The 110,110-nt window shown below is 69.1% G+C and carries 117 protein-coding genes and 2 riboswitches (2 of these 119 cut by a window edge); of the genes, 73 read left to right on the top strand and 44 right to left on the bottom strand.

Annotated features, from left to right (window positions below; translation table 11 throughout):
- From BSY19_RS11445 to cydB, 3 genes are all read left to right on the top strand, one after another.
- Positions 1–604, top strand: the 3' portion of a protein-coding gene (locus tag BSY19_RS11445) for a uracil-DNA glycosylase (protein WP_069054283.1). The gene continues 212 nt to the left of window position 1, outside the view; only the last 604 of its 816 coding nucleotides appear in the window; its start codon lies beyond the left edge, outside the window; it ends in the stop codon at positions 602–604.
- A 108-nt stretch (positions 605–712) separates the two neighbouring features.
- Positions 713–2,143 carry a cytochrome ubiquinol oxidase subunit I gene (locus BSY19_RS11440; protein WP_069054282.1) on the top strand — a complete coding sequence of 477 codons (1,431 nt, stop codon included), beginning with the start codon at positions 713–715 and terminating at the stop codon, positions 2,141–2,143.
- Positions 2,144–2,155: 12 nt separating this feature from the next.
- A complete protein-coding gene (cydB, locus tag BSY19_RS11435; RefSeq protein WP_069054281.1) occupies positions 2,156–3,160 on the top strand; it encodes a cytochrome d ubiquinol oxidase subunit II in 1,005 nt (334 codons plus the stop codon).
- A 24-nt stretch (positions 3,161–3,184) separates the two neighbouring features.
- Here the strand turns inward: cydB and BSY19_RS11430 are convergent, their stop codons facing one another.
- Both BSY19_RS11430 and BSY19_RS11425 read right to left on the bottom strand, forming a co-directional pair.
- Positions 3,185–3,472 carry a type II toxin-antitoxin system RelE/ParE family toxin gene (locus tag BSY19_RS11430; protein WP_069054280.1) on the bottom strand — a complete coding sequence of 96 codons (288 nt, stop codon included), beginning with the start codon at positions 3,470–3,472 and terminating at the stop codon, positions 3,185–3,187.
- Positions 3,469–3,774 carry a type II toxin-antitoxin system RelB/DinJ family antitoxin gene (locus BSY19_RS11425; RefSeq protein ID WP_069054279.1) on the bottom strand — a complete coding sequence of 102 codons (306 nt, stop codon included), beginning with the start codon at positions 3,772–3,774 and terminating at the stop codon, positions 3,469–3,471. The genes BSY19_RS11430 and BSY19_RS11425 overlap by 4 nt, the downstream gene beginning before the upstream one ends.
- A 161-nt stretch (positions 3,775–3,935) precedes the next feature.
- Here BSY19_RS11425 and ypfJ point away from each other — a divergent pair, with 161 nt between their 5' ends.
- On the top strand, positions 3,936–4,826 hold the full coding sequence (gene ypfJ / locus BSY19_RS11420) for a KPN_02809 family neutral zinc metallopeptidase (protein WP_069054278.1): 891 nt from the start codon (positions 3,936–3,938) through the stop codon (positions 4,824–4,826).
- Positions 4,827–4,831: 5 nt separating this feature from the next.
- Here the strand turns inward: ypfJ and BSY19_RS11415 are convergent, their stop codons facing one another.
- Positions 4,832–5,797 carry a class I SAM-dependent methyltransferase gene (locus BSY19_RS11415; RefSeq protein WP_069054277.1) on the bottom strand — a complete coding sequence of 322 codons (966 nt, stop codon included), beginning with the start codon at positions 5,795–5,797 and terminating at the stop codon, positions 4,832–4,834.
- A 66-nt stretch (positions 5,798–5,863) separates the two neighbouring features.
- Between BSY19_RS11415 and BSY19_RS11410 the strand changes: the two genes are divergently transcribed.
- From BSY19_RS11410 to BSY19_RS11385, 6 genes are read left to right on the top strand one after another with little or no spacing between them, the layout of a single operon-like run.
- Positions 5,864–6,541, top strand: a complete 678-nt coding sequence (locus tag BSY19_RS11410) for a response regulator (protein ID WP_069054276.1) — start codon at positions 5,864–5,866, stop codon at positions 6,539–6,541.
- Positions 6,538–7,956 (top strand): sensor histidine kinase, encoded by a 1,419-nt coding sequence (locus BSY19_RS11405; protein ID WP_069054275.1) that lies wholly within the window; start codon positions 6,538–6,540, stop codon positions 7,954–7,956. The genes BSY19_RS11410 and BSY19_RS11405 overlap by 4 nt, the downstream gene beginning before the upstream one ends.
- A gap of 43 nt (positions 7,957–7,999) precedes the next feature.
- Positions 8,000–8,398 (top strand): GFA family protein, encoded by a 399-nt coding sequence (locus tag BSY19_RS11400; protein WP_069054274.1) that lies wholly within the window; start codon positions 8,000–8,002, stop codon positions 8,396–8,398.
- 47 nt (positions 8,399–8,445) lie between these two features.
- Entirely contained in the window at positions 8,446–9,498 is a 1,053-nt protein-coding gene (gene mutY / locus BSY19_RS11395; protein WP_069054273.1) for an A/G-specific adenine glycosylase, read from the top strand.
- A 49-nt stretch (positions 9,499–9,547) separates the two neighbouring features.
- The gene (locus tag BSY19_RS11390; protein WP_069054272.1) at positions 9,548–9,895 is read left to right on the top strand and encodes a type II toxin-antitoxin system RelE/ParE family toxin; all 348 of its coding nucleotides are present in this window, start codon (positions 9,548–9,550) and stop codon (positions 9,893–9,895) included.
- Positions 9,892–10,188, top strand: coding sequence for a helix-turn-helix domain-containing protein (locus BSY19_RS11385; RefSeq protein ID WP_069054271.1), 297 nt, complete (start codon positions 9,892–9,894; stop codon positions 10,186–10,188). Before BSY19_RS11390 ends, BSY19_RS11385 begins: the two co-directional genes overlap by 4 nt.
- Positions 10,189–10,190: 2 nt before the next feature.
- On the opposite strand, the gene BSY19_RS11380 is transcribed toward BSY19_RS11385, so the two are convergent.
- Positions 10,191–11,390: a site-specific DNA-methyltransferase gene (locus tag BSY19_RS11380; RefSeq protein WP_083247543.1), complete on the bottom strand. Its 1,200-nt coding sequence runs from the start codon at positions 11,388–11,390 to the stop codon at positions 10,191–10,193.
- A gap of 262 nt (positions 11,391–11,652) precedes the next feature.
- Positions 11,653–12,264, bottom strand: coding sequence for a ribonuclease HII (locus BSY19_RS11375; RefSeq protein ID WP_069054270.1), 612 nt, complete (start codon positions 12,262–12,264; stop codon positions 11,653–11,655).
- 111 nt (positions 12,265–12,375) lie between these two features.
- On the opposite strand from BSY19_RS11375, the gene BSY19_RS11370 reads away from it, so the two are divergent.
- Together BSY19_RS11370 and BSY19_RS11365 are read left to right on the top strand one after the other, a co-directional pair.
- A complete protein-coding gene (locus tag BSY19_RS11370; protein WP_069054269.1) occupies positions 12,376–12,672 on the top strand; it encodes a type II toxin-antitoxin system RelE/ParE family toxin in 297 nt (98 codons plus the stop codon).
- 7 nt (positions 12,673–12,679) lie between these two features.
- Positions 12,680–12,988, top strand: coding sequence for a HigA family addiction module antitoxin (locus tag BSY19_RS11365; RefSeq protein WP_069054268.1), 309 nt, complete (start codon positions 12,680–12,682; stop codon positions 12,986–12,988).
- A 24-nt stretch (positions 12,989–13,012) separates the two neighbouring features.
- On the opposite strand, the gene BSY19_RS11360 is transcribed toward BSY19_RS11365, so the two are convergent.
- Positions 13,013–14,134 (bottom strand): PA0069 family radical SAM protein, encoded by a 1,122-nt coding sequence (locus BSY19_RS11360; RefSeq protein WP_069054267.1) that lies wholly within the window; start codon positions 14,132–14,134, stop codon positions 13,013–13,015.
- 193 nt (positions 14,135–14,327) lie between these two features.
- Between BSY19_RS11360 and BSY19_RS11355 the strand changes: the two genes are divergently transcribed.
- The 9 genes from BSY19_RS11355 to BSY19_RS11315 all read left to right on the top strand — a co-directional run bounded on the left by BSY19_RS11355 (position 14,328) and on the right by BSY19_RS11315 (position 22,579).
- Positions 14,328–14,816, top strand: coding sequence for a hypothetical protein (locus BSY19_RS11355; RefSeq protein ID WP_069054266.1), 489 nt, complete (start codon positions 14,328–14,330; stop codon positions 14,814–14,816).
- A gap of 43 nt (positions 14,817–14,859) precedes the next feature.
- On the top strand, positions 14,860–15,357 hold the full coding sequence (locus BSY19_RS11350; protein WP_069054265.1) for a DUF721 domain-containing protein: 498 nt from the start codon (positions 14,860–14,862) through the stop codon (positions 15,355–15,357).
- 107 nt (positions 15,358–15,464) lie between these two features.
- Positions 15,465–16,085, top strand: coding sequence for a DsbA family protein (locus BSY19_RS11345; protein WP_069054264.1), 621 nt, complete (start codon positions 15,465–15,467; stop codon positions 16,083–16,085).
- Between the two features lie 162 nt (positions 16,086–16,247).
- Entirely contained in the window at positions 16,248–19,703 is a 3,456-nt protein-coding gene (locus BSY19_RS11340; RefSeq protein WP_069054263.1) for a chromosome segregation SMC family protein, read from the top strand.
- Positions 19,704–19,932: 229 nt separating this feature from the next.
- Positions 19,933–20,283: an AtpZ/AtpI family protein gene (locus BSY19_RS27935; protein WP_069054262.1), complete on the top strand. Its 351-nt coding sequence runs from the start codon at positions 19,933–19,935 to the stop codon at positions 20,281–20,283.
- Positions 20,284–20,329: 46 nt separating this feature from the next.
- Entirely contained in the window at positions 20,330–21,091 is a 762-nt protein-coding gene (locus BSY19_RS11330) for a F0F1 ATP synthase subunit A (RefSeq protein WP_069054261.1), read from the top strand.
- A gap of 61 nt (positions 21,092–21,152) precedes the next feature.
- Positions 21,153–21,380, top strand: coding sequence for a F0F1 ATP synthase subunit C (locus BSY19_RS11325; protein WP_043231023.1), 228 nt, complete (start codon positions 21,153–21,155; stop codon positions 21,378–21,380).
- A 152-nt stretch (positions 21,381–21,532) separates the two neighbouring features.
- Positions 21,533–22,090 (top strand): F0F1 ATP synthase subunit B family protein, encoded by a 558-nt coding sequence (locus tag BSY19_RS11320; protein ID WP_236840513.1) that lies wholly within the window; start codon positions 21,533–21,535, stop codon positions 22,088–22,090.
- A 12-nt stretch (positions 22,091–22,102) separates the two neighbouring features.
- Positions 22,103–22,579, top strand: a complete 477-nt coding sequence (locus BSY19_RS11315; protein ID WP_069054260.1) for a F0F1 ATP synthase subunit B family protein — start codon at positions 22,103–22,105, stop codon at positions 22,577–22,579.
- Positions 22,580–22,741: 162 nt separating this feature from the next.
- On the opposite strand, the gene BSY19_RS11310 is transcribed toward BSY19_RS11315, so the two are convergent.
- The 7 genes from BSY19_RS11310 to BSY19_RS11280 form a co-directional block, all read right to left on the bottom strand.
- Positions 22,742–24,091, bottom strand: coding sequence for a L,D-transpeptidase family protein (locus tag BSY19_RS11310; RefSeq protein WP_069054259.1), 1,350 nt, complete (start codon positions 24,089–24,091; stop codon positions 22,742–22,744).
- A 139-nt stretch (positions 24,092–24,230) separates the two neighbouring features.
- Positions 24,231–25,805 (bottom strand): aminomethyl-transferring glycine dehydrogenase subunit GcvPB, encoded by a 1,575-nt coding sequence (gene gcvPB, locus BSY19_RS11305; protein ID WP_069054258.1) that lies wholly within the window; start codon positions 25,803–25,805, stop codon positions 24,231–24,233.
- Entirely contained in the window at positions 25,805–27,145 is a 1,341-nt protein-coding gene (gene gcvPA / locus BSY19_RS11300; protein WP_069054257.1) for an aminomethyl-transferring glycine dehydrogenase subunit GcvPA, read from the bottom strand. Before gcvPA ends, gcvPB begins: the two co-directional genes overlap by 1 nt.
- 166 nt (positions 27,146–27,311) lie before the next feature.
- Positions 27,312–27,686 (bottom strand): glycine cleavage system protein GcvH, encoded by a 375-nt coding sequence (gcvH, locus tag BSY19_RS11295; protein WP_069054256.1) that lies wholly within the window; start codon positions 27,684–27,686, stop codon positions 27,312–27,314.
- A 36-nt stretch (positions 27,687–27,722) separates the two neighbouring features.
- The gene (gcvT, locus tag BSY19_RS11290; protein ID WP_069054255.1) at positions 27,723–28,880 is read right to left on the bottom strand and encodes a glycine cleavage system aminomethyltransferase GcvT; all 1,158 of its coding nucleotides are present in this window, start codon (positions 28,878–28,880) and stop codon (positions 27,723–27,725) included.
- A 51-nt stretch (positions 28,881–28,931) separates the two neighbouring features.
- Positions 28,932–29,042, bottom strand: a riboswitch (glycine riboswitch).
- Positions 29,043–29,142: riboswitch (glycine riboswitch) on the bottom strand. It abuts the riboswitch before it with no gap.
- Between the two features lie 112 nt (positions 29,143–29,254).
- Positions 29,255–29,866 carry a hypothetical protein gene (locus BSY19_RS11285; RefSeq protein WP_150129583.1) on the bottom strand — a complete coding sequence of 204 codons (612 nt, stop codon included), beginning with the start codon at positions 29,864–29,866 and terminating at the stop codon, positions 29,255–29,257.
- Positions 29,863–30,372: an invasion associated locus B family protein gene (locus BSY19_RS11280; protein WP_069054253.1), complete on the bottom strand. Its 510-nt coding sequence runs from the start codon at positions 30,370–30,372 to the stop codon at positions 29,863–29,865. Before BSY19_RS11280 ends, BSY19_RS11285 begins: the two co-directional genes overlap by 4 nt.
- A gap of 410 nt (positions 30,373–30,782) precedes the next feature.
- Here BSY19_RS11280 and coxB point away from each other — a divergent pair, with 410 nt between their 5' ends.
- The 13 genes from coxB (at position 30,783) to BSY19_RS27535 (ending at position 44,275) form a co-directional block, all read left to right on the top strand.
- Positions 30,783–31,664: a cytochrome c oxidase subunit II gene (gene coxB, locus BSY19_RS11275; RefSeq protein WP_083247898.1), complete on the top strand. Its 882-nt coding sequence runs from the start codon at positions 30,783–30,785 to the stop codon at positions 31,662–31,664.
- An 89-nt stretch (positions 31,665–31,753) separates the two neighbouring features.
- The gene (ctaD, locus tag BSY19_RS11270; protein ID WP_069054252.1) at positions 31,754–33,385 is read left to right on the top strand and encodes a cytochrome c oxidase subunit I; all 1,632 of its coding nucleotides are present in this window, start codon (positions 31,754–31,756) and stop codon (positions 33,383–33,385) included.
- 140 nt (positions 33,386–33,525) lie between these two features.
- Positions 33,526–34,473 carry a heme o synthase gene (locus BSY19_RS11265; RefSeq protein ID WP_069054251.1) on the top strand — a complete coding sequence of 316 codons (948 nt, stop codon included), beginning with the start codon at positions 33,526–33,528 and terminating at the stop codon, positions 34,471–34,473.
- Positions 34,470–34,643 (top strand): hypothetical protein, encoded by a 174-nt coding sequence (locus tag BSY19_RS27930; RefSeq protein WP_171905130.1) that lies wholly within the window; start codon positions 34,470–34,472, stop codon positions 34,641–34,643. The genes BSY19_RS11265 and BSY19_RS27930 overlap by 4 nt, the downstream gene beginning before the upstream one ends.
- Positions 34,643–35,257 (top strand): cytochrome c oxidase assembly protein, encoded by a 615-nt coding sequence (locus BSY19_RS11260; RefSeq protein WP_069054250.1) that lies wholly within the window; start codon positions 34,643–34,645, stop codon positions 35,255–35,257. Before BSY19_RS27930 ends, BSY19_RS11260 begins: the two co-directional genes overlap by 1 nt.
- A 49-nt stretch (positions 35,258–35,306) precedes the next feature.
- On the top strand, positions 35,307–36,164 hold the full coding sequence (locus BSY19_RS11255; protein ID WP_069054249.1) for a cytochrome c oxidase subunit 3: 858 nt from the start codon (positions 35,307–35,309) through the stop codon (positions 36,162–36,164).
- Positions 36,165–36,231: 67 nt separating this feature from the next.
- The gene (locus BSY19_RS11250) at positions 36,232–36,606 is read left to right on the top strand and encodes a DUF983 domain-containing protein (protein WP_069054248.1); all 375 of its coding nucleotides are present in this window, start codon (positions 36,232–36,234) and stop codon (positions 36,604–36,606) included.
- Positions 36,603–37,373, top strand: coding sequence for an SURF1 family protein (locus tag BSY19_RS11245; protein WP_069054247.1), 771 nt, complete (start codon positions 36,603–36,605; stop codon positions 37,371–37,373). Before BSY19_RS11250 ends, BSY19_RS11245 begins: the two co-directional genes overlap by 4 nt.
- A 222-nt stretch (positions 37,374–37,595) precedes the next feature.
- The gene (gene thrC / locus BSY19_RS11240) at positions 37,596–39,011 is read left to right on the top strand and encodes a threonine synthase (protein WP_069054246.1); all 1,416 of its coding nucleotides are present in this window, start codon (positions 37,596–37,598) and stop codon (positions 39,009–39,011) included.
- The gene (locus tag BSY19_RS11235) at positions 39,008–40,357 is read left to right on the top strand and encodes a M16 family metallopeptidase (protein WP_083247539.1); all 1,350 of its coding nucleotides are present in this window, start codon (positions 39,008–39,010) and stop codon (positions 40,355–40,357) included. Before thrC ends, BSY19_RS11235 begins: the two co-directional genes overlap by 4 nt.
- A gap of 4 nt (positions 40,358–40,361) precedes the next feature.
- Positions 40,362–40,961 carry a GNAT family N-acetyltransferase gene (locus BSY19_RS11230; RefSeq protein ID WP_069054245.1) on the top strand — a complete coding sequence of 200 codons (600 nt, stop codon included), beginning with the start codon at positions 40,362–40,364 and terminating at the stop codon, positions 40,959–40,961.
- Positions 40,962–41,080: 119 nt separating this feature from the next.
- Positions 41,081–43,990: an EAL domain-containing protein gene (locus BSY19_RS11225; RefSeq protein WP_069054244.1), complete on the top strand. Its 2,910-nt coding sequence runs from the start codon at positions 41,081–41,083 to the stop codon at positions 43,988–43,990.
- A 63-nt stretch (positions 43,991–44,053) separates the two neighbouring features.
- Positions 44,054–44,275 (top strand): hypothetical protein, encoded by a 222-nt coding sequence (locus BSY19_RS27535; protein ID WP_150129582.1) that lies wholly within the window; start codon positions 44,054–44,056, stop codon positions 44,273–44,275.
- Between the two features lie 31 nt (positions 44,276–44,306).
- Here the strand turns inward: BSY19_RS27535 and BSY19_RS11215 are convergent, their stop codons facing one another.
- Positions 44,307–44,918: a YqgE/AlgH family protein gene (locus BSY19_RS11215; RefSeq protein ID WP_069054242.1), complete on the bottom strand. Its 612-nt coding sequence runs from the start codon at positions 44,916–44,918 to the stop codon at positions 44,307–44,309.
- Positions 44,919–45,098: 180 nt separating this feature from the next.
- Here BSY19_RS11215 and BSY19_RS11210 point away from each other — a divergent pair, with 180 nt between their 5' ends.
- The 9 genes from BSY19_RS11210 to BSY19_RS11170 all read left to right on the top strand — a co-directional run bounded on the left by BSY19_RS11210 (position 45,099) and on the right by BSY19_RS11170 (position 52,099).
- The gene (locus tag BSY19_RS11210) at positions 45,099–45,962 is read left to right on the top strand and encodes a protein-disulfide reductase DsbD domain-containing protein (RefSeq protein ID WP_171905129.1); all 864 of its coding nucleotides are present in this window, start codon (positions 45,099–45,101) and stop codon (positions 45,960–45,962) included.
- Positions 45,963–46,012: 50 nt separating this feature from the next.
- Positions 46,013–46,498 carry a peroxiredoxin gene (locus BSY19_RS11205; RefSeq protein WP_069054240.1) on the top strand — a complete coding sequence of 162 codons (486 nt, stop codon included), beginning with the start codon at positions 46,013–46,015 and terminating at the stop codon, positions 46,496–46,498.
- A gap of 284 nt (positions 46,499–46,782) precedes the next feature.
- A complete protein-coding gene (locus BSY19_RS11200; protein ID WP_069054239.1) occupies positions 46,783–47,226 on the top strand; it encodes a MarR family transcriptional regulator in 444 nt (147 codons plus the stop codon).
- Positions 47,227–47,284: 58 nt separating this feature from the next.
- Complete coding sequence (gene hdhA, locus BSY19_RS11195) at positions 47,285–48,052, top strand: 7-alpha-hydroxysteroid dehydrogenase (protein ID WP_069054238.1); 768 nt, start codon at positions 47,285–47,287, stop codon at positions 48,050–48,052.
- Between the two features lie 33 nt (positions 48,053–48,085).
- On the top strand, positions 48,086–48,880 hold the full coding sequence (locus BSY19_RS11190) for an SDR family oxidoreductase (protein ID WP_069054237.1): 795 nt from the start codon (positions 48,086–48,088) through the stop codon (positions 48,878–48,880).
- Between the two features lie 44 nt (positions 48,881–48,924).
- Complete coding sequence (locus BSY19_RS11185; protein ID WP_150129581.1) at positions 48,925–49,647, top strand: hypothetical protein; 723 nt, start codon at positions 48,925–48,927, stop codon at positions 49,645–49,647.
- Positions 49,648–49,791: 144 nt separating this feature from the next.
- Positions 49,792–50,241 (top strand): GNAT family N-acetyltransferase, encoded by a 450-nt coding sequence (locus BSY19_RS11180; protein WP_069054235.1) that lies wholly within the window; start codon positions 49,792–49,794, stop codon positions 50,239–50,241.
- Between the two features lie 89 nt (positions 50,242–50,330).
- Positions 50,331–50,825: a YqhA family protein gene (locus tag BSY19_RS11175; protein WP_069054234.1), complete on the top strand. Its 495-nt coding sequence runs from the start codon at positions 50,331–50,333 to the stop codon at positions 50,823–50,825.
- Between the two features lie 197 nt (positions 50,826–51,022).
- A complete protein-coding gene (locus tag BSY19_RS11170; RefSeq protein ID WP_069054233.1) occupies positions 51,023–52,099 on the top strand; it encodes a sensor histidine kinase in 1,077 nt (358 codons plus the stop codon).
- A gap of 41 nt (positions 52,100–52,140) precedes the next feature.
- Here the strand turns inward: BSY19_RS11170 and BSY19_RS11165 are convergent, their stop codons facing one another.
- On the bottom strand, positions 52,141–52,527 hold the full coding sequence (locus tag BSY19_RS11165) for a response regulator (RefSeq protein ID WP_069054232.1): 387 nt from the start codon (positions 52,525–52,527) through the stop codon (positions 52,141–52,143).
- 113 nt (positions 52,528–52,640) lie between these two features.
- On the opposite strand from BSY19_RS11165, the gene BSY19_RS11160 reads away from it, so the two are divergent.
- Positions 52,641–53,657: a sensor histidine kinase gene (locus BSY19_RS11160; RefSeq protein WP_236840512.1), complete on the top strand. Its 1,017-nt coding sequence runs from the start codon at positions 52,641–52,643 to the stop codon at positions 53,655–53,657.
- An 18-nt stretch (positions 53,658–53,675) separates the two neighbouring features.
- Here BSY19_RS11160 and rnhA read toward each other — a convergent pair whose 3' ends face one another.
- The 3 genes from rnhA to ispH are packed head-to-tail and all read right to left on the bottom strand — an operon-like array spanning position 53,676 to position 56,116.
- Positions 53,676–54,122 carry a ribonuclease HI gene (rnhA, locus tag BSY19_RS11155; RefSeq protein ID WP_069054231.1) on the bottom strand — a complete coding sequence of 149 codons (447 nt, stop codon included), beginning with the start codon at positions 54,120–54,122 and terminating at the stop codon, positions 53,676–53,678.
- Positions 54,119–55,084 (bottom strand): homoserine kinase, encoded by a 966-nt coding sequence (locus BSY19_RS11150; protein WP_069054230.1) that lies wholly within the window; start codon positions 55,082–55,084, stop codon positions 54,119–54,121. The genes rnhA and BSY19_RS11150 overlap by 4 nt, the downstream gene beginning before the upstream one ends.
- 12 nt (positions 55,085–55,096) lie before the next feature.
- Complete coding sequence (gene ispH / locus BSY19_RS11145; RefSeq protein WP_069054229.1) at positions 55,097–56,116, bottom strand: 4-hydroxy-3-methylbut-2-enyl diphosphate reductase; 1,020 nt, start codon at positions 56,114–56,116, stop codon at positions 55,097–55,099.
- A gap of 182 nt (positions 56,117–56,298) precedes the next feature.
- Here ispH and BSY19_RS11140 point away from each other — a divergent pair, with 182 nt between their 5' ends.
- The gene (locus BSY19_RS11140; protein ID WP_236840511.1) at positions 56,299–57,654 is read left to right on the top strand and encodes an MATE family efflux transporter; all 1,356 of its coding nucleotides are present in this window, start codon (positions 56,299–56,301) and stop codon (positions 57,652–57,654) included.
- Between the two features lie 94 nt (positions 57,655–57,748).
- Positions 57,749–58,654: a DUF937 domain-containing protein gene (locus tag BSY19_RS11135; protein ID WP_069054227.1), complete on the top strand. Its 906-nt coding sequence runs from the start codon at positions 57,749–57,751 to the stop codon at positions 58,652–58,654.
- A gap of 66 nt (positions 58,655–58,720) precedes the next feature.
- Here the strand turns inward: BSY19_RS11135 and BSY19_RS11130 are convergent, their stop codons facing one another.
- The gene (locus BSY19_RS11130; RefSeq protein WP_069054226.1) at positions 58,721–59,125 is read right to left on the bottom strand and encodes a DUF1127 domain-containing protein; all 405 of its coding nucleotides are present in this window, start codon (positions 59,123–59,125) and stop codon (positions 58,721–58,723) included.
- A gap of 168 nt (positions 59,126–59,293) precedes the next feature.
- Here BSY19_RS11130 and BSY19_RS11125 point away from each other — a divergent pair, with 168 nt between their 5' ends.
- Entirely contained in the window at positions 59,294–60,175 is an 882-nt protein-coding gene (locus tag BSY19_RS11125; protein WP_069054225.1) for a LysR substrate-binding domain-containing protein, read from the top strand.
- 46 nt (positions 60,176–60,221) lie between these two features.
- Here BSY19_RS11125 and BSY19_RS26985 read toward each other — a convergent pair whose 3' ends face one another.
- The 4 genes from BSY19_RS26985 to BSY19_RS11110 form a co-directional block, all read right to left on the bottom strand.
- Positions 60,222–60,395, bottom strand: coding sequence for a Flp family type IVb pilin (locus tag BSY19_RS26985; RefSeq protein WP_150129580.1), 174 nt, complete (start codon positions 60,393–60,395; stop codon positions 60,222–60,224).
- Between the two features lie 91 nt (positions 60,396–60,486).
- The gene (locus BSY19_RS11120) at positions 60,487–61,884 is read right to left on the bottom strand and encodes a glutamate--cysteine ligase (RefSeq protein WP_069054224.1); all 1,398 of its coding nucleotides are present in this window, start codon (positions 61,882–61,884) and stop codon (positions 60,487–60,489) included.
- Between the two features lie 170 nt (positions 61,885–62,054).
- The gene (locus BSY19_RS11115; RefSeq protein ID WP_069054223.1) at positions 62,055–63,224 is read right to left on the bottom strand and encodes a carboxylate-amine ligase; all 1,170 of its coding nucleotides are present in this window, start codon (positions 63,222–63,224) and stop codon (positions 62,055–62,057) included.
- Between the two features lie 160 nt (positions 63,225–63,384).
- Complete coding sequence (locus BSY19_RS11110) at positions 63,385–64,128, bottom strand: 16S rRNA (uracil(1498)-N(3))-methyltransferase (RefSeq protein WP_069054222.1); 744 nt, start codon at positions 64,126–64,128, stop codon at positions 63,385–63,387.
- A 233-nt stretch (positions 64,129–64,361) separates the two neighbouring features.
- Between BSY19_RS11110 and BSY19_RS11105 the strand changes: the two genes are divergently transcribed.
- Positions 64,362–64,823 (top strand): hypothetical protein, encoded by a 462-nt coding sequence (locus BSY19_RS11105; RefSeq protein WP_069057013.1) that lies wholly within the window; start codon positions 64,362–64,364, stop codon positions 64,821–64,823.
- 18 nt (positions 64,824–64,841) lie between these two features.
- A complete protein-coding gene (ubiA, locus tag BSY19_RS11100) occupies positions 64,842–65,822 on the top strand; it encodes a 4-hydroxybenzoate octaprenyltransferase (RefSeq protein ID WP_083247534.1) in 981 nt (326 codons plus the stop codon).
- Positions 65,823–65,827: 5 nt separating this feature from the next.
- Here the strand turns inward: ubiA and BSY19_RS11095 are convergent, their stop codons facing one another.
- Positions 65,828–66,349: a DUF6101 family protein gene (locus tag BSY19_RS11095; protein WP_083247533.1), complete on the bottom strand. Its 522-nt coding sequence runs from the start codon at positions 66,347–66,349 to the stop codon at positions 65,828–65,830.
- A gap of 247 nt (positions 66,350–66,596) precedes the next feature.
- Here BSY19_RS11095 and BSY19_RS11090 point away from each other — a divergent pair, with 247 nt between their 5' ends.
- From BSY19_RS11090 to lpxK, 5 genes are all read left to right on the top strand, one after another.
- Positions 66,597–67,424 (top strand): 3'(2'),5'-bisphosphate nucleotidase CysQ, encoded by an 828-nt coding sequence (locus BSY19_RS11090; protein WP_069054221.1) that lies wholly within the window; start codon positions 66,597–66,599, stop codon positions 67,422–67,424.
- A 127-nt stretch (positions 67,425–67,551) separates the two neighbouring features.
- Complete coding sequence (locus BSY19_RS11085; RefSeq protein ID WP_069054220.1) at positions 67,552–67,785, top strand: DUF4170 domain-containing protein; 234 nt, start codon at positions 67,552–67,554, stop codon at positions 67,783–67,785.
- A 19-nt stretch (positions 67,786–67,804) separates the two neighbouring features.
- Positions 67,805–68,557 carry a lysophospholipid acyltransferase family protein gene (locus BSY19_RS11080; RefSeq protein ID WP_069054219.1) on the top strand — a complete coding sequence of 251 codons (753 nt, stop codon included), beginning with the start codon at positions 67,805–67,807 and terminating at the stop codon, positions 68,555–68,557.
- Entirely contained in the window at positions 68,554–69,858 is a 1,305-nt protein-coding gene (locus BSY19_RS11075; RefSeq protein ID WP_069054218.1) for a 3-deoxy-D-manno-octulosonic acid transferase, read from the top strand. Before BSY19_RS11080 ends, BSY19_RS11075 begins: the two co-directional genes overlap by 4 nt.
- Positions 69,858–70,883, top strand: coding sequence for a tetraacyldisaccharide 4'-kinase (lpxK, locus tag BSY19_RS11070; protein WP_069054217.1), 1,026 nt, complete (start codon positions 69,858–69,860; stop codon positions 70,881–70,883). Before BSY19_RS11075 ends, lpxK begins: the two co-directional genes overlap by 1 nt.
- Here the strand turns inward: lpxK and BSY19_RS11065 are convergent.
- Positions 70,854–71,069, bottom strand: a complete 216-nt coding sequence (locus tag BSY19_RS11065; protein ID WP_083247894.1) for a DUF2093 domain-containing protein — start codon at positions 71,067–71,069, stop codon at positions 70,854–70,856. The two genes, lpxK and BSY19_RS11065, sit on opposite strands and share 30 nt — an antisense overlap.
- 61 nt (positions 71,070–71,130) lie before the next feature.
- Between BSY19_RS11065 and BSY19_RS11060 the strand changes: the two genes are divergently transcribed.
- Positions 71,131–72,009, top strand: a complete 879-nt coding sequence (locus tag BSY19_RS11060) for a dienelactone hydrolase family protein (RefSeq protein WP_236840510.1) — start codon at positions 71,131–71,133, stop codon at positions 72,007–72,009.
- A gap of 12 nt (positions 72,010–72,021) precedes the next feature.
- On the opposite strand, the gene xseA is transcribed toward BSY19_RS11060, so the two are convergent.
- Positions 72,022–73,611 (bottom strand): exodeoxyribonuclease VII large subunit, encoded by a 1,590-nt coding sequence (gene xseA, locus BSY19_RS11055; RefSeq protein ID WP_069054215.1) that lies wholly within the window; start codon positions 73,609–73,611, stop codon positions 72,022–72,024.
- A gap of 112 nt (positions 73,612–73,723) precedes the next feature.
- Between xseA and purD the strand changes: the two genes are divergently transcribed.
- The 5 genes from purD to BSY19_RS11030 all read left to right on the top strand — a co-directional run bounded on the left by purD (position 73,724) and on the right by BSY19_RS11030 (position 77,563).
- Positions 73,724–75,004 carry a phosphoribosylamine--glycine ligase gene (gene purD / locus BSY19_RS11050; protein WP_069054214.1) on the top strand — a complete coding sequence of 427 codons (1,281 nt, stop codon included), beginning with the start codon at positions 73,724–73,726 and terminating at the stop codon, positions 75,002–75,004.
- A 59-nt stretch (positions 75,005–75,063) separates the two neighbouring features.
- Positions 75,064–75,315, top strand: coding sequence for a type II toxin-antitoxin system VapB family antitoxin (locus BSY19_RS11045; RefSeq protein ID WP_069054213.1), 252 nt, complete (start codon positions 75,064–75,066; stop codon positions 75,313–75,315).
- On the top strand, positions 75,312–75,722 hold the full coding sequence (locus BSY19_RS11040; RefSeq protein ID WP_069054212.1) for a type II toxin-antitoxin system VapC family toxin: 411 nt from the start codon (positions 75,312–75,314) through the stop codon (positions 75,720–75,722). The genes BSY19_RS11045 and BSY19_RS11040 overlap by 4 nt, the downstream gene beginning before the upstream one ends.
- The gene (locus tag BSY19_RS11035) at positions 75,719–76,633 is read left to right on the top strand and encodes an alpha/beta fold hydrolase (protein ID WP_069054211.1); all 915 of its coding nucleotides are present in this window, start codon (positions 75,719–75,721) and stop codon (positions 76,631–76,633) included. The genes BSY19_RS11040 and BSY19_RS11035 overlap by 4 nt, the downstream gene beginning before the upstream one ends.
- 81 nt (positions 76,634–76,714) lie before the next feature.
- A complete protein-coding gene (locus BSY19_RS11030; RefSeq protein ID WP_069057009.1) occupies positions 76,715–77,563 on the top strand; it encodes a patatin-like phospholipase family protein in 849 nt (282 codons plus the stop codon).
- Here BSY19_RS11030 and BSY19_RS11025 read toward each other — a convergent pair.
- Positions 77,523–78,266 (bottom strand): ArsR/SmtB family transcription factor, encoded by a 744-nt coding sequence (locus BSY19_RS11025; protein WP_069054210.1) that lies wholly within the window; start codon positions 78,264–78,266, stop codon positions 77,523–77,525. The two genes, BSY19_RS11030 and BSY19_RS11025, sit on opposite strands and share 41 nt — an antisense overlap.
- A 104-nt stretch (positions 78,267–78,370) precedes the next feature.
- Here BSY19_RS11025 and BSY19_RS11020 point away from each other — a divergent pair, with 104 nt between their 5' ends.
- A complete protein-coding gene (locus tag BSY19_RS11020; RefSeq protein ID WP_069054209.1) occupies positions 78,371–79,114 on the top strand; it encodes a sulfite exporter TauE/SafE family protein in 744 nt (247 codons plus the stop codon).
- A gap of 19 nt (positions 79,115–79,133) precedes the next feature.
- Here BSY19_RS11020 and BSY19_RS11015 read toward each other — a convergent pair whose 3' ends face one another.
- Positions 79,134–79,541 (bottom strand): peptidoglycan L,D-endopeptidase MepK, encoded by a 408-nt coding sequence (locus BSY19_RS11015; RefSeq protein ID WP_069054208.1) that lies wholly within the window; start codon positions 79,539–79,541, stop codon positions 79,134–79,136.
- Positions 79,542–79,973: 432 nt separating this feature from the next.
- Between BSY19_RS11015 and BSY19_RS11010 the strand changes: the two genes are divergently transcribed.
- Positions 79,974–80,345, top strand: coding sequence for a hypothetical protein (locus BSY19_RS11010; RefSeq protein ID WP_069054207.1), 372 nt, complete (start codon positions 79,974–79,976; stop codon positions 80,343–80,345).
- Between the two features lie 16 nt (positions 80,346–80,361).
- Here BSY19_RS11010 and BSY19_RS11005 read toward each other — a convergent pair whose 3' ends face one another.
- Positions 80,362–80,826, bottom strand: a complete 465-nt coding sequence (locus BSY19_RS11005) for a nucleoside deaminase (RefSeq protein WP_069054206.1) — start codon at positions 80,824–80,826, stop codon at positions 80,362–80,364.
- 131 nt (positions 80,827–80,957) lie between these two features.
- Here BSY19_RS11005 and BSY19_RS11000 point away from each other — a divergent pair, with 131 nt between their 5' ends.
- Together BSY19_RS11000 and rsmD are read left to right on the top strand one after the other, a co-directional pair.
- Positions 80,958–83,126 carry a pseudouridine synthase gene (locus BSY19_RS11000; protein WP_171905127.1) on the top strand — a complete coding sequence of 723 codons (2,169 nt, stop codon included), beginning with the start codon at positions 80,958–80,960 and terminating at the stop codon, positions 83,124–83,126.
- 10 nt (positions 83,127–83,136) lie between these two features.
- Positions 83,137–83,697, top strand: coding sequence for a 16S rRNA (guanine(966)-N(2))-methyltransferase RsmD (gene rsmD / locus BSY19_RS10995; RefSeq protein WP_069054205.1), 561 nt, complete (start codon positions 83,137–83,139; stop codon positions 83,695–83,697).
- A gap of 109 nt (positions 83,698–83,806) precedes the next feature.
- Here rsmD and BSY19_RS27530 read toward each other — a convergent pair whose 3' ends face one another.
- Entirely contained in the window at positions 83,807–85,012 is a 1,206-nt protein-coding gene (locus BSY19_RS27530) for a hypothetical protein (protein ID WP_171905126.1), read from the bottom strand.
- A 159-nt stretch (positions 85,013–85,171) separates the two neighbouring features.
- On the opposite strand from BSY19_RS27530, the gene BSY19_RS10980 reads away from it, so the two are divergent.
- From BSY19_RS10980 to BSY19_RS10955, 6 genes are all read left to right on the top strand, one after another.
- Complete coding sequence (locus tag BSY19_RS10980; protein ID WP_069054202.1) at positions 85,172–85,435, top strand: CopG family ribbon-helix-helix protein; 264 nt, start codon at positions 85,172–85,174, stop codon at positions 85,433–85,435.
- A gap of 5 nt (positions 85,436–85,440) precedes the next feature.
- Positions 85,441–85,773 (top strand): type II toxin-antitoxin system RelE/ParE family toxin, encoded by a 333-nt coding sequence (locus BSY19_RS10975; protein WP_171905125.1) that lies wholly within the window; start codon positions 85,441–85,443, stop codon positions 85,771–85,773.
- A 95-nt stretch (positions 85,774–85,868) separates the two neighbouring features.
- The gene (locus BSY19_RS10970) at positions 85,869–86,774 is read left to right on the top strand and encodes a DMT family transporter (protein ID WP_083247531.1); all 906 of its coding nucleotides are present in this window, start codon (positions 85,869–85,871) and stop codon (positions 86,772–86,774) included.
- A gap of 189 nt (positions 86,775–86,963) precedes the next feature.
- The gene (locus BSY19_RS10965) at positions 86,964–87,626 is read left to right on the top strand and encodes a hypothetical protein (protein WP_150129578.1); all 663 of its coding nucleotides are present in this window, start codon (positions 86,964–86,966) and stop codon (positions 87,624–87,626) included.
- Positions 87,623–87,997, top strand: a complete 375-nt coding sequence (locus BSY19_RS10960; RefSeq protein WP_083247530.1) for a DUF2019 domain-containing protein — start codon at positions 87,623–87,625, stop codon at positions 87,995–87,997. The genes BSY19_RS10965 and BSY19_RS10960 overlap by 4 nt, the downstream gene beginning before the upstream one ends.
- Before the next feature lie 44 nt (positions 87,998–88,041).
- Positions 88,042–88,389: a DUF2019 domain-containing protein gene (locus BSY19_RS10955; RefSeq protein ID WP_236840509.1), complete on the top strand. Its 348-nt coding sequence runs from the start codon at positions 88,042–88,044 to the stop codon at positions 88,387–88,389.
- Positions 88,390–88,398: 9 nt separating this feature from the next.
- Here BSY19_RS10955 and mutL read toward each other — a convergent pair whose 3' ends face one another.
- The 8 genes from mutL to BSY19_RS10915 all read right to left on the bottom strand — a co-directional run bounded on the left by mutL (position 88,399) and on the right by BSY19_RS10915 (position 99,404).
- Entirely contained in the window at positions 88,399–90,204 is a 1,806-nt protein-coding gene (gene mutL, locus BSY19_RS10950; RefSeq protein WP_069054198.1) for a DNA mismatch repair endonuclease MutL, read from the bottom strand.
- A 263-nt stretch (positions 90,205–90,467) separates the two neighbouring features.
- On the bottom strand, positions 90,468–91,763 hold the full coding sequence (locus BSY19_RS10945) for a M16 family metallopeptidase (protein ID WP_069054197.1): 1,296 nt from the start codon (positions 91,761–91,763) through the stop codon (positions 90,468–90,470).
- Between the two features lie 51 nt (positions 91,764–91,814).
- Complete coding sequence (locus BSY19_RS10940; RefSeq protein WP_371126613.1) at positions 91,815–93,116, bottom strand: M16 family metallopeptidase; 1,302 nt, start codon at positions 93,114–93,116, stop codon at positions 91,815–91,817.
- Between the two features lie 171 nt (positions 93,117–93,287).
- Positions 93,288–93,929, bottom strand: coding sequence for a hypothetical protein (locus BSY19_RS10935; protein ID WP_069054195.1), 642 nt, complete (start codon positions 93,927–93,929; stop codon positions 93,288–93,290).
- A gap of 75 nt (positions 93,930–94,004) precedes the next feature.
- Positions 94,005–94,487, bottom strand: coding sequence for a signal peptidase II (lspA, locus tag BSY19_RS10930; protein WP_069054194.1), 483 nt, complete (start codon positions 94,485–94,487; stop codon positions 94,005–94,007).
- The gene (gene ileS, locus BSY19_RS10925) at positions 94,484–97,561 is read right to left on the bottom strand and encodes an isoleucine--tRNA ligase (RefSeq protein ID WP_069054193.1); all 3,078 of its coding nucleotides are present in this window, start codon (positions 97,559–97,561) and stop codon (positions 94,484–94,486) included. The genes lspA and ileS overlap by 4 nt, the downstream gene beginning before the upstream one ends.
- 304 nt (positions 97,562–97,865) lie before the next feature.
- Positions 97,866–98,834 (bottom strand): bifunctional riboflavin kinase/FAD synthetase, encoded by a 969-nt coding sequence (locus tag BSY19_RS10920; RefSeq protein WP_069057005.1) that lies wholly within the window; start codon positions 98,832–98,834, stop codon positions 97,866–97,868.
- Positions 98,835–98,960: 126 nt separating this feature from the next.
- Complete coding sequence (locus BSY19_RS10915) at positions 98,961–99,404, bottom strand: MaoC family dehydratase (RefSeq protein ID WP_069054192.1); 444 nt, start codon at positions 99,402–99,404, stop codon at positions 98,961–98,963.
- Positions 99,405–99,671: 267 nt separating this feature from the next.
- Between BSY19_RS10915 and BSY19_RS10910 the strand changes: the two genes are divergently transcribed.
- Complete coding sequence (locus BSY19_RS10910) at positions 99,672–100,055, top strand: response regulator (RefSeq protein ID WP_069054191.1); 384 nt, start codon at positions 99,672–99,674, stop codon at positions 100,053–100,055.
- A gap of 13 nt (positions 100,056–100,068) precedes the next feature.
- On the opposite strand, the gene BSY19_RS10905 is transcribed toward BSY19_RS10910, so the two are convergent.
- The 3 genes from BSY19_RS10905 to BSY19_RS10895 all read right to left on the bottom strand — a co-directional run bounded on the left by BSY19_RS10905 (position 100,069) and on the right by BSY19_RS10895 (position 104,459).
- Positions 100,069–100,938, bottom strand: a complete 870-nt coding sequence (locus tag BSY19_RS10905) for a TIGR01459 family HAD-type hydrolase (protein WP_069054190.1) — start codon at positions 100,936–100,938, stop codon at positions 100,069–100,071.
- A gap of 116 nt (positions 100,939–101,054) precedes the next feature.
- Complete coding sequence (locus BSY19_RS10900) at positions 101,055–102,527, bottom strand: EAL domain-containing protein (protein ID WP_069054189.1); 1,473 nt, start codon at positions 102,525–102,527, stop codon at positions 101,055–101,057.
- A 150-nt stretch (positions 102,528–102,677) separates the two neighbouring features.
- Positions 102,678–104,459: a hypothetical protein gene (locus BSY19_RS10895; protein WP_069054188.1), complete on the bottom strand. Its 1,782-nt coding sequence runs from the start codon at positions 104,457–104,459 to the stop codon at positions 102,678–102,680.
- A 208-nt stretch (positions 104,460–104,667) separates the two neighbouring features.
- On the opposite strand from BSY19_RS10895, the gene aptA reads away from it, so the two are divergent.
- Both aptA and BSY19_RS10885 read left to right on the top strand, forming a co-directional pair.
- Positions 104,668–106,008 carry an omega-aminotransferase AptA gene (gene aptA / locus BSY19_RS10890; protein ID WP_069054187.1) on the top strand — a complete coding sequence of 447 codons (1,341 nt, stop codon included), beginning with the start codon at positions 104,668–104,670 and terminating at the stop codon, positions 106,006–106,008.
- A gap of 169 nt (positions 106,009–106,177) precedes the next feature.
- Complete coding sequence (locus tag BSY19_RS10885; RefSeq protein ID WP_236840508.1) at positions 106,178–107,062, top strand: HNH endonuclease; 885 nt, start codon at positions 106,178–106,180, stop codon at positions 107,060–107,062.
- Positions 107,063–107,070: 8 nt separating this feature from the next.
- On the opposite strand, the gene BSY19_RS10880 is transcribed toward BSY19_RS10885, so the two are convergent.
- The 3 genes from BSY19_RS10880 to BSY19_RS10870 form a co-directional block, all read right to left on the bottom strand.
- On the bottom strand, positions 107,071–107,451 hold the full coding sequence (locus tag BSY19_RS10880; RefSeq protein WP_069054185.1) for a hypothetical protein: 381 nt from the start codon (positions 107,449–107,451) through the stop codon (positions 107,071–107,073).
- A 71-nt stretch (positions 107,452–107,522) separates the two neighbouring features.
- Positions 107,523–108,017, bottom strand: coding sequence for a peptide deformylase (locus BSY19_RS10875; RefSeq protein ID WP_069054184.1), 495 nt, complete (start codon positions 108,015–108,017; stop codon positions 107,523–107,525).
- A gap of 7 nt (positions 108,018–108,024) precedes the next feature.
- Positions 108,025–110,110, bottom strand: partial view of an FAD-dependent oxidoreductase gene (locus BSY19_RS10870; protein ID WP_069054183.1) — the 3' portion only. The gene runs 128 nt beyond the window's last position; only the last 2,086 of its 2,214 coding nucleotides appear in the window; its start codon lies off the right edge, out of view — the gene reads right to left on this strand; its stop codon occupies positions 108,025–108,027.

The raw sequence follows: 110,110 nt of genomic DNA, 5'->3' as shown, positions 1-110,110 counted from the left end.
CGACGCCGCCCTGAGCGCCCGCACGCTGGCGCAAGGTGCCGAGACGCTGGAGGCGCTGAAGGAGGCGCTGGCCCGTTTCGAGGGCTGCGCCCTGAAGGCGACCGCCAAGAGCCTCGTCTTCGCCGACGGCAACCCGAACGGGCGCGTCATGATCGTCGGCGAGGCGCCGGGCGCGGACGAGGACCGCATCGGCCTGCCCTTCGTCGGGCGCTCGGGACAATTGCTCGACCGGATGCTCGCCGCCATCGGGCTGAGCCGCAAGGACGACGTCTACATCGCCAACCTCCTGCCCTGGCGGCCGCCCGGCAACCGCACGCCGACGCCGCAGGAGGTCGCGATCTGCCTGCCCTTCATCCAGCGCCAGATCCAGCTCGCCGACCCCGACATCCTGCTCTGCATCGGCGGGCCGTCGGCCCAGGGGCTGCTCGGCCTCTCCGGCATCCTGGCCTCGCGCGGGAAATGGCTCGAATACGACACCGGCACGCGCCGCATCCCAGCGATGGCGACGCTGCACCCGGCCTATCTGCTGCGCCAGCCGCTGCAGAAGCGCCTGGCCTGGCGCGACTTGCGGGCGCTGAGGGCGGCCTTGGACAAAGTGCCCTAGGACGGGAGCGCAGATGGGTCATGCAGGTGCGCAAAAACAGGCGTAGTCTTCGCGCCGTCGGCCCCCGGCGAATCCCGGATCGGCCGCGCTGACGGACGGAGAACGGCCATGGTGATCGATGCCTTCCTGCTCTCGCGCATCCAGTTCGCCTTCACCGTCTCCTTCCACATCGTCTTCCCGGCCTTCACGATCGGACTCTCGGCCTATATCGCGACGTTGCTGGGGCTGTGGCTCAAGACCGGCGACGTGAAGTTCCACACGCTGGCACGGTTCTGGACCAAGATCTTCGCCGTCTCCTTCGCGATGGGCGTGGTCTCCGGCATCGTGCTCTCCTACCAGTTCGGCACGAACTGGAGCCGGTTCTCGCAGGTGGTCGGCAACGTCATCGGCCCGATCATCGGCTACGAGGTGCTCACCGCCTTCTTCCTCGAAGCCTCCTTCCTCGGCGTGATGCTGTTCGGCTGGAAGCGCGTGCCGCCCTGGCTGCATTTCCTCTCCGCCTGCATCGTCGCCGGCGGCACCGCGCTGTCGGGGTTCTGGATCCTCTCGGCCAACAGCTGGATGCAGTACCCGACCGGCCACGAGATGCGCGACGGCATCGCCTATCCGGTCGACTGGCTGCAGATCATCTTCAACCCGACCTTCCCGATGCGCTTCATGCACATGATGACCGCGGCCTATCTGACGACCGCCTTCGTCGTGCTGGCGACGGGCGCGCGCCATCTGCTCGTCGGCCACAGCACCGAATCGGCGCGCACGATGGTGCGCATGGCGATCCTGATGATCGCGCTGACGGCGCCGCTGCAGGCGGTGATCGGCCACCGTCATGGCGAGGACACCGCCAAGTACCAGCCGGCCAAGCTCGCCGCGATCGAGGCGCATTGGGATTCCTCCAAGCCGGCGCCGCTGGTGCTTTTCGCCTGGCCCGACGAGGAGAAGGGCGTCAATCGCTTCGAGATCGCCATTCCCGGCCTGGCGAGCCTGCTGACGCATGGCAGCATGGACGCCCTCTTCCCGAGCCTGAACGACTTCGCCATGCAGGACAGGCCACCGGTCAAGATCCCCTTCTTCGGCTTCCGGATCATGGTCGGCATCGGCGTGTTCATGATCGCCTTCGGCTGGCTCGGCGCCTGGCTGTGGTGGCGGGGCCGTGTCTTCGAGGAGCGGCGCTGGCTCTGGGTGGCGCAGTACACCTGGCCCTTCGGCTTCGTCGCGATCCTCGCCGGCTGGTTCGTCACCGAGGTCGGCCGCCAACCCTGGATCGCCACCGGCGTGCTGCGCTCCAAGGACGCGATCTCGCCGATCACGACGGGCCAGGTCGCGATCTCGCTGGCGCTGTTCGTCTGCGTCTACTGCGTCGTGTTCTCGGCCGGCGTGCTGTTGATCAACCGGCTGATCGACAAGGGGCCCGACGCGATCACGCTGCAGGACCCGCCCGAGCAGCCCTCGCAGCGGCCGCTCAAGGCGGCGCAGGCGCCGGCCTCCGATCTCTTCGGCGACGGCAACCCCGGCGACGACCGAATCCAGCCCGCGAGCTGAGGAGAGACCCGCATGGAATGGTATCTCCCCGTCATCTGGGCCGGCCTGATCGGCACCGCCGTGCTGCTCTATGTCGTGCTCGACGGCTTCGACCTGGGCATCGCGATCCTGTTCCCGACGACGCGCGACGAGGGCGAGCGCGACCAGATGATGAACTCCGTCGCGCCGTTCTGGGACGGCAACGAGACCTGGCTGGTGCTGGGCGGCGGCGGGTTGTGGGTCGCCTTTCCCACCGCCTACGCCATCATCATGCCGGCCTTCTACCTGCCGGTGACGCTGATGCTGCTGGCGCTGATCTTCCGGGGCGTCGCCTTCGAGTTCCGCTGGGTCGCCAAGCCCAAGCACAGGGTCTGGGACCTCGCCTTCTGGCTCGGCTCGACGCTCGCGGCCTTCGCCCAGGGGCTGATCCTCGGCGGGATGATCCAGGGCATCACCGTGGTCGACCGGCAGTTCGCCGGCGGGCCCTTCGACTGGTTCACGCCGTTCACGCTGATGTGCGGGGCGGGCGTCGTCGTCGGCTATGCGCTGCTGGGCGCGACCTGGCTGATCTACAAGACCGAAGGCCGCGTCGCCGAGCGCGCCCGCGCGCAGGCGAAGGTGCTGCTGCTGGGGCTGCTGGCCTTTGCCCTGATCGTCTCCCTGTGGACGCCCTATGCCCATCCGCGCATCGCGGAGCGCTGGTTCACCTGGCGCAACATGGCGCTGCTCTGGCCGTTCCCGGTGCTGACGACGCTGTGCGGCGTCCTCGCCTGGCGGCGCCTGCACGGCCGGCACGAGTTCACGCCGTTTGCCCTGACGATCGCGATCTTCGTGCTCTGCTTCCTGGGGCTCGCGATCTCGAACTTCCCCTATCTGGTGCCGCCCGACCTGACGATTTGGGACGTCGCGGCGGCGCCCTCCTCGCATGTCTTCGTGCTGATCGGCGTGACCTTCCTGCTGCCGATGATCCTGTTCTACACGGCCTTCGTGTACTGGACCTTCCGCGGCAAGGTGAAGGCCGACAGCGGCTATCATTAGCGGCCGGTCGAGCCGCGAGCTCGGCTAGGGGAGGTCCTCGGGCCACATCTGGGCCATGTGGAAAATGCGCAGCACGCGGATTGTGTCGCCCGAGACGCGGTATGCGGCGATGCAGGATGTGCCGGCGATCAGGAATTCGCGCGTCCCGGCGATGCGGCCGGGCCGCCCACGATCCGGGAGCGCGGGCAAGGTCTCGATCGCTGTTTCGATGCGCTCATCGACGATCGCCGCGGCACGGGGACTTTCACGGGCGATCCAGTCAAAGAGCGCCTCGCGGTCTGCGAGCGCGAAGGCGCCCCATTCGAGCTTCACGGCTCTTTCGCGGCCTCTGCCTCCAGGGCCGTCCGGCGGCGTTCGGCGAAGCGCGCCTTGACCTCGTCATGCGGGATGGCAGGGCGAGGGTCCGCGAGGGCCTCGAGGACCTTGGCGCGGAACCATGCGTCTTGCTTGATGGGATCGACGAGTTCGAACGGAAGCGCGCCCTCATTGGCGGTTCGCGTGAGGAGGATCCGCACCGCGTCGGACACGGTCAGTCCAACGGCTTCCAGCACGGCCGCCGCCCGCTCCTTGACCTCCGGGTCGATCCGGGTCTGGACCAGCGCACTCGATGCCATGCTGTCTCTCCTTCAGCCGCATCAATGTAATACAATTGACTTACAGGGTCGAGCCGGTTGACCGGCGGACCATCACCCGGCACGCCTCGTTCCCGAACCGCGCTTGAGTTCCTGCGCCCGCCAGACGAGATTGCACGAACCGGATCACGAGGCCGCACAGCATGCAGTGGGAAGATTACCGCCAGTCCGAGAATGTCGAGGACCGGCGCGGGAGCGGCGGCGGCGACTTCGCCGGGCTGCCCGGCGGGCGCGGCGGGCTGGGCATCGGCACCATGGTCGTGCTCGGGCTGGTCGGCTGGGCGCTCGGCATCGACCCGCGGCTGCTGATCGGCGGGGCTGAACTCATCGGCGGCATCGGCGGGCGCCAGGCCCCGACGCAGGAATCGCGCCCGGCCTCGGGGCCGCCCAAGGACGAGATGGGGCGCTTCGTCTCGGCCGTGCTGGCGCAGAACGAGGACGTCTGGACCAAGCTGTTGCCGCAGCAGGCCAACAGGCGCTACGAGCCGCCGCGGCTGGTGATCTTCGATCGGGTCTCGACCTCGGCCTGCGGCACCGCCCAGTCAGCGATGGGGCCGTTCTACTGCCCGCCCGACAAGCGCGTCTATCTCGACCTCTCCTTCTTCCAGGAGATGCAGCGCAAGCTCGGCGGCGGTGGCGATTTCGCCTATGCCTATGTCATCGGCCACGAGGTCGGCCACCACATCCAGAACCTGCTCGGCATCCTGCCCAAGGCCAACCAGCTGAAGCAGCGCGCCTCCGAGCGGGAGGCGAACGCGATCTCGGTGCGCGTCGAATTGCAGGCCGACTGCTTCGCCGGGGTCTGGGCGCACAACATCCAGGCGATGGGCCGCATCGACGCGGGCGACATCGAGGAAGCCATGCGCACCGCCGCCGCGATCGGCGACGACATGCTGCAGAAGGCCTCGCGCGGGCAGGTGGTGCCCGATTCCTTCACCCACGGCTCATCGGCCCAGCGCCAGCGTTGGTTCAGCACGGGGTTCCGGACCGGCTCGATGCAGGCCTGCGACACCTTCAAGCCGGCGCAGGTCTGAGCGGGTCAGCCGACGGTCGAGGGGCGCCCGGAATCCCGCAGGAACCCGCGGGCACGGCGGATGGCGTTCATCGCCCATCGCCCCGACAGCAGGTAGCCGCCCGGTGACAGCGTGCCGAGCTTGAGCGGGGGCCTGGCCTGATCAGGCGCTCGCCGGACAGGCGTCTCGCCCGGCCCGAGCTTGCGGAAGATCATCGTGGTGGGGCTGGGATAACCGCCCGCGTGAAACACGAGCCCGGCCCGCTCCGCGGCGCTGATCAGGGTGTCCGGGGTAAAGTGGTGAACATGGGCGAAGTGGAACTGCTGCAGCGGATCGTGCCGCGTGGCGGCCGCGTTGGGCACCTCGACATGGATGAACCCGTCCTCCGCCAGCCAGTGCGCCAGGCGGCGGAGCGCAGCGACGGGCTCGCGCAGATGCTCCAGCACATGCTGAGCCGAGATCAGGTCGAACGAGGCCGCGGGCAGATCGGCGTCCTGCCATGAGGCGCCGATGACGCTGGCGCCGTAGGTCGCGCGGGCATAGCGGGCGAAATCCCGCCCCGGCTCGATCCCCGTCGCTTCGTGGCCGGCCCTGGCGAGGATGTCGAGGAACTCGCCCGAGCCGGAGCCCAGATCGAGAACCTGCGAGCCCGGGCTCAGATAGCCCGCCAGCAGATCGAAGCGCGCCGCCGCCTCCGCCCTGCTGCGCTTCAGATGAAGACGCGGCGGGGTGCCGTTGCGGGCGAGCTGGTAGTCGAGGCGGTAGTTCGAGGCGTAGTACCGACCAAGCTCTTCCTCGCTCGGCATCGGATCGGTTCTCATCAAGCCGCATCCGTCGCAGCTGACGGTGGTCAGCGGCTTGAGCCGCCGATCGTAGCGGCAGACCACGGTCGCAGCCGTTCCGCCGCAGAGATTGCAGGCACAATTCTCGCCGCGATAGGGGTAGGCGACGAGCGGAACATGGCTGAGAAGGGCGGCGGCGATTCCGTGCATGAGGCAAAACCCGGTTGTGGCGTTACCAAACGGAGCTAGTTTCCCTGCCTGACGGAGTCCTGATGAATGAAGCTGCTGCTGATCGAAGATGTCGGCGCCCTCGCGGACCTGACCAGCCGCCATCTCGAGAGTGAGGGCTTCCGCGTCGATGTCGCGCGCTCCGTGAGCGAGGCGCGGGAGCTTCTCGCCGTCGCGCCGCCCGATGTCATCGTGCTCGATCTCGGCCTGCCGGATGGCGACGGGCTGACGCTGCTGGCGCGCCTGCGCTCGGAGGGGCTCGCCATCCCCATCCTCGTGGTGACGGCCCAGACCGGCCTGAACCAGCGCATCGACGGCCTCGACCGCGGCGCCGACGATTATCTCGGCAAGCCGGCGGCTCCCGCCGAGATCGCCGCGCGCTGCCGGGCCCTGCTGAGACGCCCCGGCGGACTGCTCGGCGGGCTTTTGACCTGCGGCGACATCGCGCTGGACACCGTCAGCCGCATGGCCCTGGTCCGCGAGCAGCCGCTCGCGATCGCCCGGCGCGAGGTCGATGTGCTGGAGGTGCTGATGCGGCGCAGTGGCAAGGTCGTGCCCCGCCCCGCCATCGAGGCCGCGATCTACACGATCGACGAAGCGCCGGGGCCCAATGCGCTGGAGGCCTCGGTCTCGCGCCTGCGCCGGAGCCTGGCCGAGGCGGGCGCCAGCGTGGTCCTGCACACAGTCAGAGGCGTCGGCTATCTGCTGACGGAGGCACCCCGATGAGGCCGCATTCGCTGATCTCGGTCCTGACGCGCCGGCTGGTGCTGGGCAGCGTGCTGCTGACGATGGTCAACATCGCCCTCGTGATGGGGTATTACAGCCTGGATCGCGACGAGCTCCAGCGCGAGAAGATTTCCCGCCAGATCAGCCGTTTGGAGGCGGCCCTGTCGCGCCTGCCGGACGGAACGCTGCGGTTTACCCCCGGCGACCGGCTGATCCATGATTTCCGCGACTATCCGGAGGCCTATGCCTATCGCATCCTCGACCATGACGGCCGGGTCGTCGATGCCGCGAATGCCGGGCTCGTTCCTCCCGAGGTCTGGGCCGCGGTCGCCGCCTCCGACGCCGGGTCGTCGACGGTCCAGCATGAGGGGCGCACCGTCCTCGTCGGATCCCAGAAGGTCGTCGTCGGCGGCAAACCGGCGCGGATCGGCTTCGCCTCGGTCGGCGACCCCTCGCGCCTCGTGCTGTTCGTCTTCTTCGACGAGCTGTTCGTGCATGTCTTTGTCGCGCTGTTGCCCTTCGCGGCCTGTCTCGTGCTGGTCAACATCGTCACGGTCAGGCAGTCGATGCGCCCGCTGATCGAGGCCGCCCGGGCCGCCCGCGAGACCGGCCACGGGACGACGACGCGGCGCCTGCCGACGGCGGGATTGCCGGCCGAGATTCTCGACATGGTCGAAGCCATCAACGATGCCCTCGGCCGGCTCGAAGATGCGCTCGAGGCCGAACGCGCCTTCACCGCCGAGGCCGCCCATGCGCTGCGCACGCCCCTGGCCGTGCTCTCCGCCCGCGTCGCGCAGCTGCCGAACCTCCCCGGTGCGCAGCCGCTGCGCGACGACGTCGCGCGCCTGACCCGACTCGTCGAGCAGATGCTCTCGGCCGCCCAGGCGGACACGCTGGTGGTCGATCCAGCGATGCAGTCGGACCTCGCCGCCATCGCGCGCAGCGTCGTCGCGGACATGGCCCCGATCGCGATTGCGGCGGGGCGGCAGATCGCCTATGAGGGGCCCGACGCCTGCCCAGTGATGGGCGATGCCGACGCGATCGCCCATGCCCTTCGCAACCTGGCCGACAACGGCCTGCGATTCACACCCGCCGGGACCGAGGTGACCCTCATCGTCGAGGAGACCGGCCGACTGAGCGTGCGCGACCATGGTCCGGGCATACCGGCCAGCCATCGCGACACCGTCTTCAAGCGCTTCTGGCGCGGGGCCGCGTCCGATCTCGGCGGGACCGGGCTCGGCCTCGCGATCGTCAAGCGCATCGCGGAGGCCCACCAGGCGGAGGTCGGCATCACCGACGCCGCCGGCGGCGGCGCTCTCGTCTCGCTGCAGTTTCACCGACCGCCATCGGCCCTTCCGCCGGACCGCGGGCCCCTCCCCGGCTTGCGCCGCGAGGCCGCCGGGCAACCGGCCTGATGGCGCCGAGAGACCCGCCCATCCCCCGCCGACGAGGTTCGCGATGACACGCTTGGGTGGCTGCAATTGCGGGCAGGTTCGCTATTCGCTCGAGGGCGAGCCAACGCGGACCGGGATCTGCCATTGCGAGGCCTGCCGGAAGGAATCAGGCTCGGCCTTCTCCTTCTTCGGGTTCTGGCCGCGATCGGCCGTGACAATGTCAGGCGAAATCAGCTGTTGGCGCAGCCGGGCGGGCGAAGACCGCTTCTGCCCGCGCTGCGGCTCCTCCCTGTTCTGCTTCGACGACGCCTCCGACGAGATCGAAATCAAGCTCGGGACGCTGGACGGCGGGCCGAGCACGATCGCGCCCGGCTACGAGCTCTGGACGGTCCGTCGCGAGCACTGGCTGGCGCCGCTCGACGCGGCCGAGCAGCACGAGCGCGACCGGCCCAAGCGATCGTGAGGCGGCCTGCAGTTGCCGCGCCCGCGCCACCGTCTATAGAGCGGGTGATGCGCCCCGCCGCCGCCGATCTCCTCGCCTGGTACGACCGCCATCGCCGCGCCCTGCCCTGGCGCGCCGGGCCGGGCGAGCGGCCCGATCCCTACCGGGTCTGGGCGTCGGAGATCATGCTGCAGCAGACCACGGTCACGGCGGTCAAGCCCTATTTCGAGCGCTTCATGGCGCGGTTTCCCACCGTGACGGCGCTGGCGGAGGCGCCGTCGGAGGCGGTGATGCAGGCCTGGGCCGGGCTCGGCTATTATTCCCGCGCGCGCAACCTCCACGCCTGCGCCATCGCCGTCGTCGCCGAGCATGGCGGGCGCTTTCCCGACAGCGAGGAGGGGCTGCGCGCCCTGCCCGGCATCGGCGCCTATACGGCCGGCGCCGTGGCGGCGATCGCCTTCGACCGGCCGGCCGCGGCCGTGGACGGCAATGTCGAGCGGGTGATGACCCGGCTCTTCGCGATCGAGGATCTCCTGCCGGGCGCCCGCCCGCTCGTGCGCGAGCGCGTGCTGGCGATGATGCCGCAGGACCGGCCCGGCGATTTCGCGCAAGCGCTGATGGATCTCGGCGCCACCATCTGCACGCCACGCAACCCCGCCTGCGGGCTCTGCCCATGGCGCGAGCCCTGCCGGGCGCGGGCCGAGGGCGCGCAGGAGAGCTTCCCGCGCAAGGCGGCGAAGAAGGCCGGCACCACGCGGCGGGGCGCGGCCTTCGTGCTGCTGCGCGCGGACGGTGCCCTGCTGCTGCGCACCCGCCCGCCCAAGGGGCTGCTCGGCGGCATGGCCGAGGTGCCGACCAGCGAGTGGAGCGCCGATTACGAGCTGGACGGCGCCTGGCAGGACGCGCCGGTGGTGACGCGCTGGGAGCGGCTTGCGCCGCCGGTGCGCCATGTCTTCACGCATTTCCCGCTGGAGCTCACCGTGTTCAAGGCGAGCGCGCCGGCCAGGACGCAGGCGCCGGCGGGGATGCGGTTCACGCCCATCGCGGCGCTGGGCGAGGAGCCGCTCTCAGGGGTGATGGTGAAGGTGCTGGAGGCGGCGGGGTTGAAGCGACCGCACTGAAGGCCGCCACCCTTGACGCTCTACGCCACTGGCGTATCTTCATGTGGAGATGGTCGCACCTGTTTCCGTCGTCGAGACGCCTGCCTATCTGTCGCGTGCAGAGCGCTTGATGTCGGCCGAGGAGCGAGCGGCGGTGGTCGATGCGGTCGCCTCCGCACCTGAGGGCGGCGTCCTGATCCAAGGGACCGGCGGCCTGAGGAAGATGCGGATTCCGTTGGCGGGGCGCGGCAAGCGGGATGGCGGCCGGGTGATCTACTGGTTCCACTCCGCCGGCTTTCCTGCCGTGCTGCTGTGGGTCTTCGCCAAGAACGAGGCCAGCGATCTGACAGCCGCCCAACGGGAGGCTTTGGCGAGCGCGTCGCGCGATCTGTTGTCAGACTTTAGGAAGAAGCCATGAAGCAACAGCATTTCGACGGGCTGATGCGCGCGCTGTCCGAAGCGCGCAGCTTTGCCCAGGGGCAGGCGGTCGAAGGGCTCGCGGTCCACGTGCCTGCTCAGATCGACGTCGCAGCCATCAGGGCCAGCACGAATCTGACCCAGATTGCCTTTGCACGACGGATCGGCGTTTCACCCGGCACGCTCAGGAACTGGGAGCAGAAGCGACGCACGCCCGATGGGCCCGCTCGCGTTCTTCTGGCGATGATCGCGCGCAATCCGCGCGTGGTCGAGGAAACCCTCGCGGCGGAGTGATCTCACGCCGCCGCCATCTGCGCGCGGATCTCGCCGCGCAGGGTGTCGAGCAGCATCAGGGCGCCGTCGCGCTCGACATGCCAGAAGGTCCAGCCATTGCAGCTCGGCAGCCCCTGCGCCAGCGCACCGATCTTGTGGATCGAGCCGACCGCCGGGTCGAGCAGCAGCGTGCCGTCGGCGCGGATGACGGCCTTGTGGCGGCGCTTCTCGTCGGTGACGGTCTCGCCGGCCTTGACCAGCCCGGCCTCGACGAGCGCGAGGAAGGGCACGCGCGGCTCGCTGCGCTTGGAGGGCGCGGTGGCGAAGGCTTCCGGCGGCAGCGGCGTGATCGCGGCGATGCGCTTCCGGGCGGCCTCGGCATAGGTGCTCTCGCGCTCGATGCCGATGAAGCGGCGGCCGAGCGCCTTGGCGACGGCGCCGGTGGTGCCGGTGCCGAAGAAGGGATCGAGGATCACGTCGCCCGGATTGCTGGCCGAGAGCATGACGCGGGCGAGCAGGGCCTCGGGCTTCTGCGTCGGGTGGACCTTGGCGCCCGCGCCGTCCTTCAGCCGTTCCTCGCCGGTACAGAGCGGGAGATACCAGTCCGAACGCATCTGGAGGTCGTCATTGCCGCCCTTCAGCGCCTCGTAATGGAAGGTGTATTTGGAGGCCTCGCCGCGCGCCGCCCAGATCAGCGTCTCATGCGCGTTGGTGAAGCGCCGGCCGCGGAAATTCGGCATCGGATTGGCCTTGCGCCAGACGATGTCGTTCAGCACCCAGAAGCCGAGATCCTGCAGGATCGAACCGACGCGGAAGATGTTGTGATAGCTGCCGATGACCCAGAGCGCGCCATCGGGCTTCAGCACGCGGCGGCATTCGGCCAGCCAGGCGCGGGTGAAGGCATCGTATTCGGCGAAGGAGGAGAACTTGTCCCAGTCGTCGTCGACGGCGTCGACGAGGCTGTCGTCAGGCCGGCGCAGATCGCCGCCGAGCTGGAGATTATAGGGCGGGTCGGCGAAGACGAGATCGATGCTGGCCGGCGGCAACGCCTCGAGCGCAGCCACGCAGTCACCGAGCAGAATCTGGTCGAGCGGCAGTTCGATCGGCAGGCCGGCCGGCTTGATCCGGGGTGCCTTGATCGGTGACTGCAGCGCGGGCCGTCCGGTACGCGAAACCTGAATCCGGACGGCGGCGCTGGTGGTCCCGGTACGCAAAATACCCATGACGCCCCAAGACCGTTACGCAACTTGAACAGTCGCGATATTGGCCAGTCAGGGTAAAAGCCGGGTTTCCGCGCCGAAAAAAATGCGTCTCATTCTGGGGCTGCAGTTTTTGCCCAGCCCCTTGGCGGATATGGGGAATTGCTAAGGGGAGGTTAAGGCGCGCATGGGCGCCTGGAGCGTCATGCTCGGGCCTGCCCCGGGCATCTCCTGCCAGAGATTCTCGGGTCTGCGCTTTGCTTCGCCCGGGAATGACGAGCCCGTGTCACCGCCGCCAGACGCCCTTCACCGGCGCGAAGGAATAGCGGTGTTCGGGGCATGGGCCGTGGGCCTGCAGGGCGGCGCGGTGCCGCGGCGTGCCGTAGCCGGCATGAGCGGAGAAACCATAGGCCGGATAGCGCGCGCAGAGCCGCGCCATCATCGCGTCCCGGGTGACCTTGGCGACGATCGAGGCGGCTGCGATCGAGGCGATCTGGGCATCGCCGCCGATGACGGATTCGCAGCGGCAGCCGAGCCTGGGCGGGTCGTTGCCGTCGACGAGCACGAAGGCAGGGGGCACCGCCAGCGCCGCCACCGCACGCCGCATCGCCAGCAGGGTCGCCTGGCGGATGTTGATGGTGTCGATCTCGGTGGCGGTGACGCTGGCGACGCCGATGGCGAGCGCCGATTCCGCGATCAGCGCGAACAGCTCCTCGCGCCGCGCCGCGCTCAGGTTCTTCGAATCGTCGAGCCCGTCCGGCACCGCCTGCGGATCGAGAATCACCGCCGCTGCCACCACGGGCCCGGCCAGCGGCCCGCGCCCAACCTCGTCGACCCCGGCGAGCGGCCAGAGCCCGCTGGCGATGGCCTGCGTCTCGCGGTGGAAATGGGCGGTCATGGGCGGGGCTTATGACGTGGGGGCTGCGGGCGCAACAACGGCTTCCGCCCTGCCCTCACAGCCTTGAGAGATGCCCCATGATATGGTACATATTTGCTGGCGGAGATAGGTATGATCGTCAGCTTTCGGGATGAGTGGCTGCGCGCCTTCTTCGTCGAAGATGTCCACGCGAAACACATTCCGCCCGATCTCGAGACGCGCCTGTTCCGGAAATTGCAGATGATCGACGACGCCGTCACCGATTCTGATCTGCGCGTGCCCCCGAGCAATCATTTCGAGAAGCTGCGCGGGGCGCTGGACGGCCTGCACAGCATCCGCGTCAACCAGCAGTGGCGGCTGATCTTCGCCTGGGACGGCCGTCGCGGCGAAGCCCGCGGCCTCTATCTCGACGACCACAGCTATCGATAGGTGGGCCATGCTGACGACGAAACGCAAGCCCGCCACGGTCGGTGAAATCCTGGTCGAGGAGTTCATGCGGCCGCTGGGGCTGACGCAGATCCGGCTGGCCCAGGCGATGGGCGTGCCCCGCAAGCATGTCAACGAACTCTGCCGGGATCGTCGAGGTCTCACGGCTGCGACGGCGCTGATCCTGGCACGCGTCTTCGGCAACTCCGCCGAGTTCTGGCTCAATGTGCAGCGACGGACCGATCTCTGGGAGACACTGCATTCGCCCGAGGAGATGGCGCGCATCGAGCGGGCGCGGCCATTGGAAGTCGCGGCTTGATCCCAGGCGTCACGAGCGACCGGCTCAAAACAGGCTCAGCTGGGCCTTCTCCCGCTCCGGCTTGAGAAAGAGGTCGCTGCGCAGGCGTGTTCGCGCGCCGTTGAAGCCCAGCCGCTCCGCCGCCATCTCGAAGCGCCGGCCGATCATCCAGGCGTAGGGTCCGGAGCCGACCTGGCGCTGGCCCCAGGCGGCGTCGTAATCCTTGCCGCCGCGCGTCGAGCGGATCAGCGAGACGACATGGCGCAATTTGTCGGGGTGATGGGTCAGGAGCCAGTCCTGCACGAGGTCCTTCACCTCCAGCGGCAGGCGCAGCAGCACATAGCCGGCCTCGCGGGCGCCGGCCGCCTTCGCCGCGTCGAGGATGCGCTCGATCTCGTGCTCGTTGATTGCCGGGATGATCGGCGCGACCAGCACCGTCACCGGGATGCCCGCGTCGGACAGCGCCTTCACCGTTTCCAGCCGCTTGGCGGGCGAGGCGGCGCGCGGCTCCATGCCGCGGGCGACCTTGGGGTCGAGCGTGGTGATCGAGATCGCGACCTTGGCCAGCCCCTTGGCCGCCATCGGCGCGAGGATGTCGATGTCGCGCTGCACCAAAGCCGACTTGGTGACGATGCCGACCGGGTGGTTGAACCTCGCGAGCACCTCCAGGATCTGGCGCATGATGCGCAGCTTCTTCTCGATCGGCTGATAGGCGTCGGTGTTGGTGCCTATGGCGATGGTGCGCGGCTGGTAGGACGGCGCCGACAGTTCCTTCTCCAGCAGCAGCGCGGCGTCGGGCTTGGCGGTCAGCCTGCTCTCGAAGTCGAGCCCCGGCGACAGGCCGAGATAGGCATGGCTCGGCCGCGCGAAGCAGTAGACGCAGCCATGCTCGCAGCCGCGATAGGGGTTGATCGAGCGGTCGAAGGAAATGTCGGGGGAATCGTTCTTGGTGATGATGGTGCGCGGCTTCTCGACCGCAACCTCGGTCCGGAACGCCGGGAGCTCGCCGAGCGACCCCCAGCCGTCATCTTCGCTGATGCGCTGCTCGGCCTCGAAGCGGCCACCGGGATTGATCGTCGCGCCGCGGCCGCGCCGGCGCTCGGGATCGATGCGGTGTCCCGCATAGGCGACCGGATCAACCGGTGCGACGCGCGCCGAGACCGACATCGGGCCGGCACCGGCCTGTTTCAGCGGCTGGGCCGAAATCGGCCTCGAAGAGGGCCTGCTCTGGAGCATGGCGCGGAACGTCCCTGAAAATCGCCGGGAATCGACGATTCCCCTGCGGATTAATGTGAACATACAGGGAACGAATTGCAAGCGACAGGATTGCGACATGCTGCGCTGCGACATAAGGAGGCGCATGCTCACAGCGGTCATACGCAGCGCCGGCTCGACCGAGGCCCTCGCGGCCACCTTCTCCGTCCTGATCCCGGCGGTGGCCGACGGATTCCTCGGCCATGCCGTGGTTCTCGACGCTGCGGGCGAGGCCACGATCGAGCGGATCGCGGACGCGACGGGAGCGAGCTATCTGCGCGCCGGCAGCACGGACAGCTGGCCGGCGGGCGCGGCCCAGGCGCGCGGGGACTGGCTGTTGCTGCTCGAAGAAGGCGACGTGCCGCAGGCTCACTGGCCGCAGGCGGTGGAGCGCCATCTGCTGCTCGCCCCGGACAGGCCCGCCCTGATCCCGCTGCGCGGCTTCGCGCAATCGCTGCGCGAACGCGCCGGCGTCTCCTTCGGGCCGCACCGGCTGCGGGCGGGGCTGGTCCTGCCGAAGAGCCATGCGCTGTCGGGCCGGCTCGGGGCGCCGCCGCAGCGCCTTTCGGTGGGGCGCGAGCGGGCGGCGGGCTGAGGCGGCGGCTTGCGCTGCAGCCCGCCCGGCCGCACAATCGGTCATGGCCGTCAAACCCCTCGCAGACCTGATCGACGATCTGCTGGCGCCGGCGCTGGCCGCGCAGGGCTTTGCCGGGCGGGCCGTCGTGGCACTCTGGCCGGAGATCGTCGGCGAGCGGCTGGCGGCGCGCTCGCGCCCGCTCAAGATCGACTGGCCGCGCCGCCGGCCGGCTCCGGGCGAGGCGTCCGAGCCCGCGACCATGGTGGTTCGGGTCGAAGGGGCCTTCGCGCTCGACATGCAGCAGCTCGCGCCGATCGTGATCGAACGCGTCAACACCCATCTCGGCTGGCGTGCGGTCGGCAAGCTCGTGCTGAAGCAGGGGCCGGTGGACGCTCCGGTCGCGGCAGTCGCACGCCGCCCAACCGATCCCGCTTTGCTGGCGCGCATGGAGCGCCAGGTCGCCGGCGTCGAAGGCGAGGCGCTGCGGGCCTGCCTCGCGCGGCTGGGGGCCCATGTCGCGGAGCGCGCGGCGCGGCAGCGTCCCGACACAGCTTCGTGAGGGATGCGCGGCGGCGCGGTGACGATCTTGCCACAATCATCCGCGCCTCTATAGGACCGGCAACCGGGCTTCGTCCCACGACACGCGCATTTTCAGGAACCACGACGATGACGAACAGGCGACAGCTTCTGACGGCGACGGCCGGACTCGCGGCCGCCGCGATGCTGGGCGCGCCCGCGGCGCAGGCCCAGGCCGACCTCACCACGCCCGGCCCGCTCGGCGATGTCTGGATCGGCTCGCCGGACGCCAAGGTCTCCATCATCGAATACGCCTCGCTGACCTGCGGCCATTGCGCGACCTTCCACAAGGACACCTGGCCGGCGCTGAAGGCGAAGTACATCGACACCGGCAAGGTGCGCTTCACGCTGCGCGAATTCCCGCTCGACCCGCTGGCGACGGCGGGCTTCATGCTGGCGCGCTGCAACGGCAACGACAAATATGTCGCGATGACGGACCTGCTCTTCGCCCAGCAGAAGGTCTGGGCTTTCACCGACAAGCCGGTCGATGCGCTGTCGGCGATGGTGAAGCAGGCCGGTTTCACACAGGATTCGTTTGAGGCCTGCTTGAAAAGGCAGGATATCTATGACGCCGTCACAGTCGTGAAGGATCGTGGGGCCAAGGCCGGTGTCGACTCCACGCCGACCTTCTTCATCAACGGGCAGAAGCGTTCAGGTGCGCTCTCGATCGCCGAATTCGACAAGATCCTCGAGCCGCTCCTGGCGGGCTGAGGGCATTCGCCCTTGCCGACCCGACCTCCACGTCATCCCGGCCGCAGCAAAGCGGAGCGCCGGGATCCATCATAGAGAACTGCGCTCTACGATGGATCCCGGATCGGCGCGGCTGCGCCGCTTGTCCGGGATGACGGGCGCGGATGTTGCAGGGGCGCGCCGATGCAGCTAACGCGCCTCAGGCTGACCGGCTTCAAGACCTTCGTCGAGCCGACGGAGTTCCTGATCGAGCCTGGCCTGACCGGCATCGTCGGCCCCAATGGCTGCGGCAAATCCAATCTCGTCGAAGCCCTGCGCTGGGTGATGGGCGAAAGCTCGTTCAAGAACATGCGCGGCTCGGGGATGGACGACGTCATCTTCGCGGGCTCGAACGAGCGCCCCGGCCGCAACATGGCCGAAGTGGCGCTGACGCTGGACAACAGCGACCGCAAGGCTCCCTCCGCCTTCAACGAGACCGACGTTCTCGAGGTCACCCGCCGGATCGAGCGCGAGGAGGGCTCGACCTATCGTGTCAACGGCAAGGAGGTGCGCGCGCGCGACGTGCAACTGCTCTTCGCCGATGCCGCGACGGGCGCCCGCTCGCCCGCTCTGGTGCGGCAGGGCCAGATCTCCGAGATCATCTCCGCCAAGCCGCAATCGCGCCGGCGCATCCTCGAGGACGCAGCCGGCATCGCGGGCCTCCACAGCCGCCGCCACGAGGCCGAGCTGCGGCTGCGCGGCGCCGAGGAGAACCTGACGCGCCTGGAGGACGTGCTGGGCGAGATCGACGGGCAGATCGAGTCGCTGCAGCGGCAGGCGCGGCAGGCCTCGCGTTATCGCAGCCTCGCCGCCGACATCCGCCGGGCCGAGGCGACGCTGGCGCTGATCGCGCACCATCTGGCGCGCGGCCAGGAAGCGGAGGCCGAACGGGCGCTGGAGGCGGCGGTGCGCCTCGTCGCCGAACGCACCGGCCTGCAGGCGGAAGCCGCCCGGCACCAGGCCGTGGCGGCGCACGGGCTGCCGGGGCTGCGCGAGGGCGAGGCGGCCGCCGCAGCGGCGCTGGTGCGGCTGAAGCGCGGGCTCGACGAGCTGGAAGCGGAAAACCGGCGCGCCCGGCAGCGGGCGGAGGAGCTCGACCGGCGCCTCAGCGAACTCCAGGGCGATCTCGGCCGGCAGGAAAGCGTCGCGCGCGACGCCGCCGAGAGCCTGGCGCGGCTGGCGCAGGAGGATGCGGCACTGGCCCGCGAGGGCGAGGGTTCGGCCGGCAGTGCCGAGGCCGCCGCGGCCGTGCTGGCACAGGCGGAGGCCGCGCTTTCGGCGGCGGAGGCGGACCATGGCGCCGCGCAGGGCGCGCTGTCCGAGCTCGCGGCGCGACGCGGCGCGCTCGAGCGGGCGCTGCGCGAGGGCCGTGAGCGCGAGGCGCGGGCGCAGCAGGAACGCGACCGACTCCTGCGCGACCAGGCCGCGCTCGATGCCGGCAGCGCCGCGCTGCCGCTGGAGCCGCTGCAGAGCGCCGTCGCGGCGGCAGAGGCTGCGCTGCGCGAGGCCGATGCCGCGGCCGCGGCCGCGCGGGCGGCGCTGGCCGCGTCGCGCGAGCGCGAGACCCAGCTGCGGGCCCCTCTGGCCGAGGCCGACCGCGCCGCCCAGCGGCTCGACACCGAGATCGGCACGCTGCGGAAGCTGCTGGCCCCCGCGAGCGGTGACCGCTGGCCGGCGGTGCTGGAAGCCCTCAGCGTGGCGAAGGGCTACGAGATCGCGCTCGGCGCCGCGCTCGGCGACGATCTCGAGGCGGCCACCGACGCCGCCGCGCCCAGCCACTGGCTCAACACCGGCGGCGGCGAGACGGACCCGGCCCTGCCGGCGGGCGCCGAGCCGCTGGCGGCGCATGTGCGCGGACCGGCGGCCCTGCGGCGGCGCCTCGCCCAGATCGGCGTCGTCGCCCGCGGCGACGGGCCCCGCCTGCGCGCGCTGCTGCAGCCGGGCCAGCGGCTGGTGTCGCGCGAGGGCGATCTCTGGCGCTGGGACGGCCTGACCGGCGCGGCCGAGGCGCCCTCCCCCGCCGCCCGCCGGCTCGCCGAGAAGAACCGCCTCGGCGATCTCGAACAGGCGGCGCAGGCGGCCCAGGCGGCGGCGGCCACCGCCCGGCAGGCGCTGGACGGCGCGACCAGCGAGGCCCGGGCCGCGGCCCAGGCCGAGGCGGCGACGCTCGAGGCGGCGCGGCTGGCCCGCCGCGCGCTCGACCAGGCGCGCGAGCGCTTCGCCGCCGCGGAACGCAAGGCCGGCGAGGTCGCCGCGAGACGGTCGGCGCTGAGCGAGGCGATCGGCCGGCTCGGCCAGACGATGGCCGAGGCCGCGGCCCATGCCACCGCGCAGGACCAGGCGCTGGCCGAGCTTCCGGCCTCCGCCGCACTCGAAAGCCGGCTGCTCGAGGCGCGCGTGGCGCTGGGCGAGCGGCGCATCGCGGCATCGGATGCGCGGGCGCGGGTGCAGACACTGAAGCGCGAGGCGGAACTGCGCGCCCAGCGCCGCCAGGCGATCGCCGCCGACACCGGGGCCTGGCGCGAGCGGGCCGCGCGCAGCGGCCAGACCGCCGAGGAGACGCGCCGGCGCATCGAGACGGTCACCGCCGAGCGGGCCGCGCTGCTGGAGGCGCCCGACACCTTCCTGAGCGAGCGGCGCCGGCTCGTCGCCGAGATCGAGGAGGCGGAGAGCCAGCGCCGTGCCGCGGCCGATCGTCTCGCCCAGGGCGAGGCGGCGCTGGCCGAGGCCGACCGGCAGGCGCGGATCGCGCTGGAGGGGCTGGCCGGCGCGCGCGAGACACGGGCGGCGGCAGAGGCCAAGCGGGAAGCGGCGCGCCAGCGCGTCGCCGATGTCGCCCGGCAGATCGAGGAGGGGCTGGAGACCAGCCTCGACCGGCTGGCGACCGTCGCCGGGCTGAAGGCCGGGGACACCCCGCCGGCGCAGGAGGAGGTCGAGCGGCGGCTCGCCGGCCTCAAGGCCGAGCGCGAGCGGCTCGGCGCCGTCAATCTGCGCGCCGAGGACGAGCTGACCGAGATCCGGGGCAAGCGCGAGGGGCTGACCGCCGAGCGCGACGATCTCAGCGAGGCGGTGCGGCGGCTGCGCCAGGCGATCAGCGCGCTCAACCGGGAGGGCCGCGAGCGCCTGCTCGCCGCCTTCGAGATCGTCAACGGCCAGTTCCAGCGGCTCTTTTCCGTGCTGTTCGGCGGCGGCATGGCCGAGCTCAAGCTGGTCGATGCGGAGGACCCGCTCGATGCCGGGCTCGAGATCTTCGCCCGCCCGCCCGGCAAGAAGACGCAGGTGATGACCCTGCTCTCGGGCGGCGAGCAGGCGCTGACCGCGACCGCGCTGATCTTCGCGGTGTTCCTGACCAACCCCTCGCCGATCTGCGTGCTCGACGAGGTCGACGCGCCGCTCGACGACGCCAATGTCGAGCGCTACTGCGACCTGCTCGACGAGATGGCGCGCGAGACGCGCACGCGCTTCATCCTGATCACCCACAATCCGATCACGATGGCGCGGATGGACCGGCTCTTCGGCGTGACGATGGCCGAACGCGGGGTCAGCCAGATGGTCTCCGTCGATCTCGCCACGGCCGAGCGCATCCGGGACGCGGTCTGAGCGCTGAAAAAAGGCCACAATCGCCTTCGCAATGCGGCAAGAATGCCGGTTTTCTCCGAATTTACAGGTATTCCAATGCCTTAGGTCGCTTCGGCCTGCCTTGACAGCATCCGGGGCGGGCAATAAAGGAGGCCGTGCTGACGACGGCTCGATGCGCGGGGCGCGGACAGGGATCGTGTGGCTTTTTGCAGGATCGTGGCACCATCACGATCATGGAGGAGCTGCTGCCGTGACCGAACCCGAGAAAAACGCCTCAGACTCGGAGTTGCGCGCAAGACTGGGTTCCCTGAAGGCCGCTCTCGGGCGTGCCGACGGAAACGAAAAGCCGGGCGCGAGCCCGGCCGGAGAGGACGGCGCCATGGCTGGCGCAATGTCCTCCGGCTTGCGCGCCGCGACGGATCTCGCAGGCGGCATCATCGCAGGCGCCCTGATCGGGATGCTGGCAGACCGGTGGCTGGGAACCTCGCCGTTCCTGCTGATCATCTTTCTGGTGATCGGGGCCATGGCAGGGCTGCGCTCCGTCTATCGGCTCGGTTCGCGTCCGACCTCCGGGTCGAAGGGCAGCGGGACGAAAGACTGACCGAGGCTGGTGGCCGCAAGGCCGCACGACAAGGGACTGAAGCGACATGGCGGCTGGCGGCGGAATCGATCCGATCCACCAATTCGAGATCAAGCCGATCATCGGCTTGCGGCCGTTTGGCCTCGACCTGTCCTTCACCAACGCCTCGCTGCTGATGGTCGCGATCGTCGCCGTGATCTCGGTGATCATGATCTACGGCTCGAGCCAGCGGTCGGTGGTCCCCGGCCGGCTGCAGTCGCTCGCCGAGATGATCTACGAATTCGTCGCCTCCACCGTCACCGGCGTGATGGGCAAGGAAGGGATGACGTTCTTCCCGCTCGTCTTCTCGCTGTTCATGTTCGTGCTCTGCGCCAACATGCTCGGCATGATCCCGGGCTCCTTCACCGTGACCAGCCACATCGTCGTGACGGCGGCCTTCGCCTTCCTCGTGATCGGCACCGTGCTGGTCTATGGCGTCGTCAAGCACGGCAGCCACTTCTTCGGCCTCTTCGTGCCGTCGGGCGTGCCGGGCTGGCTCCTGCCCTTCATGGTGCTGATCGAGGCGGTGTCCTTTGTCTCGCGGCCGATCTCGCTGTCGCTGCGCCTGTTTGGCAACATGCTCGCCGGCCATATCGCGCTGAAGGTGTTCGGCGGCTTCGTCGTCGCCCTGCTCGCCGCCGGCGGCGCCGCGACGATCATCGCCCCGCTGCCGCTGCTCCTGGCCGTGGCGCTGACCGCGCTCGAATTCCTCGTCGCCTTCCTGCAGGCCTATGTCTTCGCGATCCTGACCTGCGTCTATCTCAACGACGCTCTGCACCCCGGCCACTGAGCCAGGCAGAGTTCGCGAGACCATCCCACCCGCCATCACCTTTTCACACTGGAGAAAGACCATGGATCCCGTTGCAGCCAAGTACATCGGCGCTGGCCTCGCCTCGCTCGGCATGGGCCTCGCCGCCATCGGCGTCGGCACCATCTTCGGCAACTTCCTCTCGGGCGCGCTGCGCAACCCCTCGGCGGCCGACGGCCAGTTCCCGCGCGCCTTCATCGGCGCGGCGCTCGCCGAAGGTCTGGGCATCTTCGCCTTCGTCGTGGCGCTCGTCCTGCTCTTCGTGGTCTGACGCGCTTCGACCACCCGCCTTCCCGTCGCGCCCTCGCGTCCCCTTGCGGGACCGGGCGCGACTTTTCGATTTCCTTCGCTGAAAGGCAGCCCATGCCGGTTCGATCTTCACGGTCCGTCAGGCAAGGTTGGGCCGGCTTCGTCGCCTCCGGGTTGACGGCCACGCTCGTGGCCGGGGCCGCCCAGGCCGCGGCGCCGTCCCTGAGCGGCGAGAAGGCCGCCTTCCCTCCCTTCGACGTCGCGACCTTCTCGGGTCAGCTGTTCTGGCTCGCCATCACCTTCGGCGCGCTCTACTGGCTGATGTCGACGATCGCCCTGCCGCGGGTCGGCGCGATCCTCGAGGAGCGTGCGGGCACCATCGCGCGCGATCTCGACAATGCCGCCAAGATGCAGGCCAAGGCCGAGGAGACAGCACTCGCCTATGAGGCGGCGCTGACCGAGGCCCGCAAGAACGCCCAGGGCATCGCCCAGGCTTCGCGCGACGCCGGCGCCAAGGCCTCCGATGAGCGCCGTCACGCCGTCGAGGCCGAGTTGGCGACCAAGCTCGCCACGGCCGAGGCCACCATCGCCGCCACCAAGACCAGCGCCATGAGCAATGTGCGCGGGCTCGGCAGCGAGGTCGCGATCGCGATCGTCGAGAAGCTGACCGGCCAGGCCCCGAGCGCCACCGAGGCGTCCGAGGCGGTCGATCAGGTTCTGGCACGCGGCTGAGGAGACAACATCATGGATACCGTCTGGGTCGGCGTCGCCTTCGTCATCTTCTTTGCCATCCTGGCCTATTTCGGCGTGCCGAAGGCGATCGTCGCGGCGCTCGACGCGCGCGGCGAGAAGGTCGCCCAGGAACTCGCCGAGGCGCGCCGCCTGCGCCTCGAGGCCGAGAAGCTGCTCGCTGAGTACGAGGCCAAGCGCAAAGCCGCGGAGACCGAGGCCGCCAGCATCGTCGCCGCCGCGAACGAGGAGGCCAAGCGCCTCGCCGCCGAGGCCGAGACCAAGCTGAACGACTTCGTCGCCCGTCGCACCAAGTCGGCCGAGGAGAAGATCGCGCTGGCCGAAAGCCAGGCCGAAGCCGAGGTTCGCGCCGCGGCCGCCGAAGCGGCGACCAAGGCGGCCGAGCTGATCATCCGCTCCCAGGTGGGTGGCAAGGCCGGCGACGCGCTGTTCGCCGCCGGTCTGAACGAGGTCAAGGCCAAGCTCAACTGAGACGGAGCGGCCGAAGGGTCGCTTACGTCCATCAGGACCAATGACTTGCGAAAACGCCGTGGCCCCTGGGCCGCGGCGTTTTGCTTTGGTGGCCAGGGGAGGATCGACCGAAGCGAGCTTGCCAGAAGCGGGAGGCTCGGGCCTCCCAATCCCTCGCTTGGCTCATGCGCGTAACGGCCCCATCGTCCCGGATAGGCGGACGAGGCCAGACCCGCACGGGACGACGCCGCTCCGGGAGACCTTGTAGGCCCGATAGCAGCGGTCCGAACGCCGTTTCGTCTCAGTTCGCGGCCGTCTTGGCGGGAGACGCGGGGCCGGCTTGGGTTCGCCCGCGCCAATCACCTTCGCCTTCGGCTTGCGCGGCTGGATGGTGGAGGTAACGATGCCCTGCGGCGTGTCCAGCCCATAGATGTCCTCGCGGAACTGGACCATGCCGTCGGCCCCCTGCCAGCCGGTCAGATAGACCCAGGCCACGGGCACGGACTTCTTCAGGGGGATGTTCTTGCGCTCGCCCTTGGCGATCTCGGCCTCGATCGCGGCCGGCGTCCACTCCGTGCCTTCGAGCAGCCAGGCGCCGAGATCGCGCACGCCTTCGACACGGGCACAACCCGAGGAGTTGAAGCGGACATCGTTGCGGAAGAGGGACTTCTTCGGCGTGTCGTGGAGATAGACGGCCTCGGTGTTGGGCATGTCGATCTTCATCTGGCCGAGCGAATTGTCGGGGCCGGGGTCCTGCCGCACGGTGAAATAGGGCGCGGTCAGGCTCGCCCAGTTGACGGTGGCCGGGTCGATCTCGCGGTTTTCGGCCCCGAGCAGGCGCATATGCGACTTCGCCAGGAAGCCGGGATCCTTGCGCATGTGCGGGATGATGTCGGCCTTCACGATCGAGGTCGGCACCGTCCAGGTCGGGTTGAGATTGACCGAGGTGATGTTGGCCTGAAGCACCGGCGACGGCCGGTCCGGCCGGCCGACGATGGCCAGATGGCGGCGCTGGACCATGCCGTTCTCCACCGCCTCGACGCTGGCGCCGGGGATGTTGACCACGACATAGCGCTCGGCGAAGGAGAAGCCGTTGCCCTTGAGCCGCTCCAGCGTGGCTGTGAGCTGGTTGAGGCGGACCTCGACCGGCGTGTTCATGGCCTTCAGCGTGAGACGGCCGACGGTGCCGAGATCCGACAGGCCGTGCCGGATCTGGAAGCGCTTCACGGCCGCGACGACGTTCGCGTCGTAGACGTCACCCGGCAGCGCGTCGGTGGGCAGATCGCCGCTCAGCACCAGGCGCTGCTTCAGCGCCGCGACCTCGGGCCCCTGAGCGTCCGGCTTCAGCGCGGTGACGCCGGCGGGCACCTTGGGCCAGCCGCCGCGGACGGCGATATCCTCATGGGCGATCAGCGCCTCAAGGGTGCGGTCATAGGTGTTGGGGCCGTAGCTGGGCTCGTTGGCCCGCGCTCCCACGCCGCCGAGCAGAAGGGCCAGGGCGGCGACGGAGGCTTTGACGAAACGCACGGACATGGACGTGATCCCACACAGCGTCACAGACGCATAGCGGAAGCATCCCTCGCGCATGGTCAAGGAAGGCTTAAGGCGTGCTGAGGATTTCGGTAACGGACTGTTGCTGGCGGCTTGGGCCGCCAGCAATGATCGTCAACGACTACTCCGCCGCCTCCGCCAGCGGCGCCGGTGGCACCCATTTCAGCACCGGCTGTCGCGCGGCCCGGGTCTCGTCGAGGCGGCGCAGCGGGGCGTGGTGCGGGGCGCCGGTGAAGCGGACCTTGTCGTTGCCCTTCGCGGCCATGGCGAGGTCGCGCAGCGTCGCGATGAAGAGGTCGAGCGAGGCCTTCGATTCCGACTCGGTCGGCTCGATCAGCATGGCGCCGTGGACGACCAGCGGGAAATACACCGTCATCGGGTGATAGCCCTCGTCGATCATCGCCTTGGCGAAGTCGAGCGTGGTGACGCCGGTGCCCTTCAGCCACTCGTCGTCGAACAGCGCCTCGTGCATCGAGGGGTGGTCCGGGAACGGCAGCGACATCAGGTCCGAGAGGCCGGCGCGGATGTAGTTGGCGTTCAGAACCGCATCCTCGGAGGCCTGCTTCATGCCGTCCGAACCATGGCTGAGCATGTAGGTGAGCGCGCGGACATACATGCCCATCTGGCCGTGGAAGGCGGTCATGCGGCCGAAGGGCTGGTTGCCAGCGGGCGCATCGGCGGCGTTCTCGACGAGGCGGGCCGAACCGCCCTCGACATGGATGAAGGGCACCGGCGCGAAGGGCGCCAGCCGCTCCGACAGCACGACCGGGCCCGAGCCCGGGCCGCCGCCGCCATGGGGCGTCGAGAAGGTCTTGTGCAGGTTGATATGCATGGCGTCGACGCCGAGATCACCGGGCCGCGCCTTGCCGACGATGGCGTTGAAATTGGCGCCGTCGCAGTAGAAATACGCGCCGGCCTCATGCATCGCGGCGGCGATCTCGACGATCTGCGGCTCGAAGATGCCGCAGGTGTTGGGGTTGGTCAGCATGATCGCGGCGATGTCGGGGCCGAGCAGGGCCTTGACGTCCTCGACCGCGACGGTGCCGTCCGGGCGCGCCGGGACGGAGCGCACCGAGAAACCGATCAGGGCCGCGGTCGCCGGGTTGGTGCCATGCGCCGATTCGGGGACGAGCACGACATTGCGGGTCGCGCCCTCGCCCTTGGCGGCGATGGCGGCCTTGATCGCCATCATGCCGCAGGCCTCGCCATGGGCGCCGGCCTTCGGCGACAGGGCGACGGCCGGCATGCCGGTCAGCGTCATCAGATAGCGCGAGAGCTCGAGCATGACCTCGAGCGCGCCCGGCACGGTCGAGACCGGCTGGAGCGGGTGCACGTCGGAGAAACCGGGCATGCGCGCCGTCTTCTCGTTGAGGCGGGCATTGTGCTTCATCGTGCAGGAACCGAGCGGGAAGAGCCCGGTGTCGATGCCGTAGTTCTTCTGGCTGAGGCGCACATAGTGGCGCATCGTCTCGGGCTCGGAGAGGCCGGGCAGGCCGATCTCGCCCTGGCGCGCATGGGCACCGAGGCGCGACTTGAATGGCGCGGGTGCGTCGATGTCGACGCCGGTCGTCTCCGGATGGCCGATCTCGAAGATCAGCGGCTCGATCTGCTGCAGCGCGCGGTTGCCGGTGAAGGTCGCATGCGGCTCATGGGCGGACACGATGCCCTGGGTGGGACGTCCCTGACGGTTCAGCATCACAGCACCTCCGCGAGCGCCGCCACGAAGGCCGCCCGATCCTCGTTCGTGTTGACTTCGGTCGAAGCGACCAGGAGCAGGTCGTCGAGCCCCGCCTGCGGCAGCAGGCGCGAGACCGGGACGCCGCCGAGAATGCCCTTCGCTGCGAGCGCCTCGACCACGTCGGCCGCGGGCCTGGGCAGCTTCACGGTGAACTCGTTGAAGAAGCTCTCGTTGAGCACGGTGACGCCCTTCACGCCGGCCAGCGCGTCGGCGAGCGCCACGGCATTGGCATGGTTGACCTGGGCGAGGCGTTCCAGGCCCGCCTGGCCGAGCAGCGTCATGTGGATGGTGAAGGCCAGGCAGCAGAGCCCGGAATTGGTGCAGATGTTCGAGGTCGCCTTGTCGCGGCGGATATGCTGCTCGCGCGTCGAGAGCGTCAGCACGAAGCCGCGCTGGCCGGCGGCATCGACCGTCTCGCCGCAGAGCCGGCCCGGCATCTGGCGGATGTATTTCGACTTGGCGGCGAAGAGCCCGACATAGGGCCCGCCGAAGTTCAGGGCGTTGCCGATCGACTGGCCCTCGCCGACGACGATGTCGGCGTCCTGCGCGCCCGGCGGCACAATGGCGCCGAGCGAGACGACCTCGGTGAAGACCGCGATCAGCAGCGCGCCATGGGCATGGGCCTTGGCGGCGATCGGCCTGAGGTCGCGCAGATTGCCGAAGACGTCGGGGTTCTGGACGACGACGCAGGAGGTCTCGTCGTCGATCTGGCTCAGGATGTCCTCACCCGCCGCGACGTCGGGCGGCAGGGTGACGACCTGATCATTGGCCATCTCGGAGAGGGTGCGCACGACCTGGGCATAATGCGGGTGCAGGCCGCCCGACAGCACGGCCTTCTTGCGCCGCGTGACCCGGTGCGCCATCAGCACGGCCTCGCCGGTGCCGGTCGAGCCGTCATACATCGAGGCGTTGGCGACATCCATGCCGGTCAGCGCCGCGACCTGCGTCTGGAACTCGAACAGGTACTGCAGCGTGCCCTGGGCGATCTCGGGCTGGTAGGGCGTGTAGCTGGTCAGGAATTCCGAGCGCTGGATCAGATGGTCCACCGTGGCCGGGACATGGTGCTTGTAGGCACCGGCGCCGACGAAGAAGGGCACCGATGAGGCCGCGACGTTGCGGGCCGACATCTTGGCCATGATGCGCTCGACCTCGAGCTCACCCCTGGCGCGCGGCAGATCGACGGGCGCCTTCAGCAGCTTGTCGGCCGGCACGTCGGAAAACAGGGCATCGACATCCGCGACGCCGATGCGGGCGAGCATGTCCTCGCGGTCGGTGTCGGTCAGGGGGAGATAGCGCATGGTGGTTCTTCCGTGACGTGTTTCGGGTGCAGGCGGCTGACGCCTTCGCGACGTCATCCCGGCCGGAGCGAAGCGAAGAGCCGGGATCCATTCCTGAAGCGGTCCGGAATGGATCCCGGATCTGCGCGGCTTCGCCGCTTGTCCGGGATGACCCCTCGGAGAAGGGCTAGAGAGTCTTGAGGTAGTTCTGGTACTCGGCCTCGCTCATCAGGCTCTCCAGCTCGGCTGCGTCCTTGAGCTTGAGCTTCAGGAACCAGCCCTTGCCGGAAGGATCCTCGTTGACCGTGCCGGGCGCGCCTTCGAGTTCGCTGTTGACGGCCACGACCTCGCCGGAGACCGGCGCGTAGACCTCGGAGGCCGCCTTGACGCTCTCGACCACGGCCGCCTCACCGCCCTTGGAGACGGCTTTGCCGAGCGCGGGAAGCTCGACGAAGACAACGTCGCCGAGCTGGCCCTGGGCGAAGTCGGTGATGCCGACGATGCCGGTATCGCCCTCGATGCGGATATATTCGTGGTCCTTGGTGTAGCGGGTCTCGGACATGAATTCAGTCTCCGGAAACAGAAAACGGGATGAGGTTCAGCGCTTGTAGCCGTTGGGGACGAAGGGCATCGCCGCCACGACGGCCGGCAGGGGCTTGCCGCGCACGATCAGGTGGAGCGGGGTGCCCGGCGCGCTGTGGGCCTTGGCGACATAGCCCATGGCGCAGGGGGCGTTCAGCGTCGGCCCGAAGCCGCCGGAGGTGACCTTGCCGACGATCTCGCCCTCGGGGGTGGCGATCTCGGCGCCCTCGCGCGCCGGGGCCCGGCCTTCCGGCAGCAGGCCGACGCGGACGCGGCCGACACCGTCGGCGAATTCACGCTGGATGCGGGCGGCGCCGGGGAAGCCGCCTTCCTCGCGCCGGCGCTTCTGGATCGACCAGGTCAGCGCGGCCTCGACGGGGGATGTCGTGGTGTCGATGTCGTGCCCGTAGAGGCACAGGCCGGCTTCCAGCCGCAGCGAATCACGCGCGCCGAGGCCGATCGGCTTGACCGTGGCGTCGAGCAGCAGCGTGTCCCAGATCTCGCCGATCTTCGAGGCAGCGGCCGAAATCTCGTAGCCATCCTCGCCGGTATAGCCGGAGCGGCTGACATTGGCCTTGATGCCGGCGACCTTCATCGTGCGCGAGGTCATGAAGGCCATCTCGCGGGCCTCGGGGGCGATCGCGGCCAGCGCGGCCTCGGCCGCCGGGCCCTGGATCGCGATCAGGCCGCGATGCTCGGCCCGGATCAGCTTCACATTGGCGGGCAGGCGCGCCTCGATATGGGCGTAGTCGTCCGTCTTGCATGCGGCGTTGACGACGAGATAGAGAGCGCCGTCCTCGTCGGGATCGATCGAGCGCGTCACCATCAGATCGTCGAGAATGCCGCCCTCCTCGTTCAAGAGCTGCGAGTAGCGCTGCTTGCCCGGCGCGAGATTGACGATGTCGGCGGGAATCAGCGCCTCGAGGGCGCGCGCCGTGGTCTCGTGATCGGGGCCGACCAGGAAGCACTGGCCCATATGCGAGACGTCGAAGAGACCGGCCTTCTCGCGCGTCCAGTTGTGCTCGGTCAGGATGCCCGTCGGGTACTGGACCGGCATGTCGTAGCCGGCGAACGGCACCATGCGGGCGCCAAGCGCGACATGACGGGCATGGAGCGGGGTCTTGAGTACGATGGCCTCGGGCGAAGCCCCGGCATCGGCAACAGCGGCATCCATCGACGGCCCCTTCCAGAGTCGAGCGCAGGCCCCGGACGGATGTGTCCGGAACGCGCCCCCTCTGTCTTGGAACCTGAGAGATTTCCCCGAGCCGGCATGATCGCGCCGGACAGGTTACACCCGTCGGTGGACGGGGTTTCCCCCGCCGCTTTCCAGAGTGCCAGTTCCCACGCGGTCCGTTTGCCTGAGCGTTTCCGGGGCGGTTGCGCCTTCGGCGCCGGGTCTGGCCTGAACCAGTCCCGGTCTCTTCCGCGGGGATGTTGCGGCTGCCGGCACAGATACAAGACCGCGCGCCTTAGTCAATCGCGGGACTGCCTTCTTAACAGGCAACCCACGCGACTCTTTGCAGCGGCCGGGGAGACCCGGCCCGTCGCTCAGCGCCGACGCGACCGGGCCGGCGTCGCCGCACCGGTGCCGAGACCGACGATGATCTCGACCTCGCCCCGTCCGGCTGGCACCACGATGCCGTCCTCGACATGCGAGAAGTCGGTGCCGCCCTGGCCGGCGCCGACGGTGCCGCCGACGCGGGCCGCCCGGCGGGCGAGTTGGGTGGTGCCGCGGGTGACCAGCGTCGTGAGCGTGGCGCCGTAATTGCCGGGGCCGCCGGCGGGGCCGAGCAGCACGCGCCCCTCGACGCCGACCTTGAGGCGGAAGCCGCCATTGCCGGTCGGCGTGCATTCGCGCGCGACGTTGAGGATCGAGATCTGGTGGCGCAGGCCGCCGCTGTCCTGGCCGGACTGGACCCGAACTGCCGCCCCGCCATCGGCGATGATCACCTCAGGGCAGATCAGCCGATCGTCTTCCTCGTCCTTGGGCAGCTGGTCGGCCGGCGGCGGTGTCGTCGACTGGAACATGACGACGTTGCCGAGCGTCTGCATCGCGCTCGGCTGGCCCGAGGAGGACCCGGACGACCCGCAGCCGGCGAGGCCGAGGCAAAGGAAAGGCAGAGCCAGCAGGCTCGGCCGACGGAAAAGCGCATCACTCACGGCAGGGTCTCCACGCCGGGGCCAAAGCCGTTGAGGGAGACGGGAACGCCGACCCCCTCTTCCGGCGTCTGAAACACGATGAAGGTGGCATTCTTGCCGCCCTTGAGCTGACCGAGCAGCGCGTCGTCCATGACCACCTCGGCGACACAGCCGGTGGTCAGGCAGCGCACGAAACCGGCTCGGCCGATATCCTTGTCGTCGATCTTGAGACCGAGCCCCGACGGCAGCAGCACGCCGAGCGGCGCGACGACCCGCAGGAGCCGGCTCTTCTGGTCGGCCGTCTTCAGCACGATGACGAGCAGCGTCAGATTCGGCCGGTCCTCGGCCGCGACGTTCTGGACGAGCGCGCATTGTTCGGTCTTGGCGCCGGGCGGCACCTCGCAGCGCATCTGCCAGTCGCCATGCGTCGACTTGACGGCGCCCTGCGCCGCCGCGGGGCCTGCGGCCAGACCGATGCCGGCCAGCGCGAGGGCCGCCGCGCAGACAGGTCCGATGATCTTGCCCATCCCTGCGATACCTCCAAACCGGCGGCAGCCGCCGCCTCCGCCATCGAAAACCCGTTCGCGCCTGTCGAATACGGGGATTCGGGCGGAATGCCGACCCCTCCGAGGCCGGGTCCGCCGCACTTTAACGATCGACTGCGTTGGGACCATGCAGGCCCGGCCCTGTCAAGGCGCGCCGGCGAGATGGACCGGGGCGTCCCCTTCCGCTTCGCGCGATTATGCCGCACGGCATGCACCGGCACCCTGCATTGCCCCTCTGGCGCAAGCGTGATCTTTGATTTATCGCAATCCCGAAGAGCAAGGCGGCCTCGCGGCCGCACTCGCCGCGCATGGGCCACGGCCTGCGACGGGCGCCCCCAGGGACGCAGGCCGCAGGCTCCGATGCGGGCATGATGAGGAGCGACGTCGGATCGATGCGATTTCTGAGCAGGACCCTAGCCACCGTGGCCGCATCGGCCCTCGCCGCCTCGGCGACGCTGCTTCCGGAGGCCGCTCTGGCCGGAACCGGCATGCCGAGCCCCTGGCAGCTCAACCTGCAGGGCGCCGCCACCGAGGTGGCCGCCTACATCAACTGGTTCCATGACTGGTTGAACGTGATCATCTTCGCGATCACGCTCTTCGTGCTGGGCCTGATCATCTACGTCTGCTGGCGCTTCAGCGAGAAGGCCAATCCGAACCCGTCCAAGACGACGCACAACGCCCTGCTCGAGGTGGCCTGGACGGTGATCCCGGTCCTGATCCTGGTCGTGATCGCCATCCCGTCCTTCCGGCTGCTGAAGCTGCAGCTCGAGATCCCGCCCTCCGACATCACCGTGAAGGTGACCGGCAAGCAGTGGTACTGGTCCTATGAGTACCCCCAGGACGGCGCTGCCTTCACCTTCGATTCGCTGATGCTCGACGAGAAGCAGCGCGCCGAGGCGATCGCCGGCAACAAGATCGCCGCTGCCGAGGCGCCGCGCCTGCTGGCGGTGGACAACGAGGCGGTCGTGCCGGTCGGCAAGATCGTTCGCGTCCAGGTCACCGCCGCCGACGTGATCCACAAGTTCACCGTGCCGTCCTTCGGCGTGAAGATCGACGCGATCCCGGGCCGCCTGAACGAGACCTGGTTCAAGGCCGACCGCGAGGGCATCTATTACGGCCAGTGCTCCTTCGTCTGCGGCCAGAACCACGCCTACATGCCGATCGCGTTCCGCGTCGTCAGCCAGGAGCGCTACGCCGCCTGGCTCGCCGAATCGAAGCAGAAATTCGCCAATGCCGCGGATGCTGGCAGCAAGGTCGCCGCCGCCGGCCAATAAGGCCCCGCAATCCCCGCGGGCCTTGCGGCCCGCGAACCACCCGATTTGACGACTGTCGCGAAGCGATTTCGCACGAGGAGACCAAGGCGATGGCAACAGCGGCTCCGCACGCTCCCGCCCACGGACATCACGATGACGCCCACGCCCATCCGACCGGATGGCGCCGCTGGCTGCTGTCGACCAACCACAAGGACATCGGCACGCTCTACCTGATCTTCTCGATCATGGCGGGCCTGGTCGGCGGCTTCCTCTCGATCATGATGCGCATCGAGCTGCAGCAGCCCGGCCTGCAGATCTTCGCAAACGGCCAGAGCTACAACGTCTTCGTCACCGGCCACGGCCTGATCATGATCTTCTTCATGGTCATGCCCGCCGTCATCGGCGGCTTCGGCAACTGGTTCGTCCCGCTGATGATCGGCGCGCCGGACATGGCCTTCCCGCGCATGAATAACATCTCGTTCTGGCTGACGGTCGCCGCCTTCGTGCTGCTCGTCATGTCGATGTTCATGGAGGGCGCGCCCGGCGCCCATGGCGTCGGCACCGGCTGGACGATCTACCCGCCCTTCTCCTCCTCCGGCCATCCCGGCCCGGCGGTCGATTTCGGCATCTTCTCGCTGCATCTGGCGGGCGCCGCCTCGATCCTCGGCGCGATCAACTTCATCACCACGATCCTCAACATGCGCGCGCCCGGCATGACGCTGCACAAGATGCCGCTGTTCGCCTGGGGCGTGCTGGTGACGGCGTTCCTGCTTCTGCTGGCCCTGCCGGTTCTCGCCGGCGCGATCACCATGCTGCTGACCGACCGCAACTTCGGCACGACCTTCTATGATCCGGCCGGCGGCGGCGACCCGATCCTGTACCAGCACCTGTTCTGGTTCTTCGGGCACCCCGAAGTGTACATCATGATCCTGCCGGCCTTCGGCATCGTCAGCCACATCATCTCGACCTTCTCGCGCAAGCCGATCTTCGGCTATCTCGGCATGGCCTACGCCATGGTGGCGATCGGCGTCGTCGGCTTCATCGTGTGGGCGCACCACATGTACACCGCCGGCCTCTCGCTCAACACGCAGCGCTACTTCGTGTTCGCGACGATGGTCATCGCGGTGCCGACGGGTATCAAGATCTTCTCCTGGATCGCGACGATGTGGGGCGGCTCGATCCGCTTCACCGCGCCGATGATCTGGGCGATCGGCTTCATCTTCCTGTTCACCGTCGGCGGCGTGACCGGCGTGGTGCTGGCCAATGCCGGCGTCGACCGCTCGCTGCATGCGACCTACTACGTCGTGGCGCATTTCCACTACGTGCTGTCGCTGGGCGCCGTGTTCGGCATCTTCGCGGGCTTCTACTACTGGTTCCCGAAGATGAGCGGCTATGTGATCCCGGACTGGATCGGCAAGCTGCACTTTTGGGTCGCCTTCTTCGGTGCCAACCTGCTGTTCTTCCCGCAGCACTTCCTCGGGCTGGCCGGCATGCCGCGTCACTATGTGGATTATCCGGACGCCTTCGCGGGGTGGCATTTCTGGTCGTCGATCGGCTCCTACATCTTCGCCGCCGGTCTGCTGATCTTCTTCTACGGCGTGTATGTCGCCTTCTCCCGCAAGGAGCTCGCCGGCAACAATCCGTGGGGCGAAGGCGCGACGACGCTGGAGTGGACCCTGTCCTCGCCGCCGCCCTTCCACCAGTTCGAGACGCTGCCGCGCATCAGCGGTTCGGATCACTGAACACCAGGCGGCGGGCCCCTCCGGGCCCGCCGCCGCCCCTCCCCCGAGCGCCCCGCGCGGCGTTCCGGAGACGGGCGGCCCCTGCCGCAGAGCTTTCTAAGCGCGCAGCCGCGCTTCCGAGGACCGAAACGACAAAGCCGATGTCTGCAGCCTTCGAAACCCGTACCGACGGCGCCGCGCTGACCTCCACCGGCGAGGCGCGCGACTTCTTCGCGCTGCTCAAGCCGCGCGTGATGTCGCTCGTCGTGATCACCGCCATGGCCGGCATGGCGACGGCGCCCGGCTCGGTGCACCCCGTCATCGCGCTGGCCTCGCTGCTGGCGATCGCGGTCGGCGCGGGGGCCTCGGGCTGCCTCAACATGTGGTATGACGCCGACATCGACCAGCTGATGTCGCGCACCGCCAAGCGCCCGATCCCGTCGGGCCGCGTGCTGCCCTCCGAGGCGCTGGCCTTCGGGCTGACGCTCTCGATCGGCTCGGTGCTCGTCCTCGGCCTCGTCGCCAACCTGCTGGCGGCGGCGATGCTCGCCTTCACGATCTTCTTCTACGCCGTCGTCTACTCGATGTGGCTGAAGCGCTGGACGCCGCAGAACATCGTCATCGGCGGTGCCGCCGGCGCCTTCCCGCCGATGATCGGCGAGGCGGTCGTCACCGGCGATCTCGGCCTGCATTCGATCGTGCTGTTTGCGATCATCTTCCTGTGGACGCCGCCGCATTTCTGGGCGCTGGCGCTGGTGAAGGCCGCCGATTACGGCCGCGCCGGCATCCCGATGATGCCGAATGTCGCCGGCCCGGCCGCGACGCGCCGGCAGATCGTGCTCTACACGCTGCTGATGGCGCCCGTCGCCGTGCTGCCGGCGCTGATGGGCTTCGCGGGCCTGGGCTATCTCGTCGTCTCCGTGGCGAGCGGGCTGGCCATGATCGTGCTCGCGGTCCGCGTCTGGCGCCGGACCGAGGGCGAGGCCGCGACGAAGGCCTGCTGGTCGCTGTTCGGCTTCTCGATCCTCTATCTCTTCGGCCTGTTCGCCGTGCTGCTCGTGGAAAACGGGCTCGGCCTGATGTGGGCGCTGCCCAAGGTGATCGGATGAGTGGGCCGCCGAAAGCACCCGAGGCGCCCGCCGCCTTCTCGCCGGAGGACATGGCCCGCCGGCGGCGCCGCTCGATCGCGCTGGCGCTGGTTCTGGGCGGTCTCGTCGTGTTCTTCTTCGTCGTCACGCTGGTGAAAACCGGCCCCGCCATCCTCAACAGGCCGCTGTGATGGACAAGCCCGCACCCGCTCCGCAACGCCCCCAGAACCTCGGCCGCACCGCGCTGATCTGCAGCGGCGTGGTGATGGCGATGACGGGCCTCTCCTTCGCGGCCGTGCCGCTCTACGATATGTTCTGCCGCGCGACCGGCTTCGGCGGGACGCCGAAGGTCGGCACCGCCGCCGCCGGGACGATCCTCGACCGGACGATGTCGGTGCGGTTCGACGCCAACGTCGCCCCCGGTCTCGGCTGGAAGTTCGAGGCCGAGAGCCCCGAGATCAAGCTTCGGGTCGGCGAGACCAAGACGGTGTTCTACAAGATCACCAACCGGACCGACCGGCCGACGACGGGCATCGCGAGCTACAACATCGCCCCCGACAAGGGCGCGGCGTTCTTCGTCAAGATCCAGTGCTTCTGCTTCACCGAGCACACGCTGCAGCCGGGCGAGAGCCTGGAGGCGCCGGTGGTGTTCTATATCGACCCGGAGATCGCCGATAAGCGCGAACTCGACGGGCTGAAGGCGATCACGCTGTCCTACACCTATTTCGCCTCCAAGTCGGGACAGCCGCTCGCCCAGGGCGCGAGCGCGCCCGCCAAGGGTGACGCGGGCACATCGAATCTGTAGACACAGGCGCAGAAACAAGCGCTGCACAAGCCGGACGCGGAGATTTTAGATGGCCGGGGCCCATACCAAGAACCACGATTACCACCTCGTCGACCCGAGCCCGTGGCCTCTCGTTGGCTCGATCAGCGCGACGGTCATGGCGACGGGCGCCGTGATGTGGATGAAGGCGATGACGCTGGGCGGCATGAAGCTCGGCCCGCTGGTGTTCGGCATCGGCACGCTCGGCGTGCTCTACACGATGCTCGCCTGGTGGATGGACGTGGTCCGCGAGGCGGAAAGGGAGGGGCATCACACCAAGGTGGTGCAGATGCATCACCGCTACGGCATGCTGATGTTCATCGCCTCCGAGGTGATGTTCTTCGTCGCCTGGTTCTGGGCCTTCTTCGACGCCAGCCTCTTCGCCGGCGAGGCGATCAACTACACCCGCAAGGAGTTCACCGGCGGCGTCTGGCCCCCGACCGGCATCCAGACCTTCGACCCCTGGCACCTGCCGCTGCTCAACACGCTGATCCTGCTGACCTCGGGCACGACGGTGACCTGGGCGCATCACGCGCTGATCCATGACGACCGCAAGGGCCTGAAGCAGGCGCTGTGGCTGACCGTGATCCTCGGCGTGCTGTTCACGATCTGCCAGGTGTACGAGTACTCGCACGCCGCCTTCGCCTTCGCCGGCCACATCTATGGCGCGACCTTCTTCATGGCGACCGGCTTCCACGGCGCGCATGTGGTGATCGGCACGATCTTCCTGGCGGTTTGCCTGTACCGGGTCTATCTCGGCCACTTCAAGCCGGCCCAGCATCTCGGCTTCGAGTTCGCCGCCTGGTACTGGCACTTCGTCGACGTCGTCTGGCTGTTCCTCTTCGCCGCGATCTATGTCTGGGCGGCGGGTACCCCCGGCGCACACTGAGGCAAGCCGCCATCAGAACCCTGGAAAGGCGGCCTCGGCCGCCTTTCGCTTTTCAGGAGGCCGCCCCATGGCCGACGATCAGCCCAGCCTGCCCTCGCCCTACTCGACCGGCCTAAAGGGCCTCTGCCCGCGCTGCGGCGAAGGCAAGCTGTTCGAGGGCTTCCTCAAGGTGCGGCCGCGCTGCGCGGCCTGCGGCCTCGACTACAGCTTCGCCGATTCGGCCGACGGGCCGGCGGTGTTCATCATGCTGATCGCGGGCTTCGCCGTGCTGGGCGCAGCGCTTTATGTCGAGATCGCCTATGAGCCGCCGATCTGGCTGCATCTGACGATCTGGCTGCCGCTGGCGGTGATCGTCTGTCTCGCGCTGCTGCGGCCGATGAAGGGGCTCGCGGTCTCCTTGCAATATGTCCACAAGGCGCAGGAAGGCAGGCTCGAGCCGTGAGCGAGGTCACCTCCGCCCCGCGCCGTCCGCGCCTGCTCTGGCCGGCGCTGCTCTCGATCCTCGGTGTTGCGATCCTTTGCACGCTCGGGGCGTGGCAGATCGCGCGGATGACCGAGAAGCGCGTCTTCATCGACCGGCTCGCCGCCCAGGCCGCCGGCGCGCCCGCCGCCATGCCGGCCACCGCGAGCTGGGCATCGCTGGACCCCGCCGCGCTCGACCTGACGCGGGTGAGCGCACAGGGAACCTTCATCGATGGGCCCTTCGCCGGGGTCCGCACCACCATCGCCGCCGGGGAGCGCGGCACGCGCCAGCTCGCCGGCTTCGGCCGCTGGATCTTCCAGGGCTTCCGGCTCGACGATGGCGGCGTCATCCTGGTCAATCGCGGATTCGTGCCGGAAGGCCGGCTCGGCGAGATCAAACCGGCCTCGGGCCCGGCGACGGTCACCGGCTTCCTGCGTGCACCGGAAGGCCGCGGTTCCTTCACACCCGCCGACCTGCCCGCCAATCGCGAATTCTACACGCGCGACCCTGCCGCGATCGCCGCCTCGCTCGGCATCGGGGCAGCCGCGCCGTTCTATCTGGAGGCCGAGCGCCAGGGCGACGGGCTGACGCCCCCGGCCGGCGTCGATGCGAAGGAGCTGATCGCGCGTATCCCCGACAACCATTTGTCCTATGCGCTGACTTGGTTCGGACTGGCGCTGACGCTGATCGGGGTGTTTGCGGCGTTTGCCTGGCAGGGGCGCAGGAAAGCCGGCGAGGTGGCCTGAGATCGTTCGGTCTTTCCTGACCTCATCCTGAGGAGCCGCGGCAGCGGCGTCTCGAAGGATGATCCAGAGGGCGCCGTCGCCTCCTGAACCATCCTTCGAGACGCAGGCTTCGCCTGCTCCTCAGGATGAGGGCTCGACCCTTTCGCCCTTTGCCCTCGCCGCCCGGCGGGCCTATAGCTGTCCTCACGCCGACATCACGCCAGATCACCGAGACAAGACGCCGTGCTGCATGTGTCCACCCGCGGGGAGGCTCCCGCCCTCTCCTTCTCCGATGCGCTGCTGGCCGGGCTCGCCCGCGATGGCGGGCTTTATGTGCCCAAGGCCTGGCCGACGCTGACGCCCAACGAGATCGCCGGCTTTTCCGGCTGCAGCTATGCCGACGTCGCCGAGCGGATCGTCGGGGCACTGGCCGATGGCGATGTCGAGGGGTCGGCGCTGTCGGCGATGATCGCCGAGGCCTACGCCACCTTCCGGCACCCGGCCGTCTGCCCGCTCAATCAGATCGGCGACAATCTCTTCGTGCTGGAGCTCTTCCACGGCCCGACGCTCGCCTTCAAGGACGTGGCGATGCAGCTGCTCGGGCGGCTGATGGACCATGTACTGAAGCTGCGCGGCGAGCGCGCTACCATCGTCGGCGCGACCTCGGGCGATACCGGCGGCGCGGCGATCGACGCCTTCAAGGGTCTCGAGCGGGTCGACGTCTTCATCCTCTATCCGCAGGGCCGCGTCTCGGACGTGCAGCGCCGGCAGATGACGACGGTCGCGGCCGACAACGTCCATGCGGTCGCGGTCGAAGGTACCTTCGACGACTGCCAGAACCTGGTGAAGGCGCTGTTCAACCACCACGCCTTCCGCGACGAGATCGGCCTGTCGGGCGTGAACTCGATCAACTGGGCCCGCATCGCGGCGCAGGTGGTCTATTACTTCACCTCGGCCGTCTCGCTCGGCGCACCCGGCCGCAAGGTCTCGTTTGCCGTGCCGACCGGGAATTTCGGCGACGTGCTGGCCGGCTTCGTGGCCAAGCGCATGGGTCTGCCGATCGAGCGGCTGCTGATCGGCACCAACAGCAACGACATCCTGGCGCGTACGCTTGCCACCGGCGCCTATGAGATGAAGGGCGTGCATGCCACGACCTCGCCTTCGATGGACATCCAGATCTCCTCGAATTTCGAGCGGCTGCTGTTCGAGGTGCATGGCCGGGACGGTGCGGCCGTGCGGCGGCTGATGCAGTCGCTGCAGCAATCGGGGCGCTTCGAGATCGCAGCCGAGCCGCTGGCCGCGATCCGCGCCGAGTTCGACGCCACCGGCATCGACGAGGCGGCGACCTCCGCCGAGATCGGCCGGACCTGGCGCGAGGCGGGCTATCTGCTCGATCCGCATACGGCGGTCGGGGTCGCAGCGGCGCGCGGCGGGCTGTTGAAGGATCCGGCGACGCCGATGATCGTGCTCGGCACCGCCCATCCGGCCAAGTTCCCCGCTGCGGTGAAGGCGGCGAGCGGCGTCACGCCCGCTTTGCCTGCGCATCTCGGCGATCTGATGGAGCGGGACGAGCGCTTCACGCTGCTGCCCAACGACCAAAGCGCGATCGAGGCCTTCGTGCGCGCCAAGGCGCGGGCCGTGCGGAGCGCTGCGGCATGAGCGCGGAGATGAGCGCGGCCGGCCCGGCCGAGACAGGCGAGGTCGCGGCCAGCGGGGTGCGCGGCGCGCACGACCCCTCCGTCGGGCTGACGACACTGCCCTCGGGCCTGCGGATCGTCTCGCAGCGCATGGACCATGCCGCGACCGTCTCGCTCGGCATCTGGATCGGCGCGGGCTCGCGCGACGAGCTGCCCCATGAGCACGGGCTCGCCCATCTGCTCGAACACATGGCCTTCAAGGGCACGGCGCGGCGCAGCGCGCTGCAGATCGCCGAGGAGATCGAGAGCGTCGGCGGCGACCTCAACGCCGCGACCTCGGTCGAATACACCTGCTACACCGCCCGCGTGCTCGGCTCCGACCTGCCGCTGGCGGTCGACATTCTCTCCGACATCCTGACCGCCTCCTCGCTCACCGAGGAGGAGCTGAAGCGCGAGAAGGGCGTGATCCTGCAGGAGATCGGCGCCGTGCAGGATACGCCGGACGATCTCGTCTATGACCGCTTCCTGCAGGCGGCCTTCCCGGACCAGCCGCTGGGTCGGCCGATCCTGGGCACCGCCAAGACGGTACAGAGCTTCACGCCCGACGCGATCCGCGCCTATCTCGCGCGCCACTACCACGCCGGCAACATGGTGCTGGCGGCGTCGGGCGCGGTGAATCACGAGGAACTGGTGGCGCTGGCGCAGACGCATCTGGCCGCCCTGCCGGCCTGCCCCGCCACCCTCCCAGCCCGCGAGGACGGGCATTACCGCGGCGGCGAGGCGCGCGTCGGCAGCGACGAGGAGCAGGTCCATCTCGTGCTCGGCTTCCCCGGCCGGGCCTTCAAGGACGGGGCGCATTATCCCCTGCAGATCTTCTCCTCGGTGCTCGGCGGCGGGCTCTCCTCGCGGCTGTTCCAGGAGGTGCGCGAGAAGCGCGGGCTGGCCTATGCGATCGACGCCTTCCACTGGCCCTTCTCCGATTGCGGCGTCTTCGGCATCGGGGCTGGCACGGCGCCGGAGGATGTCGGCGAGCTGATCGAGGTCGCGCTCTCCTGCCTGCGGCAGGCGGCGGAGGACACGACGGAAGCCGAAGTCGCTCGCGCGCGGGCGCAGATGAAGGTCGGGCTTCTGGCCTCGCTCGAAAGCCCCGGCGGCAAGCTCGACCAGATGGCGCGGCAGGTGCTGCTGTTCGGCCGGGCGATCCCGCGCGAGGAACTGGCGGCGCGGCTCGACGCGGTGACGCTGGAGGATGTGCGCGCGGCCGGGCGCTCGCTGCTCGGCCACCAGCCAACGGTCGCGGCGGTCGGCCCGCTGCAGGGGCTGCCGCCGGCCAAGGCGCTCAAACACGCGGCACGGGCGGGCGCGTGACGCCATGGCGCTGTTCCGCTTCTCGACAGAGCCGCCGACACGCCCGCTGATCCGGACCCAGAACCTGATCCTGCGCGCCCCGCAGGCCGGCGACTATGCCGCCTGGTCGCTGCTGCGGACGGAGAGCCGGGACTTCCTGACGCCCTGGGAGCCGACCTGGAACGAGGACGACCTGACGCGGAACTCCTTCCGCCTGCGGGTCAAGCGGGCGGCGCGCGAAATCGCCGCCGACGAGGCCTATTCGCTGTTCGTGGTCGATGCCCGCACCGACGCGCTGCTCGGCGGGCTGACGCTCGGGCTGGTGCGGCGCGGCGTCGCCCAGGCCTGCACGCTCGGCTACTGGATGGGCGAGCGCCATGCCGGCAAGGGCCATATGAGCGAGGCCGTGCGCGGCGCGCTACGCTTCGCCTTCCAGGACCTCGCGCTGCACCGCGTCGAGGCGGCCTGCCTGCCCAGCAACGAGCCGTCCCGCCGCCTGCTCGAGCGCGTCGGTTTCCAGCATGAGGGGCTGGCGCGCGCCTATCTGCGGATCAATGGGCTGTGGGCCGACCACCTGCTCTATGCGGCGCTGGCGAGCGACCGCCTGCCAGGTGATGCCCGGTGATGCGGGTCGGCCAAGGCTGGGGAGGCAGACCCGGCCATGCCTTGCCCTCGCCACGACCCGCCGATAGGACTGGCGCACGACCCCGCATCACCGTTCCCCGTTCCAGATACGAGCGCAGCTTGACCTTCACCGACCGATGCCTCCGGTTCGGCCTCGCCCTCGCCGGGCTCGCGCTCTGGTTCGTCCTCGCCACGGCCGGCCCGGCGGCCGCGGTGGAAGCGGTGCGCGTGCCCGTCGATGCACCGGTGCTCGACCTGACCAACATCGTCGAGCGCAACAAGTCCGACGGCGACGTCATCCAGATCTCGACCGCGCCGGGGCCTGACGGCATCGTGCGCCGCATCGCGGTGCGGGCGCGCGAATCGGGGGCGCGACCGGACTGGATCGTCTTCGCGCTGACCAATGATTCCGACGAGCAGATCGACCGTCTGCTGGTCGCCCCCTTCCACAGGCTGATCGGCTCGGGCGTGATCTGGCCCGATCTCGGCGACAGCCGCATCGAGGCCGTGACCGCGAGCCAGGGCATCTCCCCCGAGCGCGAGGCGAGCACCGACGCCGACGTCTTCCTGATCACGCTCGACCCTGGCACGACGGTGACCTTCGTCGCCGAGCTGAAGTCCTCAAACCTGCCGCAGCTCTATCTCTACGAGCAGGAGGCCTATCGCCAGAAGACCAACGGGCTGACGCTCTACAAGGGCATCATCATCGGCATCGCCGGCCTGCTGGCGCTGTTCCTGACGATCATCTTCGTGGTCAAGGGCGCGGTGATCTTCCCGGCCGCGGCGGCGCTGGCCTGGGCGGTTCTCGCCTATGCGGGTCTCGATTTCGGCTTTTTCCAGCGCATCTTCCCGCTGACGCCGGCGATCGAGCGGATCTACCGCGCCGGTGCCGAGGTGGTGCTGGCGGCGACGCTGCTCGTCTTCCTGTTCGCCTATCTCAATCTGGCGCGCTGGCATGTGCGCTACAGCCACGTCACCATCGTCTGGATGCTGGGGCTGGCGGCGCTGGTCGGGCTCGCGGTCGTCGATGCGCCGATGGCGTCGGGCATCGCGCGCATCTCGATCGCGGCCGTGGCGGCAGTCGGCTTCGTGCTGATCCTGCATCTCGCCACCCATGGCTATGAGCGGGCGGTGATGCTGATCCCGACCTGGTTCCTGCTGGCGGTCTGGGTGACCGCGGCGGGCTTCACGGTGACCGGCCAGTTCCAGCGCGATCTGGTCGCGCCGGCGCTGCTCGGCGGTCTGGTGCTGATCGTGCTGCTGATCGGCTTCACCGTGATCCAGCACGCCTTTGCCGGCAGCGGCCTGTCGCAGGGGCTGGTCTCGGATACCGAGCGGCGGGCGCTGGCCCTGTCGGGCTCGGGCGACCTCGTCTTCGACTGGGACGTCAGCGCCGACAAGATCTTCGTCTCGCCGCAGATCGAGACCCTGCTGGGGCTGCCAAAGGGCTCGCTCGAAGGCTCGGCCTCGCGCTGGTTCGAGCACATGCATGTCGCCGACCGCGACCGCTACCGCGTCTCGCTCGACGCCGTGCTGGAGCAGCGCCGCGGCAAGCTCAATCTCGACCTGCGGCTGCGTGCGGCCGGCGGCAACTATCACTGGTTTAACCTCAAGGCGCGGCCGGTGATCGGCTCCGATGGCGAGGTGGTGCGCGTCATCGGCACGCTCGCCGACGTCACCGAGCAGCGCACCGCGCAGGAGCGGATGCTGCACGACGCCGTGCACGACAATCTGACGGGCCTGCCCAACCGCAAGCTGTTCCAGGACCGGCTGTCGGCCGTCTTCGGCTTCTGCCGCGCCGATGAGAACATCCGCCCGACGGTGCTGGTGATCGACATCGACCGCTTCAAGCAGGTCAACGAATCGGTCGGTTTCTCGGCGGGGGATTCGATCCTGCTGACGCTGGCGCGCCGGCTCGGCCGCCTCTTGCGGGCGCAGGACACGCTGGCGCGCATCGGCGGCGACACCTTCGCCATGATTCTCGTGTCCGAGCGCGACCCCGAGCGCATCCTGGCGCTGGCCGAGCTCGTGCGCCGCGCCGTCTCGACGCCGATCACCTTCGCCGAGCGCGAGATCCTGCTGACGCCTTCGGTAGGGCTCGCCCTGTTCGACCCGGCGCCGGCGGCGCGCAAGGACGACGCGCTGAAGAACGCCGAGCTCGCGATGGCCCATGCCAAGCGCCAGGGCGGCAACAAGATCGAGGTCTTCGTGCCGGCGATGCGGACCGACCGCAACGACCGGCTGGCGCTGGAGAGCGATCTGCGCCGCGCCATCGAGCGCGGCGAGATCCAGGTGATGTACCAGCCGATCGTGCGGCTGGAAGACCGCACCATCGCCGGCTTCGAGGCGCTGGTGCGCTGGGACCATCCGCGCGAGGGGCGGCTGATGCCGCAGGATTTCCTCGCCATCGCCGAGGAGACGGGGCTGATCGTCGATCTCGGCGTCTATGTGATGGACCGCACGGCGCGCGAGCTCGAGGCCTGGCAGGCGGCGCTGGACGTCGACCCGCCGATCTTCGCCAGCGTCAACGTCTCGAGCCGGCAGCTCATCCGCCACGATCTGCTCCATGACGTGAAGACGGTGCTGTCGCGGCGGCGCATCCTGCCCGGCACGCTCAAGCTCGAGATCACCGAGAGCCTGGTGATGGAGAACCCGGAATACGCCGCGCAGATGCTCTCGCGCATCCGCGACCTCGGCGCCGGCCTCTCGCTCGACGATTTCGGCACCGGCTATTCGTCGCTGTCCTATCTGCAGCGCTTCCCCTTCGACACGATCAAGATCGACCAGAGCTTCGTGCGCCAGATGGGCAACGGCAAGCCGCCGGTGATCCTGCGCTCGATCGTGCAGCTCGCCGCCGATCTGCGCATGGACGTGGTCGCCGAGGGCGCGGAGACCGAGTCGGATGCGATCGAGCTCTACCAGCTCGGCTGCCAGTACGCGCAGGGCTACATCTTCGGCCAGCCGATGAGCGCCGCCGAGGCGCGCCGGCTGATGGGCGCAGCGGCAGCGAGTTCGAGCGAGGCGGCGTAAGCAAACCCGATTCAGGCGCAAAGCCGATGGCACTCAGCCCCCGGACTTCGTATCCTTGGCCGCATGGATCAGGCGCCGGATCAGTTGGCAGAGGCTGAGGTCGAACGCGCGCGCGAACGGCGGCAGGAGGCCATGCATCTTCAAGAGATCGAAGGCAATCCGCTCGATGCCGCTGATATCGAGATGTTCGAGATGTTCGAGCGCGAAGGCTGGTCGCATGAGAGGCGGCTCGCGCACATCCTCGAAAGAGCAGCCAAGGCGCGTTTTGTTTCAGCCGCCGAATGAGCGACCCTGCGCCTGAACGCGGCCCATCGCCTCAGGCGTGGCCCGCCTCGCTCGACAGGAAGGCCGGGTCGATGCCGATCTTGCCGAGCGCGCGGGTGTATTTCGTCTCGATGCCGTCGTCGAAGAGCAAAGCGGGGTCGGCGGCGCAGTGCAGCCAGCCATTGGCCTGGATCTCGGATTCGAGCTGGCCGGCGCCCCAGCCGGCATAGCCCAGCGCCAGCACGGCGCTTTCGGGCCCGCTGCCGATGGCGATGGCGCGGAGGATGTCGAGCGTCGCGGTCAGGCAGATGCCGTCGTCGATCGGCAGCGTCGCCGATTCGAGGAAGAAGTCGGCGGTGTGCAGCACGAAGCCGCGCTTGGTCTCGACCGGCCCGCCGCGCAGCACCTGGAGCTTCTCGGCCTGGCTCGGCAGCCGGATCAGCTCGTCGGAGGGGATGACGTCGAGCTGGACGAGGAGATCGGGAAAGCGGGTGTCGGCGGCGGGCTTGTTGACGATGATGCCCATCGCCCCATCCTCGGAATGGGCGCAGACATAGACGACGCTGCGGCTGAAGCGCGTGTCGGCCATGCCGGGCATGGCGATCAGGCACTGCCCGTCGAGATAGCTGCGACCACTGAGTCGCTGGTTCGAGCCGATCTTCATGACGCCATGCTAGATCACTTTTGACCGCGCTGGAAACAGCCAACACCGCGTGCCGCGCAGCCTCCTGACAGGTCGCTCGCCCGGGCGCACAACCGGCGCCGGCCCGCCGATCACGCGATTGTTCGATGGGGCGTCGCGGATTCTGTCGCAATTTTTGTCTAAGCCTCGTAAATGTCTGCTGTGAAACGTGTTCTCGTGCTCCTCGCGGCGCTGGCCGCCGTCGTGACCGCCTCGCTGCCTCCGGCCGCCCTGGCGCAGGACGCCGCGATGTCGCCCTGGTCCAGGGGCGACCATGCCTCACTGCGTCTGATCGCAGGCGCGACCGCCCCCTCCGGCAAGCAGCGCGTCGGCGTCGAGATCCTGATGGCGCCGGGGTACAAGACCTATTGGCGCAGCCCCGGTGATTTCGGCGTGCCGCCGGTGTTCGACTGGAGCGGCTCGACCAATATCGGCGGGCTCGACGTGCGCTGGCCGACGCCGGAGCGCTTCGAGGACGGCAACGGCCATTCGCTCGGCTATGTCGGCGAGGTGGTGATCCCGGTTTCCGTTCAGCCGGCCGACCCGGCCAAGCCGGTGATGCTGGTGCTGAAGCTCGACTTCGCCGTCTGCGAGAAGATCTGCATTCCCGTGAAGGGCGAAACGCGGCTCTGGCTGGAGCCGGGGGTGACCTCGGTGACCTCGCCGCGGCTTGAGGGCTTCGAGGCGCGCGTGCCGGCGCCGGTCAAGCTCGGCCCCGGCCGGAACAGGCTCTCGGTGCTGGAGGTCAAGCTCGACGAGGGCGCGATCGAGCCGGGGCTTCGCCTCGTGCTGCAGGCCCCGCCCGAGGGCAAGGTCGAGGACGTCTTCATTGAGGGCGCCGGAATGTGGTCCTTCGGCAAGCCGACCCTGAGCGCCCAGCCGGACGGCACGACGGTGGCGCTCTTGCGGATCGTCGACCGCCCGAAGGGCGCGGCCGGCCCAATCCCCTTCATCATCACCGTGCGCGGCAAGCCCTTCGCGATCGAGACGCGGCTCGATCTCGACATCCCCGCCGCCAAGCCCTAATCCGTGGTCCGGGCGGCAGGCTGCCGCGAGCCTTCACGGAGAACAGGCCAATGACCATCAAGGTGGGTGACAAGCTTCCCCAGGTGACGTTCCGGCTCATGGGCGCCGAGGGGCCCGTGGCCAAGACGACCGACGAACTCTTCGCCGGCAAGACCGTCGTGCTCTTCGCCGTCCCCGGCGCCTTCACGCCGACCTGCCACAAGAACCATCTGCCGGGCTTCATCGCCAAGGCGGCCGACATCAAGGCCAAGAACATCGACGCGATCATGGTGACCAGCACCAACGACGTCTTCGTCATGGACGCCTGGGCCAAGGCGACCGGCGGCGCCGGGCTGATCGAGTTCCTGTCCGACGGTAATGCCGATTTCGCCAAGGCGATCGGCCTCTCGCTGGACGGCTCGGGCTTCGGGCTGGGCACCCGCTCGCAGCGCTACTCGATGATCGTCAAGGACGGCGTCGTCGCCGCGCTGAACGTCGAGGACGGCCCCGGCAAGGCCGACATTTCCGGCGCCGAGGCCCTGCTCGCCCAGCTCTGAGCGCAGGCGCTTTCCTCATCGAGCCCGCGTCGTCCGCAAGGATGGCGCGGGCTTTTTGCTGGGTGGGAGGGGGAATCCGCACGGAGCCATCTCCTGTCGGCTGTGCGCCACAACCCGACAAGGAGGGTGCGGCCAGAAGCGGACGGACGGCTCAGCCGGGCTGCGCTCGGGGCCGAACCGTGCCCGGTTGCGACCGGAGCCATTCTCGGGTCAGATCGTGGAGATGCTCTGCAGGAGACCGCACCATTCGTGCTGAAGGCGATCCCCTCGAGGCTGAGCGCGCATTGCAGCTCCGCTACCACTATGTCGAGTTCCTGACGGAGCATCTGTCGGATTGCTGCCGGGTCTTTGGTGGCGACCTTCAGGAGATGTTAGTGTTGGCCGTCATGGGCCAGGTTCATCTCAGGGCCGGTCTCGATGTCGGCCCCGACGGCCTGGTCAAGCCACGCTCGATCCCCGGCCCCATCGGGATCACGGCGTCACGCATCGCCGACGTCACAGGAATTCCCAGGCAAACCGTCCGCCGCAAGCTTGCCAAGCTGGAGAGTCGCGGCTGGATCGTTCCGAAACCGTCGGGTCTCTGGGTGATTGCCCTTCGCGATGGCGTGGCAGTGGCGCGTCAGGGCGACAATGGGTTGGATGCGCTCGATGCCAGATCGATGGACCGCGTTCTGCGCATGGCCCGACAACTCTCAAAGATCGTAACGGGAACAGAGCGCCCGCTTTGAGCAGGTAGGCCCTTGCCGCCCGCCATCCGCATCGCGACGGTGGCGTCGGGAGGACCCCATGTACGATTCAACGCTGTTTCGTCTCGACGGGGACGTTGTCCTCGTCACCGGGGCCGGCGCAGGCATAGGGCGGGCGATCGCGCAGACATTTGCCGCGGCCGGCGCGGCCGTCGTGGTCACCGACAGGACGCTGGTCGAGGCGCAAAAGGTCGCCGCCGACATCGCGAGTTCGGGCGGCAGCTCCCTCGCCCTGGCCTGTGACGTCACCCAGTCCGAGCAGCTCGAGGCTGCGGTGGCTGGTGCGATCGGCGCCTTCGGGCGCCTGACTATCCTCGTCAACAACGCCGGCGGCGGGGGACCCAAGCCCTTCGACATGCCCATGGCCGATTTCCGCTGGGCCTATGACCTCAATGTCTTCTCGCTGTTCCGGCTGACGCAGCTGGCGGCCCCTCACATGGCTGAAGCAGGCGGCGGCGCCGTTCTCAACATTTCCTCGATGGCCGGCGAGAACCGCAACCAGCGCATGGCTTCCTACGGATCGTCGAAAGCGGCGGTCAATCACCTGACCCGCAACATCGCCTTCGATCTCGGGCCCCGCGGTATCCGCGTCAACGCCATCGCGCCCGGCGCGATCCGCACGGACGCGCTGGCCTCGGTGCTGACGCCGGAGGTCGAGACAGCGATGCTGAGGCACACGCCGCTGGGTCGTCTCGGCGAGGCCGCCGACATCGCCAATGCCGCCTTGTTCCTGTGTTCGCGCGCTGCGAGCTGGATCAGCGGCCAGGTGCTGACCGTCAGCGGCGGGGGCGTGCAGGAGTTGGACTGACCTCGCGCGACCTGATCACACAGGAGGAGATCGATGGGCTTCGATGCTTTTGCCGGGTTCCGGATGGCAGGCCATTCGGCCATCGTGACCGGCGGTGCCCAGAACATCGGGGCGGCCATCGCCCGCAGCCTCGCAGGGGCTGGTGCACGGGTCATGATCGCCGATCTCGACGGCGACAAGGCCGCCGCAACGGCCGCATCCATCGCCGCCGAAACGGGCGCAGACTGCCTCGGCCAGGCCTGCGACGTGACGAAGACCGATCAGATCGAAGCCGTCGTGGCCGCCACCGTAACCGCTTTCGGGGGCCTCTCGACGCTCGTCAACAATGTCGGCTGGGGCGGCCGGCAGGACGATCCGACCGCGATCCCGGACGAGGAGTTCATCGCCTCCTACCGCCTCAATACGATCAGCGCGTATCGCATGAGCATGGCGTGCCTGCCCCATCTGCTGGCGGCGACGAACGCCACGATCACCAATTCGGGATCGTTTTCCTCCGCCGTACCGGCCTACGACATCCTCCCCTATGCCACGGCGAAGGCGGCGCTCAACCAGATGATGGTTTCGGTCGCGCATCTGCTGGCCCGCAAGGTGCGGGTGAACTCGGTCCTGATCGGAACGGTCCTCACCGCCGGCTATGCCGATGCAGGAATCGACGAGGCGTTGCAGCTGCGCATGAAGCACCCCGATACCCTCACGGGCCGCCCCGGAACCCCGGAGGACGTCGCCAATGCCGTGCTCTGGCTCTGCTCGCCGGGCAGTGGCTGGGTGAGCGGACAGACCATCAACGTGCATGGCGGGGGCGGTGTGGTGCGTCTCTTCGGACATTGAAGAGGGCTGCAAGCGGCGACACCGACGCGAAAGGAACCTTGAAAATGCGGATGGCCATTGCGGCTGTAGCCCTCTCGGCCGCCGTCGGCACGGTGTCGGTCGCCGTGGCGCAGACCCCGGACGAAGCGAAGCCGGTCAGCGATCGGCAGGTCGCCGTCATGATGTTCGTCGATTACGGCCGTTCCTACGGCTATCAGAGCATGCTGGCGGCGATCCAGATCGACGTGGTCAAGGCCCAGATCGCGCGCGACCAGGCCCTGCTGACGCAGAAGGAAGAGCTCCACCGGAAGAAGGCGATCCCGCTCGTCGAATTGGAGATCGCCCGGCTGAAGGATCTCTGGAATCGCAAGCAACTGGTGGTCGCCGAAAAAAGTCTGGCGACGGTGTCGGCCCAATACCAGGCGATGGGCGAAATGGCGAAGCACTTCGGTGGGGTGAACGTTCCGGCCGATGCCCTCTACGCGACGTTCCGGCGCGCCTGGGACGCAGGCTGTGAGAAGGGCCCCGACGAGGTCGAGGCCATGCGGGCATGGGCTGCGTTCGCGAACAAATCCGCGGAACGCGCTCGGCAGTTGAACCGGCTGGGCCGTGAAACGAAGACGGCGCTGCTTGAGAAGCAGATGCAGCAGACGATCGCCCAGGCCAACTATCAGCAAAGGGCATCACGGCTCGATCGCTGCAGGACCGTCCTGTTTCCGAGCCTCGATGATATTCTGACGGTTGACGGGCCGCGGACAGTTGGGGCCGAAAAGCCGTCCGATCGATAGATGCGACCTCGCCGCCGCCGGCAGTGCTCGCAATTTCTGCATCGCCGCGCCGCCCTCTCCCTCGCTGATCAATCCGATCTCGCTTCGTCATGAGACAGCCCGGCGGGGCGGCGCTAGGCTTTCCCGAGATCGCCGGAGCCTGCCATGACCGCCCTGACCATCCGCCCCCTCGCCGCTTCGGACCGCGCCGGCTGGGACCCGCTCTGGCAGGGCTATCTGACGTTTTACAAAGCCTCGATCGCGTCCGACATCAGCAACGTCACCTTCGCCCGCCTGACCGGCGGGGCCGAGCCGATGGGCGGCTTCGTTGGGGAGCGCGACGGCGCGCTGATCGGCCTCGTCCACTGGGTGATCCACCGCTCGACCTGGAACAGCCGGGACATCTGCTACCTGCAGGACCTCTTCACCGCGCCCGAAGCGCGCGGCACCGGCGCAGGACGCGCGCTGATCGAGGCCGTCCGGCAGATGGCGCAGGCCAGGGGCTGCTTTCGCGTCTACTGGCAGACGCATGAGAGCAACGCGCAGGCGCAGGCGCTCTACGACAAGGTCGCCGACAAGTCCGGCTTCATCGTCTATCGCCAGCCGCTGGGCTGAAAGCTCCGGCGCGCGGGGCATGGACGCAGCGTGCGCCAGCCCCTATCCCGATCCCCGCGCCTGACGAGGCGGCTGGAACGGAGACGGCGATGCAGGCGGCGGGACTGGCATTTCGGGCGATCATCGCGCTCGCGGCGCTCGGCATGATCGGCAGCGGGCTCGTGCTGCTCGGCGAGGCCGGCACCAATCTGCTGGCGGCGGCGCGCGCCATGCTGGCCCATGACGACGCCCAGAGCACGATCTCGCTGGTGATGAAGACGATCGACGAATGCCTGTTCGCGGTCATCATCACCCTGCTCGGCGCCAAGGTGATCGCGACCTTCGTCCTCGCGGAGCGCGTCACGGCTGGCGACGACCTGCCCGCCTGGATCCGCCCGAGCGAGATGGGCGAGCTGAAGACCACCTTCTGTCAGGCGATCCTGGTCTATCTCATCGTCGATTTCGCGACCGACATCGCTACCGCCGACAGCAAGCTCGAGCCCGGCTATCTCGTGCTGCCGGCCGCGATCCTGCTCATCGCCGGCGCGCTGAAGCTGATGCCGCATGCTGCGGCGGCCGGCGGGCATGGTGACAAGGCCGCCTAAGGGGCACCCCTTCCCCAGGGCAACGCGGGTTCGCCCGCCGAGACGGCAGCCGGCGAATTGCCGCACGCTCGGCCGCTGTCCGTGCTAGGGTGCCCCCAACGAGGAGAGGACGCGCCCGGTCGGGCGTGCCGCATCCGCAGTGGCGCTGTGGTTCCCGCTTTCGCTCCGAAGGCTCACGGCCGGCCGAAAGGGCATCGATGCCCACCCCAAAGACGACCCCGACGACCCCGCTGGATCTGGGGCTGGCGCTCGCGGTGATCTCGACCTCCGACGCGCCGCTCCTGCTGCTTGACGGGGATCTCGCCATCCTGGTCGCGAGCCGGTCCTTCTGCCGGGCCTTCCAGTGCGACCCGGCGACCGTCGCGGGGCAGCCGATGGCGACGATCGGCACGGGCGAGTGGAACGTCCCGCAGCTGGATTCGCTCCTGCGGGCGACCGCCGCCGGCTTCGCCGAGGTCGAGGCCTATGAGATGACGCTGCAGCGCGGCGCCGACAATCCGCGGCGTCTCGTCATCAACGCCCACAGGCTCGACGATGTCGAGGGCGGCGACATTCGCCTGCTGCTGTCCGTCGCCGACGTGACCGATGCCCGCCGGAGCGAGAAGCAGAAGGACGACCTGCTGCGCGAAAAGGCGATCCTGCTGCAGGAACTGCAGCACCGGGTCGCCAACAGCCTGCAGATCATCGCCAGCATCCTGATGCAGAGTGCCCGCAAGGTGCAATCGGAGGAAACGCGCGGCCATCTCAAGGACGCCCATAGCCGGGTGATGTCGATCGCGGCGCTGCAGCAGCAGCTGGCGACCTCCCAGCTGGGGCGCGTGGCGCTGCGCGCCTATCTGACCAATCTGTGCCGCAGCATCGCCGCCTCGATGATCCCGGACCCGGCCCTGCTCTCACTCTCGGCCGAAATCGACGACAGCACGGTCGAGGCCGACATCTCGATCAGCCTCGGCCTGATCGTGACGGAGCTGGTGATCAACTCGCTGAAGCACGCCTATCCGGACGGTCGCCGCGGCAAGATCCGCGTCGGCTATCACGCCGACGACACCGAGTGGGCGCTCACGGTCAGCGATGACGGCATCGGCATGCCCGACCCCCGGCAGGACATGAAAGGCGGGCTGGGGACCAGCATCGTCAAGGCGCTGGCACAACAGCTCGAGGCGGAGATCCTCGTCTTCGACGCCAAACCCGGGACCGTGGTGACGGTGCGGCGCAGCCTGAACCGGCCCCCGGACGACAAGCCGCTCCTGGGCGATGGCGTCGCCTATCTCTGAGGGCACCCGGCGCGCGTGACAGGGAGGTCGGAGCGGGCTCCTCAGCCCGTCGACTTCCCTCGTCGCAGAGTCGCCACGGCATCGTTGAGCGCGGCGGACATGGCAGCCCCCTGATAGGGCTTGCCGAGGAACACCGTCTCGGAGGGAAGCTGGGTGGTCGCCGGCAGGACACGCCCGGAGGTCACGATAATCACCACCGGCGGCCAGCGCTCGCGCACGGCGGCTGCGAGTTTCAGCCCGTCCATCGAGCCGGGCATCTCGATGTCCGTGACGAGGATGCGGATGGCGGGCTGGGTTTCGAGCAGCCCGATCGCCTCGTCTGCATGGGCGGCCTCGAGCGCGACATAGCCGGCATCCTGGACCATGTCGGCCAGATCCATCCGGATCAACGGCTCGTCGTCGACGATCAGGACGACAATCTCGGACATCTCGACAAACTTTCGTTAGAAAAAGAGAACGATCAAACCATGATATCGTTCAGCCTTTTGATTGCCAAATATGCAACCATGACTCAAGCAAATCTGAAATCGGCGCCGTTTCATTGAAAACGTTACATAATCTGACCTTTCCGGCCGAGCCGGCGCGATGGCCGCCCCGGCACCTCAGGCTGGCGATCGACGCCGCCGGCATCGCGCTGTGGTCATGGAACGTCGACAGCGACCAGTTCACCATGGACAGGCATGGCTTCGCGCTCTGGGACCTGCCGCCGGCGCCGGTCGTCGTCTTCGAGGAACTCTCGGCCAAGATCCATCCCGCCGACCGCGACCGCGTGCGCGAGGCCTTCTCAGCGACGCGGGGCATCGTCGGCTCCTATGAGATCGACTTCCGGATCATGATCGGCGACGTGATCCAATGGATCTCGGCGCGGGGCCAGGGCGACGACGCCGACATCGAAGGCCGCGTCATGTTCGGCGTCTTTCTCGACGTCACCGGCCGCAAGCAGGCCGAAGAGGCCAATGAACTGCTGGCCGGCGAGATGAGCCACCGGGTCAAGAACCTGCTCAGCATGGCCACGGCGCTGACCTCGATCAGCTCGCGCTCGGCCACCTCGACCGAGCATATGGCGGGGGAACTGATCAGCCGGCTCTCGGCCCTCGGCCGGGCGCACGACCTCGTCCGCCCGGTGCCGGGCCGCAAGGAAAACGGCGCACTGCTCGGCGACCTCCTGACGATCCTGCTCGCGCCCTATGACGACGAAGCCGCGTTCAGCGGCCGGATCCGCGTCGCGGTGCCGCGGATGTCGGTCGGCGAGCGGGGCGCCACGTCGCTGGCCATGGTGCTGCATGAACTGGCGACCAACTCGGTCAAATACGGCGCCCTCTCCGCAGTGACGGGCACGCTCGACGTGTCCTGCGTGCTCGACGGCGCGGAGGCGGTCCTGGTCTGGACGGAGCGGGGCGGGCCGCGCATCGCCGCGCCGCCGGAAACGACCGGCTATGGCAGCCGGATGCTGACGCGCAGCATGCAGTCCCAGCTCAACGGCAGCGTCGCGCGCGACTGGAACGAAGACGGGGCCATCATCACCCTGCGGATCGACGCCACGCGTCTGGCCGTCTGACGACGGCGGCGGACGGCCTCAGCGCCCGGGCTTGAACGGCGCCATGCCGGCGCGGGCCAGCTCGTCGGCGCGCTCGTTCATTTCGTCGCCGGCATGGCCCTTGACCCATTTCCACTCGATCTTGTGCTGCTTCAGCGCGGCGTCGAGGCGCTTCCAGAGCTCCTCGTTCTTGACCGGCTTGCGGTCGGCCGTCTTCCAGCCGTTCTTCTTCCAGCCATGGATCCAGGCGGTGATGCCCTGGCGCAGATACTGGCTGTCGGTGTGCAGCGCGACGGTGCAGGGCCGCGTCAGCGATTCCAGCGCCGCGATCGCGCCCATCAGCTCCATGCGGTTGTTGGTGGTCATCGCCTCGCCGCCGGAGAGCTCCTTCTGCTTGCCCTTGTAGGACAGGATGACGCCCCAGCCGCCGGGGCCGGGGTTGCCGGAGCAGGCGCCGTCCGTCCAGACCTCGACGGTATCGCTCATCGCCTCAGCCCGTAGTCGCGCGCATCGGCGACGCGCTGGTGGAAGGCGAGCTTGCGGTCGTATTCGAGCGGGTCATGCGGCTTGACCAGCGCGCCCGGCGGCACGTTGAGCCAGTCGACCAGCCTGGTCAGCAGGAAGCGCAGCGCCGAGCCCCGGCAGAACTGCGGCAGCGCCTCGATCTCGGCTTCCGTCAGCGGGCGCACGCTCTCATAGCCCGCCAGCATGGCCTGGCCCTTGGTGAGGTTGAAGGAGGCGTCAGCCTCGAAGCACCAGGAGTTCAGGCAGATCGCGAGGTCGTAGGCGAAGGCGTCGGTGCAGGCGAAATAGAAGTCGATCAGCCCCGAGAGCTTGTTCTTCAGGAAGAAGACGTTGTTGGGGAACAGATCGGCATGGATGACGCCGCGCGGCAGGCCCTGCGGCCAGCTCGCCTCGTGCACCGCGATCTCGGCCGCGACGCGGCCCGCCAGACCGGCCGACACCGTGTCGGCGGCCGGCCCGGCCTGCTCGGCGAGCGGCCGCCAGCCCGGCACGGAGAGCACGTTCACCCGCTCCATGCCGAAATCGGCACCGGCCTGGTGCAGCAGCGCCAGCCCGCGCCCGAGCTCCTGGCAATGGGTCGCGGTCGGCCGGCGCACCGAAAGGCCGTCGAGGAAGGTCACGATCGCGGCCGGGCGCCCGGCGAGGCGGCCGAGCATCTCGCCGCGGCTGTCGCTGACCGGCTGCGGGCAGATCAGCCCCCGCGCCGCCAGATGCTGCATCAGCCCGAGGAAGAAGGGCAGATCGTCCGGGTTCACCCGCTTCTCATAGAGGGTGAGGATGTAGAAGCCCTGCGTCGTGTGCAGCAGGTAGTTCGAGTTCTCGACGCCCTCGGCGATGCCCTTGGCGGAGAGGAGATCGCCGATGCCGTAGCGGGCGACAAAGGCCGCCATCTCGTCATCGGGCACTTCGGTATAGACGGCCAAGACTGTTCTCGCTCACTCGGCCGCTGCAGGCGCATCGCGCAATTCGCGCGGCAGCGGGAAGAAGACGTTCTCGTCGGCGGTCGAGACGGTCTCGACGCGGACCTCGTAGCGCTGGGCGAAGGCGTCGATGATCTCCTCGACCAGCACCTCCGGCGCGCTGGCGCCGGCGGTGATGCCGAGCGTGCGGATGGCGCCGAACGCCTCCCAGTCGATCTCGTCGGTGCGCAGCACGAGTCTCGCCACCGGGCAGCCGGCGCGCTCGGCGACCTCGCGCAGGCGCTGCGAATTCGAGGAGTTGGGCGAGCCGACGACGATCAGCGCGTCGACCTGCGGCGCGACGCGCTTGACCGCCTCCTGGCGGTTGGTGGTGGCGTAGCAGATGTCTTCCTTGTGCGGCGCGATCAGCTCCGGGAAGCGCGCCTGCAGCGCCTCGACGATGCCGCGGGTGTCGTCCACCGAAAGCGTCGTCTGCGTGACATAGGCGAGCGGCTGGCCGGCCGGCGGCGTCAGCGCCGCGACATCCTCCAGCGTCTCGATCAGGGTGATCGCGCCCGGCGGCAGCTGGCCCATCGTGCCGATCACCTCGGGGTGGCCGGCATGGCCGACGAGCAGGATGTGGCGCCCGCGCTTGTGGTGCACCTCGGCCTCGCGATGGACCTTGGTGACGAGCGGGCAGGTCGCGTCGATGGCGAAGAGGTTGCGGGCATTGGCCTCCGCCGGCACGGACTTGGCCACGCCATGGGCGGAGAAGATCACGGGCCGCGTCGCGTCCGGCACTTGAGACAATTCGGAGACGAAGACGGCGCCCTTCCGCTTCAGTGATTCGACCACGTATTTGTTGTGAACGATCTCGTGGCGGACATAGACCGGCGCGCCATGCAGGATCAGCGCCTTCTCGACCGCGTCGATCGCGCGCACGACGCCCGCGCAGAAGCCGCGCGGGGCACAGAGCAGGATATCGAGCGGCGGCTTGGTCACGCGGGGCTCCGATTGGACAGCGGTCTTCTTTCGGCGTGGCGCGGGCGATGTCAAGAAAGGCGGCCGGTATCGAGGGGCGGCGGCGATGGCCCTCGCCTGCCGGCGTAGGACAGCCTAGACAGGGCGGCGCACCACCGCACCCCGTCCCGCCTCGCCGGAGCCAGCCGACGCGACATGCCAGCCGCACGCACTCCCGCACCGACCACCCGCACCCACTCGTGCAACGAGCCTCGCCGGTGAACGTGCGGTCCTCGCCCCAGACGGCCGTCTTCGTCAGCGGGTCGCTGATGGGCCATGTCGCGGTGATGACCGGGACGGGCGCGATCGGCCTGATGGCGATCTTCGTCGTCGATCTGCTCTCGCTGCTCTATGTCTCCTGGCTGGGGCGGCCCGAGGCGACGGCCGGCGTCGGCTTCGCCACGATCGTCCTCTACCTGATGATCTCGATCAATATCGGGCTGATGATCGCGGTCTCGGCGCTGACAGCCAGGGCGCTGGGCGCGGGAGACCGGGCCGGGGCGCGACGGATCGCCGCCTCGACGCTGGTGCTGATGGCACTCGCCGCGCTGGCGCTGACGGCGGTCGCGCTGCCCGCTTTGCCCTGGCTGCTGCGCCTGCTCGGCGCCCATGACGAATCCTACCGCGTGGCGCTCTCCTTCCTGTGGATCGTGCTGCCCTCCAACGCCCTGATGGCGGTCGGCATGGGGCTGTCGGGCGTGCTGCGCGCCGTGGGTGACGCCCGCCGCGCCATGTTCGTCACGCTCGGCGGTGGCCTCGTCACCGCCGGACTCGACCCGCTGCTGATCTTCGGCCTCGGGCTGGGGCCGGACGGCGCGGCCTGGGCGATCGTGATCTCACGCATCGTCATCGTCGCGACCGGGCTGCACGGGGCGGTGCGGGTCCACGACATGGTCGCACGGCCGAGCCTGGCCGGTGTGCGCCGTGACAGCGCGAGCACCTTCGCCATCGCGGGGCCGGCGATCCTGACCAATCTGTCCAACCCGATCGCCAATGCCGTCTTCGCCGGTGTCTTCGCCCGCTTCGGCGACAGTGCGATGGCGGCGCTGGCGATCATGGACCGGCTGGTGCCGGTCGCCTTCGGCGTGCTGTTTGCGCTGACCGGCGCGGTCGGGCCGATCCTGGCGCAGAACTGGGGTGCCGGGCGCTTCGACCGGATGCGCGCCGGGCTGACCGCCTCGGTGCAGTTCGCGATCGGCTGCGTCGTGGTCTCGGGGGCGGTGCTGGCGCTGGCACGCGGGCCGATCGCGGACGCCTTCGGTGCGACCGGGCTGACGGCCGAGCTGCTCACCTTCTTCTGCCTCGTCGCCGGGCCGATGTGGGTGTTCGTCGGCCTGCTCTTCGTCGCCAACGCCGCCTTCAACAATCTCGGCATGCCGCTGCTGTCGACGCTGTTCAGCTGGGGCCGCGCGACGCTGGGCACGATCCCGCTGGCCTGGCTCGGCGCGCACTATGCCGGGCCGAAGGGCGCGCTCGTCGGCTCGGCGCTCGGCGCTATTGTCTTCGGCGTGCTCGCGCTGGTCTTCGCCTATCGCGGCATCACCCGGCTGGAGCGGAAGGCGAACGGCGGCTGAACCCGAGCCGGCCGCGGCTTGCCTCGCCCCCCCGCCCTGTTATCGTCGGAGCCTTCAGGCGGCGACAGACCGCGCAGCAGCCCAAGGCCAAGCCATGATGAACCTGTTCGAGATGATGCAGCAGGCCCAGAACGGCCAGGCCATGCAGAACATCGCCCGGCAATACGGGCTGAGCCCGCAGCAGACGCAGGCCGCGATCGACGCCCTGCTGCCCGCCTTCTCGATGGGCCTGCAGCGGCAGACGCAGGACCCCTACGCCTTCGGTTCCCTGGCCCAGATGATGACCGCCTCGCCCTTCGGCCGCATCTTCGATGCGAATGGCGACGGCATTCCCGACAATGCCCGCAGCGCCGGCACGGATGTCCTGAGCCAGCTCTTCGGCTCGAAGGAGGTCAGCAATGCGGTGGCGGCCCAGGCGGCGGCGACCAGCGGCGTCGGCCAGGCCGTGCTGAAGCAGATGCTGCCGGTCATCGCGGCGATGGTGATGGGCGGCCTGACCAAATCGATGCAGAGCAACGGTCTCGGCGGCATTCTCGGCCAGTTCTCCGAGATGATGCGCGGCCAGATGCCGGGCATGCAGCCGGCTCCGGCCCCGCAGTCGGCGAACCCGGCAAACCCGCTCGAGGCGATTCTGGGCAGCCTTTTCGGGAACGGCCAGGCGCCCGCCGGCGGGCAGACGCAGGGCGGCGGGCCCTTCGGCGGCGGCCAGATGCCGGGCGGGCAGATGGGCATGGACCAGATGGGCGGGATGTTCGGCCAGATCCTGACCGGCATGCTGGGTGGCGCGCAGGCCCAGCCCGAGCCGGAGCGGCGTGCAGCGCGCCCGGCGCCGGAGCCCGAACCGCAGGACGCGGCGCCTTCCGCCGGCGCGGGGCCCGGCGCCATCGGCCTCGACGCCCTCAACCAGATGTTCGAGACCGGGCGTCAGGTGCAGGACAGCCATCAGGAGGCGATGAAGTCGATCTTCGACACGATGTTCGGCGGGCCGGGCCGGCGCTGACCGCCCGACATGAAAAAGGGCGGAGGCACGAAGCCTCCGCCCGCAGTTACGCGCAGCCCCAAGGGGTCAGGCGCTGCACGCAATCTGATCGGACGCCGGAGCACGCCGCGCGGGCGCCGCCGGCGCGGGCCGGGCGGACACGACCGGCTGGGCCGGGGCGACCCGCTCCGCCTGCTGGAGCGCGGCCTGGCGGCGCAGCGAGGCGACGCCGTGACGGGCGCTGGAGCGCTCGGCGAGGATGAGCGAGGGATCCGACAGCCAGGAGACCGAGAGGGCACCGTCGAGATCGGAGCGGACGAGCCCGATGTCCTTGAGGGCGCGCTCGTCGAGTTCGCCCAGGCGCATCACCTCTCGGCGATGGATCAGGGCTTTCACGATGGCATTCACCGGCTTGAGCGTGAGGGTCACGACACGCGTGGCACCGGCCGAGACGGACGAGAGCGACTTCGTGGCGAATGTCATGAGCAACATGACGGCCTCCTGTGGACGGGCGACGGTGAACACCTCTGTCCTGCCTGGACGCGCCGTTGGCAGGACCGGATGGTGAAAGCAGATTAGCTTTCCGCTGGTCATCAGCCAAACGAATGCTTATGATCCTTGACAACACGGATATTGATGGACCGACCGCGAGGCTTCTCCATGGCTCATGTGCTCGATGCCGACCAGCTCAAGACCTTCGTGGCGATCGCCGATACCGGCTCCTTCACCCGCGCGGCCGAGATCGTGTTCAAGACACAGTCGGCGGTGTCGATGCAGATGAAGCGGCTGGAGGAGCGCGTCGGGCGGCCCCTGTTCGGGCGTGACGGGCGCCATGCCAAGCTGACCGAGGATGGCGAGCGGCTGCTCGACTATGCCCGGCGGATCGTGCGGCTGAACCTCGAATGCGTCGCGAGCTTCACCGATGCCGACCTCAAGGGGCGCATCCGGCTCGGCGTGCCCGACGACTATGCCGACCGCTACCTGCCGGAGATCCTGGCGCGCTTCGCCCGCTCCAACCCGCGGGCCGAGGTCACGGTCGTCTGCGAGCCGACGCCGATGCTGGCCGAGCGGATCGCCACCGGCGACATCGACCTCGCCATCATCACCCATGTCGAGAGCCGCGGACAGGGCGAGATCATCCGGATCGAGCCGCTGCTCTGGGTCACCTCAGCCCGGCATGGCGTGCATGAGGAAGACCCGCTGCCGCTGGCGCTGGGCCGGCCCAACTGCAACTGGCGCCAGGCGGCGGTCGACGCGCTGGAGAACAAGGGGCGGCGCTTCCGCGTGCTCTATGCGAGCTGGAACTCGACCGCGGTCGGCGCCGCCGTCGTCGCGGGGCTCGCCGTCTCCGTCCTGCCCGAGAGCGCCGTCAGGCCGGGCATGCGGATTCTGGGACCGGGGGAAGGCTTCGCGACGCTGCCCTCGTGCAAGATCGGACTGCTGCGCACGCGTTTCGACCCCTCGGTGCTGTCGAACGCACTGGCCGAGCACATCATCCAGAGCCTGGACAATCTGGCGAGCTTCAAGACGGCGGCGGAGTAGGTCGACGGGTCGGATACCGGCCGACGAAGACGAGAACGGGTGGCGGCTACTTCAGCCCGCCCATGACCCGCCCGGTCAGCTCGCCGACATTGCCGCCGATCTGGGTGATCGTCGCGATCGTCGCCACCGACATCAAGGCGGCGATGAAGCCATATTCGATGGCCGTGGCACCGCGTTGGTCCCGACCAAAATCAGCAAGAAGGGCGAGCAGCGTTTTCATGGGACTGGACGCTAGCGGATAATCGCGGCCAAATCGTTAATCCGATCACTGCAATGCCGATAAAGGGCGATTTCTCGCCCGAAGCCGCGCACTACAGCCTGAAATCCTCGAAGAGCGGCTCGATCCGGCCCTTCCAGGCGCCGCGATAGCGCTCCACCAGATCCTGCGCGAGGACCTTGTCGGCGGCGACCATGGCGTCGAGCGGATCGAGGAAGCCGGTCTCGTCGGCGCCGTTGCCGTCGTGCCGCGCGCGGCGGGCGAGCCCGGCCCGCGACAGGACGAGCACCTCGCGCGCGATCTCGCGCAGGCTGCGGCCGGCGACGGTCGCGGCGAGCCCCTGAACGGGAACTGCATCGCGCAGCCCCTGGCGATCCGCCTCGCTCCAGCCCTTGACGAGATCCCAGGCGGCATCGAGCGACGCCTGGTCGTAGAGCAGCCCGACCCAGAAGGCGGGCAGCGCATTCAGCAGTTCCGGCGGGCCGGCATCGGCGCCGCGCATCTCGAGGAAGCGCTTCAGGCGGGCCTCCGGGAAAAGCGTGCCGAGGTGATTGGCCCAGTCCGAGATCGTCGCCGTCACACCGGGCAGCTGCGGCAGGCGACCGGCCATCAGATCGCGGAAGGAGGCACCCGCGACGTCGTGATAGGTGTCGCCGCGCTTGACGAAATACAGCGGCACGTCGAGCGCCCAGTCGACATAGGCCTCGTAGGACATCGCCTCGTCGAAGGCGAAGGCGAGCATGCCCGAGCGGGCCTTGTCGGTGTCGCGCCAGATTTCCGAGCGCATCGACTGGAAGCCGTTGAGCTGCCCCTCCGAGAAGGGGGAGGACGCAAACAGGGCCGTGGCCAGCGGCTGCAGGGCCAGCGCCACGCGCAGCTTCCTGACCATGTCGGCCTCGGTCGCGAAATCGAGGTTCACCTGGACCGTACAGGTGCGGAACATCATGTCGAGGCCGCGCGAGCCGACCTTCGGCATGTAGTCGGCCATGATCCTGTAGCGGCTCTTGGGCATCATCGGCGTCTGCGCCCGCGTCCAGAGCGGCGAATGGCCGAGCGAGACGAAGCCGATGCCATGGACCTCGGCGATCGCCTTGAGATCGTCGAGATGGCCGGCGAGTTCCGCCGCGGTCTGGTGCAGCGTCTCGACCGGGGCGCCCGACAGCTCGAACTGGCCGCCCGGCTCCAGCGAGATCGCGCCGCCGCCATCGGGACCGGCGAGGCCGATGACATGGCCGGCGTCGACGATCGGCTCCCAGCCGAGTTTGCCCTGCATCCCCTCCAGCAGATGACGAATGCCGCCCGCGGCGGGGCGTCCGCCTGCGGCCGGGCGCCCCTCATAGGGCACCGGGGACAGGTCATCCCGGTAGAACGGGAACTTCTCGTGCTCGGTGCCGAGCCGGAAGGCCGAGGGCGGTTTCTCCCCGGCGGCGATCCAGGACATCAGTTCGGTCTTGGACCCGATCGGGGTCGAATCGGACAGGTCGCGAGCCATGGGTGCTCCGGCAGAACAACAGGACGGCCAGGCTCGCCGCGCCGGTCTGGCATGGCGGATCTCAGGCTCCGGGTGCGCCAGACATAGGCGAGGCGCGAACCCGCGACAACGACCTGTCCTGCGCATTCGCGCGGGGGCGCCGCACCTCCGGCGCAGGGCTCCCCGCGGGTTCAGGCCGTGCCGGGCCCGTCTTGCGTTCCCCGTCCCCAGCCGGTCCGGTCGAGCCGGGTCTCGGATGCGATCCAGTCGATCACGGCGGCGAGGCCCGCCGCCGGTCCGCCGGCGCGGGCGCGCGCCTCCTCATAGACCGCGAGCTGGACGTCCGCGCTCGTGCCCTGCGCTGCGATCGCGCGGCAGGCCTCCAGCTCGGCGGCGCAGTCCAGCGCCTGCGCGTCCTCGGCGAGGCGCGCGACGAGGTCCTCCAGCAGGCTCGGCACGCTGCGCATGCCGCGGCTGGCCTCGTCGACCAGTCCGCCATGGATGCCGTAGCGCTGCGCGCGCCAGAGGTTCTCCGCCGCGATCGCCCGCGAGGCGGCGGTCAGGTCGCGGTTGAGCGCCGGCCGCAGCAGCAAGTGGCGGACGAGGCAGCGATAGAGCGCGGCGATGGCGAGCGTGTCGTCGAGACGCGTGCAACTGTCCGCGATCCGCAATTCAAGCGTCGGATGCCGGTCCGACGGGCGGATCGCCCACCAGAGATAGCTCGCATCCTTGATCGCGCCGGCTGCGACCATGGTGTCGACATAGGCGCGGTAATCCGCGGGATCGGCGAAGAGATCGGGGAGGCCCGTTCGCGGCAGCTCGCCATAGGCCGCGAGGCGGTAGCCCATGAGCCCGGTCCGGCGGCCCTGCCAGAAGGGCGAGGAGGTCGAGAGCGCCAGCAGCAGCGGCAGGAACGGCATGATGCGGGCCATCAGCCGGATGCGCTCGTCCTCGTCCGCCACCTCGACATGGACATGCAGCCCGCAGAGCTGGTTGCGGCTGCCCAGCATCTGCAGATCGCGCATGAGGGCATCATAACGGGAGGCGTCGGTCGCGTGCTGGCGCGACCAGGCGGCGCTGGGATGGGTTCCGCAGGCCAGAAGCAGCATGTCGTGCTCGAGCGCCAGGCCGGCCAGCCCCGTGCGCAGCGTCATCAGGGCCCGGCGCGCTTGCGCCATCGAGCTGCAGACCGGCGTCGCCACCTCGATCTGCGACTGCAGCATCTCGCGCTGCACTTCGTCCGGAAAGGCTTCTTGAGCGGCCGCGATGAAGGCGGGCGAGACCTTGCGCACGATCCCGCGGCTGGCCGCATCGGACAGAAAGTACTCTTCCTCGATGCCGAAGCGGCAGCTGGCGTCCATGCTCTCATCCTCGTCGCTCGGGGGGCGTGGCTCGCCAGCGCCCGGCAGCGACGAATCGCACACCCGCCAGCGGCAAGATCAGCGCGCCAGACTGCCCTCGATTGAGTCGAGAATGCGTCCCGCCCCGTCCGAACGCGGAACGCAGCCCCCCGCTCCGATCTCAGCGCGGCCAGTCGCCCCGGATGGCCTGCACCAGGGCGAGCGCGGCGACCGCCGCGGTGTCGGCGCGCAGGATCCGCGGGCCGAGCGAGATCGGCAGCGTGCCGGGACGCGCCAGAATGCGCTGCCGCTCGCCCTCGTCGAAGCCACCCTCGGGGCCGATCAGCACGGCGAGCGGGCCGGGCTGCGCCTGAGCCAGGGCCGCCACGGGGCTCGCCTGCGCCATCGCCTCGTCGCAGAAGACCAGCAGCCGCTCCGGCTCCAGCGCCTCGAGCGCGGCCTCGAGCGGGCGCTCGGCCCGGATCTCGGGCAGGCTGAGGATGCCGCATTGCTCGGCCGCCTCGACCGCATTGGCGCGCATGCGGTCGAGATTGAGGCGCGAGACCTGGGTGCGGCGGGTGAGCACGGGCTGGATCACGCCGGCCCCCATCTCGACCGCCTTCTGGGCCATGTAGTCGAGCCGCGCATGTTTGAGCGGGGCGAAGAGATAGTGCAGATCCGGCGCCGGCGGCTGCGGCCTGGTCTGCCTGACGAGGGTGAGGCTCGCCTGCTTGCGCCCCTCGACCGAGATGGCGGCGAGCCATTCGCCGTCGCGACCGTTGAAGACGAGGACGGTGTCGTCCTGCTTCATGCGCAGGACGGACAAAAGGTAATTCGCCTGCTCGCGCTCGAGGGGAAGGCGGGCGCCCTGCGCGAGCGCGGGCTCCAGAAACAGCCGGTGGCGGGCGAAATCGGGGATGGGCATCGGTTCGAGCGCTTTCGTCGCAGCAGGCGTCCTGGCCCCTCGCCGCAGCCGAACCGGCCGCACCAACGCCAAAACCGCCACATTCGCGGAGTATCGGCACGGTTGCGTGGCGAGGGCCCCGTGCCGGCACGGCGCGCAAAGGACCTTGGCGCTAACACGGGCTTGCTGTTAAGGAAACCGCGAGGGCTTGTCGCCCGCGCAGGATGTGGAGCGGAAACGAGATGCGGCGCAGGATGGCTTCCGGATTGATCGCGACGATGGGCCTCGCGGCGGCCGCGCTCATCGATGCCGCCCCCGCCCGCGCGCAGGCCTCGGGCTGCGAGAAGATGCAGACGCTGCTCCAGGAGCGGCAGTCGCTCGTCGCCTCGCTCAATGCGGCGCAGAAATCCAAGCGCAAGCTGACCCCGCAACAGGCCTGCAGCACGATGAACCGGCTCGTCAGCAATGGCGCGAACACGGTCAAGTTCGCGACGGACAACCAGGACTGGTGCCAGATTCCGCCCTCCTTCATCGAGGGCATGAAGGCCGACAACCAGAAGGCGGCGACCGTCCGCACCCAGGCCTGCAACGCGGTGAAGCAGCAGGCCGAGATGATGCGCCGCGCCCAGCAGCAGGCGCAGGGCGCGGGCAACCCCTTCGCCGGCGGCGACGCGATCACCGGCGGCGGCATGCGCATTCCGCAGGGCGCGCTCTGAGCCGGGCCTGCTTTCGCCATGTCGGTTCCGGCGCCCGGGCAGCCCCTCACGCCCCCTGAGACGCCGCCCCCGGACGCTCCCCTGCCCGATGCCCTGACCGGGCATTGGGTCGATACGCGCGCACCGCGTCGGCTGCGGTCCTTTCTCAAGCTCGCCCGGATCGAACGGCCGATCGGCTGGCAGCTCCTGCTGCTGCCGTGCTGGTGGGCGGCGGGCCTGGCCGCGATCGCCTCGGGATCGCCCTTCCCGAACCCCTGGCATTGCCTGCTCTTCCTGATCGGCGCCGTCGTGATGCGGGGCGCAGGCTGCACCTTCAACGACATCGTCGACCGCAAGCTCGACGCGCAGGTGGCGCGGACGCGCGGCCGCCCCCTGCCCTCGGGCCAGGTCACGCCCAAGGCCGCCGCGCTGTTCATGGTGGGGCTGTCCTTCGTCGGGCTGGCGGTGCTGCTGCAGTTCAACCGCTTCACCATCGCCGCCGGCATCGCCTCACTGGCGATCGTCGCGATCTACCCGTTCATGAAGCGGATCACCAACATGCCCCAGTTCGTGCTGGGGCTGGCCTTTTCCTGGGGCGGGCTGCTCGGCTGGAGCGCCGTCTTCGGGCGGCTCGATGCGCCGGCCTTCCTGATCTATGCGGCGGCGGTCGTCTGGACCGTCGGCTACGACACGATCTACGCGATGCAGGACATCGAGGACGACGTCATCGCCGGCATCAAGTCGAGCGCGCGCTATTTCGGCGCGCATGGTCGGGAGGCGATCGCTCTGTGCTTTGCGCTGGCGGTCGTGCTGGCCGGCTCAGCCGCCTGGAGTGCGGGCGGCGGCCCGATCGCCTTCGCCGGGCTTGCCGCCTTCGCGGGCCATCTCGGCTGGCAGGTGTCCAAGCTCAAGGGGGCGAGCGCGCCGGTCGCGCTCTCGCTCTTCCGCTCGAACTGGCATGCCGGCCTGCTGCTGGCGGCGGGCTTTGCGCTCGATGCGCTCGGCCGCCACCTCTTCTGAGGATTTCAGTCCGTCAGCCGCTCTCCGGCGACGACGACCGGCCGCTCGGCGAGCCGGCCGGTCTTGCGGCGCACGAGGAAGCGCGGCCGGCGCCCGTTCAGGAAGGAATGCCGGCGCCTGACGCGGATCGGGCCGAGCGCGAGCGGGCCGATCTGCGGAAACGGCTCCGAAATCTGGCCATCGCTGGTTTCGAGCAGCAGCGTCATGCCGCTCGCGCGGCCGCAGTCGCGCCACAGCGCCACGGCATCGGCCTCGTCCACGGTCGCGACCGTGATCGAGCGGCCGTCACCGGCCGTCAGGGCGAGCTGGAACAGCTGGTCGTCGCCCGTGGCATGGGCCAACCGCAGCGAAACGCCGCGCCATCCGGCCGCGCCGCGCAGGATGCGGACGGAGCCGATCCGCTCGATGCGCGGACCGTCCGGCTGCGCTGGCATCGGATTGCGGGGAACGATCGTCGGGTCGGTCGCGCTGCCGGGAAGCTGCGGCATGAAGCCGAACTCCCCGGCGGCCGGCGTGACTCTGGCCATGGATTTGACGCCTCTCTGTAATCCCTGCTGCTACGGAGTCCTCTGTGAAGACCGGGGCTCTCGTGCTTGCAGGTCGAGATTGCGTCTCAGGCGTCTCCGAGCGCTTAAGCGGTTGGGTTAAAGGAGCGTGTTCGGGCCTTTCGGGGCCTCTGGATGGTCTGTTTCCTGCATGATGCTTGACGGAGTCTTTCGGCCCGCAGGCGCATTTTTCCTTGAAGCGCGCCGCTGCCATCCGTAGGGAACGCGCATGAGCACGCCCCCGCTACCCATCGCACCGGATCTGCTCAGGGCCGTGCGCGAAAGCTGCCTCGAGGCGGGCGCCATCGCCAGCGATCTGTTCCGGCCCGGCGCCAAGACCGCCGCCCGGACCTGGTCCAAGAGTGGCGGCTCTCCGGTCACCGAGGCCGACATCGGCGTCGACACCTTCCTGCGCATCCGGCTCTCCGTGCTGCTGCCGGAAGCCGCCTGGCTCTCGGAGGAGACGGTGGACGACGCGCTGCGGCTGTCGCGCCGCTTCGTCTGGGTCGTCGACCCGATCGACGGCACGCGCGCCTATATGAGCGGCTCGCCGGACTGGGCGGTCTGCGTTGCCCTGCTCGACGAGGGCGAGCCGGTCCTGGGCGTGGTGCACGCGCCGGCGAGCGCGGCGACCTATACGACGCTGCGCGGCGGCGGAGCGCAGAAGAACGGCGCCGCCATCGCCACCTCGCGACTCGGCAGCCTCGGCACCGCCCGGATCGCCGGCCCCAAGCCGATGCTCGACGCGCTGGCGCGGATCGAGCCCTTCGAGCCGGTCGACAAGATTCCCTCGCTCGCGCTCCGGCTCGCGCGGATCGCGGACGGCTCGATCGACGCCGGGCTCATTTCCGCGGATGCGCGCGACTGGGACCTCGCCGCCGCCGATCTGATCCTGCGCGAGGCGGGGGGCACGATGAGCGGCGGCGCGGGCGAGACGGTGGTCTACAACCGGGCGACGCCGGTCCACGGCGTGCTGGTCGCCAGCGGCACCGGGCTATCGGTGCCCCTGCTCTCGGCGATGCAGCGGTTGCGGGACACGCAGCCCCAGCGCCTCTGACATCTTTTTGCGCGTTTTGCAGCGGTGACTGCCCAACCGGCGGCGCTGGGCACTCGCGCCGCGGACAGGGATGGCTTAACTGGTGCCGCGCTGTTCGCGCAGGCAACAGCATGGGCTGGAGGGATCAATGGCGGCGGAACCGGAACAGAAACAGCTTCTTCATCTCGTCTTCGGCGGGGAGCTCAGCTCCCTCGAGGGCGTGACCTTCAAGGACCTCTCCAAGCTCGACGTGGTCGGCGTGTTCCCGAACTATGCGAGCGCCCATACCGCCTGGAAGGCCAAGGCCCAGGCGACCGTCGACCAGGCGCAGACGCGCTATTTCATCGTGCATCTCCACCGCCTGCTCGACCCCGACACCTGAAGGGTTCGACGCCAGCTTCATGGGCTTTTCGATTCTCAAGACGCGCGTGGCGCAGGAAGCGCTCGGCCGCATGCTGGCCGGGTATCTGCGCCTCGTGCAGCGCACCAACCGCTTCGTCGTCGAGCCGGCGGACATCTATGAGCGCGTGCGCCCGGAGCTGCCGCTGATCATCGCGATGTGGCACGGCCAGCACATCATGATTCCGTTCTCGCGACCGGACTGGATGCCGGCCTGCTCGCTGGTCTCGCGCCATGGCGATGGCGGCTTCAACGCGGTCGCGCTGCGCCAGCTCGGCATCGGCGCGATCCGCGGCTCGGGCGCGCTCGGCAAGAAGATCCGCGAGAAGGGTGGCGCCAGCGCCTTCCTCGCCATGCTGAAGCGGCTCAAGGCCGGTGAGACCATGGTGCTGACCGCCGACATCCCCAAGCGCGCCCGCATCGTCGGGCCGGGGATCATCCAGCTCGCGCGGGCCTCCGGGCGCCCGCTGCACCCGATCGCGGTGGTGACGAGCCGGCGCATCGACTTCAAGAGCTGGGACCGGGCCTCGATCGGCCTGCCCTTCGGCCGCGGGGCGATCGTCGTCGGCGAGGCGATCCATGTCGCGCGCGAGGCCGACGAGGCCACCTGCGAGGCGGCGCGGCTGGCGCTGGAAGCCGGCCTCGACGCCGTCCATGCCCGCGCCTATGCGCTGGTCGGTGCGCAGGATCCCGGCGCCGGGCTGCGGCAGGCACGGCTCGCCGCCGAAGGCGCGGCGCCAGGAGCAGCGCCGTGAGCGGCAAGGGCGCGATCCTCTCCGGCTACCGGCTGCTGACCGGCCTGCTCGAGCCGGCGGCGGCGGGGCTGCTGCTCTGGCGTCGTCGCCGCGGCAAGGAGGATCCGACGCGTCTGGCCGAGCGGCGCGGCTATCCGGGCGTGCGCCGGCCGGACCGCCCCCTCGTCTGGCTCCACGGTGCCAGCGTCGGCGAGACCGTGACGCTGCTGCCGCTGGTGGCGCGGCTGCAGAAGCGCGGGCTGACCGTGCTCGTGACCTCCGGCACGGTGACCTCGGCGACGCTTCTGGCGGCACGGCTGCCAGCCGGCGTGATCCACCAGTATCTTCCGCTCGACGTTCCCCGCTACATGCGTCGCTTCCTCGACTACTGGCGGCCTTCGCTCGGGCTGATCTGCGAGTCGGAGATCTGGCCCAATCTCCTGGTCGAGGCGCGTCGACGCGAGGTGCCGCTGGTCCTGGTCAATGCCCGCATGTCCGAGCGCTCCTTCGCGCGCTGGTACAAGGCGCCGCGGACCTCGCGCTTCCTGCTATCCTGCTTCGAATCCTGCCTCGCCCAGTCGCAGGGCGATGCGGAGCGACTGGCGCAGCTCGGCGCGCCGCGCGTCAGCGTCGCCGGCAACCTGAAGTTCGACGTGCCCGCCCCGCCCGCCGACGCCGATACGCTGGCGATCCTCGACGGGCTGACGACGGGGCGTCCGGTCTGGGTCGCCGCCAGCACGCATCCGGGCGAGGAAGAGCAGGTCATCGCCGCCCATCTCGCGATCAAGCCCTACCTGCCCCATCTGCTGACGATCATCGCGCCGCGCCATCCGCAGCGCGGCATCGAGATCGAGGCACTGGCCGAGGCCAACGGCATCGCCCTCGCGCGCCGGGCCGCCGGCCAGATGCCGGAGCGCGACACCGAGCTCTACATCGCCGACACCGTCAACGAACTCGGCCTGTTCTACCGGCTCTCGCAGGTGGCCTATCTCGGCGGCTCGCTGGTGCCGATGATCGGCGGGCACAATCCGATCGAGCCGGCCAAGCTCGGCTGTGCGCTGCTGCACGGCCCCTTCGTCCACAACAACGCCGAGATCTTCGCCGCCTTCGACGCCGGCGGCGGAGCGCGCGAGGTCGCCGATGCGCAGGCGTTGGCCGGAGCGGTGCATCGCTGGCTGAGCGACCCCGCCAGTGCGCGCCAGGCCGCGCGGGCCGCCGCCCAGACCAGCGCCGAACTCGGCGGCGCCCTCAACCGGACGATCCAGGCGCTCGAGCCCCTGCTGATGCGGATGGCGCTCGGCCAGCGCGACGGCGCCGCCTGATGCGGGCGCCCGCCTTCTGGTGGCGGCCGCCTGGCCTGTTCGCCTGGCTGCTCTCCCCGATCGGATGGGTCTATGGCGCGATCACGCTGCGGCGGATGCGGCGGCCGGGCGCCGATTGCGGGGTGCCCGTCATCTGCGTCGGCAACTTCGTCGCCGGCGGTGCCGGCAAGACGCCGACCGCCATCGCGCTCGCCGACATGCTGGCGCAGCGCGGCGAGACGCCCTTCGTCCTGATGCGCGGCTATGGCGGCTCGCTGCGCGGGCCGGTCGAGGTCCATCCGCAGCACCATGCGGCGCGCGCCGTCGGCGACGAGCCGCTCCTGATGGCACGCCATGCCCGCACCGTGGTGGCGCGGGACCGCGTCGCCGGGGCGAGCCTCGCCCGGGCGCTGGGCGCCAGCGTCATCGTGATGGATGACGGCCTGCAGAATCCGAGCCTCTCCAAGCGCTGGCGGCTCGCCGTCGTGGACGGCGCCGCGGGTGTCGGCAACGGCTTGTGCCTGCCCGCGGGGCCCTTGCGCGCGCCGCTCGACGGACAACTCGGCGAAATCGACACGGTGCTCGTCATCGGCCCGGGAGCGGCCGGCGAGGCCGTCGCGGTGGCGGCGGGCCGGCGCGGGATCGCCTGCCTGACCGCGCGGCTCGAGCCGGCGGCCGAGGCCAGCGCCCGGCTGAGCGGGCAACCCGTGCTGGCGGTCTCCGGCATCGGGCGGCCCGACAAGTTCGCTGGGACGCTGCGGGATGCGGGGGCGCGGATCGTGGCCGAGCGCGCCTTTGGCGACCATCATCCCTATACGGCGGACGAGGTCACCGCGATCGTCGCGGAAGCGACCCTCTACGACAGCCTGGTCGCGACGACCGAGAAGGACATGGTCAAGCTCGCACCGCTCTGGCCGGATTCCGAGCGCGGGCGCCTGCTCTGCGTGCCGGTGAGGCTCGTCCTCGACGAGCCGGAGTCGATGGCCGCGCTGGTGGCGGGAGCCGCGGCGGCGCCCTCAGCCCCGGCCGGCGCGGCGCAGCCTTAGCTGGACCGCCTCGGGCGAGGCATAGGCCTCCTGCCAGTCCACCGACCAGTAGCGCAGGTCCTCGAGGCGGATCGGCGCGCCGGTCACCGCGCAGCGGACGAAGCCGCCCGGACGCACGACTCGGAACTCGCCATGGCCGTAATCGAGGGCCGCTTCGGGCCCCGGCATCGGGGGGCGATCGCTCATGTTCATGACGATATATCTAAACCGTTGATCCGCGCACGCAATGCCGGGATAATCCCGTCCCGTGATAGCGCTGCGCCCGACGAAGTCCAGCCTTGTGATTGCCTGCGCCGCGCGCCTCGCCGCGGCGATCGCGGGGCTGTCGCTGCTGGCCGGCGCCGCGCTGGCCGGCGGCTACGAGCGGGTGCGCCTGCCGAGCTATGACGGCGATCTCGACGCCGTGCTCTACCGGCCGAAGGGTCCGGGGCCGTTCCCGGCCGTCGTCGCCCTGCATGGCTGCGGCGGCCTGTTCCGGGAAAGCGGCAAGCTCTCGCTGCGCCATTCCGACTGGGGCGAGCGCCTCGCGGCGGAGGGCTATGTCGTCCTGATGCCGGACAGCTACGGCTCGCGCCGGCTGGGCTCGCAATGCGGCGTCAAGGAGGTCACCGTGCGGGCCAGCCGCGAACGCGTCGCGGATGCGGCCGCCGCGCGGCACTGGCTGCAGGCACGCAGCGACGTCCGACCCGAGCGGATCGCCCTACTCGGCTGGTCCGGCGGCGGCTCCAGCGTGCTGGCCGCCATCCGCAAGGACCGCCGGCCGGCCGACGAGCAGCCGGATTTCGCCAGGGCGATCGCCTTCTATCCGGGCTGCCGGGTGCAGTCCGAGTCGACCAGCTTCATGGCGCGGCTGCCGCTGCTGATGCTCGTCGGTGACGCGGACGACTGGACCCCGCCCGGCCCCTGCGACTATCTCGCCAAGGCCGCGAGAGGCCGCGGCGAGAAGGTCGAGATCGTGATCTATCCGGGCGCGCTGCATGACTTCGACCATCCGCGGCTGGAGGTGAAGGAGCGCAGCGACATCGCCTTCTCCGCGACCGGCACCGGCAAGGCGACAGTCGGCACCAATCCGGAGGCGCGCGAGGATGCGATCAAGCGGGTCAAGGCGTTCCTCAAGGGGCTCTGAGACCGGCCCCGGTCAGAACAGGTCGCCCTGGCCCGCCTTCGGCCCATCACGCCGGGCGGGACGGGCCGGACGGGCGGGCCCCTCCCCACCACCTCCCACGACCACGCCGAAGCGTCCGCCCGCGACCTGCACGCCGAGCGCCTGGCCGGAGCGCAGCTGTGCCGGATCGCGGATCAGGGCGCCGGCCTCGTCGCGCACCAGCGCATAGCCGCGCGCCAGAACCGCGTCGGGGCCGAGCGAGGCGAGCAGCGCAACCGAAGACCGCCAGCGCTCGCGGCGACGCAACAGGCTCTGCGCGAACGCGCGCTGCAGCCGCGCTTCCAGTGCCGGAAGCCGCTCGCCGCGCTGGGCCACGCCGCGGGCCAAGGCCTTTGCTGCACGTTGCTCGAGTTCCTGCAGTCGCCGCCGAGCGTCGACGATGCGTCGGCTCTCGGCGGACAGTGCCGCGTTGCGCGCCTGCGCCAGCACGCGCCCATAGCCTTCGAGCCGGGCCCGAAGCGCCGCGAGCCGCGCCAGCGGCGATTGACGCACGAGGCGCTGGGCGGCGAGGCCAAGCTTCTGTTCGTGCTTGCGGGCGTTGGCTGCGAGCGCCGGGGCGAGCCGGGTCGAGGCGAGATCGAGCCGCTGGCGCGGCCCCGACAGAACGGCTTCCGGCCCCGGCAAAGCACGGGCGAGCGCGCGCAGGTCGCTGCGGCGACGGTCGGAGAGGCGGCGCATCGCACCGGCCTGGCGGCGCGCGAGATCGGCGACGAGGCTCATCAACTCGGCGCGTACCGGCACGACCTTCTCGGCCGCGCCGGTCGGCGTCGGCGCACGCAGATCGGCGGCGTGGTCGATCAGGGTGACGTCGGTCTCGTGGCCGACGGCGGAGACCAGCGGGATCAGCGAGGCGGCCGCCGCGCGCACCACGATCTCCTCGTTGAAGCCCATCAGGTCTTCGAGCGAGCCGCCGCCGCGCGCGACGATGATGACGTCCGGCCGCGGGATGCGCCCGCCCTCGGGCAGGGCGTTGAAGCCGGCGATGGCGGCGGCGACCTCGGCCGCGCTGGTCTCGCCCTGCACCCGCACTGGCCAGACCAGGACATGGCGGGGAAAGCGATCCTCCAGACGGTGCAGGATGTCGCGGATGACGGCGCCGGTCGGCGAGGTGACGACGCCGATGACGCGGGGCAGATAGGGGATGAGCTGCTTGCGCTCCTCCGCAAACAGCCCCTCGGCGGCCAGACGCTTGCGGCGCTCCTCGAGCAGCGCCATCAGCGCGCCGATGCCGGCTGGCTCGATGGAATCGATGATGATCTGGTAGCTCGACTTGCCGGCGAAGGTGGTGATCTTGCCGGTCGCGATGACCTCCAGCCCTTCCTGCGGCCGCGTCTTCAGCCGGCCGAAGACGCCCTTCCAGATCACCGCGTCGATCTTGGCGTTGGCGTCCTTCAGCGAGAAATAGACATGGCCGGAGCCGACGGGCCCGCGATAGCCCGAGATTTCGCCGCGCACGCGCACGAAGCCGAAGGCATCCTCCAGCGTGCGCTTGAGCGCGCCGGAGAGGTCCGAGACCGACCATTCGGGCGTGTTGCCGACGGGCTTGGGCGATTCGCTGTCCATGGCGCGACCATAGCGGCGCCGGCCCGGCCGCAGAAGCGTTGCCGTCGCGTCGCGCGACGGCTATTGCCCACCCGACCCTTTGGCCCACCCAGCCCCGCGGATTGAAACGACGATGAAGATTCTTCTGATCGGATCGGGGGGCCGCGAGCATGCTTTGGCCTGGGCGATCTCGGCCTCGCCGCTCTGCGACCGGCTCTTCATCGCGCCCGGCAACCCCGGCACCGCGCAATGCGGGGAGAATGTCGTCCTCGACATCGCCGACCACGGCGCCGTCGCCTCCTTCTGCAAGCTGCAGGGCATCGGGCTGGTCGTCGTCGGGCCCGAGGGTCCGCTGGTCGCCGGCCTCGCAGACGATCTCGTGGCGGCCGGCCTCAAGGTCTTCGGCCCCTCGAAGACCGCAGCCCAGCTCGAAGGCTCGAAGGCCTTCACCAAGGAACTCTGCGCCGAGTTTGGCATCCCGACTGCCGGTTTCGGCCGCTTCGCGGACGCGGCTTCGGCCAAGGCCTATGTCGCGGCGAAGGGCGCACCGATCGTGATCAAGGCCGACGGGCTCGCCGCCGGCAAGGGCGTGGTGATGGCGGAGACGCTCGATCAGGCGAACGAGGCCATAGACATGATGTTTGGCGGCGGGCTCGGCGCAGCCGGAGCCGAGGTCGTGATCGAGGAGTGGATGATCGGCGAGGAGGCGAGCTTCTTCGCGCTCTGCGACGGGACGAACGCCCTGCCGCTCGCCTCGGCGCAGGACCACAAGCGCGTCGGCGATGGCGACACCGGCCCCAACACCGGCGGCATGGGCGCGTATTCGCCGGCGCCCATCATGACACCCGCCATGGAAGCGCGGGTGATGAAGGAGATCGTCGCGCCGACGCTGGCCGGGATGGCGCAACGCGGGACGCCATTCCAGGGCGTGCTGTTCGCCGGGCTGATGATCACCGCGCAGGGGCCGAAGCTGATCGAGTACAATGTCCGCTTCGGCGATCCCGAATGCGAGGTGCTGATGCCGCGGCTGAGGAGCGACATCGTGCCAGCGCTGCTGGCGGCCTGCGACGGCGTGCTCGACAACATCACACTGCGCTGGTCGGACGAGGCCGCGTTGACAGTGGTGCTGGCCGCGCGCGGCTATCCGGGCAAGCCGGAGACCGGAAGCGTCATCAGGGACATCGACAAGGCGGCGGCGCTCGACGACGTGCTCGTCTTCCATGCCGGCACGAAGCAGAGCGCGACCGATCTCGTCGCCAGCGGCGGGCGCGTGCTCAACGTCGTGGGGCTGGGCAAGACGGTGAGCGAGGCCCAGGCGCGCGCCTATCGCGGCGTCGATGCGATCGACTGGCCGGAGGGCTTCTGCCGCCGCGACATCGGCTGGCAGGCGGTCAAGCGCGAGCGCGAAGGCTGACAAGCGCGGAGCAATCGTTTATATATACAGAGCGCGACTCGATATATACGGAGGCTTCGGTGGCGATCCTGATCAAGGATGCCGAGACGGACCGCATCGTCCGGGAACTCGCGGCGCGCACGGGGCGCACGATCAAGGACGCGGTGCGTTTCGCCGCGGAGCGCGAACTGGCTCAGCTCCCGCGTGGCGAAGCGCGCATCGATCTCGTCAAGCTCGAGGAAACGTTGGCGCGTCTTCGCTCCTATCCGGTGACGGATAACCGGACAGCCGATGAGATCCTCGGCTATGATGAAAATGGACTGCCAGCGTGATCGTCGCCGACAGTTCGGCCATCATCGCGATCGCTTTTGGCGAGCCGGAGGCGGTCCTTTTCCAAAGAGTGCTGGCCGAGACGTCCGACTGTCACTGTTCTGCCGTCACCTTCACTGAATGCGTCATGGTCCTGATCGGCAAACGCGCCGCGACGCCGCTGCACGCAGTGGAGGCCCTCTTCGACGACCTCAAGGTCCGGCCCGCAGTGCTGGATCTGGAGCAAGCCCGCCTTGCGTCTGAGGCCTTCGTTCGCTTCGGCAAGGGCCGCCACCCGGCCAGCCTCAATCTCGGCGACTGCTTCTCCTACGCGCTCGCCAAATCGCTGAATGCACCGCTGCTCTACAAGGGCAATGATTTCAGCCATACCGACATCGTCTCGGCTGCCGCGACCGGAGCCCGCCCATGAGCAATCTCGACAGCCTCTTCCCGGGTTTCTCCGGCCGCTGGATCAGCGGGCCCGTCGGCAAGATCTTCGCCCGTGTCGGCGGCGAGGGGCCGCCGGTCGTGCTGATCCACGGCTTTCCGCAGACCCATGCCGAATGGCACAGGATCGCCGCCGAACTGGCCAGGACCCACACCGTGGTCTGCCCGGATCTGCGCGGCTATGGCTGGTCGATGGCGCCGCATGGCGATGGTGGACGCGAGACCTACACCAAGCGCGCCATGGGCGAGGACATCGTCGCGGTGATGCAGGCGCTCGGGCATCTGCGCTTTTCCGTCGTCGGCCATGACCGCGGGGCGCGCGTCGCCTACCGCCTGGCGCTGGACCATCCCGGCCGCGTCGAGAGGCTGGCGCTGCTCGACATCCTGCCGACGGTCTCGATGTGGGATGGCATGAATGCCGGCCGGGCCATGCAGGTCTATCACTGGACGTTCCTCGCCCAGCCCGAGCCGGTGCCGGAAAACCTGATCAAGGGCGATCCGCTGGGCTGGCTCGACCACACCATCGCGAGCTGGACCCGGGCGAAATCGCTCGCGCTGTTCGACCCGCTGGCGATGCAGGCCTATGGCGAATCCTTCAGCGACCCCGCCCGGATCCATGCCGCCTGCGAGGACTACCGCGCCGGCGCGACCACCGATGTCGAGCATGACCGGGTCGATCTCGCAGCGGGCACCCGCATCCTCTGCCCGACCTTGATCCTGTGGGGCGAGGCCGGCATCCCCGCCAAGGGCGCGAGCCCGCTCGCGATCTGGCGCGAGACCTTCGCACCGCAGGCGGAAGGGACGGCGATCGAAAGCGGCCATTTCCTCCCCGAGGAGAACCCGGAGGCGACCCTGGCGGCGCTCGCGCCCTTCCTGTCGCAGCCCATTGCCTGAAACGGGGCGAAGGGCCAGATCTTGGTGATGCCGCGCAGCCAGCCTCGCTCTTCCGACACGACGCCGCATGACGGAGCCGTGATGCGGCAGCCGAAGCCCGGCCAGCCCGAACTCGCCCTCGTGCTCGGGGCCGGTGGCGCCCGTGGCCTCAGCCATATCCCGGTGCTGGAAGCGCTCGACGAACTCGGCCTGCGCCCGACGCTGATCGCCGGCTGCTCGATGGGCGCGATCATCGGCGCCGCCTATGCCGCCGGACTGTCGGGCCGCGAGCTGCGCGAGCATGTGACCATGGCCTTCCGCGACCGGGCCAAGGTGATCGCGCGGCTGCTCGATGCCCGCGTCGGCAAGTTCACCGACCTGATGCGCGGGCTCGGCAACCCCGTCCTGATCGACGGCGAGCGGATGCTCGACCTGTTCTGGCCCGAGGCCGTGCCGGACCGTTTCGAGGATCTGAAGACGCCCTTCCTGGCGACGGCGACCGATTATCATCTCCATTCCGAGGTTGCGCTGGGCAAGGGCCCGCTGACGCCGGCGGTCGCGGCCTCGCTGGCGATCCCCGGGCTGATCCGGCCGGTCGTGATCGAGGGCCGCGTGCTGATCGACGGTGGCGCGATCAATCCCCTGCCCTATGACCGGCTGATGGCGCCAGGCCGGATCGTCATGGCGGTCGACACCAGTGCGCCCGCCACCATCAGCGAGACCCGGGTTCCGAGCCCGCTGGAGGCGATGCTCGGCGTCAGCCAGATCCTGACGCGGACCATCGTGCAGCGCATGATCGAGCGCCAGCCCCCGGACATCCTGATCCGCGCCGGGGCCGACGGCATCGGCGGGCTCGATTTCTTCAAGGCCAAGGCAATTCTCGACGCTGCCGAGCCGGTGAAGGACGAGGTCAAGCGCAGGCTGGCGCAGGCTCTGGACGCTCGCGGCTGACCGGCTCCGGCGCGTCGCAGACGAAGCCCGGCAGAGCGGCGGCAAGGGCCGCCCGTCCCGCCTGCGTCAGCGTCACCGCGCGGCTGTCCTTGCGACGCAGGACCCAGGCTGTCTCGAAGCAGCGGCAGGCCAGCGCGGCGGCGAGATGCCCCGCGAGATGCGGCCTGCGCTCGCTCCAGTCGAGGCAGGGGAGCAGGAGCGCGCGGCGCGGAGGCCTGTCCGGCAGGACGATCCCGAGCGCGGCGAAGACGCCCTCGCCCGAAGCCGTCAGGCCGTAGCCGCCCTCGGCGACCGTGAGATGCCCGCCCGCCACCAGCGCGTCGTGGATGGCGGTGCCGAGCCGGCCGGCGAAATGGTCGTAGCAGGTGCGCGCCTGGCTCAATTCCGCGCCGACGCGGGCAGGCAGGCGCCGCCCTCCGGTCCCAGCGCCGGCGAGCACCATCAATCCTTCGAGCGCCTGGGCGACCTCGGGACCGGCGAGGCGGTGATAGCGATGGCGGCCCTGCACCGTCACGGCGAGCAGGCCGCCCTGCAGCAGCCGCGCCAGATGCCCGCTGGCGGTCTGCGGGGCGACACCGGCGAGGAAGGCGAGCTCCTTGGCCGTCAGCGCCCGGCCATCAATCAGCGCATGCAGCATGTTGGCGCGCGCGGGATCCCCCATCAGGCTGGCGATCTCGGCGAGGTAGGGGCCGCGCGTGTTCATCGGGGCATGATGCTCCGGCCGGCTCCCCAGGCAAGCGCGAATGCTACGGCGCTCGCCGTAACATCGCGCCGCGACAAGACATGGCGGCAGTGCGACAAGGGCGCATGATCGACAGCGGCCTCATTCTCTTCATCGCGGCGACCTTCCTGCTCGCCGGCTTCGTCAAGGGCGTCATCGGGCTCGGCCTGCCGACGATCGCGGTCGGCATCCTGGGCGTGGTGATGGCGCCGGCCCAGGCGGCCGCGCTGCTGGTCGTGCCCAACCTCGTCACCAATGGCTGGCAGCTCGCGACAGGGCCCGGCCTGCGCCGCTGCGTCGTCCGGTTGTGGCCGATGCTGGCCGGCATCTGCGGCGGCACCTGGCTGGGCGCGGGACTGATCGAGCGGCAGAAGGATGGCTCCGCCACGCTCTGGCTCGGCATCGCGCTGGTGCTCTATGCGCTGGTCGGGCTGAAGGCCGCGAAGCTGCGCGTGCCGGCCGGATTCGAGCGCTGGCTGGGGCCGCTCGTGGGCGTCGCCACCGGCATCGCCACGGCGGCCACCGGCGTCTTCGTGCTGCCGGCCGTGCCCTATCTGCAGGCGCTGGGCCTCGACAAGGACGAACTCGTGCAGGCGCTCGGCCTGTCCTTCCTGGTCTCGACACTGGCTCTGGCGGTCGGACTGCTGCAGGCGGGTGCGCTCGATCCGCGCGTGGCGCTGCAGTCGGGCCTGGCGCTGCTGCCGGCGCTCGCCGGCATGGCGGCCGGAACGGCCATCCGCGCCCGCATCTCGGCGAAGGCCTTCCGGCTCTGCTTCTTCGCCGGGCTGCTCGCGCTCGGCAGCTATCTGGTGCTGCGCGCGGCCGGCTGACGCCGGCCGCGCCGGGGCCTCAGCGGCCGCGTGTGTTGTAGGCGAGGCGGCGATTGCCGCGCTTGGTGCCGAACCAGGCGAATTCGCGGTCCCCGACATCGACATGGACGAGGCCGTTCGAATAGGAGCCGACGCCGCCGACGGCCTCGAGGGTCTTGGCGACCGCGGCGGCCTTGCGCGGCGTCGTCGCCAGGGGACGGAAGTCGATGGCGTTGCCCCGGTAGTGCTGGGAGTTGCGGGCGTGGCGTCCGCCGCAGGTCGAGGTGATCTGAATCGGGCCGATCTTCTCGACCAGTTCCCGGATCATGGTGACGGTTTCGGCCTTGAGGCAGCGCAGTCCTTTGACCTGGGGCTGGAAGGAGACTTTCTCGAGCGCGGCGTCCGCTCGCGCAAGCACAGGCACAGCGACCGTGAAGATCACGGCCATCACAATACAACGCATTACTAACCTGACGTGAGGGGGAGAGTGGAAGGCTCAAGCCACCATCACATGGTCTGGCTGAGCGGTTCGAGGGCACCACTAGACCGCTGACAAGGCAAAAGCAAGGCATGGCCGATTCGGATGATCTGAACCTCTTGTCATCGGGCCCACGATGGACGATCTCCCAGCGACCATAACCTTTCCAAAGGACCGCTGGTCCATGCCTCTATACGATCCCTCACGGTCGCTCTGCCCTCCTCCATCACACCCTGCCGCGAGCGCCGGGCCCGGCTCCTCGCCGGAGCGACCCCAGCCTCATCCATGCGGATTGTCGGGTTTGCGTTGACCCGCGGCTAACTGCCCGGCCGGTCGACGCGGGAAGGGCGCGATTTCCCATGGTAAGGGGTTGTTTACAGACGTTCCGTCGCGGAGGCGCCCATGCCTGACGAGGTGCAGAACTATCTGACGTCGGAGATCGAAACCCTGCGCAGCGCGGTCTTCAGGGCCGGCGCGCTGAATGCCAAGACCCTCGGCCCCGCGGCCGAGAAACATCTCGAAAACGTGCTGCGCTTCGTCACGATATCCGCCGCTCTGGAGGACGCGACCTATCTCGCCGTGACCCGGATCGCCGTCTTCGCACGGGCGCTCTATGCGCAGGTGCCGGTCGCCGAGAGCGAAGCCGCACGGCGCGAGGCCCTGGCCGCGGTGGACGCACTCGCGCTGCAGCTCGACGGTGCCGCCCGGCCCAAGGCCGATGTCCCGGCCGATCGCGGACACGTCGAAAGCGCCCGGCAGCCTCTGGCTGGCTGAACCGGCCCCCCGGAGATCAGCGGCGGTCCTTGAAAAAATCGCGCAGCAGCGCCGCCGCCTCGCTCTCGCGCAGGCCGCCATAGACCTCCGGCTGATGGTGGCAGGTCGGGCTGGCATAGAGCCGGACGCCGTTCTCGACCGCCCCGCCCTTGGGATCACCGGCGCCGAAATAGAGCCGGCGAATCCGGGCGAAGGAGATCGCCGCCGCACACATCGGGCAGGGCTCGAGCGTCACGTGGAGATCACAGCCGATCAGGCGCTCGGAGCCCAGCGCCTCGCAGGCCAGCCGGAGCGCCAGCATCTCGGCATGGGCCGTCGGGTCCTTCAGCTCCAGCGTCCGGTTGCCGGCGCGCGCGAGCACGACGCCGTCGCGGGTCACGACAGCGCCGACCGGCACCTCGCCGCGCGCGGCGGCGGCGCGCGCCTCGTCGAAGGCAAGCGCCATCGGATCGGGCGCCGGGACGGTGCGCAATTGCGGCATGGGACCTCCGTTTTGGCGCTCGCAGGCGCAGGGACGCTCTGCTACAAGCGCCGGCTATACCTCAGTTTTCGAGCCTGCCTGCGTTTGCGACCGCGCCCGTCGCGTTCGCCGCGGCACGCTCAGGAGCCATCATGAGCGACGACAACAATCAGAAAAGCCGGGGCCCGCGCAAGGGCGGTGGAACCGGCGGACGCGGCGGCGGGTCCGGTGGTGGCCGCGATGGCGGCGGCTTCGGCGGCAAGGGGCCGCGTCCCGGCGCATCGGCCGGCGGCGAGCGCAAGCCGTTCCGTGGCCGCAGCGACAGTGCCGAGCGTCCGGCGCGGGCGGACGCCCCGGCGCGCCCGTTCCGGGCCCGCCCCGATGGCGAGCGCAGTGCGAGCCGCCCGCCGCGCGAGGGCTTTGCGCCCCGTGGCGAGCGTGCGGGCGGAACCGGCGCCGGGCCCAAGCGCTTCGACAAGCCCCGCTTCGACCGTCCCCGTTCCGACGGCCCGGCCCGTCCGCGGCGCGCCCGCGAGGAGGCCCCGGCGCCCGAGGCCAAGCTGCTGCCCTCGCTGATCCAGGAGCCCGAGCGCATCGCCAAGGTGATGGCGCGCGCCGGCGTCGCCTCGCGCCGCGACAGCGAGGCGATCATCCTCGAAGGCCGCGTCAGCGTGAACGGGCGCGTGATCGACAGCCCGGCACTGGATATCGGCCCCGACGATGTCGTGCTGATCGACGGCGAGCCGCTGCCGGCGCGCGAGCGCACGCGGATGTGGCTCTACCACAAGCCGCGCGGGCTGGTGACGACCAACCATGATCCCGAAGGCCGGCCGACGGTGTTCGACGCGCTGCCGGAGGATCTGCCGCGCGTACTCTCGATCGGGCGACTCGACATCAACACCGAGGGCCTGCTGCTGCTGACCAATGACGGCGGCTTGGCCCGCATGCTGGAACTGCCGGAGACGGGCTGGCTGCGGCGCTACCGCGTGCGCGCTTTCGGTTCGGTGACGCAGGACAGGCTCGACACGCTGCGCGACGGCGTCACCATCGACGGCGTGTCCTATGGACCTGTGGTGGCGCGTTTCGAGCGCCAGCAGGGCTCCAACACCTGGCTGACGGTCGATCTGCGCGAGGGCAAGAACCGCGAGGTCAAGACGGTGCTCGAGCATCTCGGCCTCGACGTGAACCGGCTGATCCGGGTCTCGTTCGGGCCGTTCCAGCTCGCCGACCTGCCCGAGGGCGAGGTCGACGAGATCCGCTCGCGCGTGCTGAAGGACCAGCTCGGCGAGGAGCTGATGGCCAAGGCCGGCGTCGATTTCGAGGCGCCGCGCCGCGACGAGCTGCCGCCGGCCCCGCCGAGACCTCCCGTGAGCAAGGCTGCGCCCAGCGGCGAGGACCGCCCGCGGCGCAAGCGTGAGGGCGACGAGTCGGATGGCAAACCCGAGCGCTGGAAGAGCGACGCCGTGCGCACGCCCTCGCTCGACGATCGCAGCGACAAGCCGTGGAAGCGCACCGTCTGGCGCGATGCCGAGGCCGAGCCGCAGCGCGAGCGCAAGGCCCCGCCGCGCCGCGGCGCCGACCCCAGGGCCGAGCGCCAGACGCGCGAGGCCAGCGGCGAGGTGGTGCGCCGCCGCGACAAGGCGATCGCCGATCCCAAGGGCCGGCGCGTGCTGGTCGAGCGTGTCGGCGCCCCGCCCCGCGAGGAACGTGCGGAGCGCCCGGCGCGCGAAGGCGTCAACCCGAAGCGCAGGCCCGACCGCCTGCCGCGCAGCGAGCGCGGCGAGCGAAACGCCGCGGAGGCGCGCCAGCCCCGCGCAGCTGAACGCGCCAGCAGCAGCGAGCGTCCGGCCCGCCGCCCCCGCATTGAAGGCGGCGAGCGCGACCGCACGCAGGAGCGGCCGTGGCAGGATGCCGGGCCGCGCACGGAGCGTCCCGCGCGGGCGCCGAGACCCGAGAGAGCCGGCGGCGACAGGCCATACAGCGAGCGGCCCGACCGCGCGCCCCGCGGCGACAGGCCCGAGAGGGCGCCGCGCGAGGGCGGCGAGCGTCCGCCGCGTCGTTCCGACGACGCTCCGGGCGGCGCCAAGCGCAGCTATGCGGCGCGCTCCAGCGAACGGCCCGCGGGCCGCAGCGGCGAGCGCAGCGGGGGCAAGCCCTTCGGCGCCAAGCCCGGTGGCGGCAAATCGTTCGGCGGCAAGCCCGGTGGCAAGCCGGGTGGCGGCCGGCCCTTCGGCGGCAAGCCGGGCGGCGGTGGACGTCCGGGTGGTGGCCGCCCCGGCGGCGGGGCCAAGGGGCCGCGCTCCGGCGGCAAGCGGGACTGACGGCTTGCCGATGCGGATCGTCGGCGGACGTTTGCGCGGGCGGGCGCTGGCCGGCCCCAAGCCGGGGATCGGGACCATCCGCCCGACCTCGGACCGCCTGCGCGAATCCCTCTTCAACGTGCTCGCCCATGCCTATGACGACCCGCTCGACGGCGCGCGCGTGCTCGACCTCTTCGCCGGGACCGGAGCGCTCGGCTTCGAGGCGCTGTCGCGCGGCGCCGCCTTCGCGCTGCTCGTCGACGATGGCACCGAGGCGCGCGGGCTGATCCGCGAGAACCAGATGGCGCTCGGGCTCGCCGGCCACAGCCGCGTCTTCCGGCGCGACGCGAGCAAGCTCGGCCCGATCAGCGCCATGGACCCCTTCGCGGTCGTGTTCTGCGACCCGCCCTATCGCAAGGGCCTCGGCGAGACAGCACTCGCCTCGGCCCGCGACGGCGGATGGCTGGCACCCGGCGCGCTGGTGATCCTGGAGGAAGCTGGCGATGTCGAGATCGCCCTGCCCGACGGGTTCGAATTGCTGGAGCGGCGGGAGTACGGGGAGACGCAGGTTCTGATCCTGCAGGCGGCTTGAACGCGACGCTTTTTTCGAATAGCCCGCGGCGACACAGGCCGCGCTGGCATTTGGCATCTTATGCCCAGCGATCAAGAGCCCGATCACACGAGTCGGGCTTCAGCGCGAATCAGAAGTCTTTCTTCGGCGTCGCTGCATCGGGCGCTATCTCTTGAAATGCAGCCATCAGCAATTGGAGCGCCATCTGACAGGTGTCGCGCTCTGGTACGATGCCGATGCTGCTGGCAGCCTCGGCCCAGGCAAAATCCGTGTTGATAGAGCCGTCCAGGCTTTTGAGCTTGGTCTCAATCGCCTTGATGGCAATACGAGCACGACCGAATTCATTCTCCGAGACGAAGATGCTGACATAGCCGCTCCGAAACTCGAAGCATTGCTTCACAAACGCGTAGTGCGCGTAAGAGCGCTTGAGCACGTTGACCGGGCGGCGCAACTCGCGTTGGCGCTCTTCTTCGGCGCGTTGTGCTTCCGCACGCTTGCGAGCAGCCTCCTCTTCGGCGGCTCGTCGCCGGTCTTCCTCAGCCCGTTGCATTTCTGCGCGGCGAAGCTCCGCCAGGCGAAGCTCATCTGCTCGCCGCAGGTCCGCAATGCGCTGCTCTTCGATGCGGCGCTGCTCCGCCTCGATGCGAGCTCTTTCCGCATCAGCGCGCTGTCGTTCCATTTCGATGCGCTGCGCTTCCAGTTGCGCCGCAACAAGGCGTGCACTGGCTAGAACCGGCCTGAGTGCGGGAAAGCAAGCTTCCATGGCCATTGGCGGGAGGCGCCGGAACTCCTCCAGCACAGGCCGCGCCATCACGTGGCGCGCTTGGCTTAGCCTAGCATCCATACGGCGCGTGAAGCTTGCTAGGACATCCACGTCCGTCTTGGGATTTCGCAGCAGGTCGTCCTGCTCGACCCCGGAGAAATCGCGTCCAGCGTCCTGAACCTCGTGAATTTGCAGCATGTCGGGGCAGCGAACCGGCTTATTAACCGTTACGGTGAGACCGCCTGGAGCATTCATACGAACGCGGGCAGCGCGCGGAAAGTCCGCGAAATACGGCCCATCGACAAAGCTCCGCCCAGTGCCCGCCCCATAGAGCCGATCATGCTCACTGACCAGGAGCAGACCCTCGGCACGACATTGGCTGCCGAAGGCACGTCTCGCGCCCTCACGGATCGCTTCGTCGGTCGCGGCAGTCGTTGTGCCCTGCGAGACGAGAACGCGCGTGGCACACTCGGTTGCGGCCCGCACCGTCGGGGCAAACATGCGCCTATTCTGATCTTGGGCGGCAGCACTACCCGCCGACGCCCACACTACCAACACAACCAGCAGACGCATCACCAGAAACTCCCCGCTTCCAGCTATACGCAAAGGAGAACGCGAATCTAGAGCAGTTTCACCTGTCGTTAACCGCAATCGACTGCGCAGCACTCACCCGATTGCCCATTGGGCCTCCCATGACTCTGTGATACACTGTCATACAGCGAGGAGCCGACCGTGAGTAGTCCTGACCTTTCCGAGCCGATCTCGCTGCGCCTGCCCAGCAGCATCCTCAGCGAGATCGAGGCGATCGCCGCCGCATCCGAGCGCACGCGCAGCTGGGTCATCGTGCGGGCCCTGAAGCGTTACCTCGCGACGGAGGGCGCCGAAATCCTCGCAGCTGTCGAGGGGCGCGCGGCCCTGGCAGACGGCGAAGGCCATGACCTCGACGACGTGATCGGCGAGATCGAACGCATCATCCGCGCGGGCAAAGCGGCGTGAAACGAGTGCTGCTGGCGCCCGCCGCCAGAGCCTTCCTCCTGTCCGAGGCCAGCTATCTCCGCCAGCACAGCCCGCGGGCGGCCAAGCGGTTTCTGGAACGGCTGCGCGAAGCCCGCCGGTCTCTCGGCCGCTTCGACCAGCTCGGTTTCAGCCATGACGCGCTGCCGATCCTCGGTATCCGCCGATTGATCGTCGGCGATTACATCCTCGACTATTTCCTTGGCGAGACGATCATGATCGTCGCCATCCGCCACGGCCGTCAGCGCGACCCGGATCTGGACGACGACCGGGACGAGGATTTCGAGGTTCCTCCTCCGCCGGGCGACGCAGCCGACTGATTTCAGCCGTAACGGTCCGCCCGATGCCCTTCGCGCATCGGGCCGCCGCCGAAATCGCATGACGCCGGGCGCACCGGCCCGCGCATAGTCGCACGATGTCGCAACCGCCCGGCCGTTCGCTGCTGCTCGTCCCGCTGCTCGGGCTGCTCTGGGGCTTCAACTGGCCGGCGGTGCGGATCGCGCTGACCGAGATCGCGCCCTGGACGCTGCGGGCCAGCGGCATGACCTTCGCCGGCTTGTTCCTCGTCGCGGTGGCGCTGGGGCGCGGCGTGCCGCTGGCGGTGCCGCGGGCGCAATGGCTTCGACTGGCGGCCGCCGGGCTGTTATCGATCGCGGCCTTCAACATCCTGCTCGCCTTCGCGCAGTTGGCCGCGCCGACCTCGCGCGCGGCGATCCTGACCTTCACCATGCCGATCTGGGCGACGCTGCTCGCGCGCTTCATCCTGGCCGAGCCGATCGACCGGCGGCGGCTGGTCGGCCTCGGGGTGGGCATCGCGGGGCTCGCCTGCCTCGGCCTGCCGCTGATCGCCGGAGGCGGCCTCTCCTTCGGCCTGCTGCTGGCGCTGGTCGCGAGCGTCAGCTGGGCGCTGGGCACCATCGTCAGCAAGCGCTGGCCGGTGAGCGCGCCGGCGCTGACCATCGCCGCCTGGCAGCTCCTGATCGGCGGGGCGACTGGGGGGCTCGGCATGCTCGTCTTCGAGGGCGTGCCGGTGCCCAAGATGCTGGAGGCGCGGACGGTGGCGGCGCTCGCCTTCCACATCCTCGGTGCGCAGGCGCTGGCCTATGTGCTCTGGTTCACGGTGATCGTCAGGCTGCCGGCCGGCATCGCGAGCCTGGGCACGCTGATGGTGCCGGCGGTGGGCGTGCTCGGTTCGGTGCTGCTGCTCGGCGAGCGCCCGACACCGAGCGACTGGCTCGGCCTCGCGCTGGTGATCGCGGCGTCAGGCTCGATCCTGATCCCGGGACGGGCGAAGGCGGGGGGCGTCGCCGAAGCCGGCTGAGCCGCGGAGCCGCCGTCTGCCGCGGGGATAAGCGGCCCATCTTGTCCCCGGTAGGCTCCGCGTGCCTGATCTTCGCATCCGTCGCGGAGGTCAGACGCACGGATGCCCCTTCCCTATCCAGATCACTGGCGTTCCCGAAGCGCCGCGCTGCAGCGCAGGCGGCTTGCGAGCCAGATCGCCGGCGACCGGATGATGCGGGCGCTGGCGCGGCTGCAGGCGCTCGTCGAGAAGGCCGGCTTCCGCGAGGATCAGCCGCGCATCCCCGGCGGCAATGGCCGCGAAAGCGGACGGTGGCGGTATGTCGAGGGCTATGCGCAGGGCCGGCAGCCAGGCATCGGCGACAATGGCGGGCCGTCGCTCGACCCGCCCGACCCTCCGAAAGAACCGCCCAGGGACAAGGTCTCGAAGACCCAGGCCGCCAAGGCACTGGCTAGGCAGATCGCATTCGCAGCGGCCCGGCGAGCGGGCCCGATCGGCGCGGTCATCACCGTCCTCGAGGCGGGCCACTGGCGGTACTCCGAATGGCCGTCGATCCGGTCCTATCAGGATCCGCCCCAATCACTGGCCGAACTCCAGCAGCAGGCGGGGCAACGGCGGCCGGGTTATGACGACCATCACATCGTCGAGCAAGGTGCGGGAGTGCGTGAAGGCTTTCCGCGCTCGATGCTCGACGGCCCCGACAACGTTGTCAGCGTACCCCGCTACAAGCATCATGAGATCACGGGGTGGTACACCAAGCCAAATCCCGATTTCGGCATGCAGTCGCCGCGCGCTTACCTTCGTGGCCGCGACTGGGCAGAGCATGTCCGCGTCGGCCATGAGGCCCTGCGTCAATTCGGAGTTCTCAAATGAAGCGCGATGAGGATTTGGGGGCGCTGTCCAGTGAGGAGATCGTCAAGCGCTTCGAGCAGCTCTGCATCGAGCAGTACGACGCCATGGATCGCGAAGAACGAGGGCGGGTCAACCGCCTCGTCTGGCGCATTCATGCCTTGGAAATGGAACTGAAATCGCGCCCTGGTGATCAACGCCGCCTTCTTCGGCGCTTCTTCGGCCACTCGAACATGCAGGTTCGGCTCTCAGCAGCACACGCCAATCTCGCGATCGACTACCCGGCTGCCCGTCGCGAGATTCAGGATATCGCCGACTCCAAATGGGGTCCGCAATGCGGAGACGCTGGCATGACCCTCATCAATCTGGACAACGGGATCTATCGGCCGACCTGAACCGAAGGGAGAATTCGATGAGGCGCAGCACAAGGTTAAGCTGCTTGCCGGACAGCGAACTCCTCGCCCGCTTCGAGAAGCTGTGCGTCGAACAGTACAACGCTCTCGATCGCCAGGAGTACGCGGCTTTCAATCGACGATACGATCGGATCCAGGCGATCGAAGACGAGCTGAAGTCGCGTCCCGGGGATCAGCGCCGCATCCTCCTCCAGCTCTTCGGTCATCCGAACATGCAGGTCCGTTTGACGGCTGCACGTGCCACCCTTGCCGTCGATTATCTCGCCGCCCGTCGCGAGATACAGGAGATCGCCGCCTCCAAATGGGGTCCGCAATGCGGAGATGCCGGCATGACCCTGATCAATCTGGACAACGGGATCTATCGACCGACCTGAGCCGCCCCCTCACCGCCTCCCGAACAGCCGCTCGATGTCGGCGAGCTTGAGTTCGACATAGGTCGGGCGGCCATGGTTGCACTGGCCCGAATTGGGCGTGACCTCCATTTCGCGCAGCAGCGCGTCCATCTCCTCGGGGCGGAGCCGACGGCCGGCGCGGACGGAATTGTGGCAGGCCATCGTCGCCAGAACATGGTCGAGGCGTCGCTCCAGAGAACCGGCGGTTCCATGCTCGGCCAGCGCGTCGGCAACGTCGCGGACGAGCTTCTGGAGGTTGCCGCCGGCGAGCTGCTGGGGCGCCTCACGGACCAGCACCGCGCCCGGACCGAAGGGCTCCAGCCTCAAGCCGAGCGTCGCGAGATCGTCCGAAGCCGCGTTCAGCCGGTCGGCGTCGACGGGGTCGAGTTCGACCACCTCGGGCAGGAGCAGAGGCTGCGTGGCGATCCCGCTGCGGGCGCGCTCGGCCTTGAGGCGCTCATAGACGAGACGCTCATGGGCGGCGTGCTGGTCGACGATGACGACGCCCTCGCGCGTCTGGGCGACGATATAGGTTTCGTGGAGCTGGGCGCGAGCCGCGCCAAGCGGCCGGTCGAGCGCATCCGGCGCGGGCTCCGCGAGATGGGCGCGGGCGTCGGCCGAGGCGACCTCGAAGCCGGCGAAACCCTGCTGCGGGCGGGCGTCGAAGCCGGTCGCGGGCGCGTTCCAGGCGGGCGTGTCCGGCAGGGTTGGGCGCAAAGGCGAGGTGCTGTTGCCGGTGCCAGCGAAAACCGCGCGGAAGGCCTCCAGCGTGCGGGCGCCGCCGGTCGTGGTGGCGCGGTGGCCCGCCTCCGCCAATGCCGCCTTCAGCCCGGAGACGACGAGGCCGCGGACCAGTTGCGGATCGCGGAAGCGGACCTCGCTCTTGGCCGGATGGACGTTGACGTCAACGGCGCGCGGATCGCAGGCGACGTCGAGGAAGAGCACGGGGTGGCGGTCGGAGGGCACGACGTCGGCATAGGCGCCGCGCACGGCCGAGAGCAGCAGCTTGTCGCGCACCGGCCGGCCATTGACGGCCAGATGCACGCCGGCCGAGGTGCCGCGGTGAAAGGTCGGCAACCCGGCGAAGCCGGTGACGTGGACGCCCTCGCGCGCGGCGTCGAGCCGGAGCGCATTCTCGGGGAAATCGCGGCCGAGCGCACGGCCTAGACGGCGCAACTGCCCCTCCTCGCCAAGCGCTTCCGCCGGCCAGTCGAAGGGCGAGACGTGCTCGCCCTCGAGCGAAAACCGGATCGCCGGATGGGCGATGGCGAGGCGCCGCAGCATCTCCGAGACGGCCTGCGCCTCGGCCCGGTCGCTCTTGAGGAATTTCAGACGGGCGGGGGTGAAGGCAAAGAGATCGCTGACCTCGATGCGGGTGCCGATGGCTGCCGCGACGGGACGGACCACGCCCTTCTCGCCGGCCTCGACCACGAGGGCGACGCCCTGGGGGGCATCGTGGCGGCGGGTGGCGATGGAGAGCCGCGCGACCGAGCCGATCGAGGGCAGCGCCTCGCCGCGGAAACCGAGCGACTGGATCGCGAAGAGGTCGCCATCGGGAAGCTTCGAGGTGGCGTGGCGCTCGACGGCGAGCGCGAGATCCTCGGGCGTCATGCCCGCGCCGTCGTCGACGACGCGGATGAGCTCGCGCCCGCCCGCCGCGATGGTGACGGCGATGGCGCGCGCGCCGGCGTCGATGGCGTTCTCGACCAGTTCCTTTACCGCAGCAGCCGGCCGCTCGATCACCTCGCCGGCGGCGATGCGGTCGACCAGAACGGGATCGAGGCGGCGGACGGGCATGCGGGTTCCGGGGCGGTGGGCAGCGCGGCGAATCGGGGGGCCGCGTTGCGGCAGGATAGTGGATGGGGACGAGTCGTGCCCAAATCGGATTCGCCAGCCCCAAATGAACGGGCGCGGGGAACCCCTCCCCCTTGTGGGGAGGGGCAGGGGTGGGGGTCGGGCCGCTCGGTCAGCGGTCACCAAGCGGAACCACCCCCATCCCCATACCCTTCCCCACAAGGGGGGAAGGGAGGAGCGCTACTGGGCCGGCCTCGTCTGCGAACTCACACCAGATCGACCGGCCGGCCCACTGCCTGGACCAGCAGGCGCGGGTCGCCGAAGAGGCGCTCTGCCACGCGCTTGACGTCGGCCAGCGTCACCGCGGCGAAGAGGCTGTTGCGTTCGCTGAGGAACTCCGGCTCGAAGCCATTGACGGCGAGGCCGAGCAGTTCCGAGGCGATCTTCGGCGAGGTGTCGAAGCGCAGCGGATAGGAGCCGATGATGTAACGCTTGGCCTCCGCGACCTCGTGCTCGCTCGGCCCCTCATTGGCCAGCTTGGCCATCTCCTCGCGGATCACGCTCATGGACTCGGCGGCGCGCTCGTTCTTGGTCGCGGTCCCGCCGACCAGCATGGCGCCCTGGCGCAGCGGCATCAGGCTGGACGAGACGCCGTACGCAAGGCCGCGCTTCTCGCGCACCTCCATGAAGAGCCGCGAGGTGAAGGCCGAGCCGCCGAGGATGTGGTTGAGCACGCTGCCGGCGATGAAATCGGGATCGTGCCGCATCAGGCCGGGGCCGACGAAGCGCAGCACGGTCTGCGGCACGTCGAGATCGATGGTGTGGGTCTGGCCGAGACCCTGGATCGGCAGGGCCTCGCCGGGCTGCGCACGCGGCAGCCCTTGCGGCAGCGCGCGGAAGATCTGGTCGAGCCGGCTTGCGAGTTCGTCTGCGGTGATGTCGCCGACGACGACCACCTTGAGCCCGGCGCGAGCGAGCAGATCGCGCGAAAGCCCCTTCAGCGCCTGGGCCTCGAGACGCGAGACGCTGTCGACGTCGCCCTTCTCGGGCCGGCCATAGGGGTGGCCGGGGAAGGCGGCAGCGTAGAGCGCGTTGCGGCAGAGGGATTCGGGGTTCTGGGCCTGGCGCTGCAGCCCGGAAATGACCTGACCCTTGACCCGCTCGACGGCGTCGGCATCGAAGCGCGGGGCGTTCAGGGACAGCGCCAGCAGCTCGAAGGCGGTGTCGCGGTGGCTCGACAGCGTCTGGAGATGGCCGTGGAAGTCGTCTCGGCGCGCATCGAAGCCGAGGCTGATGGCGTGGTCGGCGAGCCGGCCCTGGAAGGCCTCGGCGTCGAGATCGCCCGCGCCCTCGTCGAGCAGGCCGGAGACGAGATAGGCGCTGCCGGCGGCGTTCTCGGGATCGCGCGTCGCGCCGCCGTCGAAGGCGAAGTCGACCGCGATCAGCGGCAGGCTGTGTTCCTCGACCAGCCAGGCCTCGACGCCGGCGGGCGAGCGGACCTTCTGGACCGGGACCGAGGGGCCGGCGAGGCTGGTGGCGGCAGCGGGAATCGGAGCGTTCATGTCATGTCCTGGCTCGGGCCGGAACGCGGCCCCGTGCGGAAGGAGGACGGATCAGGCGGAGGGCAGGAGCAGGCCGGTGACGCCACGGTCGGGCCGCAGATAGCGTCGCGCCGCCTCGACGACCGCCTCGCGCGGGACGGCCTCGATGCGCGCCGGCCAGGCCAGCACGTCCTCCACCGTCTCGCCGACGGCCAGCGACGCGCCGAAGATGCGGGCGAGCGAGGACTGGCTGTCGCGGGCGAAGATCGTCTCGGCGACGAGGCGGGTGCGGGCGCGGGCGAGTTCGAGTTCGCTCGGCCCCTCGCTGAGGAAGGCCGCGAGCGCGGCATCGAGGCCGGCTTCCAGCGCCGCCATCTCGACGCCCGGCCGCGGGCTGACCGAGAGCTGGAAGGCGGCGCGGTCGACCATCGACCCCATGAAGTAGGCGCTGGCGCCGGAGGCCAGATCGGCCTCGACGCAGAGGCGGCGATAGAGCCGCGAGGTGGTGCCGCCGCCGAGGATCTCGGCCAGGAGCTCGAGCGCGAAGACCTCGCCGGCGTCGCCGCTGAGATAGGTCGGCGTCAGCCAGCCGCGCCGCAGCGAGGGCTGGCGCACGCGCGGGTCGCTCAGCGAGACGCGTCGCGCCGCACGCGGATCGGGCTCCGCCGGGCGCTTGCGGACCGGGGCCTCGCCGCGGGCGGGAATGGCGCCATAGGTCTCTTCGGCAAGGCGGCGGACCGTGTCGGCGTCGGTGTCGCCGGCGACGACGAGGATCGCGTTCTCCGGCGTGTAGAAGCGCTGGTAATAGGCGAAGGCGTCGTCCCGGTTCAGGCCCTCGATCTCGTGCTCCCAGCCGATGATCGGCGTGCCATAGGGGTGGTGGACGAAGAGCGCGGCCGAGAACTCCTCGCCGAGCTGGGCGGCGGGGTCGGCATCGACGCGCATCTTGCGCTCTTCCAGCACGACGTCGCGCTCGGGCCCGACGACGCTCTCGTCGAAGGCCAGCCCGGTCATCCGGTCGGCCTCGTAATCCATCATCGCGCGGAGATGCTCCTTCGGCACGCGCTGGAAATAGGCGGTGTAGTCGAAGGAGGTGAAGGCGTTCTCCTGGCCGCCGAGCCCGGCGACGATCTTGGAGAACTCACCCGCCGGCCATTTCGCCGTGCCCTTGAACATCAGGTGCTCGAGGAAATGGGCGATGCCGGACTTGCCGGCCGGATCGTCGGCCGAGCCGTTGCGGTACCAGACCATATGGGTGACGACGGGGGCGCGCCGGTCCGGCACCACCACGACGTCGAGACCATTGGCCAGGCGGAACGATTCCACCGGCTGGGCGGCCTTCAGCGGCTGCGCATGCATGTTCACCCGGGCCATCTCCATGATGCAGCGCGCATCGGCGCCGCGTGCAGCGGTCAATGAGGCGGCGCGGCCGTCAACCGGCGCCCCCCCTCTTCCGGCACTTAGGCGCTGAAGGCGCGGAACGCCAGTGCGCAGGCGCAGTCCCAAAGCCGCAGCGTCGCGCGCTCACGGCTTCGGCATCGCGCCTCACTGCATCGGGATCTGGCCGGTGAGGAATTCGCGCTGGCCGACCGCCTGACGATCCTCGACCGGGCCGCCCTGGCCGGGGCCGAGCGGCGCCGAACCGACGGGGCGGCGATAGCCGACCGGTGGCTCGGCCAGCGTGCGGCGCGGCGGCTCTGAGCCATAGGTGAGCTGGTCGAGCGCGGTCTGGTTCTGGCGGCTGGCGAGTTCGCGGCCGACCCGGATCGGCGCGATCTGGTTGTTGTAGTTGTTGTGGTCCTCGGCGATCACCGGGCGGCCGGCATCGCGGGTCGTGCGGCCGCGGCGCAGCTCTTCCTGGCTCAGCATCGGGTTGTTACGCCAGTTCGGGTTGAACACCGGAACGCGCGAGGCCTCCGCCTCGGCGCGGCGGGCGGCGACGTCGGGATCATTGGGCCAGGCGGCATTGCGGGTGCTCGCCGGCGCCTGCGGGCGCGGCAGGGTCGAATTCGGGGGCACGACCAGCGGCGGGCGCTGGCGGTACTCGATGTCGTCGCCCGGACGGCCGCCGATGACGCCTTCCATCAGGTTCTTGAAGAGCATGCCTTCCTGGGCCAGCGCCGGCTGGGCCGCCAGAACGAGGCCTCCGGCCAGCAGCAAATGCGTCACGCGGATGCGATGCGCCATGTCAAACCTCCCTCGGGGATATTGCTTCCCCGTATCAAACCGCAAACGAACGGCAAAACGATGGCGGGGCCGGGTTCAGGCCGCATTTTCGGCCGCCGGCCGGAAGGACTCATACAGCAGCCCGACCACCCCGACAACGATGGCGGCATCGGCGACGTTGAAGATGTACCAGCTGAAGCTGCCCCAGTGCAGGTGGACGAAGTCCACGACCGCCCCATAGACCGCGCGATCGAGCCCGTTGCCGAGCGCCCCGCCGACGATGAGGGCGAGGCTGGCGACCGTCAGCGGCCGCGGCTCGCGCCACATCCAGCGGCCGAGCCAGATGGCGGCTGCGATCGAGATGACGACGAGCCCCCAGCGGCCGATGTCGCTGTGCTGCTGGAACAGCCCGTAGGAAATGCCGCGGTTCCAGGCCAGTACGATGTCCATGAAGGGCAGGACGGCAAACGGGCCGGTCTCGGCCAGGCGCAGGCCGAAGAGCAGCCAGAGCTTCAGCGCCTGGTCGACGACGAAGACGACCAGGACGATGGCGAGACCGAGGCGGCGAACCGGCGTCACGCGGCGCCCCGGCCGAGTTCGCGCAGCGCCTTCGCGTCGCGCGGGGTAACCGTCGGATAGGCCGGATCGGCGGTCGCGGGGTCGAAATAGCGCCAGGAGCGCGCGCATTTGACGCCGTCGGCGCGGTGCGGGACCACCGCGACGCCCGGCACCTCGGGCAGTCGGACGGCATCAGTGGGGCCCTCCCCGCTCTCGACGCGGATGGCGGAGGTGATGCTGATCTCGGCGAGATCGGCCCCCGACAGCGCGGCGAGCAGGTCCGGATCGGAGACGAAGACCTGCGGGGCGGCTTCGAGCGAGGAGCCCAAACGCTTGGCCGCACGCTCCAGCTCGAGTGCGCCGGTGACGACGCGGCGGACCTTGCGGATCTTGCCCCAGCGCTCGGCGAGCTCGGAATCGAGCCAGGCGGCCGGGGCCTGCGCGAAGAGCTCGAGATGGACCGAGCCGTCGAGCGTCTTCTGCTCGGGATAACGCTCCAGCCAGGCTTCCTCGGCGGTGAAGACCAGGATCGGCGCGAGCCAGGTCGTCAGGCAGCGGAAGAGATGGTCGACGACGGTCAGCGCGCTCTTGCGGACATGGCTCGACAGCGGATCGCAATAGAGCACGTCCTTGCGGACGTCGAAATAGAAGGCCGAGAGCTCGGTGTTCATGAACTGCGAGAGCAGCGTCACGACCTTCTTGTAGTCGTAGGTGCGGTAGGCCTCCTCGACCTGCGGGCCGATCTCGGCCAGCCGGTGCAGCATCAGCCGCTCCAGTTCCGGCATGGTCTGGATCTCGGCGACGCGGATGTCCTCGCTGAAATGGGCGAGCGTGCCGAGCATCCAGCGCATCGTGTTGCGCAGCTTGCGATAGGTCTCGACGAAGGTCTTGAGGATCTCCTTGCCGATGCGCAGATCGTCGGAATAGTCGGCGGCCGCGACCCAGAGGCGCAAGATGTCGGCGCCTGAGTCCTTGATGATGTCCTGGGGCGCGGTGACGTTGCCCTTGGACTTCGACATCTTCTCGCCCTTCTCGTCGAGGCAGAAGCCGTGCGTCAGCACGATGTCGTAGGGCGCGCGGCCGCGCGTGCCGCAGCTTTCGAGCAGCGAGGAATGGAACCAGCCGCGATGCTGGTCCGAGCCCTCGAGATACATCACCCGGTCATTGCCGCCGTCGCCGCGACGGCGGGCGCGCAGATCGGCGCGCTTCTCCAGGGTGAAGGCATGGGTCGAGCCTGAATCGAACCAGACGTCGAGCACGTCGGTGACGCGCTCGTAGCGCGCCGGGTCATAGCCGAAGGGCTTCAGGAAGCGGGCGCCGTCGGTGTCGGTGAACCAGGCGTCCGCCCCTTCAGCCTCGAAAGCCTCGGCGATGGCGGCGTTCACCTTCGCGTCGACCAGGATCTCCTTGCTCTCCTTCGCGACGAAGACCGTGATCGGCACGCCCCAGGCGCGCTGGCGCGAGACCACCCAGTCCGGGCGGTTGGCGATCATGCCGTTGATGCGGTTCTCGCCGGCGGCGGGGACCCATTGCGTGTCCTTGATCGCGCCGAGCGCGACCTCGCGCAGGGTGCGGTTGCCCAGCGTGTCGACGCCCTTGTCCATGGCGATGAACCATTGCGGCGTGTTGCGGAAGATGACCGGCTTCTTCGAGCGCCAGCTATGGGGATACTGGTGCTTGAGCCGGCCGCGGGCGACGAGGTTGCCGGACGCCGCGAGCGCCTTGATGACGACCTCGTTGGCGTTGCCCTTCTCGCCCTTGTCGGTGATGACCTGCGCGCCCTCGAAACCCGGCGCGTCCTTGGTGAAGCGGCCATCGGCATCGACGGTGTAGGGGATGCGGGTGTCTATACGGGCCGAAGCGACTATCGGCGCTTCAAGACGCTGTTTGTTTGACATCCATACATCGAAGTCTTCTCGACCGTGGCCCGGCGCGGTGTGCACGAAACCAGTCCCGGCGTCATCCGTAACGTGATCGCCGTTGAGCAAGGGCACTTTGAACGTATAGCCCCCAGCAAGGCCTGCCAGCGGATGCGCGCAACGAATCGTCTCAAGCTCCGCCGCTCCTACATCGCGGAGGCGCTTTAGTTCCTGAACTTTGGTCGCCTTGGCAAAGTCATTCGCCAGACGGTCTGCGATGATGAATACGTCACCTTGCTTGGCCCAGTTGCCCTCGGGCGCAGCGATCACCTGAAACACGCCATACTGGATGCGATGCGAATAGGAAATCGCCCTATTGCCGGGAATCGTCCAAGGCGTGGTTGTCCAGATGACGATACGCGCTGTCAAAAGATCAACCGATGACAGCTCGGCCTCAACCTGTCCGGGCACAAACTGGCGACCGAATTCCAAGCCGCGCTGCTCATAAACGAGCGGCACAGACGCCGGGTTCTGATCGTTGTAGCTAAGTATCGGAAACGCCACGAACACCGTGTCGCTCGTGTGCTCCTCGTACTCGACCTCGGCCTCGGCGAGCGCGGTCTTCTCGACCACCGACCACATCACCGGCTTGGAGCCGCGATAGAGCTGGCCGGTCTCTGCGAATTTCATGATCTCGCGGGCGATCTGCGCCTCGGCCGGGTAAGCCATGGTCAGGTAGGGATCGTCCCAGTCGCCCTCGACGCCGAGCCGCTTGAACTCCTCGCGCTGGACCGAGACCCAGTGCTCGGCGAAGGTGCGGCATTCCTTGCGGAACTCGACGACATCGACGTCGTCCTTGTTCAGCCCCTTGGCGCGGTACTGCTCCTCGATCTTCCACTCGATCGGCAGGCCGTGGCAGTCCCAGCCCGGGACGTAGTTGGAATCGAAGCCCAGCATCTGCTGCGAGCGCGTGACGAGGTCCTTCAGGACCTTGTTGAGCGCATGGCCGATATGGATGTTGCCGTTGGCGTAGGGCGGGCCGTCATGCAGGACGAAGCGGTCGCGGCCTTTGCCGGCCTCGCGCAGCTTGCGGTAGAGGTCCATCTTCGCCCAGCGGGCGAGCAGTTCAGGCTCGCGCTGCGGCAGGCCGGCCCGCATCGGAAACTCGGTCTGGGGCAGGAACAGGGTCTGGGAATAATCGGTCGCGTCGGTCTTGTCGGCGGTCTTGTCGGTCATGGTCCGGCTCGGGCAAGGCGGGCTGGCCTGCCATCATCGTCTGGCGTGGCGCTGTCCGCGGTGAAACTGAATAGAAAAGCGACGGTCACCCGGCTTGCGCGAGCGCCCGCGCCTAGCGCGGGGCGGCAGCCGGGCCCGTAATTCGCCGGAGCGGAATGAGGGGCCTATCGCAGAATGAGCTCATGACCGGCTTCTAGATCAAAATGGCTTGCGCAGGAACCTCTTCGTCATCCTCGCCGACGCGAAGCGGGGCGCCGGGCTGACGATGCATTGCCGATGGCGGTCGCGCTCTCGCAAAGCCCCCTTACGGACGGAAGGGCGGCGTCCTGGCGAGGATGTCGCGCGCACGGGCGCTGTCTTCGTCCATCTGGGTGATCAGGGCTGGAAGCGAGTCGAACTTCGCCTCGCCGCGCAGCCAGGAGACGAAGGCGACGTCGACCTGCTGGCCGTAGAGATCGCCGCTGAAATCAAACACGAAGGTTTCCAGCCGCGGCGCGCCGTCGTCGAAGGTCGGGCGGCTACCGAAGCTGGCGACGCCGTCATGCCAGATGCCGTCGATCTTCATGCGCACGGCATAGATGCCGTATTTCAGCCGGCAGTCGCGGGGCAGATGCAGGTTGGCGGTGGGGTAGCCGAGCTCGCGGCCGCGCTTGTCGCCATGCGCCACCACGCCGCGCACGAACCAGGGCCGGCCGATCATCGCCGCGGCGCGGGCGACGTCGCCCTGCTCCAGCGCGGTGCGGATCAGCGTCGACGACACCGCCTCGCCCGCCCAGGCGAAGGGCGGCACGACGATGACGGGGATGCCCTCCTTCTCGCAGCGCTCCCGCAGCATCTCGGGCGAGCCGGCCCGGCCCTGGCCGAAATGGAAATCATAACCGCAGACGAGGCCGGCGGCGCCGAGCCGCCCGAGCAGGAGATCGTCGATGAAGGCCTCGGCCCGGATCGCGGCGATGTCGCGGTTGAACGGCAGCACGAAGGTGAGCGGCAGGCCGAGCCCGCCCAGCAGTTCCGCCTTCACGCTCGGCGAGGTCAGGCGGAAGACCGGTTCCTCGGGCCGGAAGACGCTGCGCGGATGGGGCTCGAAGGTCAGGGCCGCCGGCCGCCGGCCCCGTTGCCGCGCCAGCTCCACCGCCTCGCGCGCCAGCTCGGCATGGCCGCGATGGACGCCGTCGAAATTGCCGAGCACCAGCACGGCGCCGCGCAGGGCCGCGGGGACGGGCTTGGCGGGGTCGATCACGAAACTGGACGAGGCTTCGGCGGAATCGGTCATCAGGTCGGCCATCCGGGCAGCCGGCACGCGCCGGTCCGGCCCGTCATTGGCCAGCGGCGGCGAGGCGTCAAGCCGGCCGCATCGCTGCGGGGCAGGCCGATGCGGGCAGAGCTGCCGGGGGCCGGCTCAGTCTCGCGGGCGGGCCGGCGGCAGGGCGACCCAGGCCTCACCCTCGAGCACGGCCTTGCCGTCGACGAGGCATTCGCAGAACAGCCGCGCGCGGCGACGCTCCGCCACCAGTTCCATCACCTCGACCCGGGCCGTGACGACGTCGCCGATCTTGACGGGGGCGAGGAAGGTCAGCGTCTGCGAGAGATAGACCGCCCCCGGCCCCGGCAGCCGCGTGCCGAGCAGGGCCGAGACCAGGCTCGCGGTCAGCATGCCATGGGCGATGCGCTGGCCGAACTTGGTGTTGGCGGCGTAGCGGTCGCAGAGATGGATCGGGTTGGCGTCGCCCGAGAGGTCGGCGAAGAGCGAGATGTCGCGCTCCATCACCGTCCGCATGAGGCTCTGGCTCATGCCGATGGTCAGGTCCTCGAAGGCGTGGACGGTATAGAGGGCGCTCTTCATCGGTGCGGATGCCTCGGCCCGGTCGCGGAGGCGGGGCGTGCCGCCGGACCGATCTGTGCTGCACCGCAACCTCTCACAGCAGCGGAAAGCCGACCATTGGACTTTCGTGGCTGGTGGCAAAAGCCCGGTGACCAAGGGTCACTCCGGCATTGGATTAACGGCTTTGAAACAAGGCCGCGCTAACGCTGGGTCCACTGACTGCCGCCGCGCTTGCAGCGGCCCGGCGCGGCATGATCCGCGCCGTCACCGTTTGCTTGGAGCACCGCAATGGCTCTAGACCCGTCCATGCCCATTCTGGTGGTCGATGACTACCAGACGATGGTTCGGATCATCCGCAACCTCTTGAAACAGCTCGGCTTCGAGAATGTCGATGATGCGTCCGACGGGCAGGCCGCGATCGCCAAGATGCGGGACAAGCGCTACGGGCTCGTGATCTCCGACTGGAACATGGAGCCGATGACCGGCTTCGAGCTGCTGCAGCGGGTGCGCGAGGAAGACGCGCTGGCCTCGACCCCCTTCATCATGGTGACGGCGGAGTCGCGCACCGAGAACGTCATCGCCGCCAAGAAGGCGGGCGTGAACAACTACATCGTCAAGCCGTTCAACGCACAGACGCTGCGCTCGAAGATCGAGTCCGTCTGCACCGGCTGAGGCAGCCGACGCCTCACCAGACCAGATGCGGCAGCGCGTAGGCCGGGCGGTGGCTCTGCCGCCCGAACCAGCCGTGGCGCTCATCCCAGGACGCCTCCATCAGATCCTGCGCGTGGATGCCGGCCAGCACCATGATGCCGGTGATGCCGAAGGCCTCCGCGCCGGCGATGTCGGTGCGGATCGCATCGCCGATGCCGCAGATCCGCTCGCGCGGAATCGACCGGCCGAGTCGGGCCTCGGCCAGCGCCAGCGCGGCGGCGTAGATCGGCGCATGCGGCTTGCCGGCATAGATCGCCCGGCCGCCGATCTCCTCATAGGCGAGCGCGACCGAGCCGGCGCAGGGTATGATCCTGCCGCCGCGCTCGACGACGAGGTCGGGATTGGCGCAGATCATCTCGAGGCCGCGGGCGGCGAAGCCGGCGAGCAGCCCGGCATAGGTCGCAGCCGTATCGGTCTCGTCGTCGAGGAGCCCGGTGCAGAGGACATACTCCGCCGCCTCCGGCGCGACCTCGGGCGCGTCGAGCCCCGCGACCAGCGGCCGGTCCCGCTCCGGCCCGAGCCTGAACATGGGACGGCCGGCCCGCGCCGCGATCAGGCCGCGGCAGACATCGCCGGAGGTGACGATCGCGTCCCAGGCCGAGCGTGGCACGCCGAAACCGTCCAGCTGCTGCTCGATCACGGCGGCCGGGCGCGGCGCATTGGTCACCAGGACCACGACGATCCCGCGCTCGCGCATCGCGACCAGCGCGGCCACCGCCTCGCGAAAGGCGGCGACGCCGTTGTGCACCACGCCCCAGACATCGCAGAGGCAGAGATCGAAACGATCCGCGATCCGGGAAAAGCCCGGCAGCTCGAGCGTCGCGGCGGTCTGGGTCGGCGGCACGTCGGGTCACTCCCTGTCAGAGCGGCTGCTCTACAGCATCGCCGCGTGGCCCGCACCCCGGGGCAGCGGGATAGGTGCCTCTCGAATTCGGGAGAGCGCCTGGTCTGGCCGGCCTATCAGGCGGTCGCGCGGCGCAGGACGGAGCGGAAGGACTGGCGCTCCGGCGGCGCCTCCGGAGGCGGCGCCGGCGCGGGTGCGGGATAGCCGACCACCTCCGCCGTCCGCGCCTCGGCAACGGCCACGGGCGGCGGCTCGGGAGCGGCGGAGGCCGGCGCCGGCTCCGCGAAGACGTCCGGCTTCACCGGCCGGGGCGGCGAGAAGACCAGGCCCTGCCCCATGGTGACGCCGAGATCGATCATGTCCGCCACCGTCGGGTCGTCCGCGACCTGGTCTGCGATCAGCACCACCGAGGCGCGCGCCAGCAGCGCGGCGAGATCGGAGGGGGCGATGTCGGCCGTCTGGTTGTCGGCCTGCTCCATCAGCAGCGCCGCCGGCGCCTTCACGAAGCGGATGCCGCGATCGAAGAGCGCGACGGGATCGACCCTCAGATCAGCCAGTTCATCGAGCGCGAAGCGCACGCCATTGGCCGACATCGCGCCGAGCAGGCCGAGGCTGGTCGGATCGAGCCCGCGGAAGACCTTCTGCGGCATCTCGACGACGAGATGGCCGGTGTGCTCCCGGTATTTGTCGAGGATGCGCGACAGCGTCGCCAGCGCCTTCGAGGAGTTCCAGGTCGCCGTGCTGAAGTTGCAGGAGACGAAGAGTTCGCCGGGCTTGGAGCCGAGATGGCGGGCGATGGCCAGCGCCCGCGTCAGCACCAGCGCATCGAGCGTGGGCCCAAAGCCGCGCTCCTCGATGACCGGAATGAATTCATGCGGGAGCAGCAGCGTGTTCTCGTCGAGCCGCAGGCGCACCAGCGCCTCGTAGCCGCGGGTGCGGCGCTGCGGCAGCTGCACGATCGGCTGCAGATGGACCTCGACCCGTCCCTCCGAGAGCGCCGTGCTGATGACCGAGGCCTGTTCGGCGGCGGCGTGCTCCTCGGCCTGCCGCGCCGCTTCGGCGCGTTCGGCGGCGAGCACCCGCAGGCGCTCCTGGCGGGCGGCTTCCGGATCGACGACCACCGGCGGCGCGGCCACGGCGTGAAGCTCCGGCGCGGCCGCGGGCATTGCGCGCGACTGCAACGTCGCCAGGGTCGTGTCGTGATCGGCGAGCGTCGTCGCGACCTGGTGGATGAGATCGCCGAGCAGACCGACCTCCGCGGTCAATTCGTTGATCGCGGCCCGGGCGGGCGCGGCATCGGCATCGCGCATCGGCATCTGCTCGACGCGCTTCGACAGGGCGTCGAGCCGGATCGCATTGGTGGCGAGGCGGACCTTCACTTCGCCGACAGCCGCCAGGACCTGCTCCCGCTGCGCGAGCGACCGCCGCTCGGACAGCCAGATCGAGCCCATCGCGCCGGCGCCGACCAGCACGAGACCGAGCGCGGCTCCCAGCGGAGCCGGCCACAGCAGCGTCAAGACCGCGCCCGCGGCCAGCCCGGTGACGGCACTGGCGAGGGGATGAAGAGCGTTCGGTCGGAAACGGGCCAAGGCAGCGATCGCGCAAGGGGTTGGTCGGGACAGACGGCGAATCACACCACTGCCACAACACTACCTTTCAACCCGCCTGCAAGCGAGCTTCAGCCTGTTTCGGCGAACTCACGGGCCGTTTGCGACCCATCGAACGCCGGGCCGGCCGTCTCAATGCCCGACGATGCCGATGTCCTTCACGATCCGGTCGGCCACCTCGGCCCCGAAGCCGCGGCGCGTCAGCCAGAGGCGCGGCTGCGAATGGAACATCGGGAACAGCTCGCACAGGGTCGCGATCGCCTGGACCCGCTCCTCCTCGTTGCCGGTGTGGACGGCCCGGATGGCGCGGCCGAGCAGGGCGAAGGGGTTCGAGCCGCCACCGAGAAACTCGCCATGCGCGCGCGACACCTGGCGCGCGCCGAGCAGATGGGCGCCCAGAAGCGCGAAGAAATCATAGGATGGCGGGCGGCCGGCGCTCAGCGCGATCGCCTTCTCCATCAGGGGCAACCCCTCGGCCGGGCGGTTGAGCTGGATGTAGCGGGCGCCGAGCGTCGCCATGATGTCGGGGTCATAGGGGTTGCGGGCCATGGCGACGAGCCCGGCCTTGAGCGCCTCGTCGATGGCGCCGCGCTTGAACAGCACCGACATCAGCGACAGCTGCGCCCGCGCGCTCGAGGGCGCCAGCCGGACGGCGGTGAGCGCGGCGGTGAGCGCCCGTTCCAGAGGCTCCGGCTGCGGATTGAAGCCGAAACCGTGCTCGAAGGTATAGAGCAAGGCGAGCTGGGCCCACGCTGGATAGAAGGTCGGATCGCGCGCGACGAGGTCCTCCAGGCAGCGCCGCGCCGACAGATGCGCCTCCGGCAGCATGGTCCGGCGCACGTCGATGGCCTCGTAGACGCAGCGGGTCGGCTCGGCCGCTCCATATTGCCGGATGTCGGCGTGGATGATGCCGAAGGGCTCCGCCAGCCGCGTCGCCAGGCGCCGGGCGCTCTCGGGGAGATCGGCCTGATCGGGATCGATCGGGCGCACCGACGAGACGGACCAGACGATGCGCCCATCGCGGACGGACCGAAGTCGGCCGAAGCCCTCGGTGCCGCCCGGCACCGGCTGAGCCATCAGCTCGAAGACATAATCGGCTCCGCCCGGAATGGCCTGGCCCGGCGAAGGCAACTTGACCGTGAGCAAGTCGTCGAAGCGGGACAAGGCATCGACCAGAAAGGTCGCGAAGCGGCGTGCATTCGCCGACTGCGCCGGATTCTCGGACAGGTCCGACACAGTGACCGCCAGGACGAGCGTCTCCATCTGCGCCGGGCGCATCGACAAACCGGCAACGGAGGAGGACGCGACAAGGGGCGACGCCGCGGGGCGCGGGACCATCGCGACGACGGCGTCCGGCTCGCGCCCGACGATGCCACCATGCCAGGCGACCAGCGCGAGCAGCGCGGCGCAGAGGCCGAGGCCGGCAACGAGCGGCCAGCGCCGCGCCCTGCGCCGATCGAGCATCTCCTCTTCGGGACGCGAGGCCAAGAGCGCGTGCGGCGCAAGCCGCCCTGCAGGTCCTTCCCCTGCCGGTGGCGGCAAGCCGGGCCGCAAGCGAGCCTGGCCCGCCGAGCCGAATTCCACCCGCTCGAAGGCCGGGACATAGGCGCCCACGGGAATCGTGATCCGGACGGGATCGCCGATGCCCTCGCCTGCATAATACTGCGCCAGGGCCCGGCGCAGGCGCCCCGCCTCGACACGCACGATCGGATCGGACTGGGGGTCGAAGTCGGCCGAGCGTCCGAACGCCTCGACGGCGATCGTATAGCCCTTCAGCTCGGGGCCGCGCCCCGCAACGGCCCGCTCGACGATGAACGCCAGAAACGCCGAGAGCTGCGGCGCCGCGCGAAAGGCATCGGACGCGAGGATTCGTGCGAGTCCGGCGCGGATATCCGCGGCGGTCTCACCGTCCAAAGGCTCCGATCCTGCGCCAGAATCAGTCATGGGGGTCCGATTCAGTTTACGCCCCTTCGTCCGGATACAGTAAAAGCGACGTTAGGTCACCCGATTCCGCGATTAGCCCCCGCTCTCCCGGCGACGCAGCCATGCCGCGTCTGCGAAGCAATTTACAGTCCGGATCGTGCTGTTAGGTTGAGTTATTGTTAATCACAGGATCCCTCCGATGACCGCAGCACCCTCTCCCATCGCGAGCCCCAACGATCTCGACGCCTTCTGGATGCCGTTCACGGCCAACCGGGCGTTCAAGCAGCGGCCGCGCATGATCTCCCGGGCGGAGGGGATGTACTACTACACCCCCGAGGGCAAGCCGGTGATGGACGGCACGGCGGGCCTGTGGTGCTGCAATGCCGGGCACAAGCGCCGGCCGATCATCGAAGCGATCCAGGCCCAGGCCGAGGAGCTCGATTTCGCCCCGAATTTCCAGTTCGGCCATCCCAAGGTCTTCGCGGCCGCCGCCCGAATCGCGGCGCTGGCGCCGGGCGATCTCGATCATGTGTTCTTCGCCGGCTCCGGCTCGGAGGCCGCCGACACGGCGCTGAAGATCGCGATCGCCTACTGGAACGTCACCGGCAAGGGCTCGAAGACCCGGCTGATCGGGCGCGAGCGCGGCTATCACGGCGTCGGCTTCGGCGGCATCTCGGTCGGCGGCATCGTCTCCAACCGCAAATTCTTCGGCTCGCTGCTGGCGGGCTCCGATCACATGCCCGCGACCTATGACCGGGAGAAGCAGCGTTTCACCAAGGGCGAGCCTGACTACGGCGCGCATTTCGCCGACGAGCTCGAGCGGATCGTCACCCTGCACGACGCCTCGACCATCGCCGCCGTGATGGTGGAGCCGATGGCGGGTTCGACCGGCGTGCTGCCGCCGCCCAAGGGCTATCTCCAGCGCCTGCGCGAGATCTGCACGAAGCACGGCATCCTGCTGATCTTCGACGAGGTCATCTCCGGCTTCGGCCGGCTGGGCTTCGCCTTCGCGGCCGAGCGCTACGGCGTCATCCCCGACATGATCACCTTCGCCAAGGGCGTGACCTCGGGCACCGTGCCAATGGGCGGCGTGATCGTGCGCAAACCGATCTTCGACGCCTTCATGAACGGCCCGGAGAATGCGATCGAGCTGTTCCACGGCTACACCTATTCCGGCCATCCGCTGGCGGCGGCGGCTTCGCTGGCGACGCTCGACATCTATCGCGACGAGGGCCTGTTCGAGCGGGCGAAGACGCTGGAGCCGCTCTGGGCCGATGCGATCATGGAGCTGAAGGAGGAGCCCAACGTGCTCGACATCCGCACGCTCGGGCTCGTCGCCGGCATCGACCTCGCCTCGCGGCCCGAGGGCGTCGGCAAGCGTGGCTATGCGGCGATGGAGCACGCCTTCCACGAGGAAGGGCTGATGATCCGCATCACCGGCGACACGATCGCGCTGACCCCGCCGCTGATCGTGACCGAAGACCAGATCGGCGAGATCGTCGAGAAGACGCGCCGGGTGATCAGGGCCGTGGCGGGGTAAGGCGCAGTCGGCGCAAGCCGTGCCATGACGTCATGGTCGGGCTTGTCCCGACCATCCACGTCTTCCTTCGGCGAGACCTGTGTTCAAGACGTGGATGCTCGGGACATCGAATTGTTGGCACTAGACGACCGACTAGGTTACATAAGCGTCGATGGTAAAAGCCGTTTTCATGACCCGTGTCTCTCCGGACTACGATGATGTTCCGGAAAAGCAGTATCATTTCCAACAGGCCTACCGAGGCCAAGCGGAGGCCGCGGTTGGCGACATGATCGTCTACTACGAGCCACGACGCTCAGGATCTTCTGAACGCCCTGCAAGCGGAAGGCAGGCGTATTTTGCCTTTGCGAGACTAACGCATATAGAACCAGACCCGATTTTAGCCGATCATTTCTATGGTTTTGTTGATGATTTCTTAGACTTCGACCGACCAGTTCCATTCAAAGAAGCTGGAGGATATTACGAGTCTGCCCTTATGCGGGAAGACGGTAAAACCAGCAAAGGCGCCTTTGGCCGATCGGTCCGGCTGTTACCTGAGCATGAGTTCGCTGCGATAATTGCGGCTGGCTACGCAAGCATTTCGGGGTACGAGCCAGCTCGGACAAACCTCGCCGACTTTGGCTTCTCCGACACGGAGCAGGCACCGTATGAACGTCCGATCGTTCAGTCGCTGATCAGCCGGCCTTTTCGCGAGGAGAGTTTTCGTCGCCATGTTCGCCTCGCCTATGACAACCGCTGCGCCGTGACAGGCCTGCGGCTGATCAACGGGGGCGGGCGACCCGAGGTCCAGGCGGCCCACATCATGCCGGTTGCATCAAATGGGCCTGACTCGATCCGGAATGGCTTGGCCCTATCGGGAACAGTTCACTGGCTCTTTGACCGTGGCCTGATCTCGATCGCGGATGATTTGTCCCTGATTGCACCACCGAAGCTCATTCCCGATGCCCTCGCCGGCTTGGTGCAACACGGCAAGCCGCTGTTGACGCCACGCGACGAGGCCGCGCTGCCGCATCGGTCCTTCATCGAGCATCATCGCAATCATGTGTTCAAGGGTTGAGCCGGAGCTCATTTGCCCCAAACCGGATTTATCAAGCCGGTTTTTCGGCCTTCAGCTAAGGTGGACTGATGCTCCGAGCCAGAGAGGTTCTCGTGGAACCAACCTTCGGCCGCAGCGCGCTTGAATCTCTCGATGAACAATTCCGCGCTCATGAGCGCAGACGGATCGTCGACACTTCTCGTTGTTTCAAGTGTATGCAGATAGTGGTCGTCGACCGTCTTCTCAGCTGGCACCAGTGACTTCACCCCGACGCGCTCAGGGATGAAGAACTCCGCGTCCCATAGCCACTCTTGCACGGCCGAGATATCGAACTCGCCCCGCAGAACAAAAGCGCCGAGCTGTTTGTAGTTGGAGGCGTCGCGATACATGTATTCGACCAGTGTGTTCATGCGATCCGCTCCCGCCCTTCGTCCCAGAAGATAACGGCAGCAGAGCAGGAGTCTGTCAGGAGGCCGCCTGCCTACCCCCTCTGCAGCTTCCCATATCGCGCCACCACCCGTTCGCGCTTCAGCCGCGAGAGGCGCTGGAGCCAGAAGATGCCGTCGAGCTGGTCGATTTCGTGCTGGTGGCAGGTGGCGAGGAAGCCTTCGGCCTCTTCTTCATGGGCGGTGCCGTCGAGATCGCTCCAAGTGAGGCGGATTTTCGCCGGCCGCTCGACCTCCTCGGTGACGCCGGGCATCGAGACGCTGCCTTCGTTGGCGCGGCTCGTCTCCGGAGAGGCCCAGAGGAGCTGCGGGTTGGCGTAGGTCCGGACGTCGCCGGGCGTCAGCTCCAGCACGACGAGCCGCAGGGGCACGCCGATATGGGGCGCGGTGATGCCGACGCCGGGCGCGGCACGCATCGTCTCCAGCAGATCAGCGGCGAGCTGGCGCAGCTCGCCGTCGAAGCGCTCGACCGGTTCCGCGACCGCGCGCAGGCGCGGATCGGGGAAGCGGAGGATCGGCCGGATCGCCAAGGCCGCCTCAGGCAGCCCTGGCTGCGGCCTTCGCGGCGGCGGCGCCGTAATAGCTCTCGCCGGTCTTGGCCATGCGCTTGAGCTGCCGGTTGGGCCTGAAGCGCTCGCCATGCTTCTTCGCCAGGCTCTCGCAGAGCTTCACGAAGGCGGCCGCGCCCATGTTGTCGATGAAGGAGAGCGTGCCGCCCGAATAGGGCGCGAAGCCGAAGCCGATGATCGAGCCGACATCGGCCTCGCGCGGATCGGTGACGACGCCCTCCTCATAGGTGCGGGCCGCCTCCAGCGCCTGCGTCACCAGAAGACGGTGCTGCAGTTCCTGCATGTCGACCTGTTCCGGCGCCAGACGCTTGCCGACGAGATCGGCCAGCCCCGGCCAGAGGCGCTTGGGCCCGGCTTCCGGATAGTCGTAGAAGCCCTTGCGGTTTTTCCGGCCGAGGCGGCCGTGCTTCTCGACCATGTCGGAGAGCAGCTTCTCCTGCGCCGGATCGACGGCGCCCTCGCCGAGTTGGGCCTTCGTCGCCTTCAGCACCTTGAAGGCGAGATCGACCGCAACCTCGTCATTGAGCGAGAGCGGGCCGACCGGCATGCCGGCCTGCTTGCCGGCCGCCTCGATCATCGCCGGCGGCACGCCTTCCATCAGCATGAGATGGCCTTCGCGCAGATAATTGCCGACGCAGCGGTTGGCGTAGAAACCGCGCGTATCGTTGACGACGATCGGCGTCTTCTTGATGGCACGGACGAAGTCGAGCGCCATGGCGAGCGCCTTCTTGCCGGTCTTCCTGGCCATGATGACCTCGACCAGCAGCATCTTCTCGACCGGCGAGAAGAAATGGATGCCGATGAAGTTCTGCGGCCGCTGGCTCGTGGTGGCCAGCCCGGTGATCGGCAGCGTCGAGGTGTTGGAGCCAAAGATGGTCTTCGGCCCGACGGCGGCTTCGACCTTGGCGATGACCTCGGCCTTGACCTTGGGATCCTCGAAGACGGCCTCGACGACGAGGTCGCAGCCCTTGAGCGCTGTATAGTCGGCGGTCGCCGTGATGCGCCCGAGCACCGCGTCGCGGTCGGCCGTCTTGGCGCGGCCCTTCATGATCTGGTCGGAGACGAGCTTGTGCGAATAGGCCTTGCCCTTGTCGGCGGCCTCCTGGTCGCGGTCGACCAGCACGACCTCGAGACCTGCCTGGGCCGTGACATAGGCGATGCCGGCGCCCATGAAGCCCGCGCCGACGACGCCGACCTTCTTCAGCTTGCTCGGCGGGAGATCGGCCGGGCGGCGCGCGCCCTTGTTGAGCTCCTGCATCGAGACGAAGAGCGAGCGGATCATCGAGGCCGCCTCCTTCGTCCGCAGGATCTTGGCGAAGTAGCGGCTCTCGACCTTCAGCCCGAGGTCGATCGGCAGCTGCAGGCCCTCATAAACCGCGGAGAGGATGGCGCGGGCGGCCGGGTAGTTGTCGTTGGTCTCGCGGCGATAGATCGCGTTGGCGGGCGGCCAGATCTGCATGCCGGCCGGCGAATGGACCTTGTTGGAGGGCAGCTTGAAGCCCTTCTGGTCCCAGGGCGCGGTCGCAGTCGGGTTGGCCTTGAGCCACTCCTTGGCGTTGGCCACGAGCTGATCGCGCGGGACGACGGCATGGACAAGGCCGGTGTTGCGGGCCGGCAGCGCCTTCACCTGCTCGCCCTTGAACATCATCTGCAGGGCATCGCCCGTCTGCATCAGCCGGGCGACGCGCTGGGTGCCGCCGGCGCCGGGGAAGAGCCCGACCTTGATCTCGGGCAGGCCGACGCGGGTCGAGGCATCGTCGGAGACGACGCGGTACTGGCAGGCGAGCGCGAGTTCGAAGGCGCCACCGAGGCAGACGCCGTGGATCGCGGCGGCGAATGGTTTCCCGCAGGTTTCGAGCTTGCGGTAGAGCAGCGAGAGCTTGCGGCTCTCGTCGAAGAAGGACTGCATCGCGACGGGCTCGCCCTTCTCCTTCGTCAGGCGAATGTAGAGGTCGCGCAGGCCCTGCAGCATGGTCAGGTCGGCGCCGCCGGAAAAGGCCTCCTTGCCGGAGGTGATGACGCAGCCCTTGATCGCCTCGGTCGAGGCCACCGTG

It is taken from the genome of Bosea sp. RAC05 (genome assembly GCF_001713455.1).
Classification (GTDB): Bacteria; Pseudomonadota; Alphaproteobacteria; order Rhizobiales; family Beijerinckiaceae; genus Allobosea.
This window is presented reverse-complemented; position numbering and strand designations above follow the sequence as displayed.

Coding starts and splice junctions, on each gene's coding strand:
- BSY19_RS10915 (WP_069054192.1), bottom strand. CDS start 99,404: ATGAAGAGCGCCCTCTATACCGTCCACGCCTTCGAGGACCTGACCATC.
- BSY19_RS11090 (WP_069054221.1), top strand. CDS start 66,597: ATGAGCACGCCCCCGCTACCCATCGCACCGGATCTGCTCAGGGCCGTG.
- BSY19_RS11235 (WP_083247539.1), top strand. CDS start 39,008: ATGAGCGCGGAGATGAGCGCGGCCGGCCCGGCCGAGACAGGCGAGGTC.
- BSY19_RS10920 (WP_069057005.1), bottom strand. CDS start 98,834: ATGACCGATTCCGCCGAAGCCTCGTCCAGTTTCGTGATCGACCCCGCC.
- BSY19_RS11035 (WP_069054211.1), top strand. CDS start 75,719: ATGAGCAATCTCGACAGCCTCTTCCCGGGTTTCTCCGGCCGCTGGATC.
- BSY19_RS11095 (WP_083247533.1), bottom strand. CDS start 66,349: ATGGCCAGAGTCACGCCGGCCGCCGGGGAGTTCGGCTTCATGCCGCAG.
- BSY19_RS11400 (WP_069054274.1), top strand. CDS start 8,000: ATGACACGCTTGGGTGGCTGCAATTGCGGGCAGGTTCGCTATTCGCTC.
- BSY19_RS11425 (WP_069054279.1), bottom strand. CDS start 3,774: ATGGCATCGAGTGCGCTGGTCCAGACCCGGATCGACCCGGAGGTCAAG.
- purD (WP_069054214.1), top strand. CDS start 73,724: ATGAAGATTCTTCTGATCGGATCGGGGGGCCGCGAGCATGCTTTGGCC.
- BSY19_RS11015 (WP_069054208.1), bottom strand. CDS start 79,541: ATGGCCGTGATCTTCACGGTCGCTGTGCCTGTGCTTGCGCGAGCGGAC.
- ctaD (WP_069054252.1), top strand. CDS start 31,754: ATGGCAACAGCGGCTCCGCACGCTCCCGCCCACGGACATCACGATGAC.
- BSY19_RS11190 (WP_069054237.1), top strand. CDS start 48,086: ATGGGCTTCGATGCTTTTGCCGGGTTCCGGATGGCAGGCCATTCGGCC.
- ypfJ (WP_069054278.1), top strand. CDS start 3,936: ATGCAGTGGGAAGATTACCGCCAGTCCGAGAATGTCGAGGACCGGCGC.
- BSY19_RS11005 (WP_069054206.1), bottom strand. CDS start 80,826: ATGCCGCAATTGCGCACCGTCCCGGCGCCCGATCCGATGGCGCTTGCC.
- BSY19_RS10970 (WP_083247531.1), top strand. CDS start 85,869: ATGTCGCAACCGCCCGGCCGTTCGCTGCTGCTCGTCCCGCTGCTCGGG.
- BSY19_RS11215 (WP_069054242.1), bottom strand. CDS start 44,918: ATGAAGATCGGCTCGAACCAGCGACTCAGTGGTCGCAGCTATCTCGAC.
- BSY19_RS27535 (WP_150129582.1), top strand. CDS start 44,054: ATGGATCAGGCGCCGGATCAGTTGGCAGAGGCTGAGGTCGAACGCGCG.
- BSY19_RS11130 (WP_069054226.1), bottom strand. CDS start 59,125: ATGTTGCTCATGACATTCGCCACGAAGTCGCTCTCGTCCGTCTCGGCC.
- BSY19_RS11310 (WP_069054259.1), bottom strand. CDS start 24,091: ATGTCCGTGCGTTTCGTCAAAGCCTCCGTCGCCGCCCTGGCCCTTCTG.
- BSY19_RS10910 (WP_069054191.1), top strand. CDS start 99,672: ATGGCTCTAGACCCGTCCATGCCCATTCTGGTGGTCGATGACTACCAG.
- BSY19_RS11340 (WP_069054263.1), top strand. CDS start 16,248: ATGCAGCTAACGCGCCTCAGGCTGACCGGCTTCAAGACCTTCGTCGAG.
- rsmD (WP_069054205.1), top strand. CDS start 83,137: ATGCGGATCGTCGGCGGACGTTTGCGCGGGCGGGCGCTGGCCGGCCCC.
- BSY19_RS11080 (WP_069054219.1), top strand. CDS start 67,805: ATGGGCTTTTCGATTCTCAAGACGCGCGTGGCGCAGGAAGCGCTCGGC.
- hdhA (WP_069054238.1), top strand. CDS start 47,285: ATGTACGATTCAACGCTGTTTCGTCTCGACGGGGACGTTGTCCTCGTC.
- gcvPA (WP_069054257.1), bottom strand. CDS start 27,145: ATGCGCTATCTCCCCCTGACCGACACCGACCGCGAGGACATGCTCGCC.
- BSY19_RS11010 (WP_069054207.1), top strand. CDS start 79,974: ATGCCTGACGAGGTGCAGAACTATCTGACGTCGGAGATCGAAACCCTG.
- BSY19_RS11410 (WP_069054276.1), top strand. CDS start 5,864: ATGAAGCTGCTGCTGATCGAAGATGTCGGCGCCCTCGCGGACCTGACC.
- BSY19_RS11110 (WP_069054222.1), bottom strand. CDS start 64,128: ATGCCCATCCCCGATTTCGCCCGCCACCGGCTGTTTCTGGAGCCCGCG.
- BSY19_RS11115 (WP_069054223.1), bottom strand. CDS start 63,224: ATGGACGCCAGCTGCCGCTTCGGCATCGAGGAAGAGTACTTTCTGTCC.
- BSY19_RS10945 (WP_069054197.1), bottom strand. CDS start 91,763: ATGAACGCTCCGATTCCCGCTGCCGCCACCAGCCTCGCCGGCCCCTCG.
- BSY19_RS11330 (WP_069054261.1), top strand. CDS start 20,330: ATGGCGGCTGGCGGCGGAATCGATCCGATCCACCAATTCGAGATCAAG.
- xseA (WP_069054215.1), bottom strand. CDS start 73,611: ATGGACAGCGAATCGCCCAAGCCCGTCGGCAACACGCCCGAATGGTCG.
- mutY (WP_069054273.1), top strand. CDS start 8,446: ATGCGCCCCGCCGCCGCCGATCTCCTCGCCTGGTACGACCGCCATCGC.
- BSY19_RS11345 (WP_069054264.1), top strand. CDS start 15,465: ATGACGAACAGGCGACAGCTTCTGACGGCGACGGCCGGACTCGCGGCC.
- BSY19_RS11165 (WP_069054232.1), bottom strand. CDS start 52,527: ATGTCCGAGATTGTCGTCCTGATCGTCGACGACGAGCCGTTGATCCGG.
- BSY19_RS27930 (WP_171905130.1), top strand. CDS start 34,470: ATGAGTGGGCCGCCGAAAGCACCCGAGGCGCCCGCCGCCTTCTCGCCG.
- cydB (WP_069054281.1), top strand. CDS start 2,156: ATGGAATGGTATCTCCCCGTCATCTGGGCCGGCCTGATCGGCACCGCC.
- gcvPB (WP_069054258.1), bottom strand. CDS start 25,805: ATGCTGAACCGTCAGGGACGTCCCACCCAGGGCATCGTGTCCGCCCAT.
- BSY19_RS11385 (WP_069054271.1), top strand. CDS start 9,892: ATGAAGCAACAGCATTTCGACGGGCTGATGCGCGCGCTGTCCGAAGCG.
- BSY19_RS11375 (WP_069054270.1), bottom strand. CDS start 12,264: ATGACCGCCCATTTCCACCGCGAGACGCAGGCCATCGCCAGCGGGCTC.
- BSY19_RS11370 (WP_069054269.1), top strand. CDS start 12,376: ATGATCGTCAGCTTTCGGGATGAGTGGCTGCGCGCCTTCTTCGTCGAA.
- BSY19_RS11170 (WP_069054233.1), top strand. CDS start 51,023: ATGCCCACCCCAAAGACGACCCCGACGACCCCGCTGGATCTGGGGCTG.
- BSY19_RS11065 (WP_083247894.1), bottom strand. CDS start 71,069: ATGAGCGATCGCCCCCCGATGCCGGGGCCCGAAGCGGCCCTCGATTAC.
- BSY19_RS11105 (WP_069057013.1), top strand. CDS start 64,362: ATGGCTTCCGGATTGATCGCGACGATGGGCCTCGCGGCGGCCGCGCTC.
- ileS (WP_069054193.1), bottom strand. CDS start 97,561: ATGACCGACAAGACCGCCGACAAGACCGACGCGACCGATTATTCCCAG.
- BSY19_RS11365 (WP_069054268.1), top strand. CDS start 12,680: ATGCTGACGACGAAACGCAAGCCCGCCACGGTCGGTGAAATCCTGGTC.
- BSY19_RS11390 (WP_069054272.1), top strand. CDS start 9,548: ATGGTCGCACCTGTTTCCGTCGTCGAGACGCCTGCCTATCTGTCGCGT.
- rnhA (WP_069054231.1), bottom strand. CDS start 54,122: ATGAGCGATACCGTCGAGGTCTGGACGGACGGCGCCTGCTCCGGCAAC.
- BSY19_RS10960 (WP_083247530.1), top strand. CDS start 87,623: ATGAAGCGCGATGAGGATTTGGGGGCGCTGTCCAGTGAGGAGATCGTC.
- BSY19_RS10965 (WP_150129578.1), top strand. CDS start 86,964: ATGATGCGGGCGCTGGCGCGGCTGCAGGCGCTCGTCGAGAAGGCCGGC.
- BSY19_RS11360 (WP_069054267.1), bottom strand. CDS start 14,134: ATGTCGGTCTCGGCGCGCGTCGCACCGGTTGATCCGGTCGCCTATGCG.
- BSY19_RS11020 (WP_069054209.1), top strand. CDS start 78,371: ATGATCGACAGCGGCCTCATTCTCTTCATCGCGGCGACCTTCCTGCTC.
- BSY19_RS11085 (WP_069054220.1), top strand. CDS start 67,552: ATGGCGGCGGAACCGGAACAGAAACAGCTTCTTCATCTCGTCTTCGGC.
- BSY19_RS11255 (WP_069054249.1), top strand. CDS start 35,307: ATGGCCGGGGCCCATACCAAGAACCACGATTACCACCTCGTCGACCCG.
- BSY19_RS11250 (WP_069054248.1), top strand. CDS start 36,232: ATGGCCGACGATCAGCCCAGCCTGCCCTCGCCCTACTCGACCGGCCTA.
- BSY19_RS11325 (WP_043231023.1), top strand. CDS start 21,153: ATGGATCCCGTTGCAGCCAAGTACATCGGCGCTGGCCTCGCCTCGCTC.
- BSY19_RS11175 (WP_069054234.1), top strand. CDS start 50,331: ATGCAGGCGGCGGGACTGGCATTTCGGGCGATCATCGCGCTCGCGGCG.
- BSY19_RS11350 (WP_069054265.1), top strand. CDS start 14,860: ATGGCCGTCAAACCCCTCGCAGACCTGATCGACGATCTGCTGGCGCCG.
- BSY19_RS10880 (WP_069054185.1), bottom strand. CDS start 107,451: ATGAACACACTGGTCGAATACATGTATCGCGACGCCTCCAACTACAAA.
- BSY19_RS11355 (WP_069054266.1), top strand. CDS start 14,328: ATGCTCACAGCGGTCATACGCAGCGCCGGCTCGACCGAGGCCCTCGCG.
- BSY19_RS11185 (WP_150129581.1), top strand. CDS start 48,925: ATGCGGATGGCCATTGCGGCTGTAGCCCTCTCGGCCGCCGTCGGCACG.
- lpxK (WP_069054217.1), top strand. CDS start 69,858: ATGCGGGCGCCCGCCTTCTGGTGGCGGCCGCCTGGCCTGTTCGCCTGG.
- BSY19_RS11265 (WP_069054251.1), top strand. CDS start 33,526: ATGTCTGCAGCCTTCGAAACCCGTACCGACGGCGCCGCGCTGACCTCC.
- BSY19_RS11440 (WP_069054282.1), top strand. CDS start 713: ATGGTGATCGATGCCTTCCTGCTCTCGCGCATCCAGTTCGCCTTCACC.
- BSY19_RS11000 (WP_171905127.1), top strand. CDS start 80,958: ATGAGCGACGACAACAATCAGAAAAGCCGGGGCCCGCGCAAGGGCGGT.
- BSY19_RS27530 (WP_171905126.1), bottom strand. CDS start 85,012: ATGCGTCTGCTGGTTGTGTTGGTAGTGTGGGCGTCGGCGGGTAGTGCT.
- coxB (WP_083247898.1), top strand. CDS start 30,783: ATGCGATTTCTGAGCAGGACCCTAGCCACCGTGGCCGCATCGGCCCTC.
- BSY19_RS11315 (WP_069054260.1), top strand. CDS start 22,103: ATGGATACCGTCTGGGTCGGCGTCGCCTTCGTCATCTTCTTTGCCATC.
- BSY19_RS10940 (WP_371126613.1), bottom strand. CDS start 93,116: ATGGCCCGGGTGAACATGCATGCGCAGCCGCTGAAGGCCGCCCAGCCG.
- BSY19_RS11135 (WP_069054227.1), top strand. CDS start 57,749: ATGATGAACCTGTTCGAGATGATGCAGCAGGCCCAGAACGGCCAGGCC.
- BSY19_RS11380 (WP_083247543.1), bottom strand. CDS start 11,390: ATGGGTATTTTGCGTACCGGGACCACCAGCGCCGCCGTCCGGATTCAG.
- aptA (WP_069054187.1), top strand. CDS start 104,668: ATGACCGCAGCACCCTCTCCCATCGCGAGCCCCAACGATCTCGACGCC.
- BSY19_RS10885 (WP_236840508.1), top strand. CDS start 106,178: ATGACCCGTGTCTCTCCGGACTACGATGATGTTCCGGAAAAGCAGTAT.
- gcvH (WP_069054256.1), bottom strand. CDS start 27,686: ATGTCCGAGACCCGCTACACCAAGGACCACGAATATATCCGCATCGAG.
- BSY19_RS11205 (WP_069054240.1), top strand. CDS start 46,013: ATGACCATCAAGGTGGGTGACAAGCTTCCCCAGGTGACGTTCCGGCTC.
- BSY19_RS11280 (WP_069054253.1), bottom strand. CDS start 30,372: ATGGGCAAGATCATCGGACCTGTCTGCGCGGCGGCCCTCGCGCTGGCC.
- BSY19_RS11230 (WP_069054245.1), top strand. CDS start 40,362: ATGGCGCTGTTCCGCTTCTCGACAGAGCCGCCGACACGCCCGCTGATC.
- BSY19_RS11405 (WP_069054275.1), top strand. CDS start 6,538: ATGAGGCCGCATTCGCTGATCTCGGTCCTGACGCGCCGGCTGGTGCTG.
- BSY19_RS11120 (WP_069054224.1), bottom strand. CDS start 61,884: ATGGCTCGCGACCTGTCCGATTCGACCCCGATCGGGTCCAAGACCGAA.
- BSY19_RS11180 (WP_069054235.1), top strand. CDS start 49,792: ATGACCGCCCTGACCATCCGCCCCCTCGCCGCTTCGGACCGCGCCGGC.
- gcvT (WP_069054255.1), bottom strand. CDS start 28,880: ATGGATGCCGCTGTTGCCGATGCCGGGGCTTCGCCCGAGGCCATCGTA.
- BSY19_RS11415 (WP_069054277.1), bottom strand. CDS start 5,797: ATGCACGGAATCGCCGCCGCCCTTCTCAGCCATGTTCCGCTCGTCGCC.
- BSY19_RS11125 (WP_069054225.1), top strand. CDS start 59,294: ATGGCTCATGTGCTCGATGCCGACCAGCTCAAGACCTTCGTGGCGATC.
- ubiA (WP_083247534.1), top strand. CDS start 64,842: ATGTCGGTTCCGGCGCCCGGGCAGCCCCTCACGCCCCCTGAGACGCCG.
- BSY19_RS11260 (WP_069054250.1), top strand. CDS start 34,643: ATGGACAAGCCCGCACCCGCTCCGCAACGCCCCCAGAACCTCGGCCGC.
- BSY19_RS11025 (WP_069054210.1), bottom strand. CDS start 78,266: ATGAACACGCGCGGCCCCTACCTCGCCGAGATCGCCAGCCTGATGGGG.
- BSY19_RS11030 (WP_069057009.1), top strand. CDS start 76,715: ATGCGGCAGCCGAAGCCCGGCCAGCCCGAACTCGCCCTCGTGCTCGGG.
- mutL (WP_069054198.1), bottom strand. CDS start 90,204: ATGCCCGTCCGCCGCCTCGATCCCGTTCTGGTCGACCGCATCGCCGCC.
- BSY19_RS26985 (WP_150129580.1), bottom strand. CDS start 60,395: ATGAAAACGCTGCTCGCCCTTCTTGCTGATTTTGGTCGGGACCAACGC.
- BSY19_RS10935 (WP_069054195.1), bottom strand. CDS start 93,929: ATGGCGCATCGCATCCGCGTGACGCATTTGCTGCTGGCCGGAGGCCTC.